93 protein-coding genes and 6 pseudogenes (1 of these 99 cut by a window edge) are annotated in these 100,291 nt (G+C 62.8%); 53 read left to right on the top strand and 46 right to left on the bottom strand.

Annotation, left to right across the window (positions count from 1 at the left end):
* Window positions 1-355: the 3' end of an AraC family transcriptional regulator gene (locus tag BMZ02_RS09420; RefSeq protein WP_091642678.1), read on the top strand. The gene continues 539 nt to the left of window position 1, outside the view; only the last 355 of its 894 coding nucleotides appear in the window; its start codon lies beyond the left edge, outside the window; it ends in the stop codon at window positions 353-355.
* 188 nt (window positions 356-543) lie between these two features.
* On the opposite strand, the gene BMZ02_RS09425 is transcribed toward BMZ02_RS09420, so the two are convergent.
* A complete protein-coding gene (locus BMZ02_RS09425) occupies window positions 544-1,479 on the bottom strand; it encodes an aromatic alcohol reductase (RefSeq protein WP_091642681.1) in 936 nt (311 codons plus the stop codon).
* A gap of 235 nt (window positions 1,480-1,714) precedes the next feature.
* On the opposite strand from BMZ02_RS09425, the pseudogene BMZ02_RS19400 reads away from it, so the two are divergent.
* The 3 genes and pseudogenes from BMZ02_RS19400 to BMZ02_RS19405 form a co-directional block, all read left to right on the top strand.
* Window positions 1,715-1,972: pseudogene (locus BMZ02_RS19400) on the top strand (aldo/keto reductase); the annotation flags it as partial.
* 271 nt (window positions 1,973-2,243) lie between these two features.
* Complete coding sequence (locus BMZ02_RS09435) at window positions 2,244-3,170, top strand: LysR family transcriptional regulator (RefSeq protein ID WP_091642683.1); 927 nt, start codon at window positions 2,244-2,246, stop codon at window positions 3,168-3,170.
* A 228-nt stretch (window positions 3,171-3,398) separates the two neighbouring features.
* A pseudogene (locus tag BMZ02_RS19405) lies at window positions 3,399-3,710 on the top strand (LysR family transcriptional regulator); the annotation flags it as partial.
* Here BMZ02_RS19405 and BMZ02_RS09445 read toward each other — a convergent pair.
* From BMZ02_RS09445 to BMZ02_RS09460, 4 genes are all read right to left on the bottom strand, one after another.
* Complete coding sequence (locus tag BMZ02_RS09445) at window positions 3,628-5,130, bottom strand: tripartite tricarboxylate transporter permease (RefSeq protein WP_091642689.1); 1,503 nt, start codon at window positions 5,128-5,130, stop codon at window positions 3,628-3,630. The pseudogene BMZ02_RS19405 and the gene BMZ02_RS09445 overlap by 83 nt on opposite strands.
* A gap of 34 nt (window positions 5,131-5,164) precedes the next feature.
* Window positions 5,165-5,635 carry a tripartite tricarboxylate transporter TctB family protein gene (locus tag BMZ02_RS09450; RefSeq protein WP_091642692.1) on the bottom strand — a complete coding sequence of 157 codons (471 nt, stop codon included), beginning with the start codon at window positions 5,633-5,635 and terminating at the stop codon, window positions 5,165-5,167.
* Between the two features lie 104 nt (window positions 5,636-5,739).
* A complete protein-coding gene (locus tag BMZ02_RS09455; protein WP_091642694.1) occupies window positions 5,740-6,753 on the bottom strand; it encodes a Bug family tripartite tricarboxylate transporter substrate binding protein in 1,014 nt (337 codons plus the stop codon).
* A gap of 25 nt (window positions 6,754-6,778) precedes the next feature.
* The gene (locus BMZ02_RS09460) at window positions 6,779-8,053 is read right to left on the bottom strand and encodes an OprO/OprP family phosphate-selective porin (RefSeq protein ID WP_091642697.1); all 1,275 of its coding nucleotides are present in this window, start codon (window positions 8,051-8,053) and stop codon (window positions 6,779-6,781) included.
* A 116-nt stretch (window positions 8,054-8,169) separates the two neighbouring features.
* Between BMZ02_RS09460 and BMZ02_RS09465 the strand changes: the two genes are divergently transcribed.
* Window positions 8,170-9,309, top strand: a complete 1,140-nt coding sequence (locus tag BMZ02_RS09465) for an ABC transporter substrate-binding protein (protein WP_091642700.1) — start codon at window positions 8,170-8,172, stop codon at window positions 9,307-9,309.
* Here the strand turns inward: BMZ02_RS09465 and BMZ02_RS09470 are convergent.
* Both BMZ02_RS09470 and BMZ02_RS09475 read right to left on the bottom strand, forming a co-directional pair.
* Window positions 9,306-10,736 carry a sensor histidine kinase gene (locus BMZ02_RS09470; protein ID WP_091642708.1) on the bottom strand — a complete coding sequence of 477 codons (1,431 nt, stop codon included), beginning with the start codon at window positions 10,734-10,736 and terminating at the stop codon, window positions 9,306-9,308. The two genes, BMZ02_RS09465 and BMZ02_RS09470, sit on opposite strands and share 4 nt — an antisense overlap.
* Window positions 10,733-11,392 (bottom strand): response regulator, encoded by a 660-nt coding sequence (locus tag BMZ02_RS09475; protein WP_091642712.1) that lies wholly within the window; start codon window positions 11,390-11,392, stop codon window positions 10,733-10,735. The genes BMZ02_RS09470 and BMZ02_RS09475 overlap by 4 nt, the downstream gene beginning before the upstream one ends.
* A 136-nt stretch (window positions 11,393-11,528) precedes the next feature.
* On the opposite strand from BMZ02_RS09475, the gene BMZ02_RS18995 reads away from it, so the two are divergent.
* Entirely contained in the window at window positions 11,529-11,687 is a 159-nt protein-coding gene (locus BMZ02_RS18995) for a hypothetical protein (RefSeq protein ID WP_171909880.1), read from the top strand.
* Between the two features lie 400 nt (window positions 11,688-12,087).
* Here the strand turns inward: BMZ02_RS18995 and BMZ02_RS09480 are convergent, their stop codons facing one another.
* Window positions 12,088-12,339: a class I SAM-dependent methyltransferase gene (locus BMZ02_RS09480; RefSeq protein ID WP_091642716.1), complete on the bottom strand. Its 252-nt coding sequence runs from the start codon at window positions 12,337-12,339 to the stop codon at window positions 12,088-12,090.
* A 189-nt stretch (window positions 12,340-12,528) separates the two neighbouring features.
* Between BMZ02_RS09480 and BMZ02_RS09485 the strand changes: the two genes are divergently transcribed.
* The 3 genes and pseudogenes from BMZ02_RS09485 to BMZ02_RS19195 all read left to right on the top strand — a co-directional run.
* Entirely contained in the window at window positions 12,529-13,416 is an 888-nt protein-coding gene (locus tag BMZ02_RS09485) for an HNH endonuclease (protein WP_091642720.1), read from the top strand.
* Window positions 13,417-13,580: 164 nt separating this feature from the next.
* A pseudogene (locus tag BMZ02_RS09490) lies at window positions 13,581-14,752 on the top strand (IS3 family transposase).
* Window positions 14,753-14,908 (top strand): annotated as a pseudogene (locus tag BMZ02_RS19195) (IS3 family transposase); the annotation flags it as partial.
* A 107-nt stretch (window positions 14,909-15,015) separates the two neighbouring features.
* Here BMZ02_RS19195 and BMZ02_RS09495 read toward each other — a convergent pair.
* From BMZ02_RS09495 to BMZ02_RS09510, 5 genes are read right to left on the bottom strand one after another with little or no spacing between them, the layout of a single operon-like run.
* Complete coding sequence (locus tag BMZ02_RS09495; RefSeq protein WP_091642724.1) at window positions 15,016-15,402, bottom strand: hypothetical protein; 387 nt, start codon at window positions 15,400-15,402, stop codon at window positions 15,016-15,018.
* 39 nt (window positions 15,403-15,441) lie between these two features.
* Complete coding sequence (locus BMZ02_RS09500) at window positions 15,442-16,074, bottom strand: deoxynucleoside kinase (protein ID WP_091642730.1); 633 nt, start codon at window positions 16,072-16,074, stop codon at window positions 15,442-15,444.
* A 26-nt stretch (window positions 16,075-16,100) separates the two neighbouring features.
* Window positions 16,101-17,012: a dCTP deaminase domain-containing protein gene (locus tag BMZ02_RS18810; protein WP_139209185.1), complete on the bottom strand. Its 912-nt coding sequence runs from the start codon at window positions 17,010-17,012 to the stop codon at window positions 16,101-16,103.
* Window positions 17,009-18,076 (bottom strand): adenylosuccinate synthetase, encoded by a 1,068-nt coding sequence (locus tag BMZ02_RS09505; RefSeq protein ID WP_091642735.1) that lies wholly within the window; start codon window positions 18,074-18,076, stop codon window positions 17,009-17,011. Before BMZ02_RS09505 ends, BMZ02_RS18810 begins: the two co-directional genes overlap by 4 nt.
* 52 nt (window positions 18,077-18,128) lie before the next feature.
* Window positions 18,129-20,213, bottom strand: coding sequence for a ribonuclease H-like domain-containing protein (locus BMZ02_RS09510; RefSeq protein ID WP_091642739.1), 2,085 nt, complete (start codon window positions 20,211-20,213; stop codon window positions 18,129-18,131).
* A 690-nt stretch (window positions 20,214-20,903) separates the two neighbouring features.
* On the opposite strand from BMZ02_RS09510, the pseudogene BMZ02_RS09515 reads away from it, so the two are divergent.
* The 11 genes and pseudogenes from BMZ02_RS09515 (at window position 20,904) to BMZ02_RS09565 (ending at window position 32,418) form a co-directional block, all read left to right on the top strand.
* Window positions 20,904-22,117 (top strand): annotated as a pseudogene (locus tag BMZ02_RS09515) (IS3 family transposase).
* Window positions 22,118-22,229: 112 nt separating this feature from the next.
* Window positions 22,230-23,309 carry a helix-turn-helix domain-containing protein gene (locus tag BMZ02_RS09520; RefSeq protein ID WP_091642745.1) on the top strand — a complete coding sequence of 360 codons (1,080 nt, stop codon included), beginning with the start codon at window positions 22,230-22,232 and terminating at the stop codon, window positions 23,307-23,309.
* Entirely contained in the window at window positions 23,290-23,772 is a 483-nt protein-coding gene (locus tag BMZ02_RS09525) for a PIN domain-containing protein (RefSeq protein ID WP_091642750.1), read from the top strand. The genes BMZ02_RS09520 and BMZ02_RS09525 overlap by 20 nt, the downstream gene beginning before the upstream one ends.
* A gap of 273 nt (window positions 23,773-24,045) precedes the next feature.
* Complete coding sequence (locus tag BMZ02_RS09530; RefSeq protein ID WP_091642752.1) at window positions 24,046-24,888, top strand: ParA family protein; 843 nt, start codon at window positions 24,046-24,048, stop codon at window positions 24,886-24,888.
* Entirely contained in the window at window positions 24,881-26,512 is a 1,632-nt protein-coding gene (locus BMZ02_RS09535; RefSeq protein WP_091642755.1) for a ParB family protein, read from the top strand. Before BMZ02_RS09530 ends, BMZ02_RS09535 begins: the two co-directional genes overlap by 8 nt.
* A complete protein-coding gene (locus BMZ02_RS09540) occupies window positions 26,509-27,108 on the top strand; it encodes a DUF2857 domain-containing protein (RefSeq protein ID WP_091642757.1) in 600 nt (199 codons plus the stop codon). Before BMZ02_RS09535 ends, BMZ02_RS09540 begins: the two co-directional genes overlap by 4 nt.
* A gap of 3 nt (window positions 27,109-27,111) precedes the next feature.
* Window positions 27,112-28,503 carry an STY4528 family pathogenicity island replication protein gene (locus BMZ02_RS09545; RefSeq protein WP_091642761.1) on the top strand — a complete coding sequence of 464 codons (1,392 nt, stop codon included), beginning with the start codon at window positions 27,112-27,114 and terminating at the stop codon, window positions 28,501-28,503.
* A gap of 115 nt (window positions 28,504-28,618) precedes the next feature.
* Complete coding sequence (locus BMZ02_RS09550) at window positions 28,619-29,356, top strand: PH domain-containing protein (protein WP_091642763.1); 738 nt, start codon at window positions 28,619-28,621, stop codon at window positions 29,354-29,356.
* A complete protein-coding gene (locus tag BMZ02_RS09555; RefSeq protein ID WP_139209186.1) occupies window positions 29,349-30,071 on the top strand; it encodes a PFL_4669 family integrating conjugative element protein in 723 nt (240 codons plus the stop codon). The genes BMZ02_RS09550 and BMZ02_RS09555 overlap by 8 nt, the downstream gene beginning before the upstream one ends.
* A gap of 85 nt (window positions 30,072-30,156) precedes the next feature.
* Complete coding sequence (locus BMZ02_RS09560; RefSeq protein ID WP_091642768.1) at window positions 30,157-31,407, top strand: ComEA family DNA-binding protein; 1,251 nt, start codon at window positions 30,157-30,159, stop codon at window positions 31,405-31,407.
* Window positions 31,408-31,461: 54 nt separating this feature from the next.
* Window positions 31,462-32,418, top strand: a complete 957-nt coding sequence (locus BMZ02_RS09565; RefSeq protein ID WP_091642771.1) for a helix-turn-helix transcriptional regulator — start codon at window positions 31,462-31,464, stop codon at window positions 32,416-32,418.
* Here BMZ02_RS09565 and BMZ02_RS18815 read toward each other — a convergent pair.
* Window positions 32,351-32,719, bottom strand: a complete 369-nt coding sequence (locus tag BMZ02_RS18815) for a hypothetical protein (protein WP_139209187.1) — start codon at window positions 32,717-32,719, stop codon at window positions 32,351-32,353. The two genes, BMZ02_RS09565 and BMZ02_RS18815, sit on opposite strands and share 68 nt — an antisense overlap.
* Before the next feature lie 140 nt (window positions 32,720-32,859).
* On the opposite strand from BMZ02_RS18815, the gene BMZ02_RS09570 reads away from it, so the two are divergent.
* From BMZ02_RS09570 to BMZ02_RS09585, 4 genes and pseudogenes are all read left to right on the top strand, one after another.
* On the top strand, window positions 32,860-33,636 hold the full coding sequence (locus BMZ02_RS09570) for an ADP-ribosylglycohydrolase family protein (protein ID WP_171909881.1): 777 nt from the start codon (window positions 32,860-32,862) through the stop codon (window positions 33,634-33,636).
* 17 nt (window positions 33,637-33,653) lie between these two features.
* Window positions 33,654-34,223: a phosphatase domain-containing putative toxin gene (locus BMZ02_RS09575; protein WP_091642776.1), complete on the top strand. Its 570-nt coding sequence runs from the start codon at window positions 33,654-33,656 to the stop codon at window positions 34,221-34,223.
* 152 nt (window positions 34,224-34,375) lie between these two features.
* A complete protein-coding gene (locus tag BMZ02_RS09580) occupies window positions 34,376-35,251 on the top strand; it encodes a tyrosine-type recombinase/integrase (RefSeq protein WP_091642779.1) in 876 nt (291 codons plus the stop codon).
* Between the two features lie 9 nt (window positions 35,252-35,260).
* Window positions 35,261-36,483 (top strand): annotated as a pseudogene (locus BMZ02_RS09585) (IS91 family transposase).
* A gap of 457 nt (window positions 36,484-36,940) precedes the next feature.
* Here BMZ02_RS09585 and merA read toward each other — a convergent pair.
* From merA to BMZ02_RS09595, 3 genes are read right to left on the bottom strand one after another with little or no spacing between them, the layout of a single operon-like run.
* Window positions 36,941-38,347, bottom strand: a complete 1,407-nt coding sequence (gene merA / locus BMZ02_RS09590) for a mercury(II) reductase (RefSeq protein ID WP_425425073.1) — start codon at window positions 38,345-38,347, stop codon at window positions 36,941-36,943.
* A gap of 6 nt (window positions 38,348-38,353) precedes the next feature.
* Complete coding sequence (locus BMZ02_RS19410) at window positions 38,354-38,644, bottom strand: cation transporter (RefSeq protein WP_425425074.1); 291 nt, start codon at window positions 38,642-38,644, stop codon at window positions 38,354-38,356.
* 17 nt (window positions 38,645-38,661) lie between these two features.
* Entirely contained in the window at window positions 38,662-39,063 is a 402-nt protein-coding gene (locus tag BMZ02_RS09595) for a mercuric transporter MerT family protein (protein ID WP_091642782.1), read from the bottom strand.
* Between the two features lie 81 nt (window positions 39,064-39,144).
* Here BMZ02_RS09595 and BMZ02_RS09600 point away from each other — a divergent pair, with 81 nt between their 5' ends.
* Window positions 39,145-39,576 (top strand): MerR family transcriptional regulator, encoded by a 432-nt coding sequence (locus BMZ02_RS09600; protein ID WP_091642784.1) that lies wholly within the window; start codon window positions 39,145-39,147, stop codon window positions 39,574-39,576.
* On the opposite strand, the gene BMZ02_RS09605 is transcribed toward BMZ02_RS09600, so the two are convergent.
* Together BMZ02_RS09605 and BMZ02_RS09610 are read right to left on the bottom strand one after the other, a co-directional pair.
* Entirely contained in the window at window positions 39,545-40,165 is a 621-nt protein-coding gene (locus BMZ02_RS09605) for a class I SAM-dependent methyltransferase (RefSeq protein WP_091642787.1), read from the bottom strand. The genes BMZ02_RS09600 and BMZ02_RS09605 overlap by 32 nt on opposite strands.
* A 189-nt stretch (window positions 40,166-40,354) precedes the next feature.
* Window positions 40,355-40,819 carry a hypothetical protein gene (locus BMZ02_RS09610; protein ID WP_245753995.1) on the bottom strand — a complete coding sequence of 155 codons (465 nt, stop codon included), beginning with the start codon at window positions 40,817-40,819 and terminating at the stop codon, window positions 40,355-40,357.
* Window positions 40,820-41,009: 190 nt separating this feature from the next.
* Between BMZ02_RS09610 and BMZ02_RS18820 the strand changes: the two genes are divergently transcribed.
* From BMZ02_RS18820 to BMZ02_RS09635, 6 genes are all read left to right on the top strand, one after another.
* The gene (locus BMZ02_RS18820; protein WP_139209188.1) at window positions 41,010-41,402 is read left to right on the top strand and encodes a hypothetical protein; all 393 of its coding nucleotides are present in this window, start codon (window positions 41,010-41,012) and stop codon (window positions 41,400-41,402) included.
* A 167-nt stretch (window positions 41,403-41,569) separates the two neighbouring features.
* Window positions 41,570-42,145: a ubiquinol-cytochrome c reductase iron-sulfur subunit gene (gene petA, locus BMZ02_RS09615; protein WP_091642790.1), complete on the top strand. Its 576-nt coding sequence runs from the start codon at window positions 41,570-41,572 to the stop codon at window positions 42,143-42,145.
* A 99-nt stretch (window positions 42,146-42,244) separates the two neighbouring features.
* The gene (locus tag BMZ02_RS09620) at window positions 42,245-42,574 is read left to right on the top strand and encodes a DUF433 domain-containing protein (protein ID WP_091642792.1); all 330 of its coding nucleotides are present in this window, start codon (window positions 42,245-42,247) and stop codon (window positions 42,572-42,574) included.
* Entirely contained in the window at window positions 42,571-43,689 is a 1,119-nt protein-coding gene (locus tag BMZ02_RS09625; protein WP_091642795.1) for an NAD(P)/FAD-dependent oxidoreductase, read from the top strand. The genes BMZ02_RS09620 and BMZ02_RS09625 overlap by 4 nt, the downstream gene beginning before the upstream one ends.
* A 36-nt stretch (window positions 43,690-43,725) precedes the next feature.
* Window positions 43,726-45,024, top strand: coding sequence for a hypothetical protein (locus BMZ02_RS09630; RefSeq protein ID WP_091642797.1), 1,299 nt, complete (start codon window positions 43,726-43,728; stop codon window positions 45,022-45,024).
* A 52-nt stretch (window positions 45,025-45,076) separates the two neighbouring features.
* Window positions 45,077-45,997 (top strand): DMT family transporter, encoded by a 921-nt coding sequence (locus BMZ02_RS09635; RefSeq protein WP_091642800.1) that lies wholly within the window; start codon window positions 45,077-45,079, stop codon window positions 45,995-45,997.
* 25 nt (window positions 45,998-46,022) lie between these two features.
* Here BMZ02_RS09635 and BMZ02_RS09640 read toward each other — a convergent pair whose 3' ends face one another.
* Genes BMZ02_RS09640 through BMZ02_RS09670 form a run of 7 tightly spaced genes read right to left on the bottom strand, consistent with a single transcriptional unit; the run spans window position 46,023 to window position 51,972 of the window.
* On the bottom strand, window positions 46,023-47,114 hold the full coding sequence (locus BMZ02_RS09640) for a phospholipase D-like domain-containing protein (RefSeq protein ID WP_091642801.1): 1,092 nt from the start codon (window positions 47,112-47,114) through the stop codon (window positions 46,023-46,025).
* Entirely contained in the window at window positions 47,087-47,293 is a 207-nt protein-coding gene (locus BMZ02_RS09645) for a hypothetical protein (protein WP_216110788.1), read from the bottom strand. The genes BMZ02_RS09640 and BMZ02_RS09645 overlap by 28 nt, the downstream gene beginning before the upstream one ends.
* Complete coding sequence (locus tag BMZ02_RS09650) at window positions 47,290-48,270, bottom strand: cation diffusion facilitator family transporter (RefSeq protein WP_091642804.1); 981 nt, start codon at window positions 48,268-48,270, stop codon at window positions 47,290-47,292. Before BMZ02_RS09650 ends, BMZ02_RS09645 begins: the two co-directional genes overlap by 4 nt.
* 45 nt (window positions 48,271-48,315) lie before the next feature.
* The gene (locus tag BMZ02_RS09655) at window positions 48,316-48,921 is read right to left on the bottom strand and encodes a DUF2231 domain-containing protein (RefSeq protein ID WP_171909882.1); all 606 of its coding nucleotides are present in this window, start codon (window positions 48,919-48,921) and stop codon (window positions 48,316-48,318) included.
* A 53-nt stretch (window positions 48,922-48,974) separates the two neighbouring features.
* Window positions 48,975-49,457: a hypothetical protein gene (locus BMZ02_RS19130; RefSeq protein ID WP_139209190.1), complete on the bottom strand. Its 483-nt coding sequence runs from the start codon at window positions 49,455-49,457 to the stop codon at window positions 48,975-48,977.
* A gap of 2 nt (window positions 49,458-49,459) precedes the next feature.
* Entirely contained in the window at window positions 49,460-50,677 is a 1,218-nt protein-coding gene (locus tag BMZ02_RS09665; protein ID WP_091642812.1) for a hypothetical protein, read from the bottom strand.
* A gap of 11 nt (window positions 50,678-50,688) precedes the next feature.
* A complete protein-coding gene (locus BMZ02_RS09670) occupies window positions 50,689-51,972 on the bottom strand; it encodes a multicopper oxidase family protein (protein WP_091642815.1) in 1,284 nt (427 codons plus the stop codon).
* Between the two features lie 1,033 nt (window positions 51,973-53,005).
* On the opposite strand from BMZ02_RS09670, the gene BMZ02_RS09675 reads away from it, so the two are divergent.
* The 6 genes from BMZ02_RS09675 to BMZ02_RS09700 all read left to right on the top strand — a co-directional run bounded on the left by BMZ02_RS09675 (window position 53,006) and on the right by BMZ02_RS09700 (window position 58,924).
* Window positions 53,006-53,239: a hypothetical protein gene (locus tag BMZ02_RS09675; RefSeq protein WP_091642818.1), complete on the top strand. Its 234-nt coding sequence runs from the start codon at window positions 53,006-53,008 to the stop codon at window positions 53,237-53,239.
* A gap of 169 nt (window positions 53,240-53,408) precedes the next feature.
* Window positions 53,409-54,017 (top strand): Spy/CpxP family protein refolding chaperone, encoded by a 609-nt coding sequence (locus tag BMZ02_RS09680; protein WP_091642821.1) that lies wholly within the window; start codon window positions 53,409-53,411, stop codon window positions 54,015-54,017.
* A 160-nt stretch (window positions 54,018-54,177) separates the two neighbouring features.
* On the top strand, window positions 54,178-54,378 hold the full coding sequence (locus BMZ02_RS09685; RefSeq protein ID WP_245753996.1) for a DUF2933 domain-containing protein: 201 nt from the start codon (window positions 54,178-54,180) through the stop codon (window positions 54,376-54,378).
* A 51-nt stretch (window positions 54,379-54,429) separates the two neighbouring features.
* Complete coding sequence (locus BMZ02_RS09690) at window positions 54,430-56,910, top strand: heavy metal translocating P-type ATPase (RefSeq protein ID WP_091642827.1); 2,481 nt, start codon at window positions 54,430-54,432, stop codon at window positions 56,908-56,910.
* 29 nt (window positions 56,911-56,939) lie between these two features.
* Entirely contained in the window at window positions 56,940-57,377 is a 438-nt protein-coding gene (locus BMZ02_RS09695) for a DUF411 domain-containing protein (protein WP_091642830.1), read from the top strand.
* Between the two features lie 287 nt (window positions 57,378-57,664).
* Window positions 57,665-58,924: an AI-2E family transporter gene (locus tag BMZ02_RS09700; protein ID WP_091642832.1), complete on the top strand. Its 1,260-nt coding sequence runs from the start codon at window positions 57,665-57,667 to the stop codon at window positions 58,922-58,924.
* A 129-nt stretch (window positions 58,925-59,053) separates the two neighbouring features.
* On the opposite strand, the gene BMZ02_RS09705 is transcribed toward BMZ02_RS09700, so the two are convergent.
* The 5 genes from BMZ02_RS09705 to BMZ02_RS09725 form a co-directional block, all read right to left on the bottom strand.
* Window positions 59,054-60,160: an ABC transporter permease gene (locus tag BMZ02_RS09705; protein ID WP_091642835.1), complete on the bottom strand. Its 1,107-nt coding sequence runs from the start codon at window positions 60,158-60,160 to the stop codon at window positions 59,054-59,056.
* The gene (locus tag BMZ02_RS09710) at window positions 60,160-61,254 is read right to left on the bottom strand and encodes an ABC transporter permease (RefSeq protein ID WP_091642838.1); all 1,095 of its coding nucleotides are present in this window, start codon (window positions 61,252-61,254) and stop codon (window positions 60,160-60,162) included. The genes BMZ02_RS09705 and BMZ02_RS09710 overlap by 1 nt, the downstream gene beginning before the upstream one ends.
* Window positions 61,251-62,963, bottom strand: coding sequence for an ATP-binding cassette domain-containing protein (locus BMZ02_RS09715; RefSeq protein WP_216110789.1), 1,713 nt, complete (start codon window positions 62,961-62,963; stop codon window positions 61,251-61,253). The genes BMZ02_RS09710 and BMZ02_RS09715 overlap by 4 nt, the downstream gene beginning before the upstream one ends.
* Before the next feature lie 34 nt (window positions 62,964-62,997).
* Window positions 62,998-63,960 carry an HlyD family secretion protein gene (locus BMZ02_RS09720; protein WP_091642843.1) on the bottom strand — a complete coding sequence of 321 codons (963 nt, stop codon included), beginning with the start codon at window positions 63,958-63,960 and terminating at the stop codon, window positions 62,998-63,000.
* Window positions 63,961-64,142: 182 nt separating this feature from the next.
* Window positions 64,143-64,766 (bottom strand): methyltransferase family protein, encoded by a 624-nt coding sequence (locus BMZ02_RS09725; RefSeq protein ID WP_091642845.1) that lies wholly within the window; start codon window positions 64,764-64,766, stop codon window positions 64,143-64,145.
* Window positions 64,767-65,539: 773 nt separating this feature from the next.
* Between BMZ02_RS09725 and lgt the strand changes: the two genes are divergently transcribed.
* Window positions 65,540-66,331, top strand: coding sequence for a prolipoprotein diacylglyceryl transferase (lgt, locus tag BMZ02_RS09730; protein WP_091642848.1), 792 nt, complete (start codon window positions 65,540-65,542; stop codon window positions 66,329-66,331).
* 4 nt (window positions 66,332-66,335) lie between these two features.
* On the opposite strand, the gene BMZ02_RS09735 is transcribed toward lgt, so the two are convergent.
* The 5 genes from BMZ02_RS09735 to BMZ02_RS09755 form a co-directional block, all read right to left on the bottom strand.
* Window positions 66,336-67,541, bottom strand: a complete 1,206-nt coding sequence (locus tag BMZ02_RS09735) for an MFS transporter (protein ID WP_091642851.1) — start codon at window positions 67,539-67,541, stop codon at window positions 66,336-66,338.
* 15 nt (window positions 67,542-67,556) lie between these two features.
* Window positions 67,557-70,652, bottom strand: coding sequence for an efflux RND transporter permease subunit (locus BMZ02_RS09740; RefSeq protein WP_091642854.1), 3,096 nt, complete (start codon window positions 70,650-70,652; stop codon window positions 67,557-67,559).
* Between the two features lie 11 nt (window positions 70,653-70,663).
* Window positions 70,664-72,289, bottom strand: a complete 1,626-nt coding sequence (locus BMZ02_RS09745; RefSeq protein ID WP_091642856.1) for an efflux RND transporter periplasmic adaptor subunit — start codon at window positions 72,287-72,289, stop codon at window positions 70,664-70,666.
* Window positions 72,286-73,428 (bottom strand): TolC family protein, encoded by a 1,143-nt coding sequence (locus tag BMZ02_RS09750; protein WP_483860438.1) that lies wholly within the window; start codon window positions 73,426-73,428, stop codon window positions 72,286-72,288. Before BMZ02_RS09750 ends, BMZ02_RS09745 begins: the two co-directional genes overlap by 4 nt.
* A gap of 190 nt (window positions 73,429-73,618) precedes the next feature.
* Entirely contained in the window at window positions 73,619-73,990 is a 372-nt protein-coding gene (locus BMZ02_RS09755; protein WP_091642862.1) for a hypothetical protein, read from the bottom strand.
* A gap of 369 nt (window positions 73,991-74,359) precedes the next feature.
* On the opposite strand from BMZ02_RS09755, the gene BMZ02_RS19200 reads away from it, so the two are divergent.
* Entirely contained in the window at window positions 74,360-74,554 is a 195-nt protein-coding gene (locus BMZ02_RS19200; protein ID WP_281244323.1) for a helix-turn-helix domain-containing protein, read from the top strand.
* A 14-nt stretch (window positions 74,555-74,568) separates the two neighbouring features.
* Here BMZ02_RS19200 and BMZ02_RS19415 read toward each other — a convergent pair whose 3' ends face one another.
* Entirely contained in the window at window positions 74,569-74,841 is a 273-nt protein-coding gene (locus tag BMZ02_RS19415; RefSeq protein WP_425425075.1) for a GIY-YIG nuclease family protein, read from the bottom strand.
* Window positions 74,842-75,116: 275 nt separating this feature from the next.
* Window positions 75,117-75,773, bottom strand: coding sequence for an SOS response-associated peptidase (locus tag BMZ02_RS09770; protein WP_245753997.1), 657 nt, complete (start codon window positions 75,771-75,773; stop codon window positions 75,117-75,119).
* Between the two features lie 477 nt (window positions 75,774-76,250).
* Between BMZ02_RS09770 and pilL2 the strand changes: the two genes are divergently transcribed.
* The 9 genes from pilL2 to BMZ02_RS09815 all read left to right on the top strand — a co-directional run bounded on the left by pilL2 (window position 76,251) and on the right by BMZ02_RS09815 (window position 83,601).
* A complete protein-coding gene (gene pilL2 / locus BMZ02_RS09775; protein ID WP_245753998.1) occupies window positions 76,251-76,952 on the top strand; it encodes a PFGI-1 class ICE element type IV pilus protein PilL2 in 702 nt (233 codons plus the stop codon).
* Window positions 76,952-77,725: a hypothetical protein gene (locus BMZ02_RS09780; RefSeq protein ID WP_091642875.1), complete on the top strand. Its 774-nt coding sequence runs from the start codon at window positions 76,952-76,954 to the stop codon at window positions 77,723-77,725. The genes pilL2 and BMZ02_RS09780 overlap by 1 nt, the downstream gene beginning before the upstream one ends.
* 2 nt (window positions 77,726-77,727) lie before the next feature.
* Window positions 77,728-77,991 (top strand): hypothetical protein, encoded by a 264-nt coding sequence (locus BMZ02_RS09785; RefSeq protein ID WP_091642878.1) that lies wholly within the window; start codon window positions 77,728-77,730, stop codon window positions 77,989-77,991.
* Window positions 77,973-78,731, top strand: a complete 759-nt coding sequence (locus BMZ02_RS09790) for a TIGR03759 family integrating conjugative element protein (protein WP_171909885.1) — start codon at window positions 77,973-77,975, stop codon at window positions 78,729-78,731. The genes BMZ02_RS09785 and BMZ02_RS09790 overlap by 19 nt, the downstream gene beginning before the upstream one ends.
* Window positions 78,710-79,216, top strand: coding sequence for a transglycosylase SLT domain-containing protein (locus BMZ02_RS09795; RefSeq protein ID WP_091642992.1), 507 nt, complete (start codon window positions 78,710-78,712; stop codon window positions 79,214-79,216). The genes BMZ02_RS09790 and BMZ02_RS09795 overlap by 22 nt, the downstream gene beginning before the upstream one ends.
* Before the next feature lie 32 nt (window positions 79,217-79,248).
* Window positions 79,249-80,349, top strand: a complete 1,101-nt coding sequence (locus tag BMZ02_RS09800) for a TIGR03756 family integrating conjugative element protein (RefSeq protein ID WP_091642884.1) — start codon at window positions 79,249-79,251, stop codon at window positions 80,347-80,349.
* A gap of 108 nt (window positions 80,350-80,457) precedes the next feature.
* The gene (locus BMZ02_RS09805; protein WP_091642995.1) at window positions 80,458-81,729 is read left to right on the top strand and encodes an integrating conjugative element protein; all 1,272 of its coding nucleotides are present in this window, start codon (window positions 80,458-80,460) and stop codon (window positions 81,727-81,729) included.
* Between the two features lie 10 nt (window positions 81,730-81,739).
* Window positions 81,740-82,066: a hypothetical protein gene (locus BMZ02_RS09810; protein ID WP_091642887.1), complete on the top strand. Its 327-nt coding sequence runs from the start codon at window positions 81,740-81,742 to the stop codon at window positions 82,064-82,066.
* Entirely contained in the window at window positions 82,063-83,601 is a 1,539-nt protein-coding gene (locus BMZ02_RS09815) for a conjugal transfer protein TraG N-terminal domain-containing protein (RefSeq protein ID WP_091642890.1), read from the top strand. Before BMZ02_RS09810 ends, BMZ02_RS09815 begins: the two co-directional genes overlap by 4 nt.
* A gap of 59 nt (window positions 83,602-83,660) precedes the next feature.
* Here BMZ02_RS09815 and BMZ02_RS09820 read toward each other — a convergent pair whose 3' ends face one another.
* The 4 genes from BMZ02_RS09820 to BMZ02_RS09835 form a co-directional block, all read right to left on the bottom strand.
* Window positions 83,661-83,996, bottom strand: coding sequence for a hypothetical protein (locus tag BMZ02_RS09820; RefSeq protein WP_091642893.1), 336 nt, complete (start codon window positions 83,994-83,996; stop codon window positions 83,661-83,663).
* 259 nt (window positions 83,997-84,255) lie between these two features.
* Window positions 84,256-85,224, bottom strand: a complete 969-nt coding sequence (locus BMZ02_RS09825; RefSeq protein ID WP_091642896.1) for a nucleotidyl transferase AbiEii/AbiGii toxin family protein — start codon at window positions 85,222-85,224, stop codon at window positions 84,256-84,258.
* The gene (locus BMZ02_RS09830) at window positions 85,221-86,015 is read right to left on the bottom strand and encodes a type IV toxin-antitoxin system AbiEi family antitoxin domain-containing protein (RefSeq protein WP_091642898.1); all 795 of its coding nucleotides are present in this window, start codon (window positions 86,013-86,015) and stop codon (window positions 85,221-85,223) included. Before BMZ02_RS09830 ends, BMZ02_RS09825 begins: the two co-directional genes overlap by 4 nt.
* A gap of 139 nt (window positions 86,016-86,154) precedes the next feature.
* Complete coding sequence (locus BMZ02_RS09835; protein ID WP_091642901.1) at window positions 86,155-86,649, bottom strand: recombinase family protein; 495 nt, start codon at window positions 86,647-86,649, stop codon at window positions 86,155-86,157.
* A 95-nt stretch (window positions 86,650-86,744) separates the two neighbouring features.
* On the opposite strand from BMZ02_RS09835, the gene tnpA reads away from it, so the two are divergent.
* Genes tnpA through BMZ02_RS09855 form a run of 4 tightly spaced genes read left to right on the top strand, consistent with a single transcriptional unit; the run spans window position 86,745 to window position 89,295 of the window.
* A complete protein-coding gene (gene tnpA, locus BMZ02_RS09840; protein WP_091642903.1) occupies window positions 86,745-87,035 on the top strand; it encodes an IS66 family insertion sequence element accessory protein TnpA in 291 nt (96 codons plus the stop codon).
* Window positions 87,032-87,376 (top strand): IS66 family insertion sequence element accessory protein TnpB, encoded by a 345-nt coding sequence (gene tnpB / locus BMZ02_RS09845; RefSeq protein ID WP_004578760.1) that lies wholly within the window; start codon window positions 87,032-87,034, stop codon window positions 87,374-87,376. Before tnpA ends, tnpB begins: the two co-directional genes overlap by 4 nt.
* A 28-nt stretch (window positions 87,377-87,404) precedes the next feature.
* A complete protein-coding gene (gene tnpC, locus BMZ02_RS09850) occupies window positions 87,405-89,039 on the top strand; it encodes an IS66 family transposase (RefSeq protein WP_171909886.1) in 1,635 nt (544 codons plus the stop codon).
* On the top strand, window positions 89,029-89,295 hold the full coding sequence (locus BMZ02_RS09855; protein WP_091642906.1) for a hypothetical protein: 267 nt from the start codon (window positions 89,029-89,031) through the stop codon (window positions 89,293-89,295). Before tnpC ends, BMZ02_RS09855 begins: the two co-directional genes overlap by 11 nt.
* 86 nt (window positions 89,296-89,381) lie before the next feature.
* On the opposite strand, the gene BMZ02_RS19420 is transcribed toward BMZ02_RS09855, so the two are convergent.
* The 4 genes from BMZ02_RS19420 to BMZ02_RS09875 form a co-directional block, all read right to left on the bottom strand.
* Window positions 89,382-89,639, bottom strand: a complete 258-nt coding sequence (locus BMZ02_RS19420; RefSeq protein WP_091642908.1) for a WGR domain-containing protein — start codon at window positions 89,637-89,639, stop codon at window positions 89,382-89,384.
* A 187-nt stretch (window positions 89,640-89,826) separates the two neighbouring features.
* Entirely contained in the window at window positions 89,827-93,120 is a 3,294-nt protein-coding gene (locus tag BMZ02_RS09865) for a Swt1 family HEPN domain-containing protein (protein ID WP_091642911.1), read from the bottom strand.
* Window positions 93,121-93,138: 18 nt separating this feature from the next.
* The gene (locus BMZ02_RS09870; RefSeq protein WP_091642914.1) at window positions 93,139-96,072 is read right to left on the bottom strand and encodes a DUF1156 domain-containing protein; all 2,934 of its coding nucleotides are present in this window, start codon (window positions 96,070-96,072) and stop codon (window positions 93,139-93,141) included.
* Between the two features lie 122 nt (window positions 96,073-96,194).
* Window positions 96,195-99,710: a protein NO VEIN domain-containing protein gene (locus BMZ02_RS09875; RefSeq protein ID WP_091642916.1), complete on the bottom strand. Its 3,516-nt coding sequence runs from the start codon at window positions 99,708-99,710 to the stop codon at window positions 96,195-96,197.
* A gap of 326 nt (window positions 99,711-100,036) precedes the next feature.
* Here BMZ02_RS09875 and BMZ02_RS09880 point away from each other — a divergent pair.
* Window positions 100,037-100,291 (top strand): transposase (locus BMZ02_RS09880; RefSeq protein ID WP_139209191.1); only part of this gene is annotated, 255 nt, incomplete at its 3' end.

Consider the following 100,291-nt stretch of genomic DNA (forward strand, 5'->3'; position numbering starts at 1 on the left):
ACTCGCAGACCCAGGCAGTCACGCCGGCCGCCTGGCCGCTGCCATTGCAACCCTGCGGGCCGAGTACCGATCCAGCGTGCCGGTGGCGCGACTGGCGTCGCAAGCCAGCATGAGCCTCAGCTCGTTCCACAAGCATTTCAAACGCATGACCACGCTGACACCGGGACAATACCAGCAGCGCCTGCGTTTGATCGAAGCACGCCGGCTGATGCTCAACGAGGGCTCTTCGGCAAGTAACGCCGCCTTCGAGGTGGGTTACGAAAGCGTATCGCAGTTCACTCGCGAATACAGGCGCCTGTTCCAAAGGCCGCCGAAACGCGATGCGCTGCGCCTGCTGAGACCTGCCCTTTCATGAGAGGCGAAGGGGTGGGCACCGGGGTCTCCGGTAGACTCGAAGTTGCGACACAAGCGAGCTGCCAAGGAGAACACCCGATAACCACCTCTCGCAGAGCGCCAAGCGCCAGCTGTCGTTGCTGCATGGCGGGTAATAACTAAGCTTGTTCACCCCACATAGCTGCCATCATCCATCGCTTCAACATAACGTCAGCGCTTATTGCCCCAGTGACGCTTGAGCCATGCCTTGGCATCCATGGTCTCAATGCCTCTTGCATGGTTATAGGTCTTTGATTTCTCCCACCACATACCTGTACCGAGAGCAAACGCCTTGCGGTAGCGAAGCATGACATCATCCGGCGCTTGGGCAAGCTGGTCATCGAGTTCTTCGAGGGACAGTACAATACGCTTGACGGTCTTCCCGGCCTGCTCTTCGACGATGGTGGCCAACTGGCCGTATGAGAGGGTATCGCCTGCGATAAACACGATTTCGTTTCTAATACGCGGCTCTTCAAGGTATATCTCTGCCGTCAGATGACCAATATCCTCGGGTGTTGTGACGGTGACACGCGTATCCCAGCTTCCGAGCGCTCGAACGGTGCTGGTATCAAGGTCAACGACACCGAAGGCAGGCTCGAACAGGAAGCTCGTGAACATGCCTGTCGAGACGATGACCCATTCGGTGTTTTCCTGCGAGCGCAGCAGCTTTCTCACCTCGTACTGCTCGTCAAACACAGGTTGACCACTCCCTTTACCAACGATGTCGTAATCGACCCCGAACTGCCAGGGAAAATACCTGCTGACCCCAGCCTTCAACACCGCCTGCGTGATCTTCGTCTGCGTGCCGGTCCCCGCTACGAACCCCGTACAACAGATGACCGTATGAAACTCTGCAAACCACTCGGCAAGGATCTCCTCGCTTCCTTCAGCCAAGTCAACGTGGAGTACCTCGACCCCAAGCCTGTCGAGCTCATCCGTCACTTCCTGCTTGTCTGTATCCCCCGATGTAGTGAAGCCAGGCTCCACGAGAACGCTGATGGTGACCGGATTGAGCCGGGCGGCAAGATTCTTGATCACTTGCCTACCGAGTTGGCCAGCTCCAAGAACAAGGACTTTTTCATCACTGGGACTTGCATTAAATGACATGTGCATCTCCTGAGATCCATGCGATCTCCATGTTTCGGTGAAACCGGACAACGGTCACCCGGAAATATTCACATGCAGAATAAGAGCTAACGCCAACTTTTTTAACAACAATTAATGCAAGACAAAATTCATCAATAAGAAATAAACAGCAACCCTTGTTCTCGATGGCGGAAATAACTTTTACAGAAAATGAAATTAAAAGCAGTCGCGCGATCGACTATGCTCGTTACCAGGGATTCGTAACAGCCGGGTCGCGCGTGAAGAGATTTTCGTGACCACGAAAGTATGGAATACAAATCACGGCCACACTCAAACCCTACATGCCTTCAACGCCAGCGAGCGACGACTCGGCCTCGACCGGGTCGACTTGTATCTAATGCGCTGGCCTTCACGCATTCGCGACGCCTATGTGGACACATGGCGGGCAATGATTCGCCTGCGCGATGAGGGCCGAGTCGGCGCCATCGGCGTCTGTAACTTCTCGATAGGCCAACTACAGCGCTTAATTGGTGCGACGGGAGTGAAGGCACCTCGACAGTGGCTTCGCCACTATCTCAAAGTCCGTGCGACCGGCACGCATCGTGGAGAACTTTCAGCTATTCGACTTCACACTGAAACCGAGCGAGATGGAGGAGCTGGCCGGGCTGGATCGTCGGGATGGGCGCCCGGGGCCAGATCCAGAGACGGCCATTTTTTGACATCGTACGACCAAGAACGACCAGTGTTCGGGCATAAGCCATCCGCACAGCCAGGGAGCGCAATACATGGATCGACTACAAGCCATGCAGATATTTGCCCGAGTCGTCGAGATGCACGGCTTCAGCAAAGCCGCAGAGAACCTGGCCCTCCCCCCCTCGACGGTCACTCGCGCCATCAAGGAGCTGGAAAATCACCTGGGCGTGAAACTGCTCCAGCGAACCACGCGGCATTTGAACCTCACCCCTGACGGCAGCCTCTACTACGAACACTGCCGCCGCCTGCTGGCCGAGCTGGAAACCGTCGAGGCAGGCTTTCGCGGCAACGATGAACGGCTCAGCGGCAAACTACGCGTCGGCATGACGGCCTCGATGGCCAAGCTGCTGGTCCTGCCCGCCATCAAGTCATTTCAGGCCAGACACCCCAATGTGGAATTGACCCTGGTCCTGAGCGACCGGGCCGTGGAACTGGTGCCGGAGGGCATCGATTGCGTGATTCGCGCCGGTGTACCCCATGATTCTCCCACCCTGGTGGCGCGTCGCGTTGCCAGTTTCGAATGGGTGATATGTGCCTCGCCCGAGTACCTCGCAGAACACGGCGAGCCTCACTCACTGGAGGACTTGCAGCGCCATCAGGCTGTCGGCTTTCTCTCCGGGGATCAGGGCCGCTCCATGGAATGGCGCTTCGTGGTCGACGATGAAGAGCAAGGCGTACGGATGACCGAGAACCTGATCGTCAACGACACAGAGACCTACATCGCCTGTGGCCTGGAAGGCTTAGGCCTGATACGCGCGGCAAATTACATGGTGCTGCGGCACCTACGCAGCGGCCAGTTGCGGCGTGTGCTGGGCCATACCCAGGCACCAACCGTGCCGATATCGATCATGTATCCACACAACCGCCACTTGTCACCTATCGTGCGGGCATTCGTTGATTGGGCCGGCGAACCCATGCAAGGCACCGAGCGTCAGTGGCAAGTGGGAAACATCCAGTGAGTGACGCGCTTCGCGCCCCATCGCCATCACAGAGTCAGGCAGTTTCAGCGCGAGGGAAAACTCGAGGCCTGACTCGCCCTGCTTCAGGACTCGCTCTTCACCGCCGGAAGAGCGCCTTGGCAGCCTGCTACGCCAGGACAACGCCATTGCCCCCGCGCTTGGAGAAGGACTCAGGGAGCAGGTGCAGAGGCTTGAACGCCAGCTCATCCAGGATGCCGCGCCGCTGAAGGGCTCTATCTCACCCAGTCCGAGGTTACCTATCAGATCCGCAGACTGGAGAACTACCTGGGCCCGTCCCTGTTCCAACGAGTGCACCGGGGCATTCGGTTCACAAATGCAGGAAGGGCCCTTCACAACGATCTCACCACCGGCCTCGCCCTGATCGGGCGCTCCCTGAGCGCGGCGACACGTAACGGGTCGTCAGGTCGGTTAATCGCTACCGATCAGATACGAGCCATCAGCTTCCTGCCACCCTGCCCTGACGGCGTTTCCAGCCCCAGCGCAGCACCGGCGCAAGCAGGGAGAGCAGCGCCACGGTAAGCAGGGCAAGAGAGATGGGTTTGGACAGGAATATGCTCCAGTCCCCGCCGGACACCTGCAGGGTGCGCCGCATGTTCTGCTCCATGAGCGCTCCGAGTATCAACGCCAGGATGAGTGGCGGCGCGGGGAACCCGTACAGCCGCATCACGAACCCCAGAAGGCCGAAGGCAATGAGCAGAAACAGGTCGAACACGGCGAAGTTCAGGCCATAGACCCCGACCAGGCAGAAGATCAGGATCAGGGCCAGCAGCATGGGCCTGGGCAGATCGAGAATCTTCGCCATGAGCGGAATCAGCGGCAGATTCAGGATCAGCAGGAAGATGTTGCCAACGTACATGCTGGCGACAACCCCCCAGAACACGTCCGGGCGGTCGGTCAGCATTGCCGGCCCGGGAGTGACCCCGAGCACCAGCAGAGCACCGAGCAGCACGGCTGTCGTCCCGGAGCCGGGGACACCAAGCGTCAGCAGAGGAACGAACGACCCCGTGGCGGCGGCGTTATTGGCCGCCTCAGGGGCCGCCACGCCCTTGCTGTTGCCCTTGCCGAAGGTGTCACCGTCCTTGGCCAGGCGTTTCTCCGTGCTGTAGCCGAGGAACGAACCGATGGTCGCCCCGGCGCCGGGAAGAATCCCGACAAAGAACCCAAGCACGGAGCTGCGGGTGATCGGTCCACCGATCTCCCGCGCATCCTTCATGCCCAACCGTAATGAACCGATCTGTCGCCGCTGGTCGCTTCCGCTGCGGCCGCGATGGAGCATGACGAACACCTCGGCGAGCGCAAACACGCCCAGGGCGACGACCAGAAACTCGATGCCATCCTGGAGATGGGCACTGCCGAATGCATAGCGAACGGTGCCGGTCTGGAGGTCCACGCCGACGATGGAGATCATCACGCCAACCACGGCGGCGATCAGCCCCTTGATCAGGGAGTCGCCCGAGAGGCTGACCACAGCGGTGAGCCCGAGGACCATGAGGGCGAAGTACTCGGCCGGGCCAAAACTGACCGCAACATTCGCCAGCATCGGTGCCACGAGCATCAGCGCAATGATCCCGATGGTGCCACCCAGGAACGACGAACAGGCGGCCAGTGCCAGGGCCTTGCCGGCGAGACCCTGGCGTGCCATGGGGTAGCCGTCGAACGAGGTGGCGACGGTTCCCGCCACCCCGGGGGCATTCAGCAGGATGGCGGATGTGGAGCCACCGAAAATGGCCCCGTAGTAAACGCCCGCCATCAGGATGAGCGCCGACGCCGGGTCCATGCCGAAGGTGATCGGGATCATCAGTGCCAGCGCGGCAATAGGCCCCAGGCCAGGCAGCATGCCGATGATCGTCCCCGCAAAGACGCCGATGAACACGTAGAGCAGGTTCGCCGGCTGCAGCGCGATGCCGAAGCCGTAGAGAAGATTGGCGATGGTATCCATGGGTGGGCTCGCTTCGTTGTTCGCCTCGGCGCACTCAGAAGGGCAGTACGCCCCGAGGCAGGTAGACGTCCAGAACGCGCGTCATCGTCAGGTACAAACCGAGCACGACGGACAGCGCCACCACGACGTTCAGCAGGTGACGCCGGAACCCGTAATAGGCGGTGAGCCCGACACAGAACACCGTGGAGGCCAGGACAAACCCAAGCGCCTCCAGTGACAGCGCATAGCCGATCATGGCCAGGACAGTGACCAACACCTGGACATCCGGCGCTTGCCACCAGGGGCCGGTGTGCGGCTCACGCGCCTCGGCGCTGCCATTCGGCCTCTCGAAATACAGAACCCCCGAGAGGACGAGCAGGATCGTTCCGAGAATCTTCGGAAACAGATCCGAGTCCACGGGCCGCGATACGGGAAAGCTCGGAATCTGAAACGCGATCACGAGATAGGCGGTTGCGATCACCGCGAGCACGATCGCCAGAATCTGATTGACGTTGAGCCGCGCCATGACCCTCTCTCCTCCTTCGAAGCCCCTGGCTCGGGCCGTCGATCACGACCTCGGGGCGGTTCGAATGACCGCGGCGCCACGGGAAGGCGCCGCGGGACGAACGCTCACTGCTCCAGCAGGCCGAGGGCATCAAGCACGTCGGCAAACTCCTCCTGCTGCTCGTCCAGGAACTCACCGAACGCCTCGGCATCCTGAAAATCCGTCATCCAGCCCAGTTGCCCGGCTTCTTCGTCCCAGCGCTCGGTCTCCACCATGGCGGCGAATACCTGCTCGTAGTAGGCAACGGCCTCGTCCGGCATGTCCTTCGGGCCCATGACGCCGCGCCAGATCTCGAAGGTGTAATCCACCCCCTGCTCCTTGACCGTGGGCACTTCGGACATGGCCGACAGGCGCTCCGGCGAGGCCACCCCAAGGGCTCGAAGCCTGTCACCCTCGACCTGGCCCATGGCTTCGCCGGCCCCGGTAATGACCGCATCGACATGCCCACCCATGAGGTTGGTCATGGCCTCGCCGCCGCCGGAGAACGGGATATAGTTCACCTGATCCGCGTCGAGCCCCGCCGCCGCGGCCATTCCGGCGATCGAGACGTGGTCCATGGAGCCGGGCGCCGATCCACCGCCCACCGAGATGCCGCCAGGGTCGTCGCTGATGGCATCCATGAGGTCGTCAATCTCCTGGTAGGGGGAGTCCTCCTTGACGAGCACGATGCTGTAGTCCGAGATCAACCGCGCGATCGGCTGAAAGTCGGTGTGGTCATAGCGGGACTGCCCGGCCAGGGGCACCAGAATGATCGGCGGGCTGGTGGCAAACAGCTTGTGCGGATCCTCGGCGGACGAGGCGACCCGGCTCCATGCCACGGATCCCCCTCCTCCTGGCTGATTGATCGGGGCGAAGCTGACGTCCGACAGCCCCTCCTCTTCAATAACGCGGGAGGTGGTGCGCACGAGCGTGTCCCAGCCACCGCCGGGATCGGCGGGGGCGACGTACTCGACGTTGCGGGACGGGCTCCAGGATTCGTCCGATTCTTCGGCGTCCGCCCCGTCACAGCCGGACAATGGACCGAGCGCCAGGGCCAGCGCCCCGGCTACGAAAAGCGGCTTGTGCAGTTCTTGATACATCGTCTCTCTCCTCCTCGAACCGGTACTACCAGTCGACCTGGACACGCGTGCCCACGTGATAGCCGGAATCGTCCTGGCTACCCGCGGTATCGAAATAGGTGGCGTTGAGCATCAATCGGACATGGGAGACCAGGTGCCAGTTGACGCCGGCCGTCAGGGCGTCCACGTCGGTGCCCGGAATGTCGTTGTCGTCGTAGTTCGCGGTCTCGGCCCGGGCCACGAGCTGGATCGCACCGGGGCCGCCCTCGGTCACGGGATTCTCCGGCGTCACCCGGGTCCAGGTACCGCGGCGACCGGCATAGGCCCGCGTCTCGCCGGTCACGAAATACCCCAGGCTGACGAGATAACCGTCGACGGTTGGGCTGACACCGCTTTCGTCACTGTCAAAGCGCTTGCCCATGTACTCCGCGGTGGCGGACAGCGGCCCCCAGACACCGGCAATCTCGGCCCCGTAACTCGCGGCGCTGCCCACATCCGGAAACACCCCGGACTCAACACGCGTGACGTCGTTGAACGGGTTGGCGATCCGCGAGCTCAGCTCGATGTCGCGTGTTTCACCCAGATCCTCGTAGTACCCCCAGGCACCCAGGTGCACGACCCGGTCATCGCTGTGGATCGGTGCGTAATGGGCCCGGCTGACGAACGACAGGTCATCACTGGTGTCGCTTGACCCGTCGACAGCATCGCCCAGGGCGGCAATACTCCAGTGCCAGTTATCGCCACCGACATCGGCGGTCAGCCCCAGCGGCCGTGAACCGGCCTCCGGCCGGGTGCCGCCGATGATGATGCCGCGCTCCATGAACTCGCTGAAGTTCGATCCGGTGCGCCCGTCGAACGACTGGTCGAGGTACTTGTTGCCGAACGTCAGCTCCCAGGGGCCGAACCCCCGGTACTGCAGGGTCATGTCGCGCACGGCGAGGCTGCCGCCGACGAAATCCCCTTCCAGGCGATAGGCGAAGTCGTCGTAGGCAACACCATCGATCCCCAGCCGGGCCCGGCGGTTGTGCGTGCCGGCGATGTCACCTTCACCATCCTCGGTGCCACGCGTCACCCAGGCGTCGTTATGAAGCCGACCGCGGACCTTGAACTGGTGCTCACCATCCGGGCTTTCGAACACCGGCGCGCCGCCAGTCCAGGAGGTACTGCCGCCCTCCTCCAGACGCTCCAGGCGCTCCACGATACGATCCTGCTCCGCCTGATCCGCGGTCGCGGTGAGAGGCACCACCAGGGCACAGGCACCCAGACCGATCAGCCAGGTGCCCACTGGGCGGCGCTGTTTTGTCCATGCAATACTGGGCATGCGGCTTCTCCTCCATCTGCGTTATTGATCTCGTTGGTATGGGCGGACTATCCCGCGTGAAGCTTTCATGAACCTTTCGTGACGGCACGACGCTATCGCCGGAAACCGGGGCGGACATGCACCACCTGCAGAGTGACAACCGGCACAGGGGAAGCCGCCTCTCGCGCATGCGCCGCCGAACGGCCTGCGCAGCCCTGCTCGCGTTATCGCTGCTTGCGGTGCAGGTGGCGGCGGAGCCGACGGTGTACCCGGCGCCCGCCGGGGGCGACGATCGCGTTCTGACGGTCTTTGATGTGATGGAGCCCTCGGCGGCCGAGCCATTGATTGACGGCTTTCAGAACCACCACCCGAACGTGACGGTTCACTACCACTACGTCAGTACAAGGGAGCTCTATCAGCGCTTTCTGTGGAAGGTGGGCACCGACGACGCCGACGTGCCCGATCTGTTGCTCAGCTCCGCCATGGACCACCAGATGAAGCTGGCCAATGACGGATACGCCACCCCACACCGTTCCAGGGCAACGGAAGCGCTCCCGGAATGGGCACGCTGGCGGGACGAGGCGTTTGCCTTCTCATTCGAGCCGGTGGTGCTGATCTACAATCGCGAGCACCTGGAGGGCGACCCCCCGGGGAGCCGATTCGAACTACTGGAGCGGCTGCAGACCGCCCCGGAGCGCTACCGGTTCAGGGTCGGCGCCTACGATCCGGTCTCGGCCGGTGCCGGCTATCTGGTCCTGACCCAGGATGCGGAGCACTCGCCCATTTTCTGGGAACTGACGCAAGTCTTTGGTTCAACGAACCTGCGCACCTTTCCCCACGCCGCCGACATGCTGGACCGCGTTGCGGAAGGCGAACTATTGCTGGCATACGGCCTGCCCGGCTCCTATGCCCGTGCGTGGGCGAAAGAGCATTCACAGCTCGGTGTCGTGCTGATGGAGGACTACACACTGGCGTTTTCCCGGGTCGCGCTGATCCCGGAACAGGCGCAAGCACAGACGCTCGCGCGCCAGTACCTGGATTTTCTCCTGTCTCGTGAAGGCCAGCGGATCATGGCCGGCCCCTCGGGCCTCTACGCCATTCGCCCGGATATCGACGGGGAGCACACCTACGCCCAGCTTGCCACCGGCGAGGCGACCGGCCGCCTGCGGCCCATTCGCCTCGGACCCGGGCTACTGGTCTATCAGGACGGCTACAAGCGCGGCCAGTTCCTGGACCGCTGGCAGCGTTTGACGGGCGACCACACGGCGCCGTTCTAGTCCGTGCCCGCCGCGCCGTCACCCGCATCCCGATCCGGCAAACGGATCCGCGCAAGCAGCCCCCGGCCCGATGCGGGAGTCAGCAGCTCCAGCGCCCCACCGTGCGTGCGGGCCACCGCGTCGGCAATGGCCAGGCCGAGGCCGGAACCCAGCGGCTTGTGGCGCGTGTCCTCGCCGCGGTAGAAGCGCTCCACAACACGGGCACGCTCCTGCTCCGGGATCCCGGGGCCATTGTCTTCCACTTCCAGGTAGCCCCAGCCGGGGTGGGCATTCACGCGCACCGTGACTTCCGCACCTGCCGGACAGTAGTGAATCGCGTTGTTGACGAGATTCCGCAGAGCCTCACGGAGCAGAACCGGATCCCCCACCACGTGGACCGGGCGGGCGCCCTCTTCGAAACCCAGGTCGACATCAACGTCCAGCGCGGCAGGGACGTGCTCACTGGCTGTCTCCCGGGCAAGTTCCGCGAGATCGACAGGCTCCCGGCTCAGGGCCGCCTCATCCGCCGCCGAGCGCGCGTACTGCAAGAGCTGGTTCGCCAGACGCGAGGTGCGACGGGTAATCGAGACCAGTTGCCGCAGCTGGTCGCGGGCCCGCTCCGGATCGCGTTCACGCTGCGCGAGCTCGGCATGGGTCTGAAGCGCTGCCAGCGGGCTACGGAGCTGGTGCGCGGCACTGGCCGAGAACTGCTGCATCACCTCGATGCTCCGCGCCAGACGGCGCATCAGGTCATCAATGGCACCGACGAGATCACGAACCTCACGGGGTACATCCGATTCCAGTGGCGTGAGGTCCTTGGGCGATTTCCCCTGGATCTCGGCCCGAAGCTGGCGCAACGGTGCCAGGCTCGCGCGGATGGCAAGCCATGCCAGGATGGAGACCAGACCGATCAACGCGACCAAACGCAGCACCGCCATCGCGGTGAGCTCCCGCACCAGGTCCATCCGTTCGTTGCGCGTCTGCGCCACCCGCACGGTCATCTGGCCGCGGGTCTCCTGCGTCGTCACCGGCTCCGAGAGCTGGACGACACGAACGTCCTCACCCAGATACTCCGCGTCGTAGAACGCGCGCCGGCCCTCCGCATCGCCAGAGGGTGCGGGCAAGTCCTCGTAGCCGGTCAGAAACGCGTCTTCCGGGCCGGCGACGCGGTAGTAGATTCGGTCATCAGCCGGCGATCCGAGCATATCCAGCGCCGCATACGGCAGATCCACGCCGGTATGCCCCTCACTGATCACCACACGGTCAGCGATGGCGAGTGCGGAGGCCTCCAGCAGCCGGTCATAGGCCCGGTCAGCGGCGCGATGGGCACTGCGGTAGTCATCAAGGACAAGAAGAACGGCGAGCGCAGTCACTGGCAGCAGCAGCCATAACAACAGTCGCTGCTGGATCGAACTGCGCGATCGTCTGAAAGGGTTGAGAATCTTCACTCCAGCAGATACCCGAGCCCGCGCACTGTACGGATGGAAATTCCAGCACAGGCGAGCTTTTTCCGTAAGCGGTGAACGTAGATCTCGATGGCGTTGGGCCCCGCCTCGTCATCAAAGCTGAACAGATGACTGGCGATCTGCTCCTTGCTGACGACCTTGCCTGCGCGCATCAGCAGGATCTCCAGCACGTTGAGCTCGCGGCGCGGCAGCTGAAACTCCTCGCCGTCCACCAGGAGCCTTCGACCGGCGGCATCAAAGACCAGCGCTCCGTGTTCGATGACGGAGTCGGAACGGCCATGGCTGCGCCGGATCAGAGCCCGGGTGCGCGCCTCCAGCTCCGCCACATCGAATGGTTTGACGATGTAATCGTCAGCGCCGAGATCCAGCCCCCTGACGCGCTCATCCAGATCCCCCCGTGCCGTCATCACCAACACGGGGACCGCCTGCCGGCGATCACGCAGACGCCGCAGGATCTGCATACCGTCCGTCGTCGGCAGGGTCAGATCCAGCAGCACCAGATCATAGAGCTCGGTGCGCAGCACGGTGTCCGCCGCGGCGCCATCAGCAATCCAGTCGACGGCATAGCCGCCTGCCTCCAGCGTCGCTACGACGCCCTGAGCCAGATGCTCATCGTCTTCAACAACGAGCACACGCATGGTTTGGTCTCCCCTCTCTGCGCACCGGGCCTGAATGCAGGCCGGCACCGTACTCACCCGGGACGCTGAAAGCGTAGTGAAAGCCAGCACCCGTAGTGTGGAAGCCCATTAAAGCAACCACATGGAGGAGACGACAGTGCGCAGAACAGATCAGCAGCCCCCGGAGAACCGCTCCCGCGCCATGGCAACCGCCCTGCCGAAGACAGCGCCCACCTGCTGGATCAGGCGCCTGGCATCCCGACAGAGTGACCAGCCGGCGGACCTGGATGGGGTAGCGGTATTGGGATACAACTAAGCGTCTGTCGGCAGACCTGATCCGCTCCGGCCTAATCAGCGGCATTCAATTGATGGGGCCCTCTGGCAGGCGGAATACTAGCGTCTCCCAACTGACCCCTTCCCGCGCCTGGGCACCCCTTGACCCGCTGGCAGCAATAGTCACCAGGGCTCGTGCCCGCGCAAATGATTCCAGCTCTTCCAGGCTAGTATCGAAGAGACAGCGTTCATCCGGGCTGGGCCCATGACGGAGCGTAATAACCAGCACCCCACCGGGTGCTAGCAGCTCGCTCAGAATACGGAATGCCCTCTCCCTCTCGCTCGGAGGCACATGCATCCACACCGCGGACACCAGAATCAGTTTAAAACGCTCGTTCAGCGAACGCATGCGAGACATATCGGGCAGTCAGTCATCGACCCACTCACTGAACACTGCGGCCAACCGTCGCCTGCTCTCTCAGCGCCCTCAACTCCGCAGCCGACTCCACGGCTACGACCTCCCACCCCATATCGGCAAGCACCGCGGCATCGCGACCGCTACCTACTCCCACATCGAGCACGAACCCAGGTCGATCCGGCAGGTGGCCAAGCCAGTCCTGATGAACCTCATCAAAGCTCAGTTTCTGATACTGATCGAAGTAACGGCGAGCGTTGCGCGAGTAGATATCTGCCATCAGGCCACTGACCTTCCCGGTACCGATGGCTCTCCCTGCCGGCTCTGGTCCGCGATGCAATCCAATGCGTGGCGGTTTTCGCCGACTCTACCTGCTGATGAAGATCCAGAAAATCAGGAAGCGGCGCACCACCCTGTGCGTCCGTAGACATGACCAGGTAACCTGGAGCAAAGACCGAGGGGAGGCACGATGACCAAAGCCGTCCTGACCACCGCTGCTGGGTCTGGTTACGACGACCTGCCCGAGTGCCAGTATCATTTCCCGAAGACATATTTGAACCAGGCCCAGGCCACCGTTGGCGACTGGGTCGTCTATTACGAGCCTCGACGCGCTCCCGCCTCAAGCGGCGCCACGGGCCGTCAAGCCTATTTCGCGATTGCCCAGCTCGTTGCAGTAGAGCCGGACACTAAGTACCCAGACCATTACTATGCACGAATGGCGAATTACATCGCGTTTGACCGACCTGTGCCATTCCGAGAAGGGGCACACTACTATGAATCGGGACTAAAGAGGGAAGACGGTCAAACCAATAAAGGCGCATTTCGTCGCTCGGTGCGCCACCTGCGGGACGAGGATTTCGCTGCCATCCTGAGAGCCGGGTTCGCGCGCGACCTGGAACTATGGGAACGCGATGACGCAGTCAATGAAGCACCCGCCGAGTACGCTTCCCGGCCTCTTACCGAACAGATTGTCCAGAGGCCTTTCAGGGACTCTGCATTCCGGCGACACGTTCGAACGGCCTACGAGAACAGGTGCGCAGTTACTGGGTTACGCTTGATTAACGGCGGGGGTAGGCCTGAGGTTCAAGCCGCTCACATCCGACCTGTTCATGCGGATGGCCCTGATTCAATCCGTAACGGGTTATCTCTAACCGGGACGATTCATTGGCTTTTCGACCGCGGGTTACTGACGGTGGATGATCATTTCAACATCTTGCTCTCCCCACATGGTGTACCAGATGAGATGGACCGTTTAATCCCGCCAGATAGGCAATTGACGCTCCCGGAACACCCAGAACACCGGCCACACCCGGCATTTCTAGAGTGGCATCGCGAACACGTGTTCAAGCGGGAATGAACTGAACTCCAGCACACCCGGTGCTCACCCCGCCCCCTAGGCGCGGCTAACGACCGTTTGCCGAGAACTCCATCGGCCAATCGAAGCCCGGGCGTAGCCTTACCCCATGCGTAGACACCACGTTCCTGGAGCCTTCTAGCAGACTGTAGAGTCAGGAGGTTGTGATGCGAAAGTCCCGATTCAGCGAATCCGAGATCGTCGCCATCCTGAAGGAAGCCGACGCCGGCATGGCGGTAAAAGACGTGCGCCGCAAGCACGGTATCAGCCAGGCGACCTACTACAATTGGAGGTCGCGCTACGGTGGCATGGAGGCCTCGGATCTCAAGCGCATGAAGGAACTCCAGGAGGAGAACCGGCGGCTGAAGCAGATGTACGCCGATCTCTCGCTCGAGAACACGGCGATGAAGGATCTCATCAACCGAAAGCTCTGAGGCCGTCCGAGAAGCACGAGGCGGTGGCGTTCATGCGCCAGGAAGAATCAGTTGCCGATCCAGCGCGGCTGTCGCTGCGTGGATTTGTCTCGGGCGGCCTATTACCGACCACCACGGCCAGCCGACGAGCGTGACCGCAAGGTCATCGATGCGCTCAGTGCGCTGGTTGAGAAATACCCCGGCGCGGACTCGACAAGCTCTACCCGATGCTGCGCCAGCAAGGGCACCCCTGGAACCGATAACGTGTGCATCGGGTGTATTGCCAGATGGGGCTGAATCACAAGCGGCGCATGAAAAAGCACCTGCCAAAGCGCGAGCGCCAGGAGCTGTTCGTGCCGCGATCCCCCAACGAAGTCTGGTCAGCCGATTTCATGGCCGATGCGCTCTACTGTGGTCGGCGTTTTCGCACCTTCAACGTCATCGACGACCACAACCGCGAGGCCGTGGACATCGAGATCGATGCCTCGATCACCGGCCTGCGGCTCATCCGCGTGTTCGAACGCCTGAAAATCGAGCGTGGCCTGCCTGACGTGCTCCGTAGGTACCACGGCAGCAAGTTCATATCGCGTACCCTCGACAAGTGGGCGTACGAAAACGGGGTTGGCCTGGACTTCTCAAGGCCCGGAAAACCAACGGATAATCCGTTCATCGAATCGTTCAACGGCAGCTTCCGGGACGAGTGCTTGAACGTTCACTGGTTTCTCAGCCTGGAAGACGCCCGGGAAAAGATCGAGATTTGGCGGTGCGAATACAACTGTGATCGGCCGCATAGCTCCTTGGGAGGTTGCACTCCGGCGGAGTTCCGACGAAACCACTCACAAGCCGGAATTCTCGACTTTTCACCGGTCATATATTCGGTGAGAGGTCAAAACGCCGTGGGCTCCGAGAACTCACTGTTTACTTGACGGGAAAGGCTAGGGAATTATCCAACGATCGATGCCGCCAGAGTGGACGTGTTCAACTACATTGAGCGATTCCATAATCCGCGCATGCGCCGAATAGTGGCAAGACAGGATCTGAATTTTTCAGGCGTTTCCAAAACGTCCGTTGAAACGGGGTAGAACCCCTACTACAATCGCCGTAACATGGCGTTTCTTTCCTAGACCACGGGAAAACTCTCCCACGGGCACCAGTTCATCCCCCACTGAACCTCTCCTATACCTTGCCTTTATCGCAAGATCTTTCTCTCATATTCGCGCACCCACGCAGGACGACTATCCAAAATCTTGCAAACAACCCACAAACGAATGATCAATACAGCGCAACCCAACGCTCCCAAAGTTGTAACCCCATACCCCAAGAACATACCAAATTCTGGGTATTCCGGCTCAACCGAACCCATCGCCATGGCCAAAACATCGACACCATAAACAAAAACAATACTAAAAACCAACACTACGCTTAATAGCTCTCGAATCCAGCCGAACCCATTAAACAGCCTTAAGAGACCCACAGAAACCATAGACCCATTAGCCGCTGCCCCGGCGAACGCTAAGAGCACACCTAAGACTATGAGATGCATCACCGCCTCAACTAGATTCTCAATAACCTCCACACCCCCCCCTTCCGGAAAACGCCATCTGCGCCATCGGCTCTATTCTCTGCCACCTTCTACGACCATATCGCGGATCTCTCGCCCGATCCGCCTCCTCACATGCGGATCGCTCGCAAAGTTTTCCCTTTCACTATCGATGGTCACCACCTTTACTGAACCAGAAACCCTCTTTACTTCCTCATCTATTTTTGAGTTAATTTCGCTCAAATAGGACACCGGGACACCGACTTCTACGGACCGCGACCTGCGCTCCATCCGCCTCTTCTCCTCTCGTGGGCTACAGACTAATTTAACGAGAATATCCGGCCCCCCTATTTCTCGCCGCACTTGCGCCACAACCTCATTGAAAGTGCGCAGCCTTTCACCCCCAAGATTAACGTTCGCATAAGCCTCGTCCTGCAGAATCGAAAAATCCGCACAAAATAGCTCGCCGAGTTCAACCTGATCGCGAATCAGCGAATAATGTTGAAGCAGAAAGACCATCTCAGTCTCAAATGCGTATTTTTCAGGATCAAGATAAAATTTTTCGTAGAATGGATTGCTGGAAAAGTCCTCGAACATCGCCCTCATGGCACAATCCTGCAAAACACTAGCCAAAGTGGTCTTCCCGGACGCTATACCACCGCATATTTCAATCCGAAACCCGCCTTCGGCCGTCTCTTCCCGTGCCATCTCGAAACGCCACTCCTAGGAGGCTCTCACTCCAAATCTTCCAGGTTCTCTATACGCCTTTCCAATTCATCCACCTGACTCTCCAGAAAACTCTGTTCGCTGAACGCATGATCCACTACTTGGTACGCCAACATCAGCATCGTGACAACTAAAACTATAACAGAGACCATAACCGCTCCACTGATGTACCGTGCCTGATCTGCTTTACTCTTTGTTTGCCACAAAACATCAGGTATTGAACTTCGAATTGCAGAAGGAAAAGCGTTTGTCAAATATTCTACTGACGACAGATTCTTCTTTCTTTTCGGAAAAGGACGAAAACCTGGCTCCGGATAATCACTCTCTCCCTCTTCTCTCCAAGCAGGCCATGCACTTGTTTTCGTAAACTCAACCCAAACAAACGTCTGCCCACTATATAACTGATACGTATTACTCGTCAGGTTATGCAAAGGAATAAGCAATTTCCCCTCGTATCCAGGATCGACCAATGGCCCAGTACCTAACAATATACCCTTATGCACAAGATCGATCTTAAGATTGAAACGAATCGCGATGTAATCTGGGAGCCTGAACGTCTCCAGCGTCTCAACAAAAACTATCGAGTTCTTTGGCAGCTCAAACGGTTCGCCATCTTTTAGCTCTCCTCCTTTTGGGTTTCCGGAGTCGTCCCAATAATAAATCTTGTTCCCAACGCAAATAGAGTACGACGCGCTTTTCAAGTGATCGTAGCTATAAGGGTAAACCATCCCCGTTCTTCTAATATACCGATGGACATCCCATGAGTTAAGGAGCGCCGGCTCAATCTCTTCGTAATAGGGATCATACCTACAGTGCTTCTGAAATAGCCGACACGCTTCGGCCTCTGATGGGAATCCTCGATGCCCCTTTGATTCGTTTCTCAGATCCTGATCATTCGCTCGATCGTCCCAATCACTCATCCCCTCCCCTCCGTAGCCGGAACAAGGCCGTGCACCATAGTCGCTCGAGGCACGAGCGATCGATCATCCAGACCTACCCAGTCCACTCGTTGCCCGAGTTGTCGCTCAACGTTATCCAGAAAATCAACTACCCTACGGCTTGGGTAGCCAGACCTGGCCACGGACGCATCGCAATAATCGAGGTGATTTAGTACCAAAATGTTGGGAGCATTTACTTCCAACGCCGCACGGATAACGCCGGGATCGAATTCAGCTACCCTACGCACCGAACCCGTTACACTTGTCGTTTCTATGAGCGAGTTGGGCGGCAGTCCTGCAGATTGAGACACCTCCTCCCAAGTGCTTTCGTTGGGCAAGTATCCCGAATCTCCCGCAACGCGGATAGGGAAAGCGCGAATAACCATGACAACGTTATCTATGTCTGAAGGGGCTAACGCCGCCTCGGCCGCTGCCGCACTAGCGGTTGTGTCACGGCTCGTTGCCTTTGGGTAGTCTTCTGCATGTAGAACTGAAAGTCCAAATCCCTGCGTACCTTCTACTATGATGCGCTCGCCCCGATTCAATACTTGTCTGACTATGGTGCGAGCAGGGCCTTGATCAATGAAACGAGCGAGTCGCCTGACATCCTTCGCCAACACCACATCATCCCCCCGGGCCACACGGTCCACAACCGCCGCCCCGGTTCCGCTCTGAGTAGAACCGATACGGTTGCGAAGACCTAATTTCGCTTCGCGCTCCTTATGCTCTGCAGTTACTATGACAGCGTGCGGATCGATATGTAACCTTTCAGGAGACAGTCCTATAGCCTCAATCTCGCTTTCCAACACATCAACGTCGATATACGAGCCCGGACCTAATATACACTGGACACCAGGCAGCAGCGCAGCCGTCGGCAGATGCCGCAGCACGTGTCGTATACCGTTGGGCGTCACTACTGTGTGACCGGAGTTAGCCCCACCGACCCGTATCGCGGCCGACGCCCCCTGTTCACGGGCCATCCAGTAGGCCACTTTCCCTTTCCCTTCCGATCCAAACTGCCCTCCGACTATCACCGTCGCCGGCATATTCCTTTCTCCAACACGTCTGTATAGCTTTTGGGTAAAGTGGAACACTGCATCAAATACAACTCACTACACGATTTACACCAAGAGACCTTGACGAAAGCCCCCTGAAAAGCTCTTCTTCATTTCCTATATTTGTTACTTTAATGTCTGCAAAGGACGCCAGCTCTTCTATCTTCTTTTCGACGTTATGCTGAATTGCTTCATTGAAGTCGTTTTCTGTATATCCCATCTCAACATAACGGCGTTTACGGCACTCTTCCGGAGCTGTGACATGCAAATGCAGAAAATTTGGTCCAAAACACTCCACAAAGAAAGCCCGATCCTCAGGGAAACGCAGGCCATCCACAACCACGTCGAGATCCTTAGGAAACCGCCGAGCAACCTGTTTACACAACCACCGCTGCCCCATTTCGCGGTTGACGTACTCTCCGAACTCCTGCAAATTCGCTCGATTCACATCAACACCCTGCTCTCTAAGCAATTCGGAGAGGACGGCGCTGTAACGCCAGTACGAAAAGCCTTCTCTGCGCTCCAAGTGCCTCGATACTGTTGTTTTACCCGCGGCTATTGAGCCACTCACCCCTACCACACGCTTGCCGGGCGACTTATCTGGCGACGCTCTAAGATCCGGAACGATTAGATAATCTTCTTCCAAATTTCCTAGCGCCTCAAAGCGGCCGGACCAAAAGAATAGTCCCACGAGCGCGGAAGTAATGGCATCGATTTCATCATGACTAACCTTTCTTTTCAGGAAATCGCCTTCAACCCCAAACTCACGAAGACCCCTTTTAAGCATGCTCAGAGAATCACCTTTTCTCGGCAATCCAATGATATCTTGGGCTGCACCTGGGTAACTCTCAATTACCGGAACTCCCTGCCTACGTAGTTCCTGCGCTAGCCGCATGCCGCGAGATGTTAGTTGCTGCATACTCTGAATCAAACAAGGGTATACGTTGACTCCGCGTCGCTTTAGGATCCGCTCGCACTCTCTCATAATCCCAGCGCGGTTGCGCGCAGGGTCATCGTCCCCTACATGCGTCCTTCCTGCAGGAAGGGATAACGGTGAATCAATTGAGACCAAGCCTGGCTTGGCAGCAAGGGTGCGCGCCAATATCTCTTCATCAGTGCGGAGTAGCTCCGTTTCCGCTACACCGTTAACGATCGAACTCCAACCGGTCGGGCGATTGTGGGAACCGCTTAGATCGATCCCGACAACTCGTAACGGGGATTCAGATTCAAGAATTAGTTCTTCTAACCTCGCCTTCGGCCCCCTCCTTCCAACGTAGGGCTGTGGAGTTTGGATCGGATTATCTGGTTTTTCCGAGCGAGCGTGTCCTTCGCCCCATAACACCGAGGAAGATAGGGGCAGCTCGATCACGTTATCAGGAACCTCAGCCAAGAGGTTATTGAGAGTGTAGCGGAGCAGATACTGCATACCCTTAATATCGTACTTGTTATACTCGACCAATAGGCGCCCTGCTTCCAAATCCCCATAAGTATACTCATACCATAGCGCTGGAGCCTCTGCTCCGCCCCTACCTTGAATTTCTTGTGGACGATGAAACCCGATGGATTTCTCCATCACTTTTTGCCCCCCACGTAGACCAACGCTTCGGGCCAAGTACATGAGATCGATGTGTACTGGAGGCAAGCGCAAACACGGGTAGTGCCACCTCAAGAACGGTAGATCGAATCGAGTTCCATTAAACGTAATAAGGCAGTCGGTTCCGGCGATTGTCTCTTCTAAATCCGAGAACTCTTGACCACGGAGAAAGTATGAAAACCGACCGGATTGTGAGAGACCGACAAGAGTAACTAAATGATACATCGGACTCAGGCCGGTTGTCTCTATATCTAAGAAGCCAGTTCGATCCGGAAGGCTAAGGGCAATTCGAAACTGTTCTTTCCTCGGAAGTCGGTCGACGAAGTACTCTAAATCGAGCTTTTCCCAAGCGAGCACGGTGGCTTCCAACTCGGTCAATAGGAGTTTCTGGTCACGGTGCGACCTAGGTAGCAACCGATCCTTTCGCCGAAGTGCGAACTCCAACTCATCCCAAGTGACGATGCCTTCGTTCCATAACCGACGCTCAGTCCTTGAACCGATGCCAGGCAGGTGGAGAAAGGTGCTCTTGAGCATCCCGTCGTTATCCTATATAGCTATTAAATAGTGCGATCGCTGAGGGATAAACCACAGCGTTGCACAGAGCCTATCCGCATCACCATACGGGTGTTCATCAAGAGCCGCTAGTTGCCTTCGAGCACTGCCCGTAGCGCAGTCACACCCAACTGTGTATTGGTTTGTAGCCCTGCCAAACGGCTTTCGCCCGTCGTTCCCGCTAGCGCTACCGCGCCGGAAGTAGGGCGGCCATACAACGGCAGACACGCCAAGCGAATGGGAAGATAGAGTCTGGTCGACCGATTCATTGATGGGTTGAGACTGGGCTCGCATCTTGCAGTATCCGGGTTCCCCGCCCGCAAGCCGCTACCAGTATACAGGGTATACTGGTAGCGGCACGGTCGCGATTGTCGACGTGGCTCCTTCCGCGACTTCAGTGGTCACTCGCAGAGGCGCGTCGCGCGCGCAGCTAATGATGCCATGCGAGCCTATGACGAGAGAACGTTCACATGACAACCTTCTTGATGCGTGCATCGACGGGTGAGGACGTCGTAGCGAGTTCATAGAGTCCGGAAGCCTCTCAGGCACCATCGAATCCAGATACGAAGCAGGCGGGATCTTGTAATGCTGAAGGAGCCCCCGTTTCGACCGGACACCTTGTTCGTTGACCTGAAGGCATAGGCATAGACCTAGTATAAAGGAGTGACCAGGGTGGAGCGCATCGAAGTGGTAGCAGGGGTGCAGCGGTGGCGTCGATACTCGCCCCGGGAGAAAGCGGATCTCGTGGCGCTGTGCGAGCAGCCCGGCATGTCGGTGTCGCTTGTGGCGCGGCGCCATGGTATATCCCCAAGTCTCCTGTTCCGGTGGAAGAAGCTGATGAACGACGGTGGCATGACGGCAGTGGGCTCGGGCGACGAAGTGATCAGCGCCGCCGAGGTGAAGGCGTTGAAGCGCTAGGTGCGTGAGCTCGAGCGGCTGCTGGGGCGCAAGACCATGGAGACCGAGATTCTCAAGGAAGCCCTGGAGGTGGTTCAGGCAAAAAATTGATCTCGCGCACGCCCTTGTTGCCACCGGACGATTCCCGGTGAAGCGCATCAGCGAGGTGCTGGGTGTGGCGCACTCGAACCTGATGGAACGTAAAGCGGGTTGTCACTGTGGTCGTCCCTCGCGCTATCGGGTTGCCGACGATGAGCGACTGCTGCCGCAGGTGCGGGCCATCTGCGCGGATGGCGGCGCCAATGGCTACCGGCGCGTGACAGCGCACCTGAACAGGGAGCTGGCCACTGCTGGCAAGCGGGTGACTCCCAAGCGGATCGATCGGCTCATGAAGGCCCATGATCTGCTGCTCACGCGCTACACCGGGAGGCCAGTCATCGACAAAGCCTATGATGGCTAGGTCGTTACGCTGAAGTCCGACCTGCGGTGGTGCTCGGATGTCATGGAGATCCGCTGCTGGAATGGCGAGGCGGTGCGTGTTGCGTTCAGTCTGGACTGCTGCGACCGGGAAGCCATGCGGTATGTGGCAACCACGGGTGGTCACCAGCGAGATGATCCAGGATCTGCTCGTTGAGACCATGGAGTACCGTTTTGGCGACGTCACGCAGCTGTCGCATCCGATCGAGTGGCTCAGCGACAACGGGAGCTGCTACATCGCGGCGGAGACCCGGGCCATGGCCCGCCAGCTCGGCTTTCTGCCTTGCACCACGGCTGTTCGCAGCCCGCAGAGCAACGGCATGGCTGAGGCGTTCGTGAAGACGTTCAAGCGTGACTACGTGTACCTGAATGACCTGCCGGATGCCGCGACGGTACTGGCGCGACTGCCCAGATGGTTCGCCGACTACAACCGTTTTCATCCGCACAAGGGGCTGAAGATGCAATCGCCCTGGGAGTACCGCCAGACCATGGAGGCGGCGGCAAACAGCTAATCGGTGGTGTCCGGTTTAGCGGGGGCAAGTACACGCCTTACTGTGAAGAGGCGGTCACATGGTTTACAATTAAACAAATTATAATGATTCTGTAAACCATAGGAGACCCTCCATGATCGGCATCCGCATCACGCGGGCTCGAAAGGCCGCCGGCCTGTCACTCCGTGCCCTCGCTGAGCAGACCGGAGTCAGCCATACCACCCTCAACAAGTTCGAGCATGGGACGCTGACCCCCTCGTCGGAGCAGCTCATTAAGCTGAGCCGGGCCCTTGGCGTGCGGACCGAATACCTCCTTCGCCCGGAGCGGGCGGAGGTAGAGCTGGAGGAGGTCGAGTACCGCAAGCACACCAAGACTCCCAAGAAGGTCTTGGATCGCATCACGGCGGACGTGCTGGATCAGGCCGAACGTTGGATGGAGTTGCTGGACCTATACCCAGAGTTCCCGATCAAGCAGTTTGCGGTGCCAGCCTCCGTTCCCAAGGTGATAACGGACTACGAACAACTGGAAGAAGTGGCCGAAGCAGTTCGTCGCGAATGGGGGCTTGGTGAAAACCCAATACCGGATCTCATCGACACGCTGGAGGGCGAGGGGCTGCTGGTGATTCTCGCCACCGTACCGGATCGAACTCGTTTCGATGGTTTGGCCGGTAAGGTCGGGGGGCAACAAGTCATCGTTGTCTCCAAAAGCATCCCCGGAGACCGGCAACGGCTGACGCTCGCGCATGAGTTGGGGCATCGGCTTCTCGCAGGTCGGCTCGCGGCTGACCTGAATGAAGAGACCGCATGCAACCGGTTAGCCGGAGCATTCCTCCTTCCTCGGCGAGCGGTTCACGAACACCTCGGTAGCCATCGAACGGCGCTGGAGTGGCGGGAACTGTACCTGCTCAAGCATGAGTTCGGGATCAGCATGGCCGCAGGACTCTTTCGTGCGGCGCAGGCCGGAGTGATCAGTGAGGCCCTGAAAAAGCGACTGTTCGCCGAACTCTACAAGCGTGGCTGGGGGAAGGTGGAGCCCGGCACACCGGTGAAACCAGAGCATTCCGTCCTGTTCGAGCAGCTGGTGTACCGCGCCTTGGCAGAGGACTTCATCGGCCAATCCAAAGCGGCAGAGCTACTCGGCATGTCGGCAAGCCAGTTCCAGCAGAACCGATCGCTGACGGAGACCGGAACGGATGCCGCTGCTCATCAGTGACGCCAACGTCCTCATTGACCTGGAGGTGGGCGAGTTGCTGGAGCGCATGTTCGCCCTGCCCCACGAAATAACCACGCCGGACGCTCTCTACGCGGACGAACTGGAGGAACACCACCCTCACCTTCTTCAGCTCGGATTACAGCTTCGGGAATTGGACGGGGACGTGATCAATGCGGCCGCTCAGCTCCGGCAGCAGTATCGGCGCGTCAGCGGGTACGATTGCCTCGCACTTGCACTTGCGGTGCGCCTCGAATGCCCTCTTCTGACGGGTGATGCCGCGCTTCGCGAAGTCGCAAGGCAGGAATCAGTAGAAGTGATGGGGACGCTGTGGCTAGTGGAGGAAATGATCCGTCACCGGCTTATCGACACGAGGCAGGCGAGAGATGCGTTCGATCGTATGCGACGGAACGGGCGACGACTACCGTGGCAGAAAGCCGATACGCTGATTCGACGATATCCGTAAGCCAGGTTTGGAGCCTCCGCAACCATGGTGGACCTGAAGGTCCACCCTACGCCTGGCTCACCCGACCGGACCAGGGCTCATGGCCACTTCAGTGCGTCTGGATATCTCATGGGGTCAGCGCAAAGCGCTGTTTTATGGTGCCGGTGGACGGAATCGAACCGCCGACCTACTGATTACGAAGCCTAATCAAGCACCTACGTAGTTTCTTGCAACGACGGTACTGAAATCGAGCTTCCCGGAGCTAGGCAGGCAACTAGCTCTGTGGAGGCTGATATGGCAATCAAGCTGACCGTAACTTCGACCAAGGGCGGCGTCGGGAAGACGACCGTCACGGCCAACCTCGGCGCGTACATCGCGGACCTGGGCTACCGGGTGCTCCTCATCGACGCCGATATTCAACCAACGCTATCCAGCTTCTTCCCGCTGGCGCAACAGTCCGAATACGGGCTCACCGAACTCATCACCGCCGGCGAAACCGGTTCCACGGTGAGCACCACGGCGCTTGAAGCCGAAGACGGCGGGTCCCTGGACATCGTCCTCTCCAACGACCCGGACGGCGCACTCCAGAACTGGATCCTTCACACCCCGGATGGTCGCGTCCGACTCCGCCATATCCTCTCGGGTTACGACGAGATCTATGACGCCATCCTGATCGACACCCAGGGGGCAGTTGGTCCGCTTCAGGACGCGGCCGTTCTGGCCGCGGATCTTCTCCTCTCCCCGATTCCCCCGGAAATCCTGTCAGCCCGGGAGTTCGCCCGCGGCACCGTGACCATGCTGGAACGGCTGCGGCCGATGGCTGCCCTCGGCGCCCCGATCGGCCCGCTCCGCGGCATGCTCTACCGGATGGACCGCACGGCGGATGCACGCGTCATCGCCGACGAGTTGCGTCGCGAATCCTACGGCCCGAGCCGAGGCCAGATCACCGTCTTGGACACAGCCGTGCCCGCGACGGTGGCCTACAGGGAAGCGGCAACCCATCAGATCCCCGTACATCGGTGGGAGACGCGGCGCTCCGGCCCGACGCCTGCAGCAGCCGAAACCATGCGCACGCTCGCGGCGGAGTGCCTGCCACATCTGGTCGAGAACGACAGGGAGGTCGAGGGCCATGGCTAAGGAAATCGACCGCAACAAGTTGCGTCAGACCCTCTACCAGGGCCATTTCGGGCAATCCGGTCGCGAACTCGAACCCGGCGAGCCGGTTACGGTCACGCAAATGGTCCTGGACATCGACCAGGTGAAGGCCTACGACCGCAACCCGCGAAGGAAGGTGAACCCACGCTACTCGGAGATCAAGGCATCAATCCGGGCACAACGCGGCCTCAACAATGCCCTCGAAATTACCCGGCGCCCCGGTGACGACCTCTACATGATCCGCGCCGGCGGGAACACGCGTCTGCAGATTCTTCGAGAGCTCCACGAGGAGACGGGCGATGACGCATTCCGCCGCATCCACTGCCTTTATCACCCATGGCAGGACGATGCGCAGGTGCTCGTCGGCCACCTTGTCGAGAATGAACTCCGCGGGGAGATGACCCTGATCGACAAGGCCGTGGGCCTGGAGGAATTGCGAGCGGAGTTCGAGAGCGAAGCGGGCGAACGCCTGAGTCGCTCCGAGTTCCAGCGCCGACTGGAGGAAGTGGGCTACACGGTCTCGCGACGCCTGCTCATCCGGTTCGAGTACGCCGCCACACAACTCCTTCCCGCCATCCCGGAAGCCTTGGGAGCTGGTCTCAGTGGTGGTGCCGTCGAGGATCTGCGCCGCCTGCACCAGGTCATCGCTGACCTCTGGACGGAGCATGGTTACGACGACGAGCTTCTGGAACCGCTATGGACCCAGGCTTTGCAAGCGACCGACGGCCCGGACTGGGACGTAAGCATCGGCCGTGAAGAGCTGGAACGGGAGTTGGCCACTGCCCTGGACCTTCCGTTGCGTCAGGTTCGCATGGAGCTGGAGACCCGTCTGCAACGGAATCGTGCGGACGGCCCCCGTGAACCCAAGGTCGCCGACCAGCCACCGCCCAAGCAGGGCAGTGAAGAGCAAGCAGAACGCAATGTCTCCGATGACACCGACCATGGCATCGGTCCGGCGCCCGCTGCACCCGAAAGCACTGGCTCCAAAGAGCCGATTGTGGCGAGTAATGACACGTCCAGCGGCACGGAGAACGCGAGGGAAACCCCTTCGCCCTCTACGTCCCCGAGCCCTGCTTTATCGACAGACGATCCGGAGCCCACCCCGCTATCCGACAACCACGACAAGCCGGAGGCCAACGCCAACGTCGGTGAACTGCGCGAACGATCCCATGCGATAGCGCAGCGGGTGGCCCGCCGTTACCGGCTCGACATCTACATGAGCACCTGGGATCGCGGTATGGGGTTCCTCATGGACCTCCCGCCTCCAGAGGACATCCTCCGTGAACCGCAGGATCCACAGCAGACACGGCGAGGTTGGGTTTGGTGGCTGCTGGTCGTCTGGTCCGAGGCCATGGACGACAACAAAAGCCATGCAACCTTCCCCGACCGGTTCGAACTGGGCCGAATGCTGCACGAGAACAATCACCGGGCTGTTCACTATCGCGTCGGTTACCCGTACCTGACGACAGCGGCCACCGAGTTCTTCTCCCACCCGGAGACCCCCGACACGGACTTCGAAGACCTTATGGCGCTTATGCGCATCTGCCGCCAACTCGCGCGCACCGCTCAGCGCCAGGGCATGGATATCTGGAGGGATAGGACATGAGCACGGAACTGGCTTACCAAGTGATTCGCTTCGCCGTGGAGAAGCTCAAGACCGGCGACTTGAACGCGGTCTCCGACCTCGGCTTCGAGCCGGATGAAATTCGGGCCATGGAGCAGATGACCGTGGGCGAGCTGCACCATCTCGCACGCATGGGTACGCACTTCCTGGACGTGGCCGTGGATCACCGGTGTCTAGACCACGCCCTCTCCCATGCCCGGGTTGAAGCGCGAACCGAGTGCACGCAGGACGATCTGATTCGCCAGGGTGCCGGCACCGAGATGCTACATGCGCTGTGCGGCCTCACCCCCGGCGAGGTATGCCGGCGCCGACGCATGCTTGGCGTTCAACGGCCCCAGGGAAGGCCACCCCGGCTCCCGCGCACGAAGGAGGATCGCATCTGGCGGTTGTGGCAGGCACATGCACAGCTGGACGAACCTGAGCGTTACCTCCAAGTCGCGCGCGACTGCGATGTTTCGGCACAAGCCGTCTGGCGCCTGGTCCAGGAAAGCCGCGCGATCCAGGCCGAAAGCGCCAAGGGTGCGGGAGCAGCCAACGTGGTCACGCTGATCACACACCACGCGGCACAGGAGGAATAGACCATGGCCACGGATTCAGCTTCCTCCGCTCGCCCGCAAGGCCTCCAGGGAGCAATGGCGGAAGCAGCGCGTCAGCTGTGCGAGGCACCGACCTCAGCCGAGGCAACCGACAGTGACGGCGGCGCTGTCCTTTACGCCGGTAACTGGCAGGACACACACCCACGACGGCTGCTATACGACCCCGCCCTGGAAGCCAGGGACAAGATCGCCTGGATGGTCATCAAGGCACACAGTGATCCGAGAACGCCGGCCGCTTTCCCTTCCTATCACGACTTCGCTGCAGCCGGCGTCGGGAGCAAGCCAACGATTGCCGCCTCTATTGCCCTCCTCCGCATTACACGCTGGATATCGCTCTGCCAGCAAGTGCGAGACGAGAAGGGACGGTATCGCGGCAACATCTACGCCCTCCACGACGAACCGGTCTGCGTTGCCGAGGCCATGGAACTCGACGAAGGGTATGTCGGCTTCGTGCGCGAGATGTGCAACCACTACCACTCCCGGGTCCGGATGGTCGCCGAAGCGGTACTCGCCACCATCCGTGCAGGCCTGATGGACGGGACCGAGTTCACGGATAGTCAGGACTTCACGAGCCGTTTCGAAATCCGGCTCTCCGCCCACCAGGCAAACGCGGACGCCTTCGCGACCGGCGCCTTCGGTGCCGCACTGCGGGGGCACCACGGACCACCTGAAGCAGACCGGAGTCAGGTGGCAGGAAACGCCGAAACAACGGCGGCCCAAGTTCACCAGATGAACCCGGACACCCTGGTTAGCGAACTTAACTCGGCGTGCGATGACCGGGTTAAGCCGCTTAACCCCGTCAATACAGAAGAAAAATCAAGGACTTCCTCCCAGGTTAAGCAACTTAACCGCTCACGCGCGCGCAGGGGTAGTAGTGGTAGTAGTAGTCAAACAACAACTACAGGGGGGTCCGGGACGAGTGGCGCTGACGGAGACGAGCAGTCGCCACTGGAATACCCGAGACAACTCACCAAGGATCAGCGTGAACTGGCCCGCCTGTGCCTCGGTGAACTGGACCCAGAAGCCGCACAGCAGGTGCTCGATGAGCTCGCCGGATGCCTGGAGGACAGAGAACGGACTCCAATCCGCAACCCGATCCGCTATCTATCAAAACTCGCACGAGCGGCTCGCAACGGCACGTTCGTACCCACGTACTCGCAGCAACGTCGGTCTGCTTCAGCGCCGAGCATGGGCCCGGGATCTCCCCCGCCCCCAGCCAGGCCGAGCCAGCCCGAGAATGACCAGGATCGGCTCAGCCGTCGACGCGGTGCCGAGGAACTCGCGCAACTATTGAAAGCCGCCGGCAAGTCAGTTCCAGCCGAACTGGCAGCTCAGCTCGGGCAAGACCACTCAACCAAGAACGGAGAGAGATCGTGAACCGCGCTCTCAACTCCGATAGCAGCCGAGGAAAGTTCTGCGGCTCCGCAAAACCTTTCCCGGCTCACCGCTCTCCCGGTATCAGCAGTCTGAAAGAAACAAACGGAGGTCAGCCATGAAGGCAATTCGACAACCTGACGGAACCCCGTACCCCTCGCTCGGCCAGGCCGAGGCCGTTCGCGATGCGCTGGGCCAGTACACCGGTCAGGCCTTCGAGGCGATGCAGGAGACCGGCGGGTACGTTGTCAGGCCAAGCGGCGTCCATGCCGCCACCCTCGCGTCAGGGCCGGCCATGCATTCAGGTGAAAACGCGCCATCACCGATCGTTCTTCGGCAAGCCGTACGCGGCCACTTGGGATTGCTGGTCTGGTGTCTCACCGGGCTCGGTCTGTTGCTCATCACCCCGCGGCTGGTCGAGACGCTCGGTGCGCTTCCTGGCGTTTTGGGGACGACGGCCGCGCAACCGGTGACGGTGCCACTCGTCGGCGCCATGCCCGCCGCACAACTCGTCTTGGCCGCGGTCGCGGTACTTATCCTGACCGTCGCGTCGGTCCGCTTGCTTCTCGCGATCTTCTACTACCGGTACGAACTCGGTCCGGAGGCCATCTGCGTCCAGGAGGGCATCATCGCCCGGCGAGTACGCCGCATGTATTACCGCAACGCCCGAATCCCGACCATGACACAGAGTCTACTCGAGCGCCTTCTCGGTATCGGTACCGTTGCCGTCTCCTCCGCCGGCGGTGGAGAGACCGGCGAAATCCGGCTCGCAGGTATCCGCCAACCGGCCAGCATCAAGGCAACCATCCAGGAACGCATTGAACGGCAAACCCTTGGAGGACGCGGTCATGACTGAAGCCGAGCCCGCCAGATCCGACAACGGCGTTGCAACGTGGTCAGCGGCCCAGGAACAGCCAGGCGGCTTACGTGGGCGCGCCCGGATGACCCTACAAACCCGCCAGGCGCAACGGGTGATGCGTGGCCGCACCCGTAGGGAAGGCGAAGGCAAGCCCGAGATCATCGGGCTCGCACGGTTCGCGACCCTAATGCGATGGGCCTGGCGCGCGGCAGAAAGGGATGACCCCTGGGCGGACTGGCTGCTTCTACGTGCGTACCACGCCATTAACGAGAACCGAGAGACTCTTGCCGTCCTACGCCAGCAGGCGGAGGCGCGTCTGGAGGTAATGCCGAACGTCGAGATCGACGTCGCAGAGAGCCTGGAGCCGATCCAGATTCCGCTCGACTTCTCGACCCCTTACGGTTACATGGGCGCCTACCTGATCGGAGAATACGACAACTACGCTCGCGCCTTGCTGACGGCTCGCCATGTGGGACTGATCACGAAAGCTTCGGCCGAGCGCGACCTTCACAAGGGCGGTCATCTCGTTCGCAGTGTCTTCCACATTCCGGCCGCCTGGCGATTCCGGGGGCTGACCCGGGCAAGCGTTCACGGCAAGACGGAGAAGGCAGCTGAAGTCGCCGAGACGCAGGGGTGGCCTCCCCAGGAGGTACTGGACGGCACGATCCGGTCACCTCTGGCTCCCGAACTTCAGTCACTGACCAGTGACTGACAACGGTGCGATGCGACTACGACACAGTCTGTCGGTGAGCGCGGGTCCCATGGCACAGTAGCGGGCAATCACGGCCGGAGCACCAATGGGATTTTTCAACCTCGGCAAGAAGGACGCCTACGGCAGGCAGCGCCGCATCGAGCATCGGGGGCGGTATCTGCGCGCCAGCCGCACCGGCGGTGTCGCCCTGCGCGCCCAGGCCAAGGCGGCGGGCGTGAATGTGACAGCCAATACCTCGCACGGCTTCCGCGTCTCCGGCACGCCGGCCAGGAACACTCAGGTGGCGCTCCAGAACGGGCGCTTCATTCTGCGCGGGCGCTACCGCTCCGGGCCGTTTCGATTGAACCTCTCGAAGACGGGCGCAACGGTATCAACGCGCAACCGCCTGGGCTCATTCAACTGGTTCCGGCCCAACCGCTCCTCGGCCAAGCTGGCCGGTGTTCAGGTGCGCGGCAAGACGGCGGCACAGCTCCAGATCGTCTACATGCTCTTCGCCGCGGTCGTGGCCGTGGTGCAGCTGGTCGCAGCCGCCTTCATCGGTGCCGTACGGCTCGTGCTCGCGGTGGGCGGGATCGCTTACGGGCTGGTCCTGGCCGCCCCCTATGCCTGGAACACCTGGCAGCGGCGCCGTCGCAACCGCGGTCTCGAGAACGGACTGCCGGGCACGGACCTCGCCTTCCAGCCTCCGATACAGCAGTGGCGTGCCGAGGCGCACATCGCGGGCTGGCTCATGGCCTACCTGGGCTGGGGGCGTGGGCATGCGGGAACGGAGATCAAGGACGCGTTGCGGCAGCGTCTGTCGACCGACGATGCGACCTTCCCTGTCCTGGCGCCGGCCATAGAGGAACTGGATGCCACGGCCTCCAGCCTGGAGGCGGCCCGGGACGGTGTAACGGAAGACCAGCCGAGCCCGCATGAGGTCGTCGCGGTCCTCGCCCGGCACCTGCGTCGGCGGCCCGCAGAGGAACTCGCCGAGGTGCTCCTGCAGGCTGATGACCTGGCACTGCAGGACGGGCCACGCACCGTACTGCAGGAAGAGCTGCTCGAGGTCTTTGCCGACTTCGCGGGTGTGCGACTGCAGGAAGTCGAGGCCGCGCCGGAGGCTGCACCGGAAACGGCGGTTCCGCACCAGAAATCGAGGCCTGTCTCCTCCGGTATTGATATCAACACCGCGAGCCTCGAGGCACTCCAGACGCTGCCGCACCTGGGACCGGAGCGCGCCCGGGCAGTGATCGCGCTGCGCCCGGTGCAGAATCTCAGCGCGCTCGAGGCAGTCGATGGCATCGGCCCCAAGCGCCTGGAGGACCTCCGCACCGCCGGGGCGTACTGCTCCTGACCCCATCGGCACCCTGTCCATCGACACCACGACAACAAAAGAGCCGGATCACCAATGTCGGATACCCTGCTACGCCAATGGACCATGCTCCGCCACATCCCCAGGCACCCGCGCAAGATCACGGTCAGCGCCCTTCACGAGCGCCTGCGTGAGCAGGGCTACCCGACCACCGAGCGCACCATCCAGCGCGATCTCCAGGAGCTCTCCGGGCAGCTCTTCGGCCTGGCGGTGGATGACCGCTCCCGGCCGCATGGCTGGTACTGGGACCGGGACGCCGCGCAGTTCGACATCCCCGGCATGGAGCCGCAGACGGCGCTTGCCTTCAAGCTCGCGGAACACTTCGCCGGGCCGCTGATGGCCCCGGCCACGCTGCAGGCGCTCTCGCCGTACTTCCGCCGCGCCGAGAATGTGCTTGCTGACACCTCGGGCCCCGTGCGCGCCTGGCCGGACAAGGTCCAGGCCATCACCCGCGGGCAGGCGCTGATCCCGCCCACGGTTGATCCTGAGGTGTTCGAAGCCGTCTACGATGCGCTGTTCAACGATCGCCAGTTCCAGGCGCCCTATCACCGCCGCCACGACGGGGCCGTGAAGGACTACGTCGTGAACCCGCTCGGCGTGGTCTTCCGTGACGGCGTGGTGTATCTCGTCTGTACGCTCTACGACTACGCCGCTGTGCTCCAGCTCGCCCTCCACCGGCCAGAGGGCTTTGATCTTGGGCGCTATGTCGATGACGGCGGGCTCAACTTCAAACTCAGCGATACGCCCCTCGCCCTCGAGCTGCTCCTGGCAGCCGAGACCGCGTTCCATCTGCGTGAGACCCCGTTGAGCCACGATCAGGTCATGGAGGACAGCGCGGACGGCCGTGTCCGGCTCACCGCCACTGTGGCCGATACGGCCCAGGTGCGCTGGTGGCTGCTCGGCCTCGGCGATCAGGTGGAGGTGCTCAGCCCGCCGTTTCTGCGGCAGACCATTGCAGCGACGCTGCGACGGGCGGCTGACCGCTACGACTGATACACGCACGACACAACCGAAGCGGACTGCGGCCATCGGGCGAGGCAACCGCCTCGCCCTGGCTGCCGCAGGCCTGGCAGGTCTGCGCGGCTGTTGCCTGCAGCCAGGTGATCACCCGGGCACAGGCCTTGCGCTGAGCGACGGCCAGGCCCGTGACGTCACAGTGGACCATGAGCCGTCCCGGCCGCTCGCGGATCACCACGCTGCGCGCCTCGCGCAGGGAGGTCGCCCCCGCACGGGCAAGCCCCTGCCAGCCGGGACTGTGAACTTGCACCGGGTCATACGCGACTTCCTCGATCATGGCGCTCACCGTGAATACTGTAATTATATATAGTATTCTGACGAACCACTGAGGACGCAGACAACCCCATGGGCGTCCCGCTGCGACACGAAGCGTCGCAACGGGACGCCACACTGGATCCCCAGCAACAGGAGAAAGTCATGCTCGGAGCGATTGCCGGCGACATCATCGAATCCATCCACGAGTTCGGCCCGCCGGCGGTGCCGGGGACGCCGCTGATCAAGCCCCACAGCCACTACACCGACGACACGGTGCTGACTGTGGCCACCGCCCGCTGTCTGCTCGACGGCGTGGACTACGCGACGGCCTACCGCGAGGCCTACCAGGCGAACCGCGATCAGTCCTGGGGGCTTCAGTTCATGCAGTGGGGCGACGACCCGGACCGCGGTCCCTACAACAGCTTCGGCAACGGCTCGGCCATGCGGGTGAGCCCCATCGGGTTCTGGACGCGCTCCCTGGAAGACGCCCTCCGCGATGCCGAGCGCTCCGCGGCCGTCACCCATGACCACCCCGAGGGTATCCGCGGTGCCCAGGCGACCGCACACGCCATCGTGCTCGCCCGCACCGGAGCGTCCGGCGAGGTGATCCTGGAGGCGGTGCGCGAGCACCACGGCTATGCCCTCGATGAGCCGATCCCGGTCATCCAGCGCACCTCCCGGTACAACGAGATCTGCCAGGGAACGGTGCCGCCAGCGATCCGCATTGCCTGCCATGCCAGCTCGTTCGAGGAAGTGATGCAGGTGTGGATCGGGCTGGATGCCAATACCGACACCCTGGCGTGTATTGCCGGAGGCATCGCCGAGGCGCGCTTCGGGGTGCCGGCGTGGATCCGAGAGGCGGCCATGCAGGGCCTGGAACCCGAACAGGTCGCGCTCGTCGAGCGGTTCTACAAGGAAGCGGGCAACCGGCCCAACTAATCAAGGGAGGTAATGGAATGCCGAAGAACGGGCTCGACAACTGTGTCGCCACCAGCCACTCCTCGCCGCTGCAGATTGCCGCGGTCGACACGCCGCGTGGCGGCGTCATCGGTATGACGCTGTGCCCGGGCAAGATCGGCCCGGGAAACCGGCATCCATGGGTGCGCAACCTGGAGCGGGATCTGGACGCCCTGGATGCCTGGGGTACCGATTGCCTGATCACGCTCATGGAACTCCACGAGCTGATCGACTACCAGGCCCAGGATCTGGGGGAGCGGGCCCGCGCCCGGTACGGTGAGTCCGGCTGGCTGCATCTGCCGATCATGGACTGCAGCACCCCGGATGCTGTCTGGGAGGCGCAGTGGCAGATGTGGCGGCACCCGCTCCATGACCGGCTCGACCGGGGCGAGCGTATCGTCATTCACTGCCTGGGCGGGCTCGGGCGTACCGGGCTTGCTGCCTGCCGCGTCCTGGTCGAGCGGGGCATGCCGGCCCAGAAAGCTCTGGAAACAGTTCGTGCCGCACGGCCCGGGGCTGTGGAGACGACCGGGCGGGAGCGCTACGTTCTGGCGTTAACGACATCGTGAAATTGAAGGGCGAGAGTCGACCCTGGGACTAAACCGCTCTCGCGGTAGTGCGGGTTCCGATCCGGGGTGGGCGCACCGCTCCGGGGCCGAGCCGGTTGCCTATGTTGAGAAGTGAGGCGCTCCGCCTCGCTCGCCAGCACAGGAGCCCGGCCATGACCCCGTCCACTGCCATGATCAGCCCGTTGCGCCAGCGCATGCTCGACGACATGCGCATGCGCAAGCTCGCCCGGAAGACCCAGACCGCCTACATCCGGGCGGTCAAGCGCTTCGCCGCCTTTCTCAGGCGCTCACCCGATCAGGCTGACGCCGAGGATCTGCGCCGCTTCCAGCTCCACCTGGTCGACTGCGGCACCTCGCCGATCACGCTCAACGCCACAATCACCGGACTGAAGTTCTTCTTCGACGTCACCCTGGATCGCGCCTCGGTGATGGCCCGCGTGCAACCCGTGCGGGTGCCCCGCACCCTGCCGGTGGTCCTCAGCCGCGAGGAGGCGGCACGGCTCATCGCCGCGGCCGGCAGCCTCAAGTACCAGACCGCGCTGTCGGTCGCCTACGGTGCCGGGCTGCGTGCCAGCGAGGTCACCGGGTTGCGGGTCAGTGACATCGACAGCCAGCGCATGACCCTGCGCGTCGAACAGGGCAAGGGCAGCAAGGATCGCTACGCCATGCTCTCGCCAGTGCTGCTCGAGCGCCTGCGCGCCTGGTGGCGTCACGCCCACGCCCAGGGCCGGATGCTCGACGGCGGCTGGCTGTTCCCGGGCCAGCATCCCATCGATGCGATCAGCACCCGCCAGCTCAACCGCGCCATCCACGCCGCGGCGATCAACGCCGAGATCGACAAGCGCGTGTCCATGCACACCCTGCGCCACAGCTTCGCCACGCATCTGCTCGAGCAGAAGGTCGACATCCGCGTCATCCAGGTCCTGCTCGGGCACAAGAAGCTCGAGACCACCGCGCTGTACGCCCACGTCGCCACCGAGGTCCTGCGCACGGTCATCGGCCCCCTGGAGCGCCCACCGAGCGGGTAGGCGGCGGCCGTGGCACGCCCCGCCCTGGAGGTCGCGGACATCTTCCGCGCCCACGGGCCGGCCTGGCGGCTGAGTCAGCAAGGCCATGTCGGCCATCGAGCAGTGCCGCAGCGCGGCGCTGGGCGGGCACGTGTTGCGCTGCCCCGACTGCGCGCACGCCGAGATCGCCTACAACTCCTGCCGCAACCGCCACTGCCCCAAGTGCCAGGCCCCGGCCGCACGGCGCTGGCTCGAGGCCCGCCAGGCCGATCTGCTGCCGGTCGACTACTTCCACGTGGTCTTCACGCTGCCGGCGGCGATCAGCACCATCGCCTACCACAACAAGGCGCTCGTCTACGGGCTGCTGTTCCCCATCGCGTGGAACCCTGTTCCCCTTGACTGGAATACGCATCCAGACCGCCGCGGCGACCCTGCGCACCATCGCCGCCGATCCCCGCCACCTGGGCGCCCGCATCGGCCTCACCCTGGTGCTCCACACCTGGGGCTCGGCGCTGACCCATCACCCGCATGTCCACGGCATCGTCCCCGGCGGCGGGCTCTCCCCCGACGGGCAGCGCTGGGTCGGCTGCCGGCCCGGCTTTTTCCTGCCCGTGCGGGTGCTCTCGCGGCTGTTCCGCCGGCGCTTCCTCGAGGCACTCGCCGCAGCCCACCGGCACGGCGCGCTGCGCTGCCTCGGTGATCACGCCGCCCTGGCCGACCCCGGCGCCTTCGCCCGCTGGCTTGCGCCCCTGCGCCGCCGCGAGTGGGTGGTCTACGCCAAGCGCCCGTTCGCCGGGCCGCAGGCCGTGCTCGCCTATCTCGCCCGCTACACCCACCGCGTCGCCATCGCCAACAGCCGCCTCCTCGCCCTCGACGAGCGCGGCGTCACCTTCCGCTGGAAGGACTATCGCGCCACCGGCAAGACCCGCCACCGCGCCATGACCCTCGCCACCGGCGAGTTCATGCGCCGCTTCCTGCTGCACACCCTGCCTCCTGGCTTCCACCGCATCCGCCACTACGGGCTCATCGCCAACACCGCACGACGGGCGAACCTGGCACAGGCCCGGGCGCTGCTGCATGCCCCCGGCGCCACCGCACCACCCACCGAGGCCAGTGCCGCCACCACCACGCATACTGAGAGCCCACCACCGACCTGGGTCTGCTCCGGCTGCGGCGCGGCCATGGTCGTCATCGAGATCCTGCCGCGCAGACCACACATCCGGGCGCCACCACCACAGCGAGGCGCACCATGAACCGCCTGACCACGACAGGCTCGCGACCGCAGCTCGATCCTCGCCGCATCAGTGAGGTGCGGCCCGGCAGCACCCGGGGACGCTGGGACCGGCCCAGTCACTCGTCGCGCCGGCCCGGAATCCTCACCCGGGGCCTTGTTACCGGGGTCCTCGAACCGCTTCGGCGGACACCGAGCCACCCGTCCAGGCTCCCAGAGCACCTTCGCAACGCCCTAATCCCCATAGTCGCATCGCTCGCATCCACCACTCCGGCTCATCCCGCGGTTTCCTCCCTGGAGGCTTCTCCGACGCCTGCCCACTGAGCACCGCGGACGCCTCCACGGCCCCGGCCTCGGGCAGGCATCGGACAACCCTTAACCATTCCGGACCTTCGACTCCCTATAGCCATCGTCCGCTTCCAGGATGGTGACACCAGAGACGCCGTGAAGTAGTCCAATTATGGCTCCTTTTGTTGAACTCACCCCGCACAGCACGACAACCTGGCCACGTCCCTGGAGAAGGTCTGGGCACACAGCTTGAGGCCCTCGGCCAGGGTCAGATACGGGAAGAGTTCGCTCGCCAGGTCTGCCACGGTCATGCGGTTGCGAATGGCCAGCGCCGCCGTCTGGATGATCTCGCCGCCGTTGTGGGCAACGATCTGCGCCCCGATCAGGCGCCCGGTGCGGGCCTCCGCGACCAGCTTGATGAACCCGCGGGTATCGAAGTTGGCAAGCGCTCGCGGCACGTTGTCCAGGTCGATGCGGCGGGCATCCGACGAGATGCCCTGCCCCTCGGCCTGACTTTCCGTGAGCCCGACCGTGGCGACCTGGGGATCGGTGAACACCACTGCCGGCACCACGGACAGGTCCAGCTCCGCGTCACCGCCGGTCATGTTGATGGCCGCCCGCGTTCCGGCCGCGGCGGCCACGTAGACCAGCTGCGGCATGGTCGTGCAGTCCCCCACGGCGAAGATGCCCGGCACGGAGGTGCGCAAATGGCGGTCCACCTTGATGGCCCCGTCACCCGTGGTATCGATGCCGGCTGCATCAATATTCAGCGCCTGCGTGTTCGGCCGACGGCCGGTGGCGACAAGCAGCCGCTCGGCCGTGAGGGTCTCGCCGTCGAGCGTCAGCCGAAATCCCGTGCCGTCATGGTCAACCCGCTGCGGGGTAGTGTGCGTCAGGACGCGGATGCCCTCGTCCTCCAGCGCAGCCCGCAGTGCAGTACCCACGTCGGGATCATCACGGCTGAGCAACGTGCTGCGGGCAAGGATGGTGACGTCACTACCGAGCCGCCGATACGCCTGGGCGATTTCCAGGGCCACGAAGGAGCCGCCGAGCACGACCAGATGTTCCGGAACCTCGTCGGTGAACAGCGCCTCGGTGGACGTCCAGTAGGGCGTCCCTGCAAGTCCGTCGATGGCGGGCACGGCCGGCGAAGCGCCGGTGGCAACCAGGATGCGGTCCGGTTCCAGGCGCTGCACCGCCCCCGAGGGCTCGTCCACCGCCAGCGTGCGCGCATCCTCGAAGCGGGCCCATCCGGCGAGAAACGTGATGGCGGGTTGATCAGCCAGGATGCCTTCGTACTTGGACTGGCGCAGTTCCTCGACCCGGCCACGGAGCTGGGCCAGCAGGGCGCTACGGTCCACCGGACCGGCGTCACGCGGGATGCCGTCGAAGGGGTGATGGGCCCCACGGTGGTGAAGCTCTGCTGCCCGCAGGGTGATCTTCGAAGGAACGCAGCCGACGTTCACGCAGGTGCCGCCGATGGTGCCCGCCTCGATCATGGTTACCCGGGCGCCCTCTTCGGCCGCCCGGATGGCCGCGGCGAACGCGCCGCCCCCACTGCCGATGATGGCGATGTGCAGTAGCGTCTTCTCCATCATGATCGGTTACTCGTGCACACGCGATGGGAAGCCCGCGTTGGCCGTCGCGCTTGTCAGCGCCTCGACCTCGGCACGCTTGTCGTCGAACGTCACCTCCGCCGTGCCGGTCTCCATGGAGGCGCTGGCATCGACGACGCCGTCCACACCTTTCAGGGACTGCTCGACCATGTAGGGGCAGGTCACGCAGGTCATGCCCTCGACCTCGAGGGTGACCGTGCGTTCTGCGCCCTGGGCTGCCGCGGCCCAGGACAGGCCAATGAGCGTGGCGAGTACGGCGTTGGTCGTGAATGTTTTCATGACGATCCTCCCGGCCTTCAGCGGCCAGTAATGAATGGAAACAACCAGGGCCAGACCACCGAGAGCGCGACCAGCGCGGTGGCTACCCACAGCGCGATCGTTGTCACCCGGGTCGCGGCGGTGGTTGCACAATAACCGTCCACCGTGCATGCACGGCGACGGCGTCGAAGGCTCCAAAACCCGGCGGCAATGAAAGCAATGGCGATCACCACGAAGACGGGCTGGTAGGCCTCGAGGCCGCGCAGCGTGCCCATCCAGGCACCGCCCACACCCATGGAGAACAGCACCAGCGGGAGAACGCAGCACGTGGTCGCCAGCAGCCCGCCCACCACGCCGCCACCGGCGAACCACCCGGTCGGCTCCCGGGAGGCCAAAACGCCGGGCCATTCTTTCGCGTTGTCGCTTGTTTGCCTTGCCATGAATCGCCTGCCCGCGTCGTTGACTGGAATGACAGAACCATAGACCCTCTAGTCGCTAAAGGGTCAACGACAGGAGCATCCGTGAAACTACGTATCGGGCAGTTGGCCAGTGAAACGGGCTGCCAGGTGGAGACCATTCGCTACTACGAACACATCGGCGTCCTGCCCCCGCCGACGCGGGCCCCGAACAACTACCGCGTCTATGGCGACAGCCACCGCCGTCGCCTGGTGTTCATCCGGCGGATGCGGGATCTGGGCTTCTCGCTGGAGGAAGTTCGTGCCCTGCTGCGCATGATCGAGGGTGGTGCCTATACCTGCGCCGAAGTGCAGGCGCTCGGTCAGGAGCACCTGGAGGCGGTGCGCGAGAAGATTGCTGACCTGCGCCGGGTGGAGAGCGCCCTGGCCGAACTGGTCGGCCGCTGCACGGGCGCCAATACTCCGGATTGTTCGATGCTGGAAGCGTTGTTCGAGGCACCCCGATTCAACGCGGCCGGGCAGTGCCCCAGTAGTTGAAACCGGCAAACCTCGGTGTTTTCGGCAGATAACCGCTGTCCATACGGTCGATACCGAACCCGGCACTGGCGATGAGATGCGGAATCGCCCGGTTGACGTTGCATCCGCCCGCCACCACGCGCCATAACGGATTGATCCTCTCCTGCCACTTGCGCACCGTCTCGTCCGGGGCACTCCCATGCTCACAGAACAGTAGTCGGCCCCCGGGTTTCAGCACGCGGCGCATCTCCTGCAGCGCACGATGCCAATCCGGAATCGTGCACAGGGTGTAGGTGAGCACCACGGTATCGGCACTGGCATTCTCCAGGGGAATCTCCTCAGCCGCCAGGTCCAGCCACTGAACCTGGAACGGAGCCGCGGCAACGTTCTTCCGGCCCTTGCGCCGCATGCCTTCCGAGGGTTCCAGGCCCCATACCAGCTCGACCTTGTCCGGATTGTAGTGCGGAATATTCAGCCCGGACCCCATCCCCACCTCCAGCACGCGACCGTAAGCCTCCGGGACGACTTTGGCACGCTGTCGGTCGACCACCTCATTGCCACAGGCGAGGTGCAACAAATGCGGCAAGACCTTGTTCTCGTAGAACGACATGACCGGGCCTCCCGTGATTACGTCGTCGGTCGGTCGCGCACCGGGAAGTGGTGGCGGCGCAGATGGATCGGATGGTGCCAGGGAGCATCAAGAGCTACCTCCTCGGTCCCGGCGTCATCGACATCCGATTCGGGGGCGGGATTGGGTAGCCAGCAAGTAAACAGCCCCCCACACCAACCCACCGAACGGCTATCGACTGATCTGCCGGCTGACAAACCAGGCAATCAACGGCGGCAGCAGGGTCCACTGCATCAGCGGCAGTAACCCGGTCCCCAGAATAGGCAACACCGGCATATGCTCGGCATAGGTCCAGCGCTGCGCGATTTCCGTGGCGTGCCATTCGAACACGATGGTGATGGCAATACCCACCGCAATGAACACGCCGAGATGCCGCAACCTCGGGCGCAGTATCCAGTACCGGTTGCCCCAGCAAAAGGCGACAACCCAATAGCCGGTGAGTGCGATCAATGCATCACCGCCCGTGGCCCGCGTGCAGAACAGGATGGCATCCCAGTGGCCGGCAGTCGGCATCGCCGCGAAGAACGGGACCTGCAGAAACTCCCACGGGTAATTGACCAGGAAGGCGAACAACAGCACGTTGAACTCCGGCAAGTCGAGAATCCTCCGTGCGTTCCCCATTCGGGCGGTGACCATGGTGTTCTCCCCGTTTGGGCGACCTCATCGGCGTGCGGCGGATGCCTTGAACGCGTGCGCTCTCCACTTCCCAAGCATCACATGCCAGAACCACTGAGCACTTGATCCGGGTCAATGCGCCCGACGCCCAACAGGCCTAGCTTGGGGAGTTGAAGTACTTGCCGCTTCGACGAGTAACGGCGGTGGCGCCATGACGGTGCAAGGGTTTCGCAGCTGGCTGTTGACCAGAATCACCGGAGCATTCCTGCTCTGGGTGATCTCGCTGTCGGTGGCGGCCGGTTATGCGTGCGCGCCACTGCTCGACGCCGGATCGCCACTGCTGGCCGACAGCGGAAATGGCACCCTCCAGTCCCAATCGGCACCGGATGCATGTAGCGAGCACCCGCCCGACACCCAAGGCAGCGTAAGCAAACCACTGGCCGACGCTTCGCACGGCCTTGATGTCGATGGTGCCTCTTCATACGGGACGCTCGGCCGTGCAGCCTTCGGTTCACCGAGCATCACTTCCGTCCTGACCTCCCGGCATCGCATGTCCGCGGGGTCGCAGCCCGTGTATCTCGCCACGGCGCGCCTTCGACTCTGAGTGTCTCCCCTGGCCATGAGACTGCCGCATCTTTGCGGCGTACCGCCTCGTGCCGGGTCGCCCGCATTACGTTGACCACTCGCACGCTGCGAGCCGAACACGCCCGACCCGCCAGAGGCCCACCGGATGACCCGGACCACCGGGTCAATCCCCAGGGAGACAAGACAATGACCATGAACCGACGGCGTTTTCTGGTCGCTGCCACCACGGTCGTAGGCGGTGCCGGCGCATTGACTGCGGCGGTACCATTCATCCGCTACTGGACACCAAGTGCGCGTGCCAGGGCCATTGCGGCCCCGGTGGAGATCAACCTCGAGGGGCTGGAACCCGGGCAGCAGATCAACGTCGACTGGCGCGGCCAGCCGGTCTGGGTGCTACGGCGGACCCCGGAGATGCTCCAGCGCCTGGACGCCCTGACCGATTCCGATGAGTTGCGGGACCCGCACGCCGAGGTCAAGGCCCAGCAACCGTCATACATCAGCGGTGCCCAGCGCGCAGTAAAGGACGAGTACCTGGTCGTGGTCGCACTATGCACGCACCTGGGCTGTGTGCCCCTGTTTCGCCCCGAGCCCGGCTCGATCTCCGCGGACTGGCCAGGCGGCTACTTCTGTCCTTGCCACGCCTCGATGTTCGACTTCGCAGGCCGCGTGTTTCGCGGCGTGCCGGCGAGCACGAATCTCGTGATTCCACCGCACCGCTACCTGTCCGAGTCCCGGATCGAGATCGGTGCTGATCCCGAGTAACGCGCATGGATGCCGACTGGCACGCCAGCCAACGCAAGCGGACCCGCTGTCAGTCATCACAAGAACGGGCTGTGCTACGAGACAGCCAGGAGGAACGTCATGAGAGTCTCTTACGTGGATCAAGGCCCCCCCATCAGCGTCCTGATCGGGGGCTGCAACGGCCCGTTTACGGAGAAGTCGCCCGCCGCCTCGGGCACTGAAGTACGCATCCTGCCCCTCCCCCACACGGGCAATGACGGCGGTTACGACGTAGCCGACAGGATAGCGAACAAACGGGTCGGGCAGACACCCGTGACTGTCAGCCAGCTCGTCGAAATCCTGCAAGCCGATGGCGGTCCGGACGCACTGTTCCGGCGGCTTCCGGAGCTCGACCCGCAGGACGTCCGCGACGCGGTGGACTACGCGGCGCGTTGGGGATTGCTGCGATGACAAACCACGATGACCCGATAACCATTGTCGGCGCCGGCCCTGCGGGCCTGGCATGCGCGATCCTCCTGGCACGTGGCGGCCGGCGAGTCATCGTGCATGAGCGCAGAAGCGACGTTGGCGCCCGCTTTCACGGCGACTATCAAGGCCTGGAGAACTGGACCGGTGGCTTTAATGCACTGGAGGAACTGGCCAGCGCGGGTATCAACCCAAGCTTCAGGCACTGGCCCGTCTCGCACCTGACGGCGTTCGACCCCGACGGAGAGACTCACGAAATGCGCTCGGATGAGCCTTTCTGTTACCTGGTCCGGCGCGGCCCTGGGTCGGATACGTTGGATCATGCCTTGCTGGATCAAGCACTGGCTGCCGGCGCGGAAGTCCGGTTCAACTCGACGATGAACCGCCTCTCGAGCCCCGGTGTCCTGGCCACCGGCCCGCCACGGGGCAACATCATGGCAGTCGGTTACCAATTCCAAACGGAAATGGCCGAGGGGCAATGGCTTGCAGTCAGTGACGAGCTGGCGCCCGGTGGCTACGCCTACCTGCTCGTCCGCGATGGCCACGGCACCGTGGCGTGCTGCATGTTTCGGGCGTTCCACGGAAGTAACCACCATCTACAACGAACCGTTGCGTTCTTCACGAATAAAGCCGGCCTGGAAATGCAGGCCCCACAACACATCAGCGGCGCTGGCAACTACGGCATCCCGTGCCGTGGGGAGCATGAAGGACATCTGCTCACCGGCGAACATGCCGGATTTCAGGACGCCCTGGCGGGGTTCGGGATGCGCACTGCGATACGCTCAGGCGTCCATGCGGCATACAGCCTGCTTGGGGGTGGCGACTACGAGGCGCTCTGGCGACACTCGATTCTGCCCGGTATCCGCCAAAGCATCAGCAACCGGCTAATCTATGCCAGGATGGGCCGTCGAGGCCGGCGCGCACTTGTGCGCCGCATTGCCGCAGGCGACACCCGTGCCGGTCTCTCCAGACTCTATCGGCCGCACTTGTGGGGACGAATGCTGTATCCGTTTGCCGAGTTCTCCGGCCGGATGCCGCAGAAAGATCCACGATGCTGTCACAGGATCTGCACCTGCGTTCGCTGTCGTTGCAGCCACTAGAACACTGCCACTGCATCTGAGGGGGATAGCCTGCGCATGGCAACCGATTCGCCTGGAACGCCGCCTTGCGGCCCTGCGAGCGGCAGCGTCGCGGAGACGTTGAATCGCTTCTGCTTCTGCCGCACGGTCGATCAGCATCTACTGCGAGAGCAGCTCCTGTCGGAGGAGCAGGATGCGGACCTCCACGAGGAAATCCTGGCGACTCGCCCGCATCTGTTTTCCAGCACCGCCGTCTTCCTGAGCCAGCGACACGCCAATGCAATGCATGCGCTGATCGATGCGGTAGAACAGGTCGTGGCCACACCGGCGTATCAGCAACACGTCATGGGCTGGGCACGACCAGTCGCTCGGCAGCGATTCGGGCCCCTCGGCGCGTGCATGGGCTACGACTTCCATCTGGGGCCGGACGGGCCGCAACTCATCGAGATCAATACGAACGCCGGCGGCGCCTGGCTCAATGCGGCTCTGGCGCGAGCGCAGACACCCTGCTGCGCGAATCTATTGAAGGACCCCGCCAGAGAGCCATCCCCTTACACCCTTGAGGACCGCTTGTTCGTCATGTTTCGTGACGAATGGGCCCTGCAACGTGGGAACGCATCTCTGGAAACCGTGGCAATCGTCGATGACTCCCCGACCGAGCAGTACCTGTATCCGGAGTTCGGCCTGGCCGCCCGGATGTTCCGGCGACACGGGGTCAGAGCCGTGATCGCGGATGCCGGCTCACTCCAGTATGCCGAGGGCAAGTTGTGGCATGAAGGCACCCCCATCGACCTCGTCTACAATCGCCTGACCGATTTCACGCTGGAATCAGGCGAGCACGCGAGTCTGCGACATGCCTATGAGGCGGGGGCGGTCGTGATGACCCCGAACCCGCACACCTACGCCTTGTATGCTGACAAGCGGAATCTGACTGTACTGACGGACCAGGAGCTACTGCGCCAGTGGCAGATCCCGGAACCCACCATTACGACGCTGCTTAGCGGCATCCCGCGCACCGTCGCAGTGACAGCCGAGAACGCGGACGCCTTGTGGCAGCAGCGACGGCACTTGTTCTTCAAGCCGGCCAGCGGGTACGGAAGCAAAGCCACCTACCGTGGCGATAAACTGACCAAGCGTGTCTGGCGGGAGATTCTCCAGAACCCCTATGTTGCCCAGTCCCGGATTCCACCAAGCGAGCGCGGAGTCCTGGTCGATGGTGAACAAACCACACTCAAGGTCGATCTGCGCAACTACGTGTACGCCGGCGACGTTCAGCTCATCGCCGCCCGGCTGTACCAGGGGCAGACCACGAACTTCCGCACGCCAGGGGGCGGCTTCGCATCCGTATTTACCTAATACAGAAGAGGCGACTGCCTGTCGATGTTCGGCCGGCAGTGATGACGAACGAATGACATTGCCACCCCGATTACGCCGGCTTGTGACGCTTGCGTTCGTCGTGCTCGCAAGCGCCTCCTGCTTCGCGGCGCTCAAAGCGGGCCTTGAATACGCCCCGCCATTACGCCTTGTGGCACTACGTTTGTTCATCGGTGGCACGACATTGCTGGCGTTGCTTCCTGTCCTGGGCATTCGGTTGTTGCCCCACCGCGGCCTATGGCTGTGGATCGTCCTGCTTGGTGTGGCCGTTACTGCTTTCGCCTACGGGAGCATGGCCATCAGCCTGGGATACACCGGCGCCGGGATTGCGTCGGTTCTGGGCAATAGCCAGCCATTACTAGCGGTGGCACTGGGCGTGTGGTTGTTCAACGAGAAACTGACACTGGCGCGGTTAATCGCGCTATTGATGGGTATCGCCGGTGTCATTCTGGTTGCGTACCCCGTGACCTCCGCTCTCCAGGTGGAAGGTGGCCTTGGGCCGCTACTGGCACTGGCATCCAGCGCCGGGTTGGTTGCTGCCAGCGTCGTCGTCAAGCATATCGGGTCGGGCGTGTCGCGGCTCGTTCTCGCCGCGTGGCCATTAGTGCTCGGCAGCATCCCCTTGTTTCTGCTCTCGCTCGCCCTGGAACCAGTCAACGCAACCGACTGGTCCCCGTATTTCGTTGGTGTACTGGTCTTCCTGGCTATTCCCGGCACCGCCCTACTGACACTTGGGTGGTACTCGCTCCTCCGGCATGAGGATCTCGGGCGATTGTCGCTGTACTTTTACGCGGTGCCCGCCGTCGGCCTTGTTCTTTCATGGTTTCTCTATGCGGAGCCGATTACCGGACAGGAGTTCGGTGGGGTCGCCCTCATCCTCGGAAGTCTCGTCGCTGTCTCCGTCGAAGAGTGGCGCGCTGAGGGAAGCCCGAGAACGTCAAGTACCGGCTCGTAGATGGCCGTCGTCACCGCGCCTCCCCTCAAAGCCAACGCCTGACCCTCCGCGCAACCCACTCACCGGCACGCCCGCGCCACGACCGCACCGACCATTTGGACAGGTGGATCTCCCGGGATTCACGCAAGTCATCGTCGAAACCCGCGGCCAACTCTCGGTTCAGTTCCGGGGATTCCGCCACCAGATTGAGTTCGTGATTAATAAAGAAGCTGCGGTAATCAAAGTTTGCAGTCCCCACCGTCCCCCAGTGCCGATCAACGATCACCGTCTTGGCGTGCAGCATCCGCGACTGGTACTCGAAAACCCGCACGCCTGCGGCCAACAACTTCGCGTAAGAAGAGCGAGCCGCCCATCCCAGCAACCGATGATCCGCCTTCGCCGGCACGACAACACGGACGTCCACCCCGCGCCTGGCCGCCTTGCACAGATGGCGTCTGACCACGGAATCCGGGACCAGGTACGGGGTGGTCACCCAGATCCTCTCGCGTGCCATCGCGAACTGCTGCCGAAGGGCGCAACGGAGGCGATACTTACACGAGCGGCCATGATTCGTCAGAAAATGCGCGTCTCCACTCGCGAGCGGTTGCCATCCATGGTGCCCCCGTTCGAACGCGCTCCATGCCTCGGCAGCTTCCGTGACCAAATGCCCCGTCACCCGCACATGCGTATCCCGCCACCGTTGCTCGCCGTAATGACGGCGCGAGTTGATCTCGGTGATGTTAAACCCACCCACGTATGCGGCGATGCCGTCAACGACCAGCAACTTGCGGTGATTGCGTCGGTGAAACCGCCAGGGCCGTCGCCAGTCGAACGGGTGGCACCACGTGAAGCGCACCCCAGCCTCCTGCAGGCGGCCCGCCGCCGCGTAAGAGAACTCCCCCCAGGAACCTGCGGAGTCAATGCGCAGGCGGACATCCACGTCCCGTCGGGCACTAGCGCACAACGCCGTGATGAACGCACCCCCGACACGGTCATCGGCGAAGATATAGCTTTCCATCCACACGCGCTGCTTTGCCGTCTCGATATCGCCGAGCATGCGCGCATAGAGTGAATCCCCCTCACGGAAAACCTCGAGCCCGGGCTCCGGGTTCACCGGAACTTGCGATGCGACGGCCATTCGGAAAACGCGAGAAAATAGAGGAACAGGAGATTCACCAGTGGGATCAGTATCAGCAAGCTGAGCCAGCCCGGATAACCCGCCTTGCTGCAGATCCGCCAGAAAGGGATGACGACGATGGGCGCCATCACCAGCATCCAGACGAGATGGAACCCAACCATTCCTTCGTTCATCATCATTGCTCAGTCTCCCGGCTTCCCGTGTTACCTGGCCCATGGCCCCGGTGTTCCCCATGCTCCTGGCCACGGGTCAGATCCAGACCATGGGCACCGGTTTCATCCGGTGAGACAGTCTCCAGTTGCAGCGTGGCGAAGTAGAAGCCGAAGTGGCTGGCCAGGAGGGACTGGGCCTCATCAAGGATTCTGGCGTGTTGCTCCGCAGAGCTGTCGTCGTCGATTCGCAGATGCCCCGAGAAAATGTGCTTGCCGGATGTGAGCGTCCAGGCATGGGGGTGATGGACATCCCGCACTCCCTCGATCTCCTGGAGCGAGGCGCAGACCTCGTCGACGTCAATGTCCGCCGGCGTATTCTCCATCAGTATGGATATGGAATCGCGCAGGATGCCCCAGGATGCCACCAGCACCATGACGCCGAAGGCCATGCCCAGAATGGGGTCGATCAGCAGGAACCCGGTGAAATGGATGACCAGTGCCGCGGCGATGATACCGAAGCTGCCCAGGAACGTTTGCACCACGTGCCAGAAGGCGCCGCGTGTGTTGATGTCCTCCTTCTGATCCTTGTACATGAGCGCAATCAGCCAGACCTCGGTCATCAACCCGACGGCGGCGACGACGAACATCGGCGTGGTCGGCAACTCGATGGGCGACTGCAGGCGCATCCCTCCCATGGTTAGCGCCACGAGCGCCATCACCAGAAGAGCCGCGCCATTCATCAATGCGCCGATGATCTCGGCGCGTTGTCCACCGAACGTCTGGCGAGCTGTCGGTGGCTTGCGTGCGATCTTCATGGCGACAAGCGCCAGGATCACCCCACCGACGGCAGAGAAGGTGTGCGCCGCATCGACGATCACCATCACCGACCCCGTGTAGAGGCCCACCGCCATCTCGAAGACGAAATAGGCTCCCGTCACCCAAGCGGCAATCTTCAGCCCGCGTTTGCTACCTGGCGCGTGCGCCGCATGATCATGTCCAGTCATTAAGCACTCCGTGGGCAACAGCGATGAGCCGATTGTTTCCAGGCATCAATGGGTATGGCCTCCGCTCTCGTCCCGGGCGTGGCCGTCATCGTCGTCGTGCCCGTGGTCATCATCGTTATGGGCGTCGTCGTCATGGGCATGATCATCCTCATGACCGTCGCCGTGATCGTGGTCATCCCCGTTATGGGCATGATCATCGGCATCCGGCAGAGACTGGACACCAACCCCGTGACCGTAGACCAGTTCGCCCCCGTAGTGGCCGGCCACCGCCAGTGGTACCGCGGCGATGGCTGCCGCCAGGACAAAACCGCGCCCCTCGCGCTGTTTGCGGAGCCAGTAGCGCGCCGCCCAAACGGCCAGCAGGCCGAAGGCCGCCGCCGCGGTCAATGCCCAGTTGCGATGGGTGGTCATAACCAGGTGCGAAGCGTCGTCATGCGCGACAGTGTTGTACGCGTACCAGCCAGAGAGCACTGTTCCCACCGTGAACAGGACACCCAGCACCAGGTTCACCCGGGCGGCGAGGCGGACAGTGCGACCGAGCGTTCCGGGTGGGCTGAAATGCGAAACGAGGTAGAGCAGCACTGATACGGAGAGCAGCGCCACCGTGAAGTGAACGAAGATCGGGTGCCAGTTGGGTAACGATTGCAGCATTGCGTTCTCCTCGGACGGCGCCACCCCGAGGGAAGGCGCCGTCATTGAACGACTCAGTGCTGGTGACCGTCGTGGTCACCTGCGTCGTCGTGGTCGTCGGGATCGGCTTCCACAGTCTCGCCACAGGCTTCCCGGGTCTGGCGGTCCACCATCACGTGCGAAGCCTCCAGCAGGGCGTCGCAGCGGGCATCCCGGTCGACGCGTTCGGCGTTCACGTACATGTGGCCGAACTGCGGGACAGGGAGCATCTCCTGGCGTTCGTCCATGGCGTAGGGTTCCGGATTGTCCCGTTCCAGATAAGACCAGGCACCCTCGCCTCCCGCGGTCTGGTGATCTCCGTGGTCCCCGTGGTCCCCGTGGTCCCCGTGGTCCCCGTGGTCCCCGTGGTCCCCGTGGTCCCCGTGGTCCCCGTGGTCCCCGTGGTCCCCGTGGTCCCCGTGGTCCCCACCATGATCGTGGTCATTCCCGGCCAGCGCCAGCGGTGAAACGGCCAGGGCGAGAGCGAACAGAAGCGTTGCCAATATTTGCCGATGCATGATCAATGTCCTCCGAAACTCGGACCCGGCAGCAGCATGTCGTGCTCCAGGTGGATGATGTCGTCGCGCCGACCGACGGACTGGTTGAAGGTGTGGTCGAACTGCATGCTGACGCCGAACTGCACGGTGGTTTCGTGCTCCAGGCCGATCCCACGGCGCAGATCCCCCTCGTAGCGTTCGTGGGCCACCTGGGCGACGGCATCGATGCCGTTGCCAAGCCGCCAGGCGAAGCTGGGAGCCACCGCGTAGCGGCGGGCGTTGTCGAAATCGCCGTAGTCCTGCCCGGCCACGGTCAATGCCGCCTGCCAGCGCTGCTGGAGATAGGGGCGGTGGCGATAGCGCAGCGAGGCCACAGCGGTGGCAGCATCACTGCGGGCCCGCTCCAGTGGGTCCGAGAGGCTCCCGTAGTCCTCGCCCTGGCTCCACATGAGCTGGGTATCCAGGTGCAGCAGCCGCTCCGGGTGGCCGCTGATGTTGAACCCGGCCCCGAGCTGCACCGTCACGAGATCACCGTCATCCAGGCCGCCCCGCTCGTCGAAGGGCTGCACGTCCACGGACAGGCCCGCGAAGGTCAGCCCGCGGTCGGTATCCACGGTCTCCGGCACGTAGTAGTGCAGGCCAAGGGAGCCGCTGTTGAAGCTACCGTAGTGCGGATCCCCCGGTGCCCCCTCCGGCCTGGCCAGGGCGGCCGCCGTCATGCCGAAATACGGCGTGAACCACCAGTCGGCCGCCACCTGCTCGCCGTAGACGGTGAGCGTATCGCTGTCACCCTCCAGGCGGGCGTTGGGCACGTGAGTGTAGGCGAGCAGATCATCATCCCGCACCGTCGGGAAACGCAGCAGGCTGTTCGTCAGGCCGGTGCGTCCGACCCGGGCCTCCCATTGGCGGCCGCCCACACCGGCGTAGGCCTGGTGCAGGAACACGCTCTCGTTCATGTCGGTGTCCCCCAGCGCCTTGAAGCCGAAGGCACCGAAACCATAATGGTTGTCGTCGTGCAGGTGCTTGGCGAAACCGAGCAGCAGGCTGGAGTCCTCGATGTCGATCCCCTCCTCCGAGGTGGCGCCGTCATCAACCCGCTGGAGCTGCTCGAAGTCCACCGTGGCCAGCCCGCGACCGCCAATGACGATCTCCGGCGGCACGTGTGGGTCGATCTCAAACGCACTGGCCGGCAGCGCCACCGTGAGGAGCGCGCCGGTCATCATCAGGGCATGGTATTTCATGCGGCACCTCCTCACTGGTTGATGGTGGTGGACGGCACGTAGGGCGGATCGCCCATGTCCTCGTACTCGAGCATGGTGATCATGCCCCCGGGGTAGATGCCGTTGTTGCGGCTGTGGATCTCCTTGTGGTCGTGGAAATCCCAGAAGCCCGGGTTGTTGCCGTAGACGATGATGTCCACGGTCTTCCCCGGGGTGACCGGCACCGTGTTGAGCTTGATCGGCTGAGGCAGCGGATTGCCGTCCTCGGCCACCTTCCAGAACTGGTGCCCGTGCAGGTGCATGTGGTGGTCGGCGATGCCGCCGTTGATCAGCCGGATGCGGATGTACTCCCCCTGGCGGATGCGCAGGTGGCCGTGCTCGCCCACCGTGGAGGGGTAGGACTTGCCGTTGATGGCGAAGAAGTTGGGCTGGATGGTGCCGCCGGGCGCGTTGCCCCGGGTGTACGGCGGCCGCCAGCCCTCCTCGATGGCCTTGACGAAGTCCTCGTAGCGCTTGAAGAAGCCGTGGGTGGCCGCCGACAGCCGCCCGTCGCGCATGAGCTTGTTCACCTGCCCCATGCCTTCGAGCACCTCGTTGATGTGCTCGCGGGTGAACTCGAGATCGAAGCTCTCCAGCACCAGCACGTAGTCCCGCTCGTAGGGGAACTGCTCGCGGATGGGGTCGTTGGGGGAGTCGATGATGAACGCCCCGTGCAGGGCAGACATCATGTGCAGCGGCGTGCCCCAGTGGCAGTGGTAGAAGCGCGTGCCGTGGGGGCGGGCCTGGAAGCGGTAGGTGAATGTCTCCCCCGGGTGCACCGGGTCATGGGACATCATGGGCACACCATCCATGGTGTAGATGAGATCCACCCCGTGCCAGTGGATGGTGTGCATCTCCTCGGTGTTGTTGGTGACGTTCACCTCGATCCAGTCGTTCTCCTGCACCCGGAACACCGGCCCTGGCACCTGGTTGTTGAAGGCGAACGCCGGGAACTTCACGCCGGGCAGGAGTTCGTGCTCGATCAGATCGAAGGTCATGTCAAAGACCCGGTAGTCCACATCGTCAGGTGCTCCAGGGAGCACCTGCTTCCCGTGGGCGTGGTCATGGTCCTGCATGAACATCATGGAGCCCTTGCCGGGCTCATGCAGGTGCCGGGGTGCGACACCGAAATCCTCCGGCGAGCGGCCCGAGGCCGCAAACGGCGTGGCGGCCACCGCGCCACCGGCAAGTGCGCCCGCCGTCTTGAGAAAGCGGCGACGCACGGGATCGGTCGCCGCACCGGCATCGTCGTGCCGGTCATCGTGATTGCTGGACATGGTTCCACCTCGTTGGAACGAATCGGGAAAGCGCCCGCGGGGCGATCGCCCGCACGGACACGCGCGCGTTCAAACGAGGTGTCTGGGAGGTCTCAGGAGGGAATCAGTACGGTGGTGGGGATGGCCGGGTCGGTGGCCGGCAAAGCGCTCACCGGGGGGCATTAGGTCAAGGCTCTCGCCACCGGGCAGTGCCGCCGCCAGGCAGGAACCACAGAGTCCGCACTGCCCGGGGTGGTCATGGTGATCGTGGGTGCTGCCATCCTGCTCATGGTCCGCATGGGCCGGCGCCGCTGCCTCTCCATGCGCACCACCGTCCAGATCAGGCGCATGCGCATGCACCGCCCCACCGAGGAGCAGTTGCAGGACCAGAACGGCAATGACGATCCAGCGGGCACGGTGCATGGCGCTACAAGTTACGCTTTAAATCGAGTCCAGGCAATCGTCCGAGCACTACCGACCTGCCCATGCCTTGATCCTGATCAATTGACGATTGGCTCACAGTGCTATCCTGTTCTTGTAATATTCGTGATCCCAGCGGACGCGCCTGATGCAGATGCCACACGGCAACAGTTCCACCGAGCAAGAAGCGCGGCCTACCCCTTCCTGGCGGCTGCTGTTGCTCGTACTGCTGGTATTGCTCCCGGTAACCGCCGTCCTGGCGAGCCCGAACCCGGCGCATTTCCCCGCTGCGAATGTGGTCCAGGACGAAGCCAGCGTGCCTGGGCATCACCCGTCCGACACGCCCACGTGCCATCATGCCGGGCATCACACCCAGGTGTCGGCTCTGGTCACCGACAACCGCGAAGCTGAACCGCCAACTCCGGCCGACAGCGGCGCCGCAATGCCCAGCGCGGGGCCGGGGCAAGGCCGTCACGCCGCGACAGAAGACGCGCCCCGGGCGGTATCGGCTGACGAGCTCCGATCTACCCTCCCCGTTTACCTGCGGACCCTGCGACTGCGCGTCTGATCGACCCACCTCCTGCGACGCTGCGCCCATCGGCGCCCGTTTTCCCTGTTCGGGAGGTAATTACCCATGCATTCCTTCATCCATGATACCGGCGCGGGCTTCTGGCTCGGGCACTCACTGATGGTAATCCTCATGATCGCCGTCTTCACGCTGACATTAACCGGTGCCTACCTGCTTCTCCTTGCTGCGCTTGAGCGGCGCGAGACGGACAGCGGTGAAACAGTAAAGGCGGGGGCGCAGGGATACGCCCAGGACGAAATGGACCGGGAGGGGTCTCTTCACCGTTCTGATTCATCTTGACCTTCCAATTATTGGAAGGTTTACGCTTTTCACTGCATTGAGAGGTAAGAGAGTTCAGTCATTTGCAATGACTGAACTCCCGACACGGATTCCGGCAACGTGCACCTAATGCAGCTGTTGTTATCTACTTGATTCATATTATGAAGCACACGCTTCAGGAGGTTCCGAAATGACGATGCATCGCGGTTACAAAGCAGCACTGGGTCTGGCCCTCATTGTGGGGGCAGGCACCCTTGGAATCGTCGGCGCCCAGGGCATGCAAGGCATGATGGGCGGCGGCATGCAGGGCAGCGGCGGCCAGAGCGGCATGATGCAGGACTGCCCCATGATGGAAGGTGGCTCCGGCGGCATGCAGGGCATGATGGGTGGCGGTATGCATGGCGATGGCCAGGGTGGCATGGGCATGATGGGCGGCATGATGCAGGGGCTGGACATGGATGATGACCAGCGCGAGCAACTCCGCGAGCGCCGCAGCGAGCACCGCCACCAGCACTTCAGCCGCATGGCCGAAATGATGGACCTGCGTGAGGAGATGCACGCCCTGATGCACTCGGACCGGCCCGACCCGGATGCCGTGCGTGAGCTCCACGGCCGCATGGCCGATCTCCACGGCGACATGATGGCCGACCGTATCCGCCTGCGGAACGACATGCAGGACATGCTCAGCGACGAGCAGCGCGAGCAGATGCGCGAGCGCATGCAGGAACGCCGCGGCGGCATGGGCGGCGGCGAGCGCGGCGGTGATGATGACCATGAGCAGCATCACGGCGACTCGTAGTCGGTGAACGGCGTTGTAGGAGCGGCGCAAGCCGCGACCATGTGTCGCGCGCCCAGAGAGCTGGAACGGTCGCGGCTTGCGCCGCTCCTACAACGTGTGAGTTCGGGGCCGCAGGCATGCCCGCCCGCGGCGCCACACGCCATGCACGGAGGACATGCACATGTGGACGCGCATCACGCACCGGCTGGGAACACCTCTGACGGTAGTCCTGATCGCCGGGCTCGCCCTGGTCGGCGGGAGTCTGGCCGCCGATCACTGGGAACATATTGTTGGCTTTGCGCCATTCCTGCTGCTTGCCGGCTGCCTGATCATGCACCTGTTCATGCATCGCCACGGCGGCGGGCACGGACATGATCGGTAGACGAATCGCGATCAGATCCTCGAACACTGAACCTGAGCGGGTGACATACGCATGACAATGGAAGCCAAACTGGTCGTCCCCGGCATGGGCTCGGACCACTGCGCCGGAATCGTACGAGCCTCACTGGAACGCCTGGACGCCGTGGAGTCGGTGAGCACCAACATCGCCAACCACCGGGTGGTCGTGCGCTACGACACCAGTGCCGCCGATGCCGACGCGCTCCGTAGCGCCGTGGAGGGCGCCGGCTACGATGTGGCGCGGGTGGACGCCGGTGGCGAGGGCACCACCATCAAGCTCGTGGTCCCGGGCATGGGCTCGGACCACTGCGCGGGCATCGTGCGCGCCTCCATCGAGCGCCTGGAGGGCATCGACGGCATCCGCACCAACATCGCGGACCACCGCGTCACCATCACCACCGCTGCCAACGGGCCCGACGGCGAGGCACTGCGCGCCGCCGTGGAAGGTGCCGGCTACGATGTCGCCGCCGTCGAGACCGAAGGAGAGGACGAGCACGCCGACGACGCCGCCATCGACGAGGCGTACGTGAAGCAGGCCTGGCGGCGGCTGTGGATTGCCATGATCCCGACCGCGGCGATCATGGTGCTGATGATGCCCCACATGTTCTGGCAGCCGATTCCGGGGTATCTCCTCATCGTCGCCGTGCTGGCCTTCCCGGTGGTCTTCCTCGCCGGCGGGGCGGCCACCCACCGCTCGGCGTGGCGGTCGCTCAAGTCCGGGCACCTGAACATGGACGTGCTCATCTCCATGGGCAGTCTGCCGCCCTATTTCATCGGCCTGGTGGGCTTCGTCTACCCCATGACCTCGTTCATGGAGATGGCGGCCACCATCATGGCCTTCCACATGCTCGGGCGCTATCTGGAGCACCGCGCCAAGGGCCAGGCCTCGTCGGCCATCCGCAAGCTGCTGGACATGGGCGCGAAGACGGCCCGTGTGGAGCGCGACGGCGAGGAAGCGGAGGTCCCGGTCAAGGAACTGCGCGCCGGCGACGTGATGATCGTGCGCCCCGGCGAGAAGGTGCCCACCGACGGCGAGGTGGTCGAGGGCGAGAGCACCGTGGACGAGTCCATCGCCACGGGCGAGTCCGTGCCTGTGGGAAAGGGGGTGGGCGCCACCGTGCTGGGCGCAACCATCAACCAGCAGGGGCTGCTCAAGGTCCGCGCCACCCGCGTGGGCAAGGACACCTTCCTCTCGCAGGTGATCCGGCTGGTGGAAGAGGCCCAGGGTTCGCGGGTGCCGGTGCAGGAGCTCGCGGACCGTATCACCGCCCGGTTCGTACCGGCGGTGCTGATTATCGCGGCGCTGTCCTTCCTCGTCTGGCTCGCCTTCAGCGGCGCGCTTGAGCCCATCCTGCTCTGGGGCGAGGGCTTCCTGCCCTGGGTGGACGCCACCCAGCCGCCCATCGTCCTGGCGATCCTTGCCGCCATCGCGGTGCTGGTCATCGCCTGCCCCTGTGCCCTGGGGCTGGCCACGCCCACGGCGCTGATGGTGGGCTCGGGCATGGGCGCCGAGCGCGGCGTGCTGATCCGCTCCGGCGCGGCGATCCAGAGCCTCAAGGACATCAAGGCCATCGTGCTCGACAAGACCGGCACCATCACCCGCGGCGAGCCGGCCCTGACCAATGCCCTGCCCGCCGAGGGGGTCACGGAGGAGCAGGTACTGGCGGCGGCTGCGGCCGTGGAAGCCGGCTCCGCCCACCCACTGGCCGATGCCATCGTCCAGGGCGCAAAAGAGCGTGGGCTGGAGGTGGGCAAGGTCACCGGGTTCCAGTCCCACACCGCCCGCGGCGTGGAGGCCCAGCTCAACGGCGAACGCGTGTTCGTGGGCAGCCGCCGGCTGCTGACCGAGCACGGCATGGACGTCACTGCCCTGGAAGAGCAGCTCGCCGAACTCGAGCACGCGGGCAAGACGGCCATGCTGGTGGCCATCGGTGACCGGCCCGCCGGCATCGTGGCGGTAGCCGACACCATCAAGGACGACTCCGCGGCGGCCATCGCGGAACTCCGCCGCCTCGGCATCGCTTGCGTCATGGTCACCGGCGACAACGAGCGCACCGCCCGGGCCGTGGCCCGGGAAGTGGGGCTCGACGAGGTCCAGGCCGGCGTGCTGCCCGAAGGCAAGGTGGATGCCATCCGCGAACTCCAGCAGCGCTACGGCGAGCACGTGGCCATGGTGGGTGACGGCATCAACGACGCCCCGGCACTCAAGCAGGCCAACGTGGGGATTGCCATCGGCGCTGGGGCCGACGTGGCCATCGAGGCGGCGGACGTCACGCTGGTCAGCGGCGAACTCACCAAGGTGGTGGAAGCCGTGGAGCTCTCACGGCTGACCTTCCGCAAGATCGTACAGAACATGTTCTGGGCCTGGGGCTACAACGTGGCCGCCATTCCCATCGCGGCCATCGGCCTGCTCCACCCCATGATCGGCGTCATCGCCATGACGGCGAGTTCGCTGTCCGTGATCGGCAACTCCGTGCTGCTCAAGCGCGCACGGCTAGGCGGCAAGAACACCTGAATCCGTTATTTCATCACGAGGACACAACCATGAACCACAACACCCTGCGACGCCTGGCCGTAACAGCCGCCCTGATGCTGCCCGGCGCCGCCCTGGCCACCACGGCCACGGTGCACAAGACGCCCACCTGCGGCTGCTGCGATGGCTACGTGGAATACCTGGAGAGCCAGGGATTCGATGTGGAGGTCGTGGATCACGACAGCATGAACCCGATCTTCGAGGATCTGGGTATTGACCGGACCATGGCCAGTTGCCATACCGTCGAGGTCGGCCCTTACACGGTGATCGGCCACATGCCAGTGGAAGTGATCGAACAGCTACTGGACGAGCGGCCTGCGATCCGCGGCATCACCCTTCCGGGCATGCCCGTCGGCTCGCCCGGTATGCCCGGCGAGCAGCAGGAGCCGTGGACCATCTACCGGATCACCGCGGATGCCAAGGAGCCGGAGGTGTGGGGGCAATACTAGGCCTGGTCCCGTCGTCGAGACGTGAAAGCCCGCCATGAAGGGGCTACGAGGGTATTGGCGTGCGCAGATCAGGGTAGGTGACATCTATCTGGCGATCGTCTTGGAGGTGTGCAGCCGTCGTGTGGTCGGCTGGCCGATGGCCACGCACCTGAAAACGGATCTGGTGGTCAATACCCTTAGAATGGCGCTGTCGCAGCTTCAACCGAATGGTGTCATCCAGCATAGTGGAGTGGCAGTAAGAATGTCAGGTGCCGGATGTTCCTAGGAGAAAGGGGGTTCGCCCCTCGATGGGGTCGGTCGATGATTGCTTCGACAACGCCATGGTGGAGAGCTACTTCGCCACCCTGGAGCGCGAACTGCTGGATCGCCGTCGGTTCCGCAATCCCACTGAGGCCCGGCTTGAGGTGTTCCGGTTCATCGAAGGCTGGTACAAGCCGCATAGGCGCTCTCCATGCACATCACCCTCGGGGGGCCACGTCCCGATGAGCCTTCAGATCAGGTATCGTGCTCCCGCGCCGGCCGGCGCGCTCTGGCTGATTGCGATCATTCTGCTCGTCGCGGCGCTGTATTGGTTGCGCCCACTCGCGGCACCGATCGCCTTCTCACTGTTCTTGATCGCCCTCGTCTGGCCACTTTATCGGCACAATGCTGCCAGGGGCCGGGCCCAGCGTGGCTTGGCGTTGGTAGGCTGCGTTCTGCTCGTACTCGCCGGCGCCTTGGCGCTGCTGGCTCTGGCCGGCTACGCCATCCGCACGGTGGCCGACGGCCTCGGCGTCTATGGCCCGCAGTTACAATCAAGCTACCGTGCGGCCGTTCTGTGGCTGGAAGCGCAAGGCATAGCGGCGCCGACGGGATCGGCCCAGTTCAGCCCGACCAATATGTTTCACGTCATTCATCAAGCCGCCGCGCAGCTCAATGCGATCCTGGCGTTTCTCGCCCTGACGTTGATCTTCATGATCATGGGCCTCCTGGAAGTCGACACGCTCCGGCGCCGTCTGCCTTACGCCGTCGGCGCCGCTCTTGCCGAGCGGCTGGTCAGGGCGTTCCAGGCCCTGGCGCATAAACTGCGCCGCTACATGCTCGTTAGATCCGTGATCAGCGCCATAACCGGCCTTCTAACCTGGTTATTGGCCGTGCTGCTGGGACTGGACCTGGCCGTAGCCTGGGGCACGCTCGCCTTTGCGCTCAACTTTATTCCCTTCGTGGGGTCGATTATCGCGGTATTTCCACCAGCCCTGTTTGCCGTAGCCCAGTTCGACGGCTGGCTACAGCCTCTGCTTGTGCTCACCGGTATGGGACTGATTCAGTTCTCGATCGGCAATTTCCTCGATCCAAAGCTTGAGGGGCGCATACTCACCCTGTCACCCTTCGCCGTCATCTTCTCGGTGTTTTTCTGGGGCGTAATCTGGGGGATTCCCGGCGCATTCATGGGAGTGCCTCTGACGATCGCCCTGGCGACGATTTGCGGCCAGTTCCGAGCGACCGGCTGGGTGAGCCGGCTGCTTTCGCCGGCCGAGAGCGGAACCCGGCTCGACGAAGGAACCTGACGGTGGCCACCGCGAGTGATCCCCGAAACTTCCGCATGCAAACCACATTACTGGCGCACCCAGGGCGCGAGGCAAGGTCATATCGGCGATGCATAATGCCTTGAATCGAGGCGTTTATTAGCCCCGGTTTCAGGACGCGGAAGTACGCCGGAATAGCATCGCGGCAAGGCCCAGTAGTGCCGCGCCTGACACCAGCAGGGCCAGCGCCTGGGGCCACAACACGTCCAGACCCGCCCCCTTGAGGAATACGCCGAGAATCACGTCCATGTAGTGGCGTAGCGGGCTTGCCAGCGACGCGGCCTGCAGAATCTCCGGCATGCTCTCCACAGGCGCCAGGGTTCCGGATAGCATCATCATCGGGAACAGGCCGAAAAATGCCAGCAGCAGCGCCTGCTGCTGGGTGTGACTGACAGTCGCGATCAGCACACCCAACCCGATTGCGCTCAGGAGGAACAAGCCAGTCAAGGCCAGGAAAAGAATCAAGCTGCCCTGCATGGGAACCCCGAACCACCACACGATCAGCAGGCTAGGGAAGACCGACAGCAAGCCGATCACCAGAGTCGGCGTAACCTTGGCGATGAATAGCTCAGTGATGCGAATCGGGGTGACGCGCAACTGCTCAATGGTGCCCGCCTCTTTCTCGCGGACAATCGACGCCGCCGAATAGATCACGCCCACCATAAGGGCTGCAAGGCCGATCATGGACAACACCATGAACGAGGTAAACGTCTGATCGGGGTTGTAACGCACGCGCAGAATCGACTCGACCCCGGCAGACACGGGGACGCCGTCCAGTCCCTCCATGGCAAACCGGTTGATGATCTCCAGCGCATCGCCTCGCGCTTGCGCCGCGAGGTTGGCGTGAGTGCCGTCCAGCAACAACTGAACGGCGGGTCGCTCGGCACGACTGAGATCGCGTTGGAACCCCTGCGGCACCACGAGCGCCACCCGGGCGCGCCCCTCTTGCAGCCATTGCTCGATCGCCTGGTCGTCCGCGGCCTGACCGACATACGCGAACGCGTCGGTGGTGGTGAACCGCTCCACCAGGCTTCGACTCGCCGGCGTGCGATCTTCATCCACCACCGCGAACGGCATGTTTTCCACATCCATGGTCAGCGCATAGGCGCAGATCACCACCTCCACGGTGTACAGCCAGAGAATCAGAACCAGAATGATGCGATCCCGTAGAAGCTGCACGAACTCCTTGGCGAGCAACCCCCTGAGCCGTGTCCCCATCACGCCACCTTCTTGCGGAAACGCCACACGGCAAAGCCAAAGATAACCGCCGTGTAGGCCAGCAGCAGCAGCGCCGACGGCCAGAGCTCCGGCAGCATCGCCCCCTTGAGAACCAGGTCACGGGAGAAGCCGACGAAGTACTGGACCGGGAACACCTGCGTGTAGATCTGCATGACATCGGGCATGGTGAAGATCGGGAAAAGAAACCCCGAGAACAGGAAGGCCGGCATAAGCGTGACAATGAGGGCGAGCAGCATAGCCACGAGCTGACTGCTGGTCAGCGTCGAGATGAGCAGCCCAATGCCGACGGTACAGAAAACGTAGACAAGCCCCACGGCAAGCAACAGGCCCGGATTCCCGCGCAGCGGCACGTCGAACCAGACGAAACCGACGACGATGACCATGAGCAGTTGCAGGAAGGCAATGCCCCCGTACGGGATCAGCTTGCCCGCCAGGAACTCGGCGGCGGTAAGCGGCGAGGCGAAAATCTGCTGGATCGAGCCGCTCTGCTTCTCGCGGGTCAGGGCCAACGCTGTGAGCAGCGGCGGCAGCGCCATGAGGATGACGCCGAACAGCCCTGGGATGACGTAGACCGTGCTGGCGAGCGCCGGGTTGTACCACACACGCGATTCCACGCGCACGGACCCCTCCGCTGGCTGGCCGAACCCGGCAATTACGGTTTCGGCGTACCGGGCCACGAGATTGGCCGTGGATGAGTATGTGCCGTCGACCAGCACCTGAACCGGCGCGTGCTCCCCGCGTGCCACCCGCTCCCCGAACCGTGGCGGAATGGATACCACCAGGTTCACCGCACCGCGCCGCAGATCGGCCTCCCCCTGCTCCGGGGTCGCGTAATCGCTCTCCAGCCGGAAGTAACCACTGCCCACGAACTGCTCCACGAGTGCTCGGCTCGTGGGCGAACGGTCCTGATCCACGAGGCCCAGGCGCACATCATCCACCTCCATGGAAATGCCGTAGCCGAACAGAAACAGCATGACCAGGGGCATCAGCAGCGCCACCACGACGGTCGCCCGGTCACGGACGATCTCCCGGGTTTCCTTGCCCACGACCGCGGCGATGCGGGTCCGCTTCATGGTGCCGCCTCCGTCGCCGCCGCGGCGCTCTGCTCCCGCTCAATGAAGGCGACGAAAATCTCCTCTGCCGACACCAGGCCGCGCCCTGGGAACTGCTCCCGCAGGGCGTCGAGATCCCCCGTGGCGATCAACCGTCCCTCGTGCATCAGGCCCAGCCGGTGGCAGTACGCCGCTTCACCAAGGTGATGGGTGGTCACCAGCACCGTCATTCCGCCGTCCGCAAGCAAGCGGATCAAGCGCCAGAAGCGCGAGCGCGCCAGGGGATCCACTCCGGATGTCGGTTCGTCGAGGAACAGCACCGATGGTTGGTGCAGAATGCTGCACGCAAGCGCCACCCGCTGTCGGACGGCCCCTGACAGGCGTCCCACCAGTTCCTTTTCGAACGGCTCGATATCGCAGATCGCCAGCGCCCATGGGATTGTTCGCCGCGCAGAGCGGCGCGACAAGCCGTAAGCGCTGGCGAAGAAGGCGAGGTTCTGGGCCACCGTGAGGTCCAGATACAGCGAGAAACGCTGGGACATGTACCCAATGCGCCCCCGGAGCACCTGCGGGGCCGACAGGACGTCCGCGTCGGCAACACGCGCCATGCCGGCCGTGGGCGCGAGCAAGCCGCAGAGCATGCGTATGAGCGTGGTCTTGCCGGCCCCGTTGGCTCCAAGCAAACCGAAAATCTCCCCACCCACGACCTCCAGGGAGACACGATCCACGGCCACGAAATCACCGAAACGCCGTGTCACCTCGCGGGCGATGATGGCCTCCGACACCGCCACGGCGGGCGTGCTCACCTCCGCAGTGCCCTGGAGCCCGGCATCACCCGGCGTGACACCACGGAGAAAGACGAACACGTCATCCATGCCCGGCCTTGCCGGCTCTGCCCGGCCCGTGCCCTGAAGATGGGCGTCCAGCCCGGACGCATCAGCGGCCGACGCCTCCATGACCACGCGCACCTGGTCGGCCCACCAGTCCACCCCCAGAACGCCCGGCACATTCCGCAGCCCAGCCTCGACGGTCGCGGGTTGCTCCGTAGTGACGCGGTAGACGTTGCCCTGCGCCAACGCACGCAGATCCGATGGCGTCCCTTGCGCAAGAACACGGCCTTCATCGAGAAAGAGCACACGATCGCATCGCTCCGCCTCGTCCATGTACGACGTGGCAAAGACAACCGTGGCGCCCTGCTCCCGGCGATCCTCGAGCATGCGCCACAGCTCCCGCCGGGACATGGGATCAACGCCCAGTCCCGGCTCATCGAGCAGCAGTAACGCAGGCTCGTGGATGAGATTGGCGCACAGGGCGAGCTTTTTGCGCATACCACCCGACAGCGCACCCTCGCGTCGATCCGTGAACGGCGCGAGCCCGGCCATGGCCAGTAACCGCTGCCGCCGGTCCGCGAATACGTCAGCCGGGACGTCACGTACACTCGCCGCGAACGCCAGGTTCTCCGCGACGCTCAGGCGGTCATAGAGCGTGAACCCCTGCGCCATGTAGCCGATACGGGACGTCACCTGCGCTGCTTCACGGACCGTGTCGAACCCCAGGACGCGGGCATGGCCCTCGGTGGGATCGAGGATCGCGCTGAGGAGTTGCAGCAACGTGGTCTTGCCGGCACCGTCCGGCCCGACCAGACCGACGATTTCGCCGGTGCGCACGGTCAGATCAACGTTCTCGACAGCGCGGGAGCGGCGGTACCGCCGCCCCAGACCCTCAGCCACGATGACTGTTTCCCCCTCCGCCATCGTGCCGCCCCTAGCTCCCCGGAACGAAAAGCCGTTCCGGCCATTGCGCCCCGTCCTGCCAGAGAATCCAGGCATCCGCCGGCATGCCCGGCTTGAGCGTCCCGTCTGGATTATCGAGATCGATGGTCACGCCGTAGACCATGCGCACGCGTTCATCCGGCATGTGGATATCCCGCGGCGTGAACTGCGCGGTCTGGTCGATACGTGCGATCCGACCCTCGAAAGCGTGCTCGGGAAAGGCATCCACGCGCACACGCACCGGGCCGCCAAGATCGATGCGCCCGAGGTCGCGTCCCGGGATGAAGACCCTGAGCTCGACCCGCGTCAGATCCACCAAAGTGGCCACCGGTTGCCCTGGCTGCAGGAACTCACCGGTTTCCACCGACCGGGTCAGCACCGTGCCGTCAATCGGCGCCGCTATTCGGGCTCGAGCAAGACGGTTGGCGCGCAACTCGCGCTCGTGCTCGGTCGCCGTGATCCTTTGAGTGATCGCGGCGATGTCCGCCTCGGCCACGGCAACACGCGCCCGCGCCTCACGGAACCCATCCTCAGCCTGGTCCACCTCGCTTTGACTCACGGCTTCGTCCTCCAGCATGCGCCGCAGTCGCGTCAGTTGCCGCTCCGCCGTCTCCTCATGATGCTCCCAGAGTTCCAGGTTTCGCCGGGCGCGGTCGCGCTCCAGGTTGAGGGCCTCGATCTCGGACTCCACACGGGCCTTCTCAAGCCGTAGATCCGCATCGTCGACCCGGACCAGCGGGTCACCTCTGGCAACTGTCTTACCCTCGACCAGATGGCTTTCCAACACCGTCCCAGAGACCTCGGCGGCAACGCGGACCTCGGTGGTTTCGATGCGCCCGTTGCCATACAGAACCTGCTCCGGTAGCGGAGCCGGCTTGAGATAGAGATACAACCCGTACGAACCGCCGGCGATCACGAGCAGAACAATCGCGGTCCAAACCCAGGCTGAGCGCATTCACCACCTCGCAATGTCCGTCTCCGGACGGTTCGTTACGGCTTCTCAGTCCCCACCGGTTCGGCTTCCCCGGATTTTCTTTTCCGCGGACGCCCTCCTCGGCGACTCACATTCCACCCCACGAGAGCGAACACGACCAGGAGGGCCATTCCGCTCATGATGGTCACGACTTGCGCAGTCATTTACGGCTCCTCCTGCTGTACCCCGCCGACGGATCGGGGAATGAACATGGGAACACGCTGCTGATACGCCCGGTATTCATCACCGAACTGATTCAGCATTGTTTGCTCTTCCTTGCGTGCCAAAAGGGTGTACGCCACGACGATCACCAGGAATGCGATCACGGAGACGATGGTCGGCCAGTGCACAACGCCTTCTCCGAAGACAATCAGAAACAACCCGGTGTACTGGGGGTGGCGCACACGGGCATAGATGCCGTCGGTCATGAGTGCTTGCTCACGACGTGCGCGATGGATCCGTCGCCAGCCTTCCACAACCATCGTTGCGCCAATGAACACCAGGGTGTAACCGATGATCATGGCAACGATGTGCGCGGCTGGCGTGCCAAAGAGTTGTTCCCAGAGATTGCCGCCGTCGGTCCACGCGACATCCAGACCAAAGAAGCGGGCCAGAAAGTAAATCGTGAGCGGAAACCCGTACATCTCCGCGTAGAACGCGATGATAAAGGCCTGCAGGGCACCCGCACGCGTCCACTCTTTCCAACTGTCCGGCGCCAGGTAGCGGTACATCAGCCAGGAGACGACGACAATAACGATAATGGCCAGGCCCCACATGCCCATGTGCATTCGCATCGTCTCCCTGCTTGGTCGTCACTGGCAGTGCGGAAGAGCCCCTTGGGCTGCCTCCCGGTCGTTTCCACCGGGAGACTTCCGCGACCACGTAACATTCAATGATGCACGCTCCTTCACGCTCGCAGCTTGATATGGGTCAAAGGCATGGGCCCACGAACTGCTACTGTGTGAAGGACGTGAAGCCCGCCGATGGCCGCCGGAATAGCACATGCCACAACCGTTCACAGCATCAGGGGTGCATCCCGGGAGCACGTTCCCGCCACGGCAGCCGCTGTGGATGTTGGTGCTGCTCGTGCTATTGCTCTTGCCGGCAGGGCTGGCTTCGGCTTTATCGCAGAGTGATTCCTCGGGTACGAGCCTGGTAGGCGCCATCAGTCACCAGCCAGATGATCCGCTTTGCCGGCACACCGACACGCGAGAGGAATTCGCCTCACCCTCCTCGCGAGCACGCGACGATGGCGCACCTCAATCCAGTGACGGCGCGATTCTTTCACCAAATCCCCGAGCCACGCCTTCACGCCGTGCCAAGCCAACCAACGTACAGCCGCGCCTGTCCGCACCGTCTACCCCTATTGCGCTCTACCGCTTAACCCAGCGACTGCGACTCTGAGACCGACCTCCTGCTCCAAGAACTGATACCAGCGATGGACCCGGCACCCGTGTAACCGGGCCAATCGTCACTGCATGTAGGTCCATCGGGTGCTGTTCCTCGATTGGAGCCCAACCACCCGGATCAATGGACCAGAGACAAGGAAAAGGATCCATTCATGCTGACCTATCCCGACATCGACCCGGTCGCCATCCAGCTCGGCCCCGTGGCCATCCACTGGTACGGCCTCATGTACCTCATCGGCTTCGGCGCCGCCTGGCTGCTCGGCCGCTGGCGCGCCCAGCGCTATGACAGCCCCATCCGCCCGCTACAGATGGAAGACGTCCTCGTCTTCGGCGCCATCGGCGCCATCCTCGGCGGGCGTATCGGCTACGTGCTGTTCTACGAGTCCGCCCTGCTCACCGCCGACCCGCTGGCCATCATCCGCGTCTGGGAGGGCGGCATGAGCTTCCACGGCGGCCTGCTCGGCGTCCTCGCCGGCCTGTGGCTGTACGCCAAGCGCACCGGCTGCGGCTTCCTGCGGCTGACCGACTTCGCCGCGCCGCTGGTCCCCATCGGCCTGGGTGCCGGACGCATCGGCAACTTCATCAACGGCGAACTCTGGGGGCGGGCCAGCGACGTGCCCTGGGCCATGGTCTACCCGCCCATGGGGCCCGACCCGCGCCACCCCAGCCAGCTCTACCAGTTCCTGCTCGAAGGCGTGGTGCTGTTCATCGCCCTGTGGCTGTTCACCCGCAAACCGCGCCCCACCATGGCCGCCTCCGGGCTGTTCCTGGTGCTCTACGGCAGCTTCCGCTTCATCGTCGAGTTCGTGCGCCTGCCCGACGAGCAACTGGGGTATCTCGCCTTCGACTGGGTGACCATGGGGCAGGTCCTGTCGACGCCGATGATCCTGCTGGGCGCGGCACTGATGTACCTGGCCTACCGGCAAACAGCGAGATACTCATGACTTTTCAAGCATGTTCGATGTCCACCAGATCCTCATTCGGCCACAGCCACCATGCAGTCACCGCTGCCACTGCCGCCAGAGCCGAAAAACCGGCGAACACGGCCCCGATCCCCATATACAGCCCGACCCACCCGGCCAGGGGATACGTCACCAGCCAGCAGGCGTGCGACAGGGAGAACTGCGCCGCGAACACTGCGGGCCGGTCGTCCTCCCCTGCAGATCGCCGCAGGAGCCTGCCCGCAGGCGTCAGCACGAGCGAAGAACCGACTCCCAAGAGCAGCCACACACCCAGCAGGCCGTGGAAGCCGGGGTTGGTCAAACCAGCCGCGAGGCCCGCGCTGATGAGGAAGGGGCCCGCGATCATGGTCGGCCGCTCCGGCAGGTGTCGCAGTAACCCCGGCAGAGTCAGCGCGACGATCATGCTCCCCGCGCCGAACGCCACCATGGCAATCGCGACCTCTGCCTCACCTAGCGCGAGCCGCTCACGGACGTAGACAACCGTATTCACCAGCGCCATGGCGCCACCCGCGGCGACGGCAACATTCAACGCGAGCAACCCCCGTAATCGCGCTGTGCGGGCGAAGATGCGCAGCCCGAGCATGGAACGGTGCCACAAACCGGTGTCGCCGGGGTGCGGTGCAACATCCGGCAAACGCGTGAGCGCAATGAGCAGCGCCGCAATGACGAAGCCGATTACTGTCCCGAGAAAGAGCCAGTGAAACGTCACCACCAGCAGTAGTGCGGCGGCGAATGCGGGGCTGAGAAGGTTCTCCAGATCGTAGGCCAGCCGCGACAGGGACAACGCCTTGGTATACGTTCGTTCGTCGGGAAGGATGTCCGGGATGGTCGCCTGCAACGTTGGTGTGAAAAGCGCCGACGCCGTCTGCAGCAGGAAGACCAAGATATAGATCTGCCACACGGCGGTGACGAACGGCAGCAACAGCACAACGCCCGCCCGCAACAATGTCAGCGCCACGAGAAGCAGTCGTCTTGGCAGGCGCCCGGCCAGAGCGCCGGCCATTGGCCCGATGGCCACGTAGGTCAGCATCTTGATGGTCAGGGCAGTGGCAAGCACCGCGCCGGCCTCGCCGCCTGCCAGCTCGTAGGCCAGGAGCGCAAGGGCGACGGTCGTCAACCCGGTGCCGAACAGCGCGAGGACCTGCGCCGCGTACAGGCGGCGAAAGGTGGTGTTTGCTAGCGGTGCCAGCATGTCTGCCTCATCCGGCTACCTCGTGGAAGCCGATATGGCCGCACCGTGCCGGCCGTCCTGCACCCAGTGGTAGAGCGCGGGCAACACCAGCATATTGAGTGCCGTGGAGCCGAGCAGGCCACCGAGGATCACGATGGCGATGGGCGCCTGAATCTCGGTGCCCGTCTCGCCAAGGCCAAGCGCCAGAGGAATCATCGCCAGGGCGGCGGTCAATGCGGTCATCAGTATCGGGGTCAGCCGCTCCTGCGCGCCACGCTCCACGGCTTCGTTCAGCGGAACACCCTCGGCAGCGAGGCTCTGGTAGCGGCTGATCAACAGCAGGCCGTTGCGTACAGCGATCCCGAACAGGGTGATGAAACCCACCAGTGCGGCGATGGTCAGCACGCCCCCCATGGCGAAGACCGCGATCACGCCGCCGATCAGGGCCAGCGGAATGTTCACCATCACCAGCAGAACAAGCGGCAACGAGCGCAGAGCAAGCTGCAAAACCAGCAGCATCGCGATCAGGACGCCGACGGATGCGATGGCCAATGTCCGTGTTGCTTGCGCCTCCGCCTCGAACTGGCCACCCAGCTCCACGCGATACCCGTCAGGCAGATCGACCTCTTGGCCGATTGTGGCCCGCACGTCTGTGGCCGCCCCGCGAAGGTCGCGTCCGGCGATGTTCGCACTCACGACCAGGCGGCGCTCGGCGCCCTCCCGGTTGATCTGCGCGGGCCCGCGTTCGATCCGCGGTTCGGCCACCTCATTCAGGCGAATGGTGTGTCCCGTTGGCGTGTGCAACGGAATGTCCGTCAGGCCGTCGAGCGTGCGATGTTCCTCGGCCATGCGTACCACGACATCAAACCGCCGCTCCCCTTCGAAGACCTGCGCTACACGGGCACCGCGCCAGGCTGTGTCAATGGTGTCTGCGGTATCCGCCACGGTCAGGCCGTAACGCGCCATTGCCGAGCGGTCCGCATGCAGGCGCACCTGAGGCACCGCTGCCACCGGCTCGGTGGAGAGATCAACAATGCCATCCACCCCGGCCATGGCGGATTCGACCCGATTCGCCAGGCTCTGCAGCTCACCCAGCGCCGGACCGACGATCTTCACTGACAGATCAGCCCGCACCCCGGTCAGCGTATGGTCGATGCGGTGGGAAATCGGCTGGCCGATATTGAACTGCCCGGGAAACGCGCCCAGGCCATCCCGCAGCTCGCCCAGAAACGCTTCCTTTCCCTGCGGCAATGGCCCCAGGCGCACTTCCAGTTCGCTGATGTTCGGCGGCTGTGTGTGCTCAGCGCCCTCCGCCCGGCCGGTACGGCGGGCGACGGAAAGGATCTCTTCCTGCTCCAGCAGCCAGTCCTCCACCTGACGGGCCATCTCTGCCGAGGCCTCCAGGCTCGTGCCGGGCGGCGTGGCCATCTCGACGGTGAGGCTGCCCTCGTTGAAGTCGGGGAGAAAAGAACGCCCCAGCATCAACGCAGAGGCGAGGGTGGCAATCGCCAGCAAAGCGGAAACCGCGACCACGCTCCGCCGGAACCGGAGGGTGGTGCGCAACACGGGGCGATAAACACGTTGCAGGAGGGCAGCCACCGGGGGTTCCCGCCCACCGCTGCGGCTTGCGATGGCAGGCAGCAGCCAGCGTGCCAGCACCGGCGTCACCGTCAGCGCGACCATCAGCGACGCGGCAATCGCAACCAGGTAGGCGACGCCTAATGGCTCCAGCAGGCGGCCTTCCACGCCACCGAGGAAGAACAGTGGGGTGAACACCAGCATGATGATGACGGTGGAGTACACCACCGGGTAGCGCACCTCCGAGCAGGCCCGGCGCACAGTCTCGTCAAGGCTGGCGGCGTCGCCGTCACCTGCCTCCCGGAGGCGCCGATAGATGTTCTCCACGAAGATGATTGCATCGTCCACCAGCGCGCCGATAGCAATGGTCATGCCGCCAAGCGTCATGGTGTTGATGGTGATTCCGAGTGCCTGCAGGGCGAGCACGGCGGCGGTCAGCGACAGCGGAATGGCGATCACGGAGACCAGCGTGATGCGCACGCTCAGCAGGAACACCAGCAGGATCAGCGCCACGAAGATCGCCCCGTCGCGAAGCGCCTCCACCACATTACTGACCGCGACCTGGATGAAGTCGGCCTGACGGAACAGGTTCGGTTCGATGCGGATGCCGTCGGGTAGCCCGGCCTCCAGGCGCTCAAGCGTCGCGTCGATGGTGCGAGTCAAATCGAGGGTGTCAGCGTCGGGTTGCCGTGAGACAGCCACGACCACCCCAGGATGCCCATTCACACCTGCATCCCCCACAGGAATGCCCGGGGCCATGGCGACGTCCGCCACATGCCGGAGCAGGATGGGCATGTCGTCGCGCACGGCGACCACCGCCTGTTCGATCTCTTCAAGACGCTCGGCACGGCCGAGAAAGCGAATGAGGTAGTCCTGGCCCCCCTCGCCCAGGCGATCACCGCCGGCATTGCGGCTGACCTGCTCCAGCGCGTCGCGGACGTCGTTGAGGTTCAGCCCCAGGGCCGCCAGGCGCTCGGGTGCGACCTGCACCTGGTACTGACGGACCCGCCCACCCAGCATTGTGACCTGGGCCACGCCCGGAATGGCTTCGAGCTGGCGGGCGACCACCCAGTCCGCCACTTCGCGGATCTGCATGCCGTCGTCATCTGCCTCGTCGTACAGGCCCAGAAACGCGATCTCGCCCAGGATGGAACTGATGGGACCCAGCTGCGGCGATTCGATCCCTTCGGGCAGTTGCGGTGTGACCTGACTCAGCCGCTCGGTGACCACCTGGCGGGTCTCGTAGACCTCCTCACCCCAGTCGAACTCGACCCAGACGATGGAGAACCCGGCCACCGCCTGTGAGCGCACCCGGCGCACGCCCGAGGCCCCGCTCACGGCGGATTCGATCGGGTAATTGATCTGCTGCTCGACTTCCTCTGCTGCCAACCCCGGCGCCTCTGTCATCACGGTCACCGTCGGGGCGGTCAGATCGGGGAACACATCAATGGGTGCCTGGGTTGCCTGCCAGGCCCCGAGCAGCAGCACACCCAGCGCGCCGGCGATCACCAGCAACCGGTTGGCCAATGACCATCCAATCAGTCGATCCAGCATGTCTGTGCCCCTTAGTGCGCGTGGCCGTGGCCCGCGTCATCGGTGTCGCGCCCGGCCAGCAGCACGGCGTAGGCGCCTTCGGTGACCACCCGCTCACCGGCTTCAAGCCCGGAGACAATCTCGACCCGGCCCGCGGCCCGCATCCCGGTACGCACCGGCCGGCGTTCGAAGGATTCACCGCCGGTCTGGACGATCACCACCGCAACGCCGTCATCGTCGATCAGTGCCTGACGGGGCAAGAGAATTCGCTCCCGAGGAGCTTCCGTGGCCATGGCAACGGTGACGGGCATACCGGGGCGATAGCGAGACGCTTCCGCCTCGAGCCCAAAGGCAACCCGGAGTAACTGCCCCGGCGCTTCGAACTCGCCACTTTCCCAGACCGGTTCGCCCTCGAGCGCATGCCAGTCGCGGTTGCCGGGTTGACGCACCATCGGGTCAGCGAGCGTCCTGACCCGCTCCAGATCCGCCGGGTAGAGGTGGGCAACCAGCCACAGACGTTCGCCGTCGAGCACCGTCGCGAGCTGCTGGCCGGCCTGGACGACCTCTCCGGGGCCAACCTCAAGGGATTCCACGCGCCCGTCGGCCGGAGCACGGAGAACGATGGCCCCCGGATCGGCGTCGCCACCGAGGTGCCCCTGGCGTTCGCGTGCGTCCTCCAGTTCCGCTCGGGCGGTATTGCGCTCCCGCCGGGCTTCCACCACACGGCTTTCAGCAACCACACCCTCCTCGGCAAGGGCGGTCAGGCGTTCGAACTCCGCCTCGGCCGCAGCCAGACGCTCGCGTGCCCTTGCCACATCGAGGGCGAGACCACTGGCGGCACCGGCATCGGGAAGCAATGTAAGCCGCATCATCGGCTCGCCGCGCTCGACGCCTCGACCGTACTGCGGCCAGCTCTCGGCAGCGGTGACGACACCGGTTGCCGGCGCAATGAGGCGTGCGCGGGCGCCAGGGGCTTCGCGGATCGTGCCCGGCACTTCAATACGTTCCGCAAACCCCTCACGCCGTGCCGGCGTGGCCGCAAAGTTCATACGCCATTGGGTCTCCTTGAGGAAGGTAATCGCATCACCATCATCGTCGTGGTGGTCATCCTCGTGATCTCCGTGCTCGCCATCATGATCGTGCTCGTGACTGAACCAGTGCCGAATCCAGGACCAGATTCCGTGTGGATGCTCGTGATCGTCCTCATGATCATGCGCATCGTCGTGGCGGTGGTCGTTGTCGTGGGCGTGGTCATGGTCAGGCGCGTCGGGAATGTCCACCTCGCCGAGATCACTGCTGCGCTCACCCTCAGGGCCCTCATGCCGGCCGACCAGGGCATAACGCCCGGCGGCAGGCAACTCCAGGGCGACCGGGAAGATGCCAGGGCGTTCGGCTTCGGCAACCCCTTGGGCGACCACGTCACCATTGCCGTCATGCAGCGCCAGGGCCACGCTGCCTCCGGTTACCGGGGAGTGCTCGTCCAGTCTGGTCGCGTGGACGAGAAACGTCCGGCTCTCACCGGCGGCGAGCGGCTCGGCTTCCAGGAACCATTCCAGACCGTCAGCCCAGCGGGTGATCTCCAATTCATCAGCCAGCACGGGAAGGGTTACAAGCGCGGCGACAAGGGCTGCCGACAGCCCGATGATCCAGTTTTTCATTGGGTGTCCTCCACGAGGCTTTGCCCCCGACCGAGGCGCAGTTCGCGCCACTCTTCCCAGCTCTCGGCCAGCAACTGCTGCTCCTGCCGAACCGCATCGAAGTGGGTGTTGTACGCCTCGAGCAACTCCAGGAGCGTAGCCTCGCCGGTCTCGTACCCGCGGTAGGTCAGCTCCCGGACCCGGTGTGCGGGGGCAAGCGTCTCCTCCCGGTGGCGCTCGAGTTCACGGAGCAAGTGGGCGAGATATTCGGTGCTGACGCTGATCTGACGGGCAAGATCCCGATGCAGGGTCCGGGCGTCGGCCTGCACCTGTCGGCGTTCGGCAGCGTACTCGCGAACCCGACCCTGGTTGCGATCCCATAGCGGCAGTTCGAGCTGGATCCCGACACCCACCGAGCCTTCCCGGCTCCCGTCGATGACGTCGCGCTCCCGGAAGAGACGGACACTGACGTCCGGCCGGCCTTCGGCCCGCGCCCGGGAGATCTCCGACGCGGCGGCCCGTTGTCGCTCGGACGCGGCCCGGAGCGCGGGGTGATCATGCAGACCGTCCTGGCCGGGGCCGGTGTCCGCCGCTTGCAGGGCGGGAACGTCAAAGGGTGGCGCCTCCCCTAGTTCACCAGGGCTCAAGTCGAGCCAGGAGGCCAGGACGGCACGGGCTTCGGCGCGTTCACCCTCGGCGGCTTCCAGGTCACGCATGGCCTCTGAGCGAAACAGCGTGATCCGCAGGCGCTCGCGCTCGGACAGATCACCGCGCTCCTCGCGCAGACGGGCGATGCGATTCAACCGTTCCGCCTCTTCCAGGCGCTGTTGCGCCAGGCCGTAGTCGGCCTCGGTCTTCTGCCAGGCATGAAAGGCCGCGCCTATCGCCGCTTCCAGCTCAAGACGTCCCACCTCGGCCATGGCTTCGGCCTCGGCAACACGGGCGTCCGCCGCATCGCGCCCATGCCCGAGCTGCCCCCACAGCGGGAGCGGCTGGGTCAGACTCAACTCGGTCAACGCATAGCCGCCGCGCCCATCCTCGCGCCCCAGTCCCTCCGAGACATCGGCCTCGAGCCTCGGGTTGGGCCAGCGCCCCGTCTGATCCCGAGAGCCGCGCTGGACAGATATCCGGTGTTCCAGCGCGTCCGTTTCCGGCGCCACCGAAAGGCCGTGTGTCACGGCACGTTCAAACGTCCACGTACCGCTGCCCGCGACCGCGGCAGACATGCAGAACAGCCCGACCAGTCCGATGACGGTCGAGGCTCTGAGCCAGTCATGCATGGGAAACACTCCCCATTGAATATGGAGCTTCCGGGGCCGAAGCACACCCGGCGCGTTTGCATTCAACGGGTCAGGCGGGGGGTCCGCGCAGCGGCCGTGTGAGCCAGGTCGGGGGTGGCCTGAGGTGCGGACGGAAAAACCGGGAAGGAGGAGGCTGCCGCGCGGTCACGAACGATGTGTCGGGCGTATCGAAAAGCAACACCACAAAAACGAGATCGAGCGTCGACCCTGGCTTACCCGTTCCCTGTGGCGTCAGATCGACGTCATCGGCGCCGTCGTGTTGATGCGTGTGCCCGGAACCCTGCGTCCCATGCAGGTGGGCGCCGTGCACGTCATCCTCCAGGTGCAGATGCAATCCCGCCCCTTGCAGCAAAGGCACGGAAACCACCAGCAGCAGCACGGCCAGGGCATTCAACCAACGATGGCGATGACGGGTCCACATAGGCCCAACATTCTACACCGGGCTCAAGCCGAGGACAAAGCGATTACTTGGCTTTTCCCGGGATTCCGGCGCTCTCTTCATCGATAGCGGACGTCGGGAAAGGCTGGATGACCTTCCGCAATGGGTCGGCTGCTGGCCCTCGAGGGTGCGCACAGGAAGCTGACCCACAGCCGACTGCCCACGCGAAAACCAGTACGGTTCAACGTGCTCTGCGCCGTGCTGGGGCTCATCGGACGGCCTCTTTGGTGTTGGAACACCTCAATGCCGTGGCAGGCATCAGCCTAAGCACGATACCCTTCGAGGCTCGGCCTAACCCCTCCATAGGAGTCGTCAACCTGGGCGGATTCGGCTATGACAGCACCATCTGTGATGACCACCGAAGAGATAGCGCAGTATCTACGGATCTCGGTAAGGACTGTTATCCGCATGCGGCAGCAGCGAGAAGGGCCACCGTGGAGCCGCGTCGGTCGCCAAGTGCGGTATCTTCGCAATGAGGTCGATGAGTACCTGCGACGGCAGCAGGTTTGGCCACCCCGTTCGGCAAAGCCCGATAGGTCCACCTGACGAAGCGCAAGCGGCTACGAAGCACCTCGTTTGTTCTCTGCCGGTGAGAGTGTAGAGATCAGGTACTGCTCCAAACTCAGAGCTTCGAACGGCTCTGTGACCCGAACGGCCAGGATGAAGTACGGACGACGAATCCAGTTGCCGACAACACGACAACCACGGTCCTCACGATACTGGAAATGTGCAGCGAGCCGTTTTCCTACGTCTCTGGCAGACCCTACGTACCGCAAATCCATCGCCTTGCCAAGCAGCAGGTACACACCGGATTTGCCGTTGTGGGGCCACACATCTTTTGGCCAACCTTAGAAATCCCTGGTCCCATCGGGCTCCAGTTCATATAGCCGGCTTAACTCAAGGGCGCCCAGCGCCGGCCCCCGATATTTGCTCGAATACTCCAACACTTGATTCGCAATTTCGGTAGGTATTGCCATTCTTGGTCCTCCCCTTTCGCTTCTCGCGTCCCGGATCAACGCACGTTCGCGGCATTCTTCATCAATGCCGAAGCCAGAGTGGCGTTATCAGGCTCCTTCATCCGTAACGGCAGGTGCACCTGCCCTGCGTCCTAGCTCCTGTGGACGATCGATGCATCATCGTTTTGGGGCTTGTTCACCCGGGTACTCACAGTCCAGTGGAGAAAATCTTCCGCATTGCGCGACCGAATCCCCTGCTTAACGGCATCGCGCTCGGTCAGTGAACGGTCGAGCCAGGCGCCATAGGATCCAGGATCAAGCACTAGCGGCATGCGCGGATGGATGTGGGCAAGAGAGGCCGACGCCGGCTGGGTGATGATGGCGAAGTTGGCCTCCTTGCGTTCGCGTTCGGGGTCGTAGATTCCGGCGAACATCAAGAGCTGGCCGTCCTCGCCGTGCGTGATGTAGTAAGGGACCTTGCCCTTGCCTTCCTGAGCTTGCCATTCGAACCAGCCATTGGCCGGCACCAGGCAGCGGTGGCGCGCAAACGCGTGACGGAAGAACGGTGATGTGGCCACCTTCTCGGCGCGCGCGTTGATGGGACGCGGTGCGTCATCGCCGGCCCAGGGAGGTCGGAACCCCCACAGGCACTGCCGAATCTGGACGCCATCATCGTCCTGCCAGGCGACGGGTGGATGGGTTCCCGGCGGGATGTTGTAGTGCGGAGTGAACTCCGGCCCGTCATCGTCCACACCGAGCACTTCGGCAATGCGTCGACGGGAGTCGTAGAAAGAGTAGCGGCCGCACACAGGAGGACTCCTTGGCACCCGCACGCCGCATACGGTTGATTTCCCTGCAGCCAGGTGCATCGCCTTCCCGGGCGACGGCGGGCTGGTTACAAAGTTAATCCGACGGGCATTGTGGGTCAACGACGCCCGGAAGCGGGCCGTTTCAATCCTTGGGATCCCTTTCCGCATTCTTCGGTAAGGCCTCGGAGCAGAATACCGGGCACTACGGGTAACGGCGCTCATCCCTTTCGCTTTCACCCTTTCCGGGCAAGCCCCTTGCCCGTCGACGCCCTTCCCTTCACCACCCTTGCCCGCTGTTTCATCCTTTGGCCGCTCGCGTACGCGAAAAACCCTCGTACTCGCACAATAGTTTTCTGCTCTGCCGGTTCCGGGGCTGCGGGAGACTACCCCTGCCCGGCCCGAGATGCCGGGTGGCTTCCACAGAGCCCGCCCACGCCACTCGGCGTGGGCGCTTTCTAACCCCGTGGGAGACGCAGGATGCGACAGCTTTGTGCATTGGCGATCGCGGCAATGGTGGCGCCGGCTGTAGTTGCGGACGACCCGACACAGGTGGGGCGGTACCAGACGACAGCACCGTTGCCGACCGATTCACAGATCGAACCGCTTCAAGTGCGGGTGACGCTCACCTTTCCGCCAGAAGTGGAAACCGTGGGCCAGGCCATGGGTTATGCCCTGGAGCGCAGCGGCTACCGGCTCCAGTCCGTGGACAAGGCCGATCCAGCGATGAAGCTGCTGCTGACCCGCGCCCTTCCGGAGTCCCACCGGGAGTTGGGGCCGATGGCGTTGGAGACGCTCCTGCAGACGTTGGCCGGACGGCCCTGGCGCCTGGTGATCGACCCTGCGGCTCGTCTGGTCTCGTTCGAGGCGCGCGAACCCTATGCCGCTGGTGCGCGCGCCGCCGCGGCCGATATCGAGGCCGAGGATATAGAGCTGGCAAAGACCCGGGATCGGTACGGGCCTGTCGTCAAAGGCCAGACCTTGTATTCGATCGCCGAAGAACTCGCTCCGCACTCTCCGGAGCGGGCAACCATCGCCCTCTTCCATGCCAATCCACATGCCTTCGAGAGACCGAGCCCGCACCACCTCAAGGCAGGCGCGATGCTGGAAATCCCGGATCAAGCAGCAATCGACGCCATCAGCGTCGTGGAGGTCCGGGAGAAGCTGCTGGAGGCGGATTAATGACAGACGATCAAAACATCACCGAGCAGGGCGTCCATGCGGAGGACACCGGACCACAGGCAGAGGCCGACGAGGCCATCCAGCGCTCTGCAGTATCGTCAGCCTGGCGAAAGCGAGCGGTAGTGGCTGGCGGGGCGATCTTTGCCGTGGCAACAGCCGCACTCATTGCCGGAGGCGGTATTGGGCAAACGGGCGATTCCGCTTCGGGTGACGCCGGGGCCGCAGAGTCCGATACCGCCGATACCCACTCCGTGCTCGCCACACTGGAGACGCGCCTCGAGGCCCTGGACCGTGAACTTGATGGCCTGAACAACCAGATTCGTGGCCTCGCCGATGACTACGGTGAATTGCTGGACCAAACACGCCGGTTCCAGGAGGAGCTGAAACAGCAAGGCGAGGCCCTGGATGTGGCCCCGAAACCTGAGCGGGTCGCCTCCCTGGAGCAGGAGATCAATGACCTCCGGGCGACGACAGACGAGCTCACCGCTATGGATGACGACCACGCCTCTGCGACGGATCTGGCGGCCGTCGCCGAACGTGTCAACCGGCTGGAACAGGCACCGGAAACGCCGGAACTCAATGGTGCCTTGGTGACCATTGATCACTGGGGCAACAGCGCCCTGGCTGTACTGAACCGCAACGGTCGCACCGAGCGTCTGCGACGCGGGGAGCGGATCGGAGCCTGGCGCCTGGAAAGCCTCGACGCCAATGCCGGCGTCGCGGTCTTCCGTCACCCGGCGGGACACACCACCGCACTCGCAGTGGAGGACTAACCATGCCCGAGCTGGCGATTGGTTTATTCCTGATTTTCGGAATGGCGGCTGCAAGTGCGGACGGCAATGAACCCCGCGAACCGGAACAGGCCGCGCCCCTTGTTGTGGAGCTGACTCCCCAGAAGGCGAACGCCTCGGCCACCGCCGACAACCCGTCCTGCCTAGACACCCTGGCTGAACTGCGGCGGGTAGAAGCCGACCTGTCGACGGCATGGCCCGAGCGGACCTACATCGTGGAGGGCGAGCCATGCGAGCGCTCGGAGTAGCGGTGCTGTGTGCGCTGGCGGTGAGTTTGCCGGCGAACGCGGAGGACGAGGCGACGGAGCAGCGCACCGAGTTCCGCACGACGGGCCCGGTGGACGTGGAACGGCTCCGCGCGTCAGGGCAGTGGGATCTGGACGACGGGGAGTGGCAGCGCTACGAGACCCTGATGGACGGCCCCCGCGGCCTGTGGAGCCCGGATCTGGATCCGGTCTGGGTGCTGGGTATCCACGCCCGCAGCGATTCGGAACGGCGACGTTACGCCGAAATGGCTGTTGAGCGGGAGCGGGAGCGGGTCGCCGACGAACTCGCATTTCAGCGGGCCTATGACGACGCATGGGACCGCCTCTACCCCGATCGGCAGCTTTTCGCGGACCAGAACACGGGGAGCATCGCGGGCGCGAAGGCTCCGAGCGATGAGCGCACCGCCCTTCCCCTGGAGGCGATGGAAGACGGTGACCGGCTCGTGCTGGTGGCAGACCGTCAATGCAGAGAGTGTACCGAAGTGGTCAACGCCGTCGTCCAGGCACTTGCCGACGGCGCCGAATGGCGCGTCGACGTGTTCCTGCTCGACATGGATACCGATGAGGAGGTTCGCGAGTGGGCAACTGCGCAAGCGATTCCGCTCGACCTCGTGAGAGAGCGCCGCATCACCCTGAATCGGGACGACGGCACCCTCGCGGGATACGAGCCGCCGGCACTACTGCGGCAAGACGGGCTGCGCTGGCAACGGGTCTCGCATTAGCCGCCTGGTGTGCGGCGTCGACAGCTGCGGGCGTTCCGGAAGGCTATCGCGCTGTCGGCTCGGAGGCCGGCGTCCCTGGCGAGATTCTCTATGCGCTTGCGGCCGCCGAGTCGGGACAGCGCCTCGCGACCGGCCGGCACCGGCCATGGCCCTGGACGCTTAATGTCGCCGGTAGCCCCGAACGTCATCCGACCTACGCGGCAGCGCTTCAGTCGCTAAAGGGCCACCTGGATGCCGGTCGGAGCAACATCGACATCGGGCTCATGCAGGTGAACTGGCACTGGCACGGCGAACGGTTCTCGGGGCCAGCGGAGGCACTGGATCCGTACACGAACCTTCATGTGGGTGCCGCCATCCTGCGCGGGCATTTCGAGGCAAGCGGCGACTGGCTGACAGCCACCGGCCTCTATCACTCGCCGTCAGACGCGGCAGCAGCGGCGGCCCACAGGGAGCGGGTACGCACGCACCTGCAGTCACTGCGATAGCGCCGGGACGGCCGTCATCGGGAGGGACACCAATGACCGTATACCGACACCACTCGCACGTTCTCGTGGCTGGCGCTGTACTACTCGCCGCCCTGGCCGGTGACAACACCACCGAGGCGCAGCAAACCGGCGCGGACACTCCAGCCCACGGCAGCATCAACACCGCGGAGATCATCTCGCAGACCGTCTCCGCGATCCCGAACTGCCTCTCGTGGCGGATCGAGGGCATCTGCGTATGGCTGAACTGCGGCATCACCGGCTGCAGCATCCGGGAATCGCTCCGGGTCGGGCACTACAACCCGGACTTGGTCGTCTGCGCCTACAACCACCTGGCGCACAACCCCTGGGACGAGATAAGGAACACTCTGGGACTGACCCAGGAAGAAGCGGCAGCCACAGCGCTCGGCGTGGCTCCCATTCCGGGAGCTGGAACCGCCCTGCCCGACACCGGCGTTGGCGACGGCCATCACCACCGCGGTGAAACCGGACGCGACCACGACCGCAACATCCGCTACAAGGAGGCCGACGTCATCGGCCACCCGCTCGCCTCGCTCATGGACTTCGTCGGCGAGGCGGTGGAATTCCTGTGCCCGTCCGAGACGGAGATGCTCTACCCCTACTACCAGTCCGCCCTGGACGCGGTGCAATGGCGCTACAACCTGATCGAGATGGCCTACCCGGAGGCGTTCACGCCCGGGCTGCGGGAGATCGGCAACTGGCCCGTGAACACATGGGGTGCGGTGTACCCGCGGGGTGGCTTCACCACACAGTCCGAGGACCCGAAGGCCGGTGCCATCGTTGCCCAGCGCGCCGGCGACATCGTCACCCGCACCGGCCAGCCGCGGGTCTACACCCCAGTAGAAGGCTCCGTGTCCGGCTACCGCGTCTGGACCGACCCGCTCCGCGAGGGCGACGCAGACACCGGGCAGTGGCAGATGCACTACCCGCGTTCGTCGGGTTCCTGCGAGGTCTTCGGTGAAGACGACCGCTACGCGGCGCTCGCCGGCTGGGCGGACGACATGCGCGCCGCCAGCGACGTCGATCAGGACTACGCCTGGACACTCTGGCGCCGGTATTCATGCTGCCAACGCCGCGGCAGCTATATCACGACCATCCCGCTGCCATCGGACTGAGGAGTGCACGCCATGCGCAGGGAACCCATGCTCACGCTCATCGCAATCGCCGGCCTGGGAATGCCCGCGGTTGCCAGCGCACAGGAAGGAGATTTCACGCCGCCGCTCCTGCCCTCGGAGGCCGGCACCTGGTACTACGAGATCGGCGGCGCGACACCGGTCATGCCGCCACCCAATCCACAGGTGGAGACACTGCGGCTCGGCTTCGAGGCCGGTGCCGGGCTCGGCTACAGCTGCGGCGCGTTCGATCCCGTGCAGACCATCCAGAACCACATGGAGCGCTCGGCAGATCCCAACGAACTCGTAGCCACGGTCATGGGCGGTGTCGAAGCCGCCGCGGCTGCCGCTCCCGCAGTGATCCTGCAGCGGGCTAACCCCGGTCTCTACGACTTCCTGCAGAACTCGCTGATCCGCGCCGAAGAGGCCTTCGAACTGGCCACGAAGACGTGCCAGGAGATGGAAGCCGAGTTGGCCGACGGCATCGACCCCTACCAGGAGCTCGTCACCCTCTCCAAGGGTGATGACTGGCGCGTGGCCATGGGCAGTGGTGGCGACATCATCCAAGCGCAGGAGGAGATCGAGGAGAACCCGGGCAGCAACGGCATCGAGTGGCTTGGTGGTGCCCGCGCCGGCGGCGAAGACCAGGAGCCGATCAACACAGTGAGCGACGTGGTGCGGGCGGGCTACAACGTCACTCTCGGCCGCTCGCCCAACGCCGGGACTCCAGCCGCGGAGAGCACACCCATCTCGAGAACGTGGGCCTCTCCGCAGGAAGCCGAAGAGTGGAGCGAGCGCGTCCTCGGTGACAAGCATATCCATACCTGCAACAGCGCCGGCTGCGAAACGGAGACGACACCGGGCGTCGGCTTGCTCCCGGTTATCCAGGACCGCAACGAAGACACCGCCGAACAGCTCGCGGACCTGGTCTGGGGCACCGCCAACCTGACCAGCGACAACCTGCAGGCAGTCTCCGCGCCCGGAATCGGCGTCACCGAAGAGGTCATCCAGGCCCTGCGCGAGCTGCCCGAACAAGATCGCGCCATCGCCACCGGCCGGCTCGCCCAGGAGGTAGCCACGGCACAGGTCATGGAAGAGGCGCTGATGATGCGTCGCGCCCTGCTGACCGGCCGCAACGTGCCGGAGATCAGTCGTTCGCCGATTGGCCAGGAGCACAGCCGGGACGCCATCGAGGAGCTCGAGCGGGAAATCGAGGTGCTGATGCTGGAGTCGGAGGCGCGCCAGGCGGTGGTCTCCAACACCGCCGGTCAACTGGTACGTGAGCTGGAGCAGCGCAAACAGGAATCCTTCGGCACGCCTGCCCCCGACCCGGCGCCGACACGGCGGTTCATCCAGGGCGTCCCCATGGAGTTCGAGGAATAGGACCGCACTCATGGGACTGCGCATCTGGCTGGTGGTCATCGCCGCGTTCGCCGTCGTCGTCGCGGGCAGCCTGTGGTGGCACGCGGCGGAAGAACCGACGACGATCCAGGCCCGCCTGGCCGCCCTCGCCCCAGCCCTTGCCCTGTTCCGGTGGGCTGGTATCGCCGCAGTGGTCGCCGGCTGGCCAGTCTGGGTCGACTGGTTCGGCCGCCAGTTGTCGCCCGAAAAGCGGGCTCATCTCAAGGCATACCGGTGGCGGATTGCGGGCTGGCTGGTGGTGCTTGAGCTCGTCCTCGGCCAGCAGCTGCTCGCCCGTATCGTGGAGGTCTTCCAATGAACGTCCAGCACCCTCTCGAGACGTTCACCACGGTCTTCGGATGGCTCCAGTTCGAGACCATCTGGAGCATCCTCACGGGCACCGGGCTCGCCTTCATCCCGTTCGCGCTCATCATCATCCAGGCGTGGTCCCGGGCTCACCAGGGCACCGAAGCCAAAGCCGGATCGCGCAAGAGTGTTGCCGATGCAGAGGTCAGCATCGCCCTCGCCCTATCCGTCGTGGTGCTGGCCGGCCAGCCGGCCATCCAACTCGGCACCACGACACTGGACTACGAAGATCCGTGCGGCCAGGTGCCCGAAACCAGCGACACGCCCTACCACGACGTGTTCGACGACACCCTCTCCCAGGCCCATGTCCCGGTCTGGTGGTACGGGACGATGGCACTCGGCAGCGGCATCACCGGTGCCGCGATCAGCGGTATCGGCTGTCCGGACGACGTGGTACAGACGCGGCTCGATTTCGACCGCCAGCGGATCCACGACGAGAGCGTCGCCCACCAGGTCGAACGTTTCGCCGCCGAGTGCTTCGTGCCGGCCCGTTCCCGCTATCGGCGGGAACGCCCGGACGTGGACACCATTCTGGAGACCTACGGCGAAGACGACCCGGCCTATATCGGCTCGCGCGTGTTCCTGTCCCAGGGCTACTACGACCGGTACCGTGCTTCTCGCCCCGTGGAGGGATGGCCTTTCGAGGAAAGCCGCGACGGCACGGCGGACTTCGACGGCACCGAACCACAGTACGGGCGCCCCTACTGCTCCGAGTGGTGGCAAGGCGGCGCCGGCCCTTCCCTGCGCCAGATGATCCTCGAGCAGCAGGAGCCCGGATTATGGGATCGCGTTCAGCACTGGGTATCGACCTGGGGTGCCACCGAGGAGGAAGCCGAAGACCAACTGATCCGCACCATCGTGAGAAACGAATCGCACCAGCCCATGTATGCTCACGGCGACCTCGCCGCCAGCGACGAAACTGCCGGCCAGGGTATGGGCCAGGGCACCTTCTCGGCGCTCACCGTCTCTGTGGGGACCGCCTGGCACAACTACACCCAGCACGGGCCGATGATGTACACCATCCGCAGCATGGCCCCCATCATTCAGAGCTTCCTGCTGATGGGCATCTACATGCTGCTACCGCTGATGCTGGTGTTCTCGAGCTACAGCTGGATGGGCGTCTTCACAGCCACCATCGCCATCATCTCGATCAAGCTCTGGAGCTACCTCTGGGCCGTCGTCATCTGGCTGGAGGACCACATGATGCGGGCACTCACGGGACCGGAGATCTCCAGTTTGTTCGGCACAGCCGAGGACTCCGTGTGGGACACGCACCGGCAGATGGTGGAGATGGCTACCGGTCTACTTCACATCGGATTGCCGCTGATCTTCTCGATGGTGGTGGCATGGGGAGGTTATAACTCCCTCAAGCAATTGGGCAGCCAGGAGGGCGGGAGCGCACCCGTAAGCTCGGCAGGCCAAAGAGGCCCTAGTACGACCTACAGCCTGGGCAGAGAGGGGGCCAATATCAGCCGGCGTGGCCTATAGAGCCATCTTGAGTCTAGGGAAATGCGAGAGGCACGCTCCGAATTCGGAGCGTCGGGAGTTCAGCGCACGTCGCGAGCCGTAGGATCCCTCCGCGCCGAAGGGTTGTACGCCTCGACCTCGGCCTGTGTCATGACACTGCGCTCCGATGGATGATACGGGGCGTCCATGTCATAGTGATCCTGGACCGAATCACCCTTGAAGAGATTATTGTCACCGGCAGGGCTATTGGCGAGACCTTGCACAGAAGCCGCGAACGCCTTGCCAAACGCCATCCCCAGCGGGCTATTAGAATTCCGCCACTGGCGAAGGCCTTGCCGCCATCCATGCTCGCGCACGAGACATCCGAAATGGATGGCCAACGCACCGAAGATAATCGTGAAAGCCAAACCGAGCATCCCTGTTCACCTCCCTGGCACGGGCTCATCACCCGACGACACCATCATATCCACATAATCTGTGGAACCACCTGTGGATGAGCCATCATTCTTCTTTGTATAGCAATCGGTTACAGCAACGGTCAAATGCTGCACACTTGCCGGCTGCGCGGCGATTCGCCCGCACGTTCTCCAATAAGCCCCACATGGCTGTGCCAAGAGGCGGTCCACGGCCCGGGTGACCGGCAGAGGACACCGCCCCCTATGGCCGATTACGGCGTCAGGATACATTCCCACGCGCGTTGTGGGCCTTCCAGAGCAATGCCGGATGGCTCTGCACAAGAGCCGTGAGCCGCTGGTCCAGACCCAGCACCTCGGCGCGAATCTCACCGTGGTCCAGAATTCTGTCCAGAAACTCACACTCGGCATCGGTGAATGGCAACACCATAGACAACGCATCCTTGCACTCGCCCACCAGCTTCTTTGCCCACGCTTCCGTGCCTGTCATTCCTGCCAGCGCATCGCCAGACAGAACCGGGATGAGCTGATTGCGGAGTTCGCGAGCTTCGATCCGCACATCGTCCACTGTGACCTGACGCCAATCCCGGCGGTTCATGGCCCCGTACAGCACGAAGGCAGCACGCAATGTGCTTACATCCAAACTGTGATTCGTGAGCAGGTAATGCGTGTCAAACAGGTCCCGGCTCGCGCCGCGCGCCAGTAGCGCGGCGAGCTTTCCACCAGCCAGCTCATGGACGTCGAGGACCGGGATACCATGCACTTGTCGTGATCCGACGAGTGGCGAATCAAGCAAGCTGCTGGGCCACAGCGGCACCCGGTACATGTAGTTGATGTCCAGTTCCAACGTACCGCCTTGGCCAAGAACACTCTCGTAACGCAGTCGCCACTTGCCGCCGGCGTGCGCTTCCTCCGGTGCCCGTTGCAGTGCTAAGCCCAGGCGACCCGCCACCGCCTCGATTGCGCGCTCAAGGGCGGGCCGTTCAGCAATCATCGTCTCGCGGTCGAGCGCACCGATGTAGTTGAGGTCGATGTCCACAGACAACCGGGGCACGTCGAACACGAACAGGTTCAACGCCGTCCCGCCCTTCAACACGACACGCGACTTCAGGTACGGATGGCGCCGGATCGCCTCCAACAGATCCAGCAGCCGGTGCACCTTCTCCAGCATCTCCGGTCGGAATCCGGTCCGGCCCGCCTCCCTCTGCAAGCCTTCCACCGACAGACTCATGCCACCTCGCTCCAGCGCTGCTCGGCCAAGGCCTGCGGCACGACGAGATTCCATTCGGCGATAAACCGGGTCCGCCCGTAATCCCCGCGGCTGACATACCGCGGTTGCCGCGGCCGCTTCTCCCGCAAGATCCGCAGGTGCTCCTCCTGGACCATCAAGCTCTCCCGATGCAGATCAAGAAACCAACCCACCTTGCCCACCGTCGTGGCGTTACCGAGAAGCAGTGCATACTCCACCACTTGGTCCAGGTCGAAGAACTCAACCATCTCCACCGAGCGCCAGAGTTCTTCCCACCCGCCGCATAGTTCGGGGCGGTCCAGCACGTCGACCAGTGTGCGCTCCAATCCGGTTACCCGTACGCTCTGCCCACTCCGATCATGCTCCTCCACTCCAAAGAACAGGTCTCCGCCCTGCTGCAGCACCTTCGGAAACCGCACGGCCCGGAACCGCCAGCCCCGAAAGGTGGTCGTGCGCGCTGCTCGCGCCGTCTTGTATTGAAGCTCTGAAAAACCGGAATAGGCACGGCCGTGGAACTCCAGCGCCGTGTGGTACGCGAGGACTGCGTCGTCCGTCATCCTTGACGCCACGAGGAACGGGTCGACAGTACAAATCTCGGGCGTCTCCCCGGCTCGCACCACCCAGTAGAGGCCACGACGAACCGGCAGGATGCGGCCTCGCTGCCGGTAGTATCCGAGCAGAGAGTCACGGCTGCTCGGAGCCAGGTTAAGCGTGGATCCGAACTCGTCCGCAGTGAAGACCCGATGTGTCGCCAGGAACGAAGAAGCAGTCACCGATTACTTGCTCTCAATGCGCATAACTTGCAAATAGTTTGCTAGTTGTGCTCAACAGAATCAAGTCCGACCACCCCACACGCATCACTTTCGGCAGGAGAGCGCAGCGAATACTGTTGTACTGGGCCCGGAACATGCGTCAGTACCCTTCTCGTCTGAGCGAGACATTCAGAGTCACTCTGCTCACCCCCAGGTAACGCGCCACTTCCGTCTTGGTCATCGTCGGATCCGCCAGCATCGCCGCAGCGCGCCGGACATCACCGCGAGACAGTGCCGGTTTCCGTCCGCCCTTCCGCCCACGAGCCCGCGCGGCCTTCAGTCCGGCAACGGTGCGCTCGCGAATCAGATTCCGTTCGAACTCCGCAAGCGCTCCGAAGATATGGAAGACCAACCTGCCTGTACTGCTCGTGGTGTCGATCGCTTCCGTGATCGAACGAAACCCCACGCCGCGCTCCTCGAGTTCGCTGACGATCGTGACCAGGTCCTTCAGCGAACGTGCCAGGCGATCCAGCTTCCAGACCACCAGGGTATCCCCTTCCCGAAGCGAGCGAAGGCATGCATTGAGTTCCGGGCGCTCCCGCTGTGTACCGGTGATCCGCTCCTGGAAGACCTGATCGCAGCCCGCCTCGGACAGCGCATCAAGCGTAAGCGTTCATTCCGCGACGTTCTGCCACCCCACTGAGATTCGCCCTACAGTAACCTCACATTTCCCGATACGAGGTTACCCCCATGAGAAAGCACCGTACTCCAGAACAGTGGCAGACCCTGGTTGATCAGCAGCGCGCCAGCGGCTTGTCAGCACCGCAGTTTTGTAAACAGGAGAAGATCGGTTACGCCAGCTTCTGTAACTGGCGCAAGCGCCTGTCCGACCCGTCGACTGAGGAGTCGTCAGGTCCCGGTGAAGCCGGTTTTCTGGATCTCTCGTCGTTGATGGGCAACTCTCCATCCTCCGGCCCCGGCTGGAACATTGTGCTCAGCCTGGGCAATGGCGTTGAACTGCGGCTGAGCCAGAACGGATGATTGGGCTGGATAGTCAGGCCCGGATCTGGCTGTGCACCGAGCCCACCGATATGCGGAAATCGTTCCGGGGCCTGAGCGCCCTGGTCCGGAATCAGTTGAAGCACGACCCGCTCAGCGGCCAGTATTTCGTCTTCGTCAATCGCCGTAAAACTCAGATGAAGATGCTGTATTTTACGACCACTGGTTACTGCCTGTGGGCCAAACGCCTGGAGCAGGGACAGTTCCGGGTGCCTTTATCTGCCTCCGGTCAGCGAGCCCTGACGCTGACGGATCTGCAACTGCTGATCGATGGCATCGAGGTGCAGAAATACCGCCAGTTCAAGCGTTTTCGAGGGGTATAGAAGGCCGGGTTCCGGTATAATATCGGTCATGAATTCAACGGCTTCTGCTCCTTCTCCCAATGCATCGTCCTCCTCGGCTCTGGCCGAGGAGAATGCACTGCTGCGTGAGCAGGTCCAGATCCTGCAGCGCCAGCTGGACTGGTTCAAGAAGCAGCTGTTCGGCCCCAAATCCGAGAAGCAGGTATTTGACCTGCCGGGCCAGGACAGCCTGTTCCAGGAAGGCGATGCACCGGTTCCGGAGAACCCACCGGAAGAGAAAAAGCGCACGGTTAAAGCCTATCAGCGTGGCACCGGCAAGAAGCAGCGGGGCGAAGACTGCCTGAACGACACCGGCCTGCGCTTCACCGCCGATGTGCCGGTGGAGGTCGTTGAACATCTGCCACCGGAGCTGACCGGCCCAGAAGCCGATCAGTACGAAGTGGTCGGCAGCAAGACCACCTACCGTCTGGCCCAGCGGGCCTCCAGCTATGTGGTGCTCAAATGCGAGCGTCCGGTGTTCCGTCGTAAGAGCGCGGACCAAAAACCTATGACAGCACCAGCTCCGTTCAACGTGCTGGACAACAGCCTGGCCGATGTCAGCCTGCTGGCCGGGTTGTTGGTGGACAAGTTCCAGTTCCACCTGCCGCTGTATCGCCAGCACCAGCGCCTCCAACAGGCCGGTATAACCGTCAGCCGCAGTACCCTGACGAACCTGGTGAAGCGGGCCATCGACCTGCTTCGGCCCATTGTGGACGCCCAGACCGACAACGTGCTGCGCAGCCGGGTGCTGGCCATGGATGAAACGCCCATCAAGGCCGGCCACCAGGGCCGGGCCGGCCCGCAAAAGGGCAAGATGAGAACCGGCTGGTTCTGGCCGTTATACGGTGATGCCGACGAGGTGGTGTTCACCTACTCGAACAGCCGAGGCCGACTGCATATCGAGGAGGTTCTGAACGACCAGTTCAGTGGCACCCTGATCAGTGACGGTTATGCGGCTTATGCCCGCTATGCCGCGGCCCAAAAAGGCATTACCCATGCTCAATGCTGGGTGCATAGTCGCCGTTGCTTCGTTGAGGCTCAGAAGGATCATCCCGAGAAGGCCACCGAAGCCCTGCAACAGATCGCAAAGCTGTACCAGATTGAAGATACCATTAAGGAAAAGGCGCTCACTGGCGAGAAGAAGCGTCAATACCGGCTGGACCATGCGAAGCCGGTCGTCAGCGGCTTCTTCCAATGGTGCCGGGATCAGTTGGCTCAAGGCGGCCTGTTGCCCAGTGAACCGCTAACCAAAGCCCTGAATTACGTGCTCGGCCGGGAAACGAGCCTGGCCGTGTTCCTGGAAGATCCGGACGTACAACCCGATACCAACCACCTGGAACGGGCCCTTCGGCCCATTCCCATGGGCAAGAAAAACTGGATGTTCTGTTGGACCGAACTGGGCGCTGAACACCTGGGCATCATCCAGAGCCTGATCAGTACCTGCAAACTGCATGACATCCATCCATACACCTACCTGGTGGACGTCCTGCAACGCATTAGCCAGCATCCAGCCAAAGAGGTGGCCGATCTGACACCGCGACTCTGGAAAACCCGGTTCGCCGACACTCCGTTACGCGCGCTGATCGACCCACGCCATCCTGACCGACAGAACAAGCAACCAGAGGCCGCTGTCCATGCGCATTGACGACATGAGCATCGATCAGTTGCTGGAACTGAACCAGCACATCTGCCAGCGCATTGATGAACTGCAAGAGCAGGAAACCCTGCACGCCATCAGTCAACTGCGAGTGGGAATGAAGGTGACCTTCCAAGGCCGGGAAGGGCCGGTGCTGGGGATCGTCACCAAGATCAACCGCAAGAGCGTGATCGTGCTGGGTGATGGAAGGAAGCAGTACAAGGTCTCGCCGGAGCTGCTACGTCCGCTTCTTGACGTGAAGTAGGTCAACTACGTCGTGGAATGATCGCTTACCATCAAGCTGCAGCTGAGGATCCTGATCGTGGGTGCTCACGCGCGCGTACCCGATAATCATGGCGCCGCCCCCGCTTCTTGATACCCCCTCCGCACCTTCAGTCGAACCACGTCCAGAAGCGCTGCATGAGCGGAAGCCCTATTGTCGAAAGGCTCCACCCGATACGACCCCCCTCCCTGACCGATACGCCCCCATTCTCGTACGAGGGCAACCGACGCAAAGAGGTCGGGCCGAAGATAGACGCAGTAGTACCGCCACCGACCGGCGTCCGGTTCGATCCTGACCAAGTGGACGTGCGAAGAGCCGATATCCATGGCACGGTGTATAGCATGCCGGCCGTTTGCTGAGCGTAGAAAACTTTACGGGCTTCTTGACAGGTTTTGCGCACCAGAGCGGCGCGCAGGGTGGCAACCGGCTGGTGATAAGAAAACGCTCGTTAATTCACCGCTTGTAGAAACCTCCCAATCGATTCCCTCGCTGATGAGAGCTAACAGACCAACGTCAACTCTCCTCGAACCCTTGAGATTTGAAAGACAAGACTTCGCAATTTTCTGTAACAACCCTTTGCGTGTCGTCGTCCACGCCTTCCGGAATGGTCGCGGTAATCTCCACGGTCACTTCCACCTGAGCTCTCGGTAGAACCGTGAGATGCTGCAGGACCTCCTCGGCAACTTTCCCCATGTCGCGGGGGGCACGATCCGGGTCGAGGGCAACCGTGCCGTAAAAACGCTTGACGAGCCGTTTTCGCGGAGCGCCCGGAGCATCTGAGGATTCAGTATTGTCTTGCGTGGCCGGTTCGCGGTCTACAGCATCATACGGATTCGGATCCTCCTGAAGATTACTCCTGTCCTCGAGGTCGCGTTGCGTCTTGGCCACATCAGGTTTGATGAGGACGCTGAACCCATCAATGACTGCCTGACCGCCTCCCCCGACGTTCAAACCCTCATATCGTCCGGTTTCTTCATTATATCGGCCGGCATAAGCAAAGTGCTCCGCGAAAAGCTCACCGATACCGGCCTCAATTGTCTGCTGGAGGACGTCCTGACCCTTGAGGCGCGGCAAGTACAAGTAAGAGGCTAGATGCTCCCACAGTTGTCGCGTGTTGATGTGCTCATGCTGGGGCCAGAAGAATTCTTCCAGGACCATGCCCAAACGCGCGGGTCCGTAGCGAGTAAACAGCCCCTCGTTGGTAATCAATCGCTTAGCCATCCGAACTGGCAGAGAATCTTGTCCCTGCAGCCGTGCGCTTTCCCAGTGAATCTCCGACTGGCCCGCATCCTGCCAGGGTACCAGTGACCAGATCCAGGTTTCGTGGATACGGGTGTCGACGCTGCGCTCAAGGTCCGCCTTCTTCGACTCCGCCTGTCGGCGTTGGAAAGCGTCGAGATTCAGAGCCTCGTTTTCCGCAACAATCGATGTCCACGCCATTAACAGACGCATGCTGTCTCGAAGTTCGGTCAGACGCGCACTATCCGGCGCAACAAATACCAGCATGTTCCGGTACATGCGTTGAGCCGAACCGCGAGTCTTGAGGATCTGTTCGGCGGCCTCCCGCGCGCGGTTGCCGTCATTCTTGGCATAGGGGTATTCAGGCCCCAGGATCACCAGGCGCGCTTCCATCTCATCGGGAACATCCGCGGAACCGTCCGGCGCCACGTGAACACCGTGAAACTCGCCACGGGTCTTTTCTTTACGCAGGCGCTCCACAATGCGTCCATCAACGTCCGCATCTTCGTACTGAGCGGCCCGGTCATCAGCCATGCGTGCCACGCTGGGCTGGGTCGAGTACCAGTAGCGCGTACCGTCCTGGTAGAGGTAGGTTGCGCGGTCCACCAATCGACGCAGAGCGTCCCCGAACGTGGACGGCGACTCACCTGGCTGGGCACACCCGAGACGGATGCGGCGGTCGTCGATTCCCGGATTGTTGCTTTGGTAGGTGGGAGCCGATCCGATATAGACCGTACGGGCCACGCGCCGCGTGGCAGAATATCTGCCCAATGTGGGCACTTCCTGGTCGATCGTCAGTGGTATCGAACTCGACCCGTCGACATCCTTCGCGATCACCGCGCTCCAGCTCTGTTCCAGATAGCGAGTCAACTCGCTCTGCACCGATGAATCGTCAATGGGGATGGACGCGGGCAATATGATCAGATTCGGATCATTGCGCTCCCAGAGGACGTGAATGGTCGCAGCCATCAGACGCAGGACGCCGCGGGTTCGTTGGAACTTGTCCAGGCCACCCCAATCGTTGTAAAGCCGCTCGAATAGCTCCGGGTGGATCGGATAAGCCGCTTCCATTCGTCGCCGGTAGTCGCCTTCCCCGCAGCCCTGGGGGAACTCGTTGCCCCCGCGCTTGTACATATCAATAAAGGCCTTGATGACGGCGTCCCGGGCGGCATAGTCCTCGCGCTCGGCGATCGGCTCGAACAGCCGTCGCCTGACGATCTCGAATCCCTCATCGGCTGTAGCCGGCTGCCAGGCCGACTCGATGCGGCTGAAGGTGTTTTTCAGCCGCTCCAAAGCCTGCTGCCCCCCCTCACCGCCAATCTCGATCTGTGATGCCGGAAGGCTCGCCACCAGCATCGCCCCGGGCACCGCCTTGGCTGCTTCAGTCAGTGCCTGGGCAAACGTCAGGTTGGAATCGAACGTACCCGCAGGGAGATCGTTAATGTGGTAGAGCTGACGAACGTAGGCGACCCACTCGTCGATCAGGACCAAGCAGGGCGCATGCGCTTTGAGAAGCTCCGAGAGAATCCCGGATCCGGGGCTGATAGCACGCTGGTCCGACTCGGCGACTCGGTCATAGCCAGCCTTGCCCCCAAGCTGCCACGCCATTTCACCCCAAAGCGTATGCGTTACCGTGCCATCCGGCTTGGTCTGCGGCTCAGCCGGTGAAAGATCGGTGCCAACCAGCACAGCCCTGTTACCACGTGGCAACTTCTCGATCCCGAACTCAGTCATCAGCTCTTCCACGCCGGGCAGCCGGGTAACGTCATCGGCGCCAAACAGGTGGTAAAGGCCGAGCATCGAATGGGTCTTGCCGCCGCCGAAGTTCGTCTGCAACTCCACCACCGGATCGCCACCCTGGTAGGAGAGCCGATACATTGCACTTTCCAGCAGTCCCCGCAGTCCTTGGGTCAGATAGGTACGACGGTAGAACTCCACCGGATCCCGGTACTCATCTGCACCCTCTCCGCGGTGAACCTGGGCGAGATCGGCGGCAAACTCCGCCTGCACATAACGTCCTGACGCCACGTCCCGGTGCGGGGTAACCACCTCGCGCCACGGCTTCAGACCGGCTTTCGGACTTCCCTCCAGGCTCAATGTCTTGCGCCGGGTTTGCTGGCGAGTCTCCTCAGCGTAGACCGTGCGCTGGGTCTCGATCCGAAGCTGCTTCAGTTCCTCGGCCTTCTGCATCGCCCCCACAGCAACGAGCAGGCGCTCGGCGGTATCCAATGCACGGATCGTATCCTCCGACGACACTGGCTTGTTGCCATGTGCCCAGGCCTCATTGCGCACAGTCAGCAATTCGCCGGCGTAGTTGCGCTCGGCATGCCCCAGTTGGTTACTGAAAACCTCTCGGAAGTTATGGATGATTGCGTTCAGCAGTGAGTGGGCATCCCATTGCAGCGTGCCGCTCCGATCCCGTTCCATCGGCTTCGGACGCGACTGATCGAGCCGCGCCTCCCAGTTCGCGCCCCATGCCGCCTTCAACTCCCGTTCGACGAACGGCTGCAAGCCCTCGGTGAGGGCATCCATGGCGCGGGTCAGTCGATCTTTATTCGTCAATGCCATAAGGATGCTTGCCTTGTTTTAGAGTTCCAGTTGGCCCTGCGACGGCCCTTCGGAGCGCGTCTCCGCCGCCTTGCGCGCAAGATCTGGCCATACGATCACGAGGCCGTTGTAGGCGCGGCCTTCTTCGGCCCAGCCCTTGCGCTCACAGATTCCGAACAGGCGATACGCGAGATCCCGGGCTGGTTCCGCTAGCGAACCCAGCCGCGCCAGGAGATCGGCGGCTGCATCCTCTCCCCCCTCATCCAGGCGCCGAATCAAGTGCTGGGTCGATTCCCACACCGTCGGCCGATCGTCGTCACCCGGATCCCAGTCCGACGGCAGTTCATCGCGAGGTATCAGGCGGACTCTACCACCACCGGATTCGACGATTCCCGCCTGCTCGACGCCACTGACCGACACACCGCGCGCCGTCGCTAGTGTTTCGGCTTCACCGTAGCTTGCCCGTTGCATGGTGTGCGTCTCGAACCACGTCACGGCGAATCGAGTCCAAGCATCGAACTCCGCTTCCTGCTCAGACAAGAACGAGTCCAGCTCTGCATTGATCAACTGCAAAGCCGTCTTGACCGACATCGGACTATCATCTGCTTCGAGCACCTTCTCGTACCGGCTGAAGACCGCCATGCCAGGCCCAATGGACGCCTGCGCCATATCCACAGGCGCAATACTTCCCTGCTGCAGCAACTTCAAGGCCTGAGGAAGCTCGCGCCGGAGCACCTTGAGAAAATCCGCACGGGTGGTGACCTTGGCCTCTACTGGACGCTTACGGCAAACGAGTACGATTGAAGAAGCTAAAGCATTTGTGCCGATGCCAATACTCCGCGCAGCGCGCTCTGTCCGCACAGGCAAAGTCGCATCAACGATGAATCCCGCCTCCAATACAGACTGAAGGAAGCTGGCCCAGCCAGTTGAAGCGACACCTTCTGCCTCGACTTCCGCCTGCTTGAATGCGTAATAGATCGCCGTCGGACTGTCGTCAGCGGATACCCGAATCAGATTACCAAGTGCCCGTCCCATCCCATCACGGAAGAATTTTTCGGCTGTTTCTCGATTTCCATGACGATATGGACTCGCTACCAACTCGCCCTTCTTTGGAACAAGCATTGTACGAAAAACGTTCGGCCATACTTGTCTTAATGACCGACGTGCCCACACATAGAAAAAGTCCGAAAGGTCAGAGTAACCTATATTGTCATAGTATGGAGGATCAGTAGATATAAGTGCGTTTTCGGCCAGTGCCACACCATCCGCCGCATCGATATTCTTAATCCATCCCGGACCAGCAGGTACCAGCGCCTTTAACACCTTCTCGATCCAGCCAATTGCAGTATCACTCCAGTTACCACTTGAGGTTGAGTAGGGATTGGCTTCCGAAAAATCCCAAACCATCGGAATCGCCTGCCGCGTAAATAGATGCGCGATAAAACCACCACCAGATTCCCAAGTCGCATTTGCATTCCAAAAGTCAGACGCGCGATCTACACCAATCGCTAGGTACGTTGCCACCGCATCCGCGTATGCCTGAGCCTCAGCTCCACCATCGGTTAGTGCGGAACCCTCGGGCAACCCAGCAGAACGGGCATCTTGCAGTACTTTTTCTCGGGCTTCGCCAACCAAATCAGAGAACGTGGTCAGCGCCACTAGTTGGCGGCGGGTGAAGAGGTCCTTATAGCCCGGCATGCCGTAATCAGGTGGTGAGAACCAGCGTGGATTATCCGGAAGCTCTCCTTCCGGTGCCCATTCGGGCTCCGCCGATGCTGCAACAACTTCATGTTCTTGCTCAGGCGGTAGGTAGACGCGCCCCTTGGGTCCGTGCGCGACAATCGCAATGAGGCGGGCCCCAATGCGTCCCTCGCTCCCTTCGTGTTTGATATGGTTTCCGGCTATAGGCGTTCCCGTAAGCACGCAGGTGAAATTTGCGCCGCGACCGGCCTTTGTCCCCGACTTTTTCTCCGCCTCCTCCGCCTTGCCAATTTCACCCGATCGGGTCTCAAAACGATAGCCGTCCGGTGCGTCCGCGTCCCGCACCGGCTCAACCCAGGCCTTCTTGCCCTTCTTGGTCGAAAGCATGAACGAGGAAGCCAACGGCACTTTCGCACCGCGCGCCGCCGGGTCGGGGCTGGCCACGGTCCGCGCCCATAGCCAGGCAATTACGGTGAGCTTTTGACCGAGCAAGGGTTTGAGGCTTGGCTGCTGCCGGACAGCTTCTTCAGTGACTTCTGCGCGCGGATATAAATGGCCGATCCGCTTCTCGGCCTCATCTCGCATCCACTGGCCGTAGTAGCGCACGTCTTCAGCCAGCCCTTGCGCACCCTTGCCATTCCAGTGTCCACTGCGTTGCAGCTCATCATGCGCATCGGGGTTGACCGGCGTCTGACCTGCGAATTTCGGCGGAATCTCAACCAGTGCCTTAGAGATCAATACCGCCACCGGATTCAGGTCCGAGCCGTAAGCCCGGAGCCCAAGGCGCTGCGCCTCTAGCGGAATCGATCCGCCGCCACAGAAGGGGTCGTAGACCGGCGGCGCCTTTTCCTGGATATACTCCAAAACTGCTGTCGGTTCGGTGGGAGGCTCCTCCCCCAGATTCCAGGCGACCGACCGCGCGATCTCGTAGCGACCGGAATTGAGCATTCGCTCGTCCGTCGAGCTCTCCCATGCCACGAGTCCATCCTTATAGCCCGCTTCCTTGGTGCCGCCGAGAAGCTTGAACAGTCGCATCCGCTCGTTCTCCTGCTCCTCCTCGGTCGGGAAGCGCTCCGGCCATGCAGAAGGATCGTCCACCAACTGGCCAAAGAGCACCGCGCGACACGCTGCAAGCGGCCGCCGCGCCCACCAGAGATGGAGCGTCGAGGGGTGGCCATGGCGTATCGACTTCTCCCTCGCAGAGGCCGCGTTGATCGCCTCCAAGGGCAGAGCGACTTCAATGAGTTTCTTTCGGTGGTTTGTCTGGCCCACATTCACTCCATTCGAATCAATTGCTTTGAAGCCGCCGCACTACCGCAGCCACCCTCTCCACACGTATGTCGAGGAATGCGGCGTCTTTCTCGGGCACGGATTTGTCACAAGTGCAAATGGACTCAGCCCGGCTCTTCCGTACGCGTCAAAAGTTCATTTAACTTATAGGTCACGCTTACTGCATGGAAATCGGGCTCGGATCGAAACGGTGCTCGCAGATAACGAGGATCGCTGGCGGCGCCATCACTGACCTCCACAATGGCCAGAATGTAGGCATCCGGCTTGTTCAGGGCGGTCAGGATCTCGTTACGGGTAACTGTCACCGTTTCCGCTCCGGCCGCTCTGCCCTTGACCTCGATGAACCGAAGGGTTCGGTTATTCGGGTCTCGGCTTTCGATGTCATAGCCCGCGTTCTCGCTGCACACATCCCGAGGTTCGTAGCCGAGTCGACGTTCGGCCTCCATAACCGCCTCCATCGCCAGGCGCTCGACCTCGGCGCGGGCTTCGGCGGAGGCGATATCTGCGGGAGGTGCATCACTTCCGGCTCTCATCCGATGCAGAAGGCCACCGGGGACAACGAGCGCGCCACCTTGCACCACGGGCGGTGATGGCGCAATGTGCCGCTCCTTCTCCAACTCTGCCCGTCGGCCCTCCAGACGTTCCGAAAGATCGTTGGCACGTGCTTCCGCTTGACTGGCATTCAGACGCCCCCCCGGCTTGCCAGCTTTCTCGGCATCGCGGAGTTGCAGGGCACGATTGTCCCAGTAAACGATTTCCTGCTTGAGGCGAGCCGTGACCTCTGTCTCGACCTTATCGATTTCGGGCAGTCGGCGCGAGCGCACCTCTTCCAGATGGCCAGGCACCAGCTCCGTGATGGCGTGGCTCATGGCGACACTCTCGAGATCCTCGTTTAGCCACCCCGCTTCAAGGATACCTCCGACCGCCTTGCGCTCCTCTTCGGTAACTGGGCGATAGTCCAGATAAGGCGCTGGCCCTGCATCCCGGGCGTTCTGCGCCTCGTCGATCTCGACGAACTGCAAGCGTTGCGAGATGACCCGTTGCTCGCCATTCCGGTTCACCCGACCATCCTGGATCGCGCTTTCGAGATAAAACAACACCCGCGCGTTGTCGCCTTCATCCGTCTCGTCGACCAGGATCGCCCCCTCCTTCAGCAGGTCGCGATAACGCTCCATGATGAGGTCGAGCGTGGCGTCTAGTAGAGGGTGACCGGGACAAACGTAGGCGGCGACTGGTGGCCCACTGATCTGCTCCTTTTTGAAGCAGATGCGTTCGTAGCGCTCCAGCACCGGCTCACCCTGCCCGATCAGGCGATCACGGTCGCGGATCGGACCCGGGACGCGGGTGATCTCATAACGACCACTCTCGCGCTCGTGAATCGCGCCGCCCAAGTGGCGAAACGCCTGCAGAAAGAAACTCTCGATGTAGTGCGGCTGGAGGCGACGGGCCTCAGCACGCTCCATCTGCTCGCGGATTTCATCCACCTGGGCGGCGGTCATGTGATCGCGAACGAGCGCCCGATCCTCGAGCAAGCCCAGCAGGCGCTCCTGGTCTACGGCATTGTCGACCCGTTCGAAGAGGCGGCCGCGGATGTCTGGGTCCTCACCATACCGGATGGCCTCGACCAACAAGTCGCGCATCTCGGACCCCTGAAAGAGCCGGCCCAGTACGTCGTAGACGCGACCACCCAACGCATTGCGTGCAGTCTCGAGTTTCTCCAGCAAACGGCTGTACACCTCGCCTTCGCGCGTATCCGCCGCAACCAGATTCCACAAGTGGCAGACTTCGGTTTGTCCGATCCGGTGGATGCGACCGAAGCGCTGCTCCAGCCGATTGGGGTTCCACGGGAGGTCGTAGTTCACCATCAAGTGCGCCCGCTGGAGATTGACGCCTTCACCAGCGGCATCGTTGGCCACCATCACGGTCACACTCGGGTCGTGCATGAAGGCCTCGATCGACTTCCGGCGGTCCTCGCGGCCGATCCCCCCGTGGATCACGACAACCGCCTCATGACGACCCAGCCGGGTTCTTATGCGGTTCGCCAGATACTCAAGCGTATCCCGCGGTTCCGTGAAGACGAGCAATTTTCGGCGATTGCGCTCGCCATCCCACATTAACGGATCGTCGAGAATACTGTTCAGCTGCTGCCACTTTGTGTCCGTGCCACTCCGCCGGACCGCGTTGGCCTGGTACTCCAATTGCTTGAGCTTCTCGATCTCGGCCTCTAGCTCGGTAATAGTCGCCGCCGTGGTGGCGTGGTCGAGAATCTGCTCCTCAGCCTGCTCAAGCTCGTCGCCGGGGGCTTCCTCCAGATCTTCCAGGTCGATGTCGGAATCGCCGTTCGCCGGTGTGACCGTAATGCGCTGATCCGCGCCGCGGGCCAACAATCGGGTTTCGGCCAGTCGTGCTTCTAACCGCTCGCGACGTCGCCGGAGACTCTCGTGGATTGCTGCCGGAGAAGATGCGAGTCGGCGCTGAAGTATTTGCAGGGCGAAGCCCACGTTCTGGCGACGCTTATCGTCTCCATCAGAGGCAAAGCGCTCCGCGCGGTTCATCTCCTCGCGGACATATGTCGTAACGGCCTCATAAAGCGCGGCCTCCTGATCGCTCAGCTCGTACTGCACGGTATAGGCGCGGCGCTCCGGAAACAACGGCCGGCCATCGAACCGCAGCAGCTCTTCCTTGGTGAGTCGCCGGAACATGTCCGTCGCATCTGCTTTGTGGACTCCGTCGCGAAACCGTCCTTCGAAACGATCCCCATCCAACAGAGCCATGAAGAGCTGGAAGTCTTCTTCCTTACCGTTGTGCGGGGTTGCTGTCATCAGCAGAAGATGGCGGGAATGCGAAGCTAGGTGACGCCCGAGAAGGTAGCGTTTCGTGTATTTGATCTCCCCGCCAAAGAAGGTGGCTGACATCCGGTGAGCCTCATCACAAACGACCAGATCCCACTCCTTCGCCGCCTTGAACTGGGCCTGAAGCTGCTCGTTGCGACTTAGCATATCGAGACGCACGATCAGAAAGTTCCGCTCAGTGAACGGGTTGCCGCTGCGGGAGGCCTCTATCTGATCTCGTGTCAGAATATCGAAGGCCAGACCGAACTTCTCCGACAGCTCATCCTGCCACTGTTCGACCAATCCTCCGGGAGCAACCACTAAACAGCGCTCCAGATCGCCACGAATGAGCAGTTCCTTCATAAGAAGGCCAGCCATGATCGTCTTTCCGGCTCCAGGATCGTCGGCCAAGAGAAAACGTAGAGGCTGACGGCTCAACATCTCACCGTAGACCGCTGTTATCTGGTGCGGCAAAGGTTCAACGCGCGACGTGTGGATCGCCAGATAGGGGTCGAACAGATGCGCAAGCCGAATGCGGTTGGCCTCGGAAACAAGCCTCAGAAGGGCTGCGTCCGCATGAAACGACCAAGCACGCCCCGACTCGACGACTTCGAGTTGTGGCTCGCTATGCCGGTAACAAAGTGTGTTGCGAACGGAGCCATCCGGCTCTTCGTAGGTGATCTTCACCGCCTGGTCCCCGTACCAATCTGCCTGGACCACTCTCACTGTCGTTGCAGTCTTCAAACCTCGAACCATTGCCGAGGGAGTGAGCTCTTCAAGACTGGCCATGGAGGTCACCTTTCCTATTTCTGTCGGAGACAGTTGTTCGTGGTGGTCGCACAGCGTTTCCGTGCGGCAACCGCCCCACGAGCCAGCAACTGATACCGGAGTGACGAAGCCAAGGACCGCTCACGCCTCAGCTGCGTTCGGGGCATGGCACATGAAAACTCACTAAATATTTGATCCATATAAAATATCCTAAGTGACTCTAGTCAGCTCCTGGTGATGGGGCAGGGACTCGCGTCTCGGCCAGCTTACTATGCCGTCTGAAGTGGCCCCCAAATTTTGGACAGGTGCCTAAGCTCTGATTCATCATCTCCACAAGGAGGAGAATCATGAGCAAGAAACGCAAGCAATACAGCCCATCGTTCAAGTCCAAAGTCGCTCTGGCCGCCCTCAAGGGTGACCAGACCACATCCGAGATCGCCGCCCGATTCCAGATTCACCCCACCATGGTCAGTACCTGGAAGCGCGAGCTGCTGGAGAACGCTCCAGACCTCTTCGAAGGCAAGAGGAAGGCCGGCAAGCAATCCGATGAGCCCAGCACAGACGAGCTTTACCGCGAGATCGGTCGACTGACGGTGGAGCGC

The sequence above is a fragment of the Aquisalimonas asiatica genome (assembly GCF_900110585.1).
GTDB lineage: Bacteria > Pseudomonadota > Gammaproteobacteria > Nitrococcales > Aquisalimonadaceae > Aquisalimonas > Aquisalimonas asiatica.

Excerpts from the sequence above, each read along its gene's own strand:
- BMZ02_RS09425 (WP_091642681.1), bottom strand. The coding sequence starts at position 1,479 with ATGTCATTTAATGCAAGTCCCAGTGATGAAAAAGTCCTTGTTCTTGGA.
- BMZ02_RS09435 (WP_091642683.1), top strand. The coding sequence starts at position 2,244 with ATGGATCGACTACAAGCCATGCAGATATTTGCCCGAGTCGTCGAGATG.
- BMZ02_RS09445 (WP_091642689.1), bottom strand. The coding sequence starts at position 5,130 with ATGGATACCATCGCCAATCTTCTCTACGGCTTCGGCATCGCGCTGCAG.
- BMZ02_RS09450 (WP_091642692.1), bottom strand. The coding sequence starts at position 5,635 with ATGGCGCGGCTCAACGTCAATCAGATTCTGGCGATCGTGCTCGCGGTG.
- BMZ02_RS09455 (WP_091642694.1), bottom strand. The coding sequence starts at position 6,753 with ATGTATCAAGAACTGCACAAGCCGCTTTTCGTAGCCGGGGCGCTGGCC.
- BMZ02_RS09460 (WP_091642697.1), bottom strand. The coding sequence starts at position 8,053 with ATGCCCAGTATTGCATGGACAAAACAGCGCCGCCCAGTGGGCACCTGG.
- BMZ02_RS09465 (WP_091642700.1), top strand. The coding sequence starts at position 8,170 with ATGCACCACCTGCAGAGTGACAACCGGCACAGGGGAAGCCGCCTCTCG.
- BMZ02_RS09475 (WP_091642712.1), bottom strand. The coding sequence starts at position 11,392 with ATGCGTGTGCTCGTTGTTGAAGACGATGAGCATCTGGCTCAGGGCGTC.
- BMZ02_RS09480 (WP_091642716.1), bottom strand. The coding sequence starts at position 12,339 with ATGGCAGATATCTACTCGCGCAACGCTCGCCGTTACTTCGATCAGTAT.
- BMZ02_RS09485 (WP_091642720.1), top strand. The coding sequence starts at position 12,529 with ATGACCAAAGCCGTCCTGACCACCGCTGCTGGGTCTGGTTACGACGAC.
- BMZ02_RS09500 (WP_091642730.1), bottom strand. The coding sequence starts at position 16,074 with ATGGCACGGGAAGAGACGGCCGAAGGCGGGTTTCGGATTGAAATATGC.
- BMZ02_RS18810 (WP_139209185.1), bottom strand. The coding sequence starts at position 17,012 with ATGAGTGATTGGGACGATCGAGCGAATGATCAGGATCTGAGAAACGAA.
- BMZ02_RS09505 (WP_091642735.1), bottom strand. The coding sequence starts at position 18,076 with ATGCCGGCGACGGTGATAGTCGGAGGGCAGTTTGGATCGGAAGGGAAA.
- BMZ02_RS09510 (WP_091642739.1), bottom strand. The coding sequence starts at position 20,213 with ATGCTCAAGAGCACCTTTCTCCACCTGCCTGGCATCGGTTCAAGGACT.
- BMZ02_RS09520 (WP_091642745.1), top strand. The coding sequence starts at position 22,230 with ATGATCGGCATCCGCATCACGCGGGCTCGAAAGGCCGCCGGCCTGTCA.
- BMZ02_RS09525 (WP_091642750.1), top strand. The coding sequence starts at position 23,290 with ATGCCGCTGCTCATCAGTGACGCCAACGTCCTCATTGACCTGGAGGTG.
- BMZ02_RS09530 (WP_091642752.1), top strand. The coding sequence starts at position 24,046 with ATGGCAATCAAGCTGACCGTAACTTCGACCAAGGGCGGCGTCGGGAAG.
- BMZ02_RS09535 (WP_091642755.1), top strand. The coding sequence starts at position 24,881 with ATGGCTAAGGAAATCGACCGCAACAAGTTGCGTCAGACCCTCTACCAG.
- BMZ02_RS09540 (WP_091642757.1), top strand. The coding sequence starts at position 26,509 with ATGAGCACGGAACTGGCTTACCAAGTGATTCGCTTCGCCGTGGAGAAG.
- BMZ02_RS09545 (WP_091642761.1), top strand. The coding sequence starts at position 27,112 with ATGGCCACGGATTCAGCTTCCTCCGCTCGCCCGCAAGGCCTCCAGGGA.
- BMZ02_RS09550 (WP_091642763.1), top strand. The coding sequence starts at position 28,619 with ATGAAGGCAATTCGACAACCTGACGGAACCCCGTACCCCTCGCTCGGC.
- BMZ02_RS09555 (WP_139209186.1), top strand. The coding sequence starts at position 29,349 with ATGACTGAAGCCGAGCCCGCCAGATCCGACAACGGCGTTGCAACGTGG.
- BMZ02_RS09560 (WP_091642768.1), top strand. The coding sequence starts at position 30,157 with ATGGGATTTTTCAACCTCGGCAAGAAGGACGCCTACGGCAGGCAGCGC.
- BMZ02_RS09565 (WP_091642771.1), top strand. The coding sequence starts at position 31,462 with ATGTCGGATACCCTGCTACGCCAATGGACCATGCTCCGCCACATCCCC.
- BMZ02_RS18815 (WP_139209187.1), bottom strand. The coding sequence starts at position 32,719 with ATGATCGAGGAAGTCGCGTATGACCCGGTGCAAGTTCACAGTCCCGGC.
- BMZ02_RS09570 (WP_171909881.1), top strand. The coding sequence starts at position 32,860 with ATGCTCGGAGCGATTGCCGGCGACATCATCGAATCCATCCACGAGTTC.
- BMZ02_RS09575 (WP_091642776.1), top strand. The coding sequence starts at position 33,654 with ATGCCGAAGAACGGGCTCGACAACTGTGTCGCCACCAGCCACTCCTCG.
- BMZ02_RS09580 (WP_091642779.1), top strand. The coding sequence starts at position 34,376 with ATGACCCCGTCCACTGCCATGATCAGCCCGTTGCGCCAGCGCATGCTC.
- merA (WP_425425073.1), bottom strand. The coding sequence starts at position 38,347 with ATGATGGAGAAGACGCTACTGCACATCGCCATCATCGGCAGTGGGGGC.
- BMZ02_RS19410 (WP_425425074.1), bottom strand. The coding sequence starts at position 38,644 with ATGAAAACATTCACGACCAACGCCGTACTCGCCACGCTCATTGGCCTG.
- BMZ02_RS09595 (WP_091642782.1), bottom strand. The coding sequence starts at position 39,063 with ATGGCAAGGCAAACAAGCGACAACGCGAAAGAATGGCCCGGCGTTTTG.
- BMZ02_RS09605 (WP_091642787.1), bottom strand. The coding sequence starts at position 40,165 with ATGTCGTTCTACGAGAACAAGGTCTTGCCGCATTTGTTGCACCTCGCC.
- BMZ02_RS09610 (WP_245753995.1), bottom strand. The coding sequence starts at position 40,819 with ATGGTCACCGCCCGAATGGGGAACGCACGGAGGATTCTCGACTTGCCG.
- BMZ02_RS18820 (WP_139209188.1), top strand. The coding sequence starts at position 41,010 with ATGACGGTGCAAGGGTTTCGCAGCTGGCTGTTGACCAGAATCACCGGA.
- petA (WP_091642790.1), top strand. The coding sequence starts at position 41,570 with ATGACCATGAACCGACGGCGTTTTCTGGTCGCTGCCACCACGGTCGTA.
- BMZ02_RS09620 (WP_091642792.1), top strand. The coding sequence starts at position 42,245 with ATGAGAGTCTCTTACGTGGATCAAGGCCCCCCCATCAGCGTCCTGATC.
- BMZ02_RS09625 (WP_091642795.1), top strand. The coding sequence starts at position 42,571 with ATGACAAACCACGATGACCCGATAACCATTGTCGGCGCCGGCCCTGCG.
- BMZ02_RS09630 (WP_091642797.1), top strand. The coding sequence starts at position 43,726 with ATGGCAACCGATTCGCCTGGAACGCCGCCTTGCGGCCCTGCGAGCGGC.
- BMZ02_RS09635 (WP_091642800.1), top strand. The coding sequence starts at position 45,077 with ATGACATTGCCACCCCGATTACGCCGGCTTGTGACGCTTGCGTTCGTC.
- BMZ02_RS09640 (WP_091642801.1), bottom strand. The coding sequence starts at position 47,114 with ATGGCCGTCGCATCGCAAGTTCCGGTGAACCCGGAGCCCGGGCTCGAG.
- BMZ02_RS09645 (WP_216110788.1), bottom strand. The coding sequence starts at position 47,293 with ATGATGATGAACGAAGGAATGGTTGGGTTCCATCTCGTCTGGATGCTG.
- BMZ02_RS09650 (WP_091642804.1), bottom strand. The coding sequence starts at position 48,270 with ATGACTGGACATGATCATGCGGCGCACGCGCCAGGTAGCAAACGCGGG.
- BMZ02_RS09655 (WP_171909882.1), bottom strand. The coding sequence starts at position 48,921 with ATGCTGCAATCGTTACCCAACTGGCACCCGATCTTCGTTCACTTCACG.
- BMZ02_RS19130 (WP_139209190.1), bottom strand. The coding sequence starts at position 49,457 with ATGCATCGGCAAATATTGGCAACGCTTCTGTTCGCTCTCGCCCTGGCC.
- BMZ02_RS09665 (WP_091642812.1), bottom strand. The coding sequence starts at position 50,677 with ATGAAATACCATGCCCTGATGATGACCGGCGCGCTCCTCACGGTGGCG.
- BMZ02_RS09670 (WP_091642815.1), bottom strand. The coding sequence starts at position 51,972 with ATGTCCAGCAATCACGATGACCGGCACGACGATGCCGGTGCGGCGACC.
- BMZ02_RS09675 (WP_091642818.1), top strand. The coding sequence starts at position 53,006 with ATGCATTCCTTCATCCATGATACCGGCGCGGGCTTCTGGCTCGGGCAC.
- BMZ02_RS09680 (WP_091642821.1), top strand. The coding sequence starts at position 53,409 with ATGACGATGCATCGCGGTTACAAAGCAGCACTGGGTCTGGCCCTCATT.
- BMZ02_RS09685 (WP_245753996.1), top strand. The coding sequence starts at position 54,178 with ATGTGGACGCGCATCACGCACCGGCTGGGAACACCTCTGACGGTAGTC.
- BMZ02_RS09690 (WP_091642827.1), top strand. The coding sequence starts at position 54,430 with ATGACAATGGAAGCCAAACTGGTCGTCCCCGGCATGGGCTCGGACCAC.
- BMZ02_RS09695 (WP_091642830.1), top strand. The coding sequence starts at position 56,940 with ATGAACCACAACACCCTGCGACGCCTGGCCGTAACAGCCGCCCTGATG.
- BMZ02_RS09700 (WP_091642832.1), top strand. The coding sequence starts at position 57,665 with ATGGGGTCGGTCGATGATTGCTTCGACAACGCCATGGTGGAGAGCTAC.
- BMZ02_RS09705 (WP_091642835.1), bottom strand. The coding sequence starts at position 60,160 with ATGGGGACACGGCTCAGGGGGTTGCTCGCCAAGGAGTTCGTGCAGCTT.
- BMZ02_RS09710 (WP_091642838.1), bottom strand. The coding sequence starts at position 61,254 with ATGAAGCGGACCCGCATCGCCGCGGTCGTGGGCAAGGAAACCCGGGAG.
- BMZ02_RS09720 (WP_091642843.1), bottom strand. The coding sequence starts at position 63,960 with ATGCGCTCAGCCTGGGTTTGGACCGCGATTGTTCTGCTCGTGATCGCC.
- BMZ02_RS09725 (WP_091642845.1), bottom strand. The coding sequence starts at position 64,766 with ATGCACATGGGCATGTGGGGCCTGGCCATTATCGTTATTGTCGTCGTC.
- lgt (WP_091642848.1), top strand. The coding sequence starts at position 65,540 with ATGCTGACCTATCCCGACATCGACCCGGTCGCCATCCAGCTCGGCCCC.
- BMZ02_RS09735 (WP_091642851.1), bottom strand. The coding sequence starts at position 67,541 with ATGCTGGCACCGCTAGCAAACACCACCTTTCGCCGCCTGTACGCGGCG.
- BMZ02_RS09740 (WP_091642854.1), bottom strand. The coding sequence starts at position 70,652 with ATGCTGGATCGACTGATTGGATGGTCATTGGCCAACCGGTTGCTGGTG.
- BMZ02_RS09745 (WP_091642856.1), bottom strand. The coding sequence starts at position 72,289 with ATGAAAAACTGGATCATCGGGCTGTCGGCAGCCCTTGTCGCCGCGCTT.
- BMZ02_RS09755 (WP_091642862.1), bottom strand. The coding sequence starts at position 73,990 with ATGTGGACCCGTCATCGCCATCGTTGGTTGAATGCCCTGGCCGTGCTG.
- BMZ02_RS19200 (WP_281244323.1), top strand. The coding sequence starts at position 74,360 with ATGACCACCGAAGAGATAGCGCAGTATCTACGGATCTCGGTAAGGACT.
- pilL2 (WP_245753998.1), top strand. The coding sequence starts at position 76,251 with ATGCGACAGCTTTGTGCATTGGCGATCGCGGCAATGGTGGCGCCGGCT.
- BMZ02_RS09780 (WP_091642875.1), top strand. The coding sequence starts at position 76,952 with ATGACAGACGATCAAAACATCACCGAGCAGGGCGTCCATGCGGAGGAC.
- BMZ02_RS09785 (WP_091642878.1), top strand. The coding sequence starts at position 77,728 with ATGCCCGAGCTGGCGATTGGTTTATTCCTGATTTTCGGAATGGCGGCT.
- BMZ02_RS09790 (WP_171909885.1), top strand. The coding sequence starts at position 77,973 with ATGCGAGCGCTCGGAGTAGCGGTGCTGTGTGCGCTGGCGGTGAGTTTG.
- BMZ02_RS09800 (WP_091642884.1), top strand. The coding sequence starts at position 79,249 with ATGACCGTATACCGACACCACTCGCACGTTCTCGTGGCTGGCGCTGTA.
- BMZ02_RS09810 (WP_091642887.1), top strand. The coding sequence starts at position 81,740 with ATGGGACTGCGCATCTGGCTGGTGGTCATCGCCGCGTTCGCCGTCGTC.
- BMZ02_RS09815 (WP_091642890.1), top strand. The coding sequence starts at position 82,063 with ATGAACGTCCAGCACCCTCTCGAGACGTTCACCACGGTCTTCGGATGG.
- BMZ02_RS09820 (WP_091642893.1), bottom strand. The coding sequence starts at position 83,996 with ATGCTCGGTTTGGCTTTCACGATTATCTTCGGTGCGTTGGCCATCCAT.
- BMZ02_RS09825 (WP_091642896.1), bottom strand. The coding sequence starts at position 85,224 with ATGAGTCTGTCGGTGGAAGGCTTGCAGAGGGAGGCGGGCCGGACCGGA.
- tnpA (WP_091642903.1), top strand. The coding sequence starts at position 86,745 with ATGAGAAAGCACCGTACTCCAGAACAGTGGCAGACCCTGGTTGATCAG.
- tnpB (WP_004578760.1), top strand. The coding sequence starts at position 87,032 with ATGATTGGGCTGGATAGTCAGGCCCGGATCTGGCTGTGCACCGAGCCC.
- tnpC (WP_171909886.1), top strand. The coding sequence starts at position 87,405 with ATGAATTCAACGGCTTCTGCTCCTTCTCCCAATGCATCGTCCTCCTCG.
- BMZ02_RS09855 (WP_091642906.1), top strand. The coding sequence starts at position 89,029 with ATGCGCATTGACGACATGAGCATCGATCAGTTGCTGGAACTGAACCAG.
- BMZ02_RS19420 (WP_091642908.1), bottom strand. The coding sequence starts at position 89,639 with ATGGATATCGGCTCTTCGCACGTCCACTTGGTCAGGATCGAACCGGAC.
- BMZ02_RS09865 (WP_091642911.1), bottom strand. The coding sequence starts at position 93,120 with ATGGCATTGACGAATAAAGATCGACTGACCCGCGCCATGGATGCCCTC.
- BMZ02_RS09875 (WP_091642916.1), bottom strand. The coding sequence starts at position 99,710 with ATGGCCAGTCTTGAAGAGCTCACTCCCTCGGCAATGGTTCGAGGTTTG.